This is a genomic window from Haloferax marisrubri (genome assembly GCF_001469875.2).
Lineage (GTDB): Archaea > Halobacteriota > Halobacteria > Halobacteriales > Haloferacaceae > Haloferax > Haloferax marisrubri.
Genome location: NZ_LOPW02000017.1, coordinates 360,757 through 471,745, shown reverse-complemented (window position 1 = coordinate 471,745; position 110,989 = coordinate 360,757). Strand labels below are relative to the sequence as shown.

Annotated in this window: 113 protein-coding genes and 1 tRNA gene (2 of these 114 running past the window's edge); 57 read left to right on the top strand and 57 right to left on the bottom strand. The window is 67.1% G+C overall.

What is annotated here, in order from left to right; genetic code table 11:
* From AUR65_RS14600 to AUR65_RS14560, 9 genes are all read right to left on the bottom strand, one after another.
* On the bottom strand, positions 1-1,158 hold the 5' end (the start) of the coding sequence (locus AUR65_RS14600) for an oligosaccharyl transferase, archaeosortase A system-associated (protein ID WP_058567551.1). The gene continues 1,977 nt to the left of window position 1, outside the view; 1,158 of the gene's 3,135 nt are visible here — the first part of the coding sequence; it begins with the start codon at positions 1,156-1,158; its stop codon lies off the left edge, out of view.
* 74 nt (positions 1,159-1,232) lie between these two features.
* Positions 1,233-2,678, bottom strand: coding sequence for an oligosaccharide flippase family protein (locus AUR65_RS14595; RefSeq protein WP_058567550.1), 1,446 nt, complete (start codon positions 2,676-2,678; stop codon positions 1,233-1,235).
* 7 nt (positions 2,679-2,685) lie between these two features.
* Positions 2,686-3,798, bottom strand: coding sequence for a sulfatase-like hydrolase/transferase (locus AUR65_RS14590; RefSeq protein WP_084816467.1), 1,113 nt, complete (start codon positions 3,796-3,798; stop codon positions 2,686-2,688).
* Positions 3,799-3,803: 5 nt separating this feature from the next.
* Positions 3,804-4,754, bottom strand: coding sequence for an alkaline phosphatase family protein (locus AUR65_RS14585; protein WP_058567548.1), 951 nt, complete (start codon positions 4,752-4,754; stop codon positions 3,804-3,806).
* The gene (locus AUR65_RS14580; RefSeq protein ID WP_058567547.1) at positions 4,751-5,692 is read right to left on the bottom strand and encodes an alkaline phosphatase family protein; all 942 of its coding nucleotides are present in this window, start codon (positions 5,690-5,692) and stop codon (positions 4,751-4,753) included. Before AUR65_RS14580 ends, AUR65_RS14585 begins: the two co-directional genes overlap by 4 nt.
* A gap of 4 nt (positions 5,693-5,696) precedes the next feature.
* A complete protein-coding gene (locus tag AUR65_RS14575) occupies positions 5,697-6,608 on the bottom strand; it encodes a hypothetical protein (RefSeq protein WP_199180611.1) in 912 nt (303 codons plus the stop codon).
* Positions 6,609-6,659: 51 nt separating this feature from the next.
* On the bottom strand, positions 6,660-7,631 hold the full coding sequence (locus tag AUR65_RS14570) for an alkaline phosphatase family protein (protein WP_146047426.1): 972 nt from the start codon (positions 7,629-7,631) through the stop codon (positions 6,660-6,662).
* A gap of 81 nt (positions 7,632-7,712) precedes the next feature.
* A complete protein-coding gene (locus tag AUR65_RS14565; protein WP_058567544.1) occupies positions 7,713-8,858 on the bottom strand; it encodes a glycosyltransferase in 1,146 nt (381 codons plus the stop codon).
* Positions 8,855-10,009: a glycosyltransferase gene (locus AUR65_RS14560; protein WP_058567543.1), complete on the bottom strand. Its 1,155-nt coding sequence runs from the start codon at positions 10,007-10,009 to the stop codon at positions 8,855-8,857. The genes AUR65_RS14565 and AUR65_RS14560 overlap by 4 nt, the downstream gene beginning before the upstream one ends.
* Before the next feature lie 117 nt (positions 10,010-10,126).
* Here AUR65_RS14560 and aglJ point away from each other — a divergent pair, with 117 nt between their 5' ends.
* Complete coding sequence (gene aglJ, locus AUR65_RS14555) at positions 10,127-11,035, top strand: S-layer glycoprotein N-glycosyltransferase AglJ (RefSeq protein ID WP_058567542.1); 909 nt, start codon at positions 10,127-10,129, stop codon at positions 11,033-11,035.
* A 53-nt stretch (positions 11,036-11,088) separates the two neighbouring features.
* Here aglJ and AUR65_RS14550 read toward each other — a convergent pair whose 3' ends face one another.
* Complete coding sequence (locus AUR65_RS14550; RefSeq protein ID WP_058567541.1) at positions 11,089-11,415, bottom strand: hypothetical protein; 327 nt, start codon at positions 11,413-11,415, stop codon at positions 11,089-11,091.
* A gap of 138 nt (positions 11,416-11,553) precedes the next feature.
* On the opposite strand from AUR65_RS14550, the gene AUR65_RS14545 reads away from it, so the two are divergent.
* A complete protein-coding gene (locus AUR65_RS14545) occupies positions 11,554-11,766 on the top strand; it encodes a ribbon-helix-helix domain-containing protein (protein ID WP_004976972.1) in 213 nt (70 codons plus the stop codon).
* On the opposite strand, the gene AUR65_RS14540 is transcribed toward AUR65_RS14545, so the two are convergent.
* From AUR65_RS14540 to AUR65_RS14530, 3 genes are all read right to left on the bottom strand, one after another.
* Positions 11,767-12,288, bottom strand: coding sequence for a hypothetical protein (locus AUR65_RS14540; RefSeq protein ID WP_058567540.1), 522 nt, complete (start codon positions 12,286-12,288; stop codon positions 11,767-11,769).
* Complete coding sequence (locus tag AUR65_RS14535; protein WP_084816464.1) at positions 12,288-12,974, bottom strand: hypothetical protein; 687 nt, start codon at positions 12,972-12,974, stop codon at positions 12,288-12,290. Before AUR65_RS14535 ends, AUR65_RS14540 begins: the two co-directional genes overlap by 1 nt.
* A 116-nt stretch (positions 12,975-13,090) precedes the next feature.
* A complete protein-coding gene (locus AUR65_RS14530; RefSeq protein ID WP_058567538.1) occupies positions 13,091-13,378 on the bottom strand; it encodes a DUF5779 family protein in 288 nt (95 codons plus the stop codon).
* Between the two features lie 358 nt (positions 13,379-13,736).
* Here AUR65_RS14530 and AUR65_RS14525 point away from each other — a divergent pair, with 358 nt between their 5' ends.
* The 17 genes from AUR65_RS14525 to AUR65_RS20055 all read left to right on the top strand — a co-directional run bounded on the left by AUR65_RS14525 (position 13,737) and on the right by AUR65_RS20055 (position 29,629).
* Positions 13,737-14,978 carry a LeuA family protein gene (locus AUR65_RS14525; protein ID WP_233194383.1) on the top strand — a complete coding sequence of 414 codons (1,242 nt, stop codon included), beginning with the start codon at positions 13,737-13,739 and terminating at the stop codon, positions 14,976-14,978.
* Positions 14,979-15,342: 364 nt separating this feature from the next.
* Positions 15,343-17,097 carry a biosynthetic-type acetolactate synthase large subunit gene (ilvB, locus tag AUR65_RS14520; RefSeq protein WP_058567536.1) on the top strand — a complete coding sequence of 585 codons (1,755 nt, stop codon included), beginning with the start codon at positions 15,343-15,345 and terminating at the stop codon, positions 17,095-17,097.
* On the top strand, positions 17,094-17,750 hold the full coding sequence (ilvN, locus tag AUR65_RS14515) for an acetolactate synthase small subunit (RefSeq protein ID WP_058567535.1): 657 nt from the start codon (positions 17,094-17,096) through the stop codon (positions 17,748-17,750). The genes ilvB and ilvN overlap by 4 nt, the downstream gene beginning before the upstream one ends.
* Complete coding sequence (ilvC, locus tag AUR65_RS14510; RefSeq protein WP_058567534.1) at positions 17,747-18,793, top strand: ketol-acid reductoisomerase; 1,047 nt, start codon at positions 17,747-17,749, stop codon at positions 18,791-18,793. The genes ilvN and ilvC overlap by 4 nt, the downstream gene beginning before the upstream one ends.
* Positions 18,794-18,804: 11 nt before the next feature.
* Complete coding sequence (locus AUR65_RS14505; protein ID WP_058567533.1) at positions 18,805-19,068, top strand: hypothetical protein; 264 nt, start codon at positions 18,805-18,807, stop codon at positions 19,066-19,068.
* A complete protein-coding gene (gene leuC, locus AUR65_RS14500; protein ID WP_058567532.1) occupies positions 19,061-20,482 on the top strand; it encodes a 3-isopropylmalate dehydratase large subunit in 1,422 nt (473 codons plus the stop codon). Before AUR65_RS14505 ends, leuC begins: the two co-directional genes overlap by 8 nt.
* Positions 20,479-21,087 (top strand): 3-isopropylmalate dehydratase small subunit, encoded by a 609-nt coding sequence (gene leuD, locus AUR65_RS14495; protein WP_058567531.1) that lies wholly within the window; start codon positions 20,479-20,481, stop codon positions 21,085-21,087. The genes leuC and leuD overlap by 4 nt, the downstream gene beginning before the upstream one ends.
* Positions 21,080-22,054 carry a 3-isopropylmalate dehydrogenase gene (gene leuB / locus AUR65_RS14490; protein ID WP_058567530.1) on the top strand — a complete coding sequence of 325 codons (975 nt, stop codon included), beginning with the start codon at positions 21,080-21,082 and terminating at the stop codon, positions 22,052-22,054. Before leuD ends, leuB begins: the two co-directional genes overlap by 8 nt.
* A gap of 203 nt (positions 22,055-22,257) precedes the next feature.
* Positions 22,258-23,025 carry an HTH-type transcriptional regulator GlpR gene (gene glpR / locus AUR65_RS14485; RefSeq protein ID WP_058567529.1) on the top strand — a complete coding sequence of 256 codons (768 nt, stop codon included), beginning with the start codon at positions 22,258-22,260 and terminating at the stop codon, positions 23,023-23,025.
* The gene (gene pfkB, locus AUR65_RS14480) at positions 23,022-23,939 is read left to right on the top strand and encodes a 1-phosphofructokinase (RefSeq protein ID WP_058567528.1); all 918 of its coding nucleotides are present in this window, start codon (positions 23,022-23,024) and stop codon (positions 23,937-23,939) included. Before glpR ends, pfkB begins: the two co-directional genes overlap by 4 nt.
* Positions 23,940-24,044: 105 nt before the next feature.
* On the top strand, positions 24,045-25,172 hold the full coding sequence (gene ptfC / locus AUR65_RS14475; RefSeq protein WP_004977002.1) for a fructose PTS transporter subunit IIC: 1,128 nt from the start codon (positions 24,045-24,047) through the stop codon (positions 25,170-25,172).
* 44 nt (positions 25,173-25,216) lie between these two features.
* The gene (gene ptfA / locus AUR65_RS14470; RefSeq protein ID WP_004970773.1) at positions 25,217-25,681 is read left to right on the top strand and encodes a fructose PTS transporter subunit IIA; all 465 of its coding nucleotides are present in this window, start codon (positions 25,217-25,219) and stop codon (positions 25,679-25,681) included.
* On the top strand, positions 25,681-25,950 hold the full coding sequence (gene ptsH1, locus AUR65_RS14465) for a phosphocarrier protein HPr (RefSeq protein WP_008093366.1): 270 nt from the start codon (positions 25,681-25,683) through the stop codon (positions 25,948-25,950). The genes ptfA and ptsH1 overlap by 1 nt, the downstream gene beginning before the upstream one ends.
* A 3-nt stretch (positions 25,951-25,953) precedes the next feature.
* Positions 25,954-27,651, top strand: coding sequence for a phosphoenolpyruvate--protein phosphotransferase (gene ptsP, locus AUR65_RS14460; RefSeq protein ID WP_058567527.1), 1,698 nt, complete (start codon positions 25,954-25,956; stop codon positions 27,649-27,651).
* Positions 27,648-28,118, top strand: a complete 471-nt coding sequence (gene ptfB, locus AUR65_RS14455; RefSeq protein ID WP_058567526.1) for a fructose PTS transporter subunit IIB — start codon at positions 27,648-27,650, stop codon at positions 28,116-28,118. Before ptsP ends, ptfB begins: the two co-directional genes overlap by 4 nt.
* 164 nt (positions 28,119-28,282) lie before the next feature.
* A complete protein-coding gene (gene fba, locus AUR65_RS14450) occupies positions 28,283-29,275 on the top strand; it encodes a class II fructose-bisphosphate aldolase (protein ID WP_058567525.1) in 993 nt (330 codons plus the stop codon).
* A 204-nt stretch (positions 29,276-29,479) separates the two neighbouring features.
* Positions 29,480-29,629 (top strand): DUF7557 family protein, encoded by a 150-nt coding sequence (locus AUR65_RS20055; protein ID WP_004970780.1) that lies wholly within the window; start codon positions 29,480-29,482, stop codon positions 29,627-29,629.
* 55 nt (positions 29,630-29,684) lie between these two features.
* Here AUR65_RS20055 and AUR65_RS20480 read toward each other — a convergent pair whose 3' ends face one another.
* Positions 29,685-29,810: a hypothetical protein gene (locus AUR65_RS20480; RefSeq protein ID WP_255566848.1), complete on the bottom strand. Its 126-nt coding sequence runs from the start codon at positions 29,808-29,810 to the stop codon at positions 29,685-29,687.
* Between the two features lie 107 nt (positions 29,811-29,917).
* Positions 29,918-30,364: a DUF5799 family protein gene (locus AUR65_RS14445; protein WP_042664487.1), complete on the bottom strand. Its 447-nt coding sequence runs from the start codon at positions 30,362-30,364 to the stop codon at positions 29,918-29,920.
* 142 nt (positions 30,365-30,506) lie between these two features.
* Between AUR65_RS14445 and AUR65_RS14440 the strand changes: the two genes are divergently transcribed.
* Positions 30,507-31,727: an HAD family hydrolase gene (locus AUR65_RS14440; protein WP_058567524.1), complete on the top strand. Its 1,221-nt coding sequence runs from the start codon at positions 30,507-30,509 to the stop codon at positions 31,725-31,727.
* A gap of 29 nt (positions 31,728-31,756) precedes the next feature.
* Here the strand turns inward: AUR65_RS14440 and AUR65_RS14435 are convergent, their stop codons facing one another.
* On the bottom strand, positions 31,757-32,362 hold the full coding sequence (locus AUR65_RS14435) for a hypothetical protein (protein ID WP_058567523.1): 606 nt from the start codon (positions 32,360-32,362) through the stop codon (positions 31,757-31,759).
* A 403-nt stretch (positions 32,363-32,765) separates the two neighbouring features.
* Between AUR65_RS14435 and AUR65_RS14430 the strand changes: the two genes are divergently transcribed.
* Both AUR65_RS14430 and AUR65_RS14425 read left to right on the top strand, forming a co-directional pair.
* The gene (locus AUR65_RS14430) at positions 32,766-33,212 is read left to right on the top strand and encodes a luciferase domain-containing protein (protein ID WP_058567522.1); all 447 of its coding nucleotides are present in this window, start codon (positions 32,766-32,768) and stop codon (positions 33,210-33,212) included.
* Positions 33,213-33,288: 76 nt separating this feature from the next.
* Positions 33,289-34,527, top strand: a complete 1,239-nt coding sequence (locus AUR65_RS14425; protein WP_058567521.1) for a mandelate racemase/muconate lactonizing enzyme family protein — start codon at positions 33,289-33,291, stop codon at positions 34,525-34,527.
* 290 nt (positions 34,528-34,817) lie between these two features.
* Here the strand turns inward: AUR65_RS14425 and galK are convergent, their stop codons facing one another.
* The 3 genes from galK to AUR65_RS14410 form a co-directional block, all read right to left on the bottom strand.
* Positions 34,818-36,050, bottom strand: coding sequence for a galactokinase (gene galK, locus AUR65_RS14420; protein WP_058567520.1), 1,233 nt, complete (start codon positions 36,048-36,050; stop codon positions 34,818-34,820).
* The gene (locus AUR65_RS14415) at positions 36,047-36,631 is read right to left on the bottom strand and encodes an MOSC domain-containing protein (protein ID WP_058567519.1); all 585 of its coding nucleotides are present in this window, start codon (positions 36,629-36,631) and stop codon (positions 36,047-36,049) included. The genes galK and AUR65_RS14415 overlap by 4 nt, the downstream gene beginning before the upstream one ends.
* A gap of 76 nt (positions 36,632-36,707) precedes the next feature.
* Positions 36,708-37,343 (bottom strand): hypothetical protein, encoded by a 636-nt coding sequence (locus tag AUR65_RS14410; RefSeq protein WP_058567518.1) that lies wholly within the window; start codon positions 37,341-37,343, stop codon positions 36,708-36,710.
* A gap of 139 nt (positions 37,344-37,482) precedes the next feature.
* Between AUR65_RS14410 and AUR65_RS14405 the strand changes: the two genes are divergently transcribed.
* Both AUR65_RS14405 and AUR65_RS14400 read left to right on the top strand, forming a co-directional pair.
* Positions 37,483-39,231 (top strand): globin-coupled sensor protein, encoded by a 1,749-nt coding sequence (locus AUR65_RS14405; RefSeq protein ID WP_058567517.1) that lies wholly within the window; start codon positions 37,483-37,485, stop codon positions 39,229-39,231.
* 63 nt (positions 39,232-39,294) lie between these two features.
* Entirely contained in the window at positions 39,295-40,443 is a 1,149-nt protein-coding gene (locus tag AUR65_RS14400) for an MBL fold metallo-hydrolase (protein WP_058567516.1), read from the top strand.
* A 114-nt stretch (positions 40,444-40,557) separates the two neighbouring features.
* Here AUR65_RS14400 and AUR65_RS14395 read toward each other — a convergent pair whose 3' ends face one another.
* The 3 genes from AUR65_RS14395 to AUR65_RS14385 form a co-directional block, all read right to left on the bottom strand.
* Positions 40,558-40,884, bottom strand: a complete 327-nt coding sequence (locus tag AUR65_RS14395) for a 2Fe-2S iron-sulfur cluster-binding protein (RefSeq protein ID WP_004969999.1) — start codon at positions 40,882-40,884, stop codon at positions 40,558-40,560.
* A 120-nt stretch (positions 40,885-41,004) separates the two neighbouring features.
* A complete protein-coding gene (locus tag AUR65_RS14390; RefSeq protein WP_058567515.1) occupies positions 41,005-41,490 on the bottom strand; it encodes a universal stress protein in 486 nt (161 codons plus the stop codon).
* Positions 41,491-41,524: 34 nt separating this feature from the next.
* A complete protein-coding gene (locus AUR65_RS14385; RefSeq protein ID WP_058567514.1) occupies positions 41,525-41,812 on the bottom strand; it encodes a hypothetical protein in 288 nt (95 codons plus the stop codon).
* Positions 41,813-41,913: 101 nt separating this feature from the next.
* Between AUR65_RS14385 and AUR65_RS14380 the strand changes: the two genes are divergently transcribed.
* A complete protein-coding gene (locus AUR65_RS14380; protein ID WP_058567513.1) occupies positions 41,914-43,557 on the top strand; it encodes a flippase activity-associated protein Agl23 in 1,644 nt (547 codons plus the stop codon).
* Positions 43,558-43,629: 72 nt separating this feature from the next.
* Here the strand turns inward: AUR65_RS14380 and AUR65_RS14375 are convergent, their stop codons facing one another.
* A complete protein-coding gene (locus tag AUR65_RS14375) occupies positions 43,630-44,583 on the bottom strand; it encodes a transcription initiation factor IIB (RefSeq protein WP_004043457.1) in 954 nt (317 codons plus the stop codon).
* Positions 44,584-44,724: 141 nt separating this feature from the next.
* Between AUR65_RS14375 and AUR65_RS14370 the strand changes: the two genes are divergently transcribed.
* The 3 genes from AUR65_RS14370 (at position 44,725) to AUR65_RS14360 (ending at position 46,961) form a co-directional block, all read left to right on the top strand.
* Positions 44,725-45,708, top strand: a complete 984-nt coding sequence (locus tag AUR65_RS14370) for a lamin tail domain-containing protein (protein ID WP_058567512.1) — start codon at positions 44,725-44,727, stop codon at positions 45,706-45,708.
* 231 nt (positions 45,709-45,939) lie between these two features.
* On the top strand, positions 45,940-46,335 hold the full coding sequence (locus AUR65_RS14365; RefSeq protein ID WP_058567511.1) for a hypothetical protein: 396 nt from the start codon (positions 45,940-45,942) through the stop codon (positions 46,333-46,335).
* A complete protein-coding gene (locus AUR65_RS14360; RefSeq protein ID WP_058567510.1) occupies positions 46,335-46,961 on the top strand; it encodes an METTL5 family protein in 627 nt (208 codons plus the stop codon). The genes AUR65_RS14365 and AUR65_RS14360 overlap by 1 nt, the downstream gene beginning before the upstream one ends.
* Positions 46,962-47,040: 79 nt before the next feature.
* Here the strand turns inward: AUR65_RS14360 and AUR65_RS14355 are convergent, their stop codons facing one another.
* The 3 genes from AUR65_RS14355 to AUR65_RS14345 form a co-directional block, all read right to left on the bottom strand.
* Positions 47,041-48,693: a rhomboid family intramembrane serine protease gene (locus AUR65_RS14355; RefSeq protein WP_058567509.1), complete on the bottom strand. Its 1,653-nt coding sequence runs from the start codon at positions 48,691-48,693 to the stop codon at positions 47,041-47,043.
* A 132-nt stretch (positions 48,694-48,825) separates the two neighbouring features.
* Positions 48,826-49,104 carry a UPF0058 family protein gene (locus AUR65_RS14350; RefSeq protein ID WP_004977032.1) on the bottom strand — a complete coding sequence of 93 codons (279 nt, stop codon included), beginning with the start codon at positions 49,102-49,104 and terminating at the stop codon, positions 48,826-48,828.
* Positions 49,105-49,162: 58 nt separating this feature from the next.
* Complete coding sequence (locus AUR65_RS14345; RefSeq protein WP_004043463.1) at positions 49,163-49,375, bottom strand: ribbon-helix-helix domain-containing protein; 213 nt, start codon at positions 49,373-49,375, stop codon at positions 49,163-49,165.
* 182 nt (positions 49,376-49,557) lie between these two features.
* Here AUR65_RS14345 and AUR65_RS14340 point away from each other — a divergent pair, with 182 nt between their 5' ends.
* The 4 genes from AUR65_RS14340 to AUR65_RS14325 all read left to right on the top strand — a co-directional run bounded on the left by AUR65_RS14340 (position 49,558) and on the right by AUR65_RS14325 (position 54,133).
* On the top strand, positions 49,558-50,151 hold the full coding sequence (locus tag AUR65_RS14340; protein ID WP_008093322.1) for a sulfite oxidase-like oxidoreductase: 594 nt from the start codon (positions 49,558-49,560) through the stop codon (positions 50,149-50,151).
* Positions 50,152-50,395: 244 nt separating this feature from the next.
* Positions 50,396-51,727, top strand: a complete 1,332-nt coding sequence (locus AUR65_RS14335; protein ID WP_058567508.1) for an isochorismate synthase — start codon at positions 50,396-50,398, stop codon at positions 51,725-51,727.
* Between the two features lie 77 nt (positions 51,728-51,804).
* Positions 51,805-53,553 carry a 2-succinyl-5-enolpyruvyl-6-hydroxy-3-cyclohexene-1-carboxylic-acid synthase gene (gene menD, locus AUR65_RS14330; protein ID WP_058567507.1) on the top strand — a complete coding sequence of 583 codons (1,749 nt, stop codon included), beginning with the start codon at positions 51,805-51,807 and terminating at the stop codon, positions 53,551-53,553.
* A 67-nt stretch (positions 53,554-53,620) separates the two neighbouring features.
* Positions 53,621-54,133, top strand: coding sequence for a hypothetical protein (locus AUR65_RS14325; RefSeq protein WP_058567506.1), 513 nt, complete (start codon positions 53,621-53,623; stop codon positions 54,131-54,133).
* Positions 54,134-54,162: 29 nt separating this feature from the next.
* On the opposite strand, the gene AUR65_RS14320 is transcribed toward AUR65_RS14325, so the two are convergent.
* Both AUR65_RS14320 and AUR65_RS14315 read right to left on the bottom strand, forming a co-directional pair.
* Entirely contained in the window at positions 54,163-54,693 is a 531-nt protein-coding gene (locus tag AUR65_RS14320) for a magnesium transporter (protein WP_058567505.1), read from the bottom strand.
* Positions 54,686-55,129 carry a hypothetical protein gene (locus AUR65_RS14315; RefSeq protein ID WP_058567504.1) on the bottom strand — a complete coding sequence of 148 codons (444 nt, stop codon included), beginning with the start codon at positions 55,127-55,129 and terminating at the stop codon, positions 54,686-54,688. Before AUR65_RS14315 ends, AUR65_RS14320 begins: the two co-directional genes overlap by 8 nt.
* 122 nt (positions 55,130-55,251) lie before the next feature.
* Here AUR65_RS14315 and AUR65_RS14310 point away from each other — a divergent pair, with 122 nt between their 5' ends.
* From AUR65_RS14310 to AUR65_RS14280, 7 genes are all read left to right on the top strand, one after another.
* Positions 55,252-56,169, top strand: a complete 918-nt coding sequence (locus AUR65_RS14310) for a 1,4-dihydroxy-2-naphthoyl-CoA synthase (protein ID WP_004063346.1) — start codon at positions 55,252-55,254, stop codon at positions 56,167-56,169.
* Positions 56,170-56,295: 126 nt separating this feature from the next.
* On the top strand, positions 56,296-57,507 hold the full coding sequence (locus AUR65_RS14305; RefSeq protein WP_058567503.1) for an ABC transporter substrate-binding protein: 1,212 nt from the start codon (positions 56,296-56,298) through the stop codon (positions 57,505-57,507).
* A gap of 1 nt (position 57,508) precedes the next feature.
* Positions 57,509-58,477 (top strand): NAD(P)/FAD-dependent oxidoreductase, encoded by a 969-nt coding sequence (locus AUR65_RS20475; protein WP_058567502.1) that lies wholly within the window; start codon positions 57,509-57,511, stop codon positions 58,475-58,477.
* Between the two features lie 215 nt (positions 58,478-58,692).
* Positions 58,693-59,631: a 1,4-dihydroxy-2-naphthoate polyprenyltransferase gene (locus AUR65_RS14295; protein WP_058567501.1), complete on the top strand. Its 939-nt coding sequence runs from the start codon at positions 58,693-58,695 to the stop codon at positions 59,629-59,631.
* A gap of 2 nt (positions 59,632-59,633) precedes the next feature.
* Positions 59,634-60,686 (top strand): o-succinylbenzoate synthase, encoded by a 1,053-nt coding sequence (gene menC, locus AUR65_RS14290; RefSeq protein WP_199180610.1) that lies wholly within the window; start codon positions 59,634-59,636, stop codon positions 60,684-60,686.
* A 69-nt stretch (positions 60,687-60,755) separates the two neighbouring features.
* On the top strand, positions 60,756-61,565 hold the full coding sequence (locus AUR65_RS14285; protein WP_058567499.1) for an enoyl-CoA hydratase/isomerase family protein: 810 nt from the start codon (positions 60,756-60,758) through the stop codon (positions 61,563-61,565).
* Positions 61,566-61,637: 72 nt separating this feature from the next.
* Entirely contained in the window at positions 61,638-62,354 is a 717-nt protein-coding gene (locus AUR65_RS14280) for a ThuA domain-containing protein (RefSeq protein ID WP_058567498.1), read from the top strand.
* A gap of 266 nt (positions 62,355-62,620) precedes the next feature.
* Here the strand turns inward: AUR65_RS14280 and AUR65_RS14275 are convergent, their stop codons facing one another.
* Positions 62,621-63,496: a hypothetical protein gene (locus AUR65_RS14275; protein ID WP_058567497.1), complete on the bottom strand. Its 876-nt coding sequence runs from the start codon at positions 63,494-63,496 to the stop codon at positions 62,621-62,623.
* Between the two features lie 411 nt (positions 63,497-63,907).
* On the opposite strand from AUR65_RS14275, the gene AUR65_RS14270 reads away from it, so the two are divergent.
* On the top strand, positions 63,908-65,542 hold the full coding sequence (locus AUR65_RS14270) for an ATP-binding protein (protein ID WP_058567496.1): 1,635 nt from the start codon (positions 63,908-63,910) through the stop codon (positions 65,540-65,542).
* Between the two features lie 6 nt (positions 65,543-65,548).
* Here AUR65_RS14270 and pyrI read toward each other — a convergent pair whose 3' ends face one another.
* The 5 genes from pyrI to gdhB all read right to left on the bottom strand — a co-directional run bounded on the left by pyrI (position 65,549) and on the right by gdhB (position 70,693).
* Positions 65,549-66,016 (bottom strand): aspartate carbamoyltransferase regulatory subunit, encoded by a 468-nt coding sequence (gene pyrI, locus AUR65_RS14265; protein ID WP_004043480.1) that lies wholly within the window; start codon positions 66,014-66,016, stop codon positions 65,549-65,551.
* A complete protein-coding gene (pyrB, locus tag AUR65_RS14260; protein WP_058567495.1) occupies positions 66,013-66,927 on the bottom strand; it encodes an aspartate carbamoyltransferase in 915 nt (304 codons plus the stop codon). Before pyrB ends, pyrI begins: the two co-directional genes overlap by 4 nt.
* Before the next feature lie 196 nt (positions 66,928-67,123).
* Positions 67,124-68,377: a Glu/Leu/Phe/Val family dehydrogenase gene (locus AUR65_RS14255; RefSeq protein ID WP_058567494.1), complete on the bottom strand. Its 1,254-nt coding sequence runs from the start codon at positions 68,375-68,377 to the stop codon at positions 67,124-67,126.
* 138 nt (positions 68,378-68,515) lie between these two features.
* Positions 68,516-69,355 carry an HpcH/HpaI aldolase/citrate lyase family protein gene (locus tag AUR65_RS14250; RefSeq protein WP_058567493.1) on the bottom strand — a complete coding sequence of 280 codons (840 nt, stop codon included), beginning with the start codon at positions 69,353-69,355 and terminating at the stop codon, positions 68,516-68,518.
* Between the two features lie 51 nt (positions 69,356-69,406).
* Positions 69,407-70,693 (bottom strand): glutamate dehydrogenase GdhB, encoded by a 1,287-nt coding sequence (gdhB, locus tag AUR65_RS14245; protein ID WP_058567568.1) that lies wholly within the window; start codon positions 70,691-70,693, stop codon positions 69,407-69,409.
* 185 nt (positions 70,694-70,878) lie between these two features.
* On the opposite strand from gdhB, the gene AUR65_RS14240 reads away from it, so the two are divergent.
* Both AUR65_RS14240 and AUR65_RS14235 read left to right on the top strand, forming a co-directional pair.
* Positions 70,879-71,382 carry a MaoC family dehydratase gene (locus AUR65_RS14240; RefSeq protein ID WP_332888742.1) on the top strand — a complete coding sequence of 168 codons (504 nt, stop codon included), beginning with the start codon at positions 70,879-70,881 and terminating at the stop codon, positions 71,380-71,382.
* 67 nt (positions 71,383-71,449) lie between these two features.
* Positions 71,450-71,905, top strand: a complete 456-nt coding sequence (locus AUR65_RS14235; RefSeq protein WP_084816462.1) for a DoxX family membrane protein — start codon at positions 71,450-71,452, stop codon at positions 71,903-71,905.
* On the opposite strand, the gene AUR65_RS14230 is transcribed toward AUR65_RS14235, so the two are convergent.
* From AUR65_RS14230 to AUR65_RS14215, 4 genes are all read right to left on the bottom strand, one after another.
* The gene (locus AUR65_RS14230) at positions 71,889-72,248 is read right to left on the bottom strand and encodes a DUF5658 family protein (RefSeq protein WP_058567491.1); all 360 of its coding nucleotides are present in this window, start codon (positions 72,246-72,248) and stop codon (positions 71,889-71,891) included. The genes AUR65_RS14235 and AUR65_RS14230 overlap by 17 nt on opposite strands.
* A gap of 189 nt (positions 72,249-72,437) precedes the next feature.
* Entirely contained in the window at positions 72,438-74,183 is a 1,746-nt protein-coding gene (locus AUR65_RS14225) for an acyl-CoA carboxylase subunit beta (RefSeq protein ID WP_058567490.1), read from the bottom strand.
* Positions 74,184-74,420: 237 nt separating this feature from the next.
* Positions 74,421-75,314: a class 1 fructose-bisphosphatase gene (locus AUR65_RS14220; RefSeq protein ID WP_058567489.1), complete on the bottom strand. Its 894-nt coding sequence runs from the start codon at positions 75,312-75,314 to the stop codon at positions 74,421-74,423.
* A 303-nt stretch (positions 75,315-75,617) separates the two neighbouring features.
* A complete protein-coding gene (locus tag AUR65_RS14215) occupies positions 75,618-76,523 on the bottom strand; it encodes a helix-hairpin-helix domain-containing protein (RefSeq protein WP_058567488.1) in 906 nt (301 codons plus the stop codon).
* A 124-nt stretch (positions 76,524-76,647) separates the two neighbouring features.
* Between AUR65_RS14215 and AUR65_RS14210 the strand changes: the two genes are divergently transcribed.
* Positions 76,648-77,508, top strand: coding sequence for a 3-hydroxyacyl-CoA dehydrogenase family protein (locus tag AUR65_RS14210; protein ID WP_058567487.1), 861 nt, complete (start codon positions 76,648-76,650; stop codon positions 77,506-77,508).
* Here AUR65_RS14210 and AUR65_RS14205 read toward each other — a convergent pair.
* Entirely contained in the window at positions 77,505-77,759 is a 255-nt protein-coding gene (locus AUR65_RS14205) for a hypothetical protein (protein ID WP_058567486.1), read from the bottom strand. The two genes, AUR65_RS14210 and AUR65_RS14205, sit on opposite strands and share 4 nt — an antisense overlap.
* Before the next feature lie 111 nt (positions 77,760-77,870).
* Between AUR65_RS14205 and AUR65_RS14200 the strand changes: the two genes are divergently transcribed.
* The 5 genes from AUR65_RS14200 to AUR65_RS14180 all read left to right on the top strand — a co-directional run bounded on the left by AUR65_RS14200 (position 77,871) and on the right by AUR65_RS14180 (position 83,340).
* Entirely contained in the window at positions 77,871-78,863 is a 993-nt protein-coding gene (locus tag AUR65_RS14200; RefSeq protein ID WP_058567485.1) for an ABC transporter ATP-binding protein, read from the top strand.
* On the top strand, positions 78,860-80,716 hold the full coding sequence (locus AUR65_RS14195; RefSeq protein WP_058567484.1) for an ABC transporter permease family protein: 1,857 nt from the start codon (positions 78,860-78,862) through the stop codon (positions 80,714-80,716). The genes AUR65_RS14200 and AUR65_RS14195 overlap by 4 nt, the downstream gene beginning before the upstream one ends.
* Positions 80,709-81,767, top strand: a complete 1,059-nt coding sequence (locus tag AUR65_RS14190) for an ABC transporter permease (RefSeq protein ID WP_058567483.1) — start codon at positions 80,709-80,711, stop codon at positions 81,765-81,767. The genes AUR65_RS14195 and AUR65_RS14190 overlap by 8 nt, the downstream gene beginning before the upstream one ends.
* Positions 81,768-81,863: 96 nt before the next feature.
* Positions 81,864-82,187: a DUF5798 family protein gene (locus AUR65_RS14185; protein ID WP_058567482.1), complete on the top strand. Its 324-nt coding sequence runs from the start codon at positions 81,864-81,866 to the stop codon at positions 82,185-82,187.
* A gap of 172 nt (positions 82,188-82,359) precedes the next feature.
* A complete protein-coding gene (locus tag AUR65_RS14180; RefSeq protein ID WP_058567481.1) occupies positions 82,360-83,340 on the top strand; it encodes a PLP-dependent cysteine synthase family protein in 981 nt (326 codons plus the stop codon).
* Between the two features lie 48 nt (positions 83,341-83,388).
* Here AUR65_RS14180 and AUR65_RS14175 read toward each other — a convergent pair whose 3' ends face one another.
* From AUR65_RS14175 to AUR65_RS14165, 3 genes are all read right to left on the bottom strand, one after another.
* Positions 83,389-83,808 carry a CoA-binding protein gene (locus AUR65_RS14175; protein WP_058567480.1) on the bottom strand — a complete coding sequence of 140 codons (420 nt, stop codon included), beginning with the start codon at positions 83,806-83,808 and terminating at the stop codon, positions 83,389-83,391.
* Between the two features lie 165 nt (positions 83,809-83,973).
* Positions 83,974-84,585: an RAD55 family ATPase gene (locus tag AUR65_RS14170; protein ID WP_058567479.1), complete on the bottom strand. Its 612-nt coding sequence runs from the start codon at positions 84,583-84,585 to the stop codon at positions 83,974-83,976.
* Between the two features lie 187 nt (positions 84,586-84,772).
* Entirely contained in the window at positions 84,773-85,627 is an 855-nt protein-coding gene (locus AUR65_RS14165; RefSeq protein ID WP_058567478.1) for a geranylgeranylglycerol-phosphate geranylgeranyltransferase, read from the bottom strand.
* A 94-nt stretch (positions 85,628-85,721) separates the two neighbouring features.
* Between AUR65_RS14165 and AUR65_RS14160 the strand changes: the two genes are divergently transcribed.
* A tRNA-Arg gene (locus AUR65_RS14160) sits at positions 85,722-85,796 on the top strand.
* A 1,430-nt stretch (positions 85,797-87,226) separates the two neighbouring features.
* On the opposite strand, the gene AUR65_RS14155 is transcribed toward AUR65_RS14160, so the two are convergent.
* Entirely contained in the window at positions 87,227-87,880 is a 654-nt protein-coding gene (locus AUR65_RS14155; protein WP_058567477.1) for a recombinase family protein, read from the bottom strand.
* 146 nt (positions 87,881-88,026) lie between these two features.
* Between AUR65_RS14155 and AUR65_RS14150 the strand changes: the two genes are divergently transcribed.
* Positions 88,027-89,739 carry a DUF262 domain-containing protein gene (locus tag AUR65_RS14150; RefSeq protein WP_084816461.1) on the top strand — a complete coding sequence of 571 codons (1,713 nt, stop codon included), beginning with the start codon at positions 88,027-88,029 and terminating at the stop codon, positions 89,737-89,739.
* Between the two features lie 47 nt (positions 89,740-89,786).
* Here AUR65_RS14150 and AUR65_RS14145 read toward each other — a convergent pair whose 3' ends face one another.
* From AUR65_RS14145 to AUR65_RS14130, 4 genes are all read right to left on the bottom strand, one after another.
* Entirely contained in the window at positions 89,787-90,818 is a 1,032-nt protein-coding gene (locus tag AUR65_RS14145) for a tyrosine-type recombinase/integrase (protein ID WP_084816460.1), read from the bottom strand.
* Between the two features lie 427 nt (positions 90,819-91,245).
* The gene (locus AUR65_RS14140; protein ID WP_058567475.1) at positions 91,246-92,196 is read right to left on the bottom strand and encodes an NADP-dependent oxidoreductase; all 951 of its coding nucleotides are present in this window, start codon (positions 92,194-92,196) and stop codon (positions 91,246-91,248) included.
* Between the two features lie 170 nt (positions 92,197-92,366).
* Complete coding sequence (locus AUR65_RS14135; protein ID WP_058567474.1) at positions 92,367-93,131, bottom strand: SDR family oxidoreductase; 765 nt, start codon at positions 93,129-93,131, stop codon at positions 92,367-92,369.
* A 147-nt stretch (positions 93,132-93,278) separates the two neighbouring features.
* Entirely contained in the window at positions 93,279-93,956 is a 678-nt protein-coding gene (locus tag AUR65_RS14130; RefSeq protein WP_058567473.1) for a helix-turn-helix domain-containing protein, read from the bottom strand.
* 233 nt (positions 93,957-94,189) lie between these two features.
* Here AUR65_RS14130 and AUR65_RS14125 point away from each other — a divergent pair, with 233 nt between their 5' ends.
* On the top strand, positions 94,190-95,527 hold the full coding sequence (locus AUR65_RS14125; RefSeq protein ID WP_058567472.1) for a permease: 1,338 nt from the start codon (positions 94,190-94,192) through the stop codon (positions 95,525-95,527).
* 68 nt (positions 95,528-95,595) lie between these two features.
* Here AUR65_RS14125 and AUR65_RS14120 read toward each other — a convergent pair whose 3' ends face one another.
* From AUR65_RS14120 to mvaD, 7 genes are all read right to left on the bottom strand, one after another.
* Positions 95,596-95,904: a non-histone chromosomal MC1 family protein gene (locus tag AUR65_RS14120; protein ID WP_058567471.1), complete on the bottom strand. Its 309-nt coding sequence runs from the start codon at positions 95,902-95,904 to the stop codon at positions 95,596-95,598.
* A gap of 97 nt (positions 95,905-96,001) precedes the next feature.
* Complete coding sequence (locus tag AUR65_RS14115; protein WP_058567470.1) at positions 96,002-97,006, bottom strand: phosphotransferase family protein; 1,005 nt, start codon at positions 97,004-97,006, stop codon at positions 96,002-96,004.
* Between the two features lie 71 nt (positions 97,007-97,077).
* Positions 97,078-97,770, bottom strand: coding sequence for an HAD family hydrolase (locus AUR65_RS14110; protein WP_058567469.1), 693 nt, complete (start codon positions 97,768-97,770; stop codon positions 97,078-97,080).
* A 99-nt stretch (positions 97,771-97,869) separates the two neighbouring features.
* Complete coding sequence (locus AUR65_RS14105; RefSeq protein WP_058567468.1) at positions 97,870-99,024, bottom strand: acyl-CoA dehydrogenase family protein; 1,155 nt, start codon at positions 99,022-99,024, stop codon at positions 97,870-97,872.
* Between the two features lie 124 nt (positions 99,025-99,148).
* On the bottom strand, positions 99,149-100,858 hold the full coding sequence (locus AUR65_RS14100) for a histidine kinase N-terminal 7TM domain-containing protein (protein WP_058567467.1): 1,710 nt from the start codon (positions 100,856-100,858) through the stop codon (positions 99,149-99,151).
* A gap of 164 nt (positions 100,859-101,022) precedes the next feature.
* A complete protein-coding gene (locus AUR65_RS14095; protein WP_058567466.1) occupies positions 101,023-102,156 on the bottom strand; it encodes an NAD(P)/FAD-dependent oxidoreductase in 1,134 nt (377 codons plus the stop codon).
* 69 nt (positions 102,157-102,225) lie between these two features.
* The gene (mvaD, locus tag AUR65_RS14090) at positions 102,226-103,200 is read right to left on the bottom strand and encodes a phosphomevalonate decarboxylase MvaD (RefSeq protein WP_058567465.1); all 975 of its coding nucleotides are present in this window, start codon (positions 103,198-103,200) and stop codon (positions 102,226-102,228) included.
* A 641-nt stretch (positions 103,201-103,841) separates the two neighbouring features.
* Between mvaD and AUR65_RS14085 the strand changes: the two genes are divergently transcribed.
* Entirely contained in the window at positions 103,842-104,282 is a 441-nt protein-coding gene (locus AUR65_RS14085; protein WP_199180609.1) for an SRPBCC family protein, read from the top strand.
* 31 nt (positions 104,283-104,313) lie between these two features.
* Here AUR65_RS14085 and AUR65_RS14080 read toward each other — a convergent pair whose 3' ends face one another.
* From AUR65_RS14080 to AUR65_RS14070, 3 genes are all read right to left on the bottom strand, one after another.
* Positions 104,314-104,967 carry a hypothetical protein gene (locus AUR65_RS14080; protein WP_058567463.1) on the bottom strand — a complete coding sequence of 218 codons (654 nt, stop codon included), beginning with the start codon at positions 104,965-104,967 and terminating at the stop codon, positions 104,314-104,316.
* A gap of 96 nt (positions 104,968-105,063) precedes the next feature.
* A complete protein-coding gene (locus AUR65_RS14075; protein WP_058567462.1) occupies positions 105,064-105,645 on the bottom strand; it encodes a flavin reductase family protein in 582 nt (193 codons plus the stop codon).
* A gap of 178 nt (positions 105,646-105,823) precedes the next feature.
* Positions 105,824-106,255, bottom strand: a complete 432-nt coding sequence (locus AUR65_RS14070) for a DoxX family protein (protein WP_058567461.1) — start codon at positions 106,253-106,255, stop codon at positions 105,824-105,826.
* A 367-nt stretch (positions 106,256-106,622) separates the two neighbouring features.
* Between AUR65_RS14070 and AUR65_RS14065 the strand changes: the two genes are divergently transcribed.
* From AUR65_RS14065 to AUR65_RS14045, 5 genes are all read left to right on the top strand, one after another.
* Positions 106,623-107,300 carry a winged helix-turn-helix domain-containing protein gene (locus tag AUR65_RS14065; RefSeq protein ID WP_058567460.1) on the top strand — a complete coding sequence of 226 codons (678 nt, stop codon included), beginning with the start codon at positions 106,623-106,625 and terminating at the stop codon, positions 107,298-107,300.
* A gap of 40 nt (positions 107,301-107,340) precedes the next feature.
* Positions 107,341-108,153 (top strand): DUF429 domain-containing protein, encoded by an 813-nt coding sequence (locus tag AUR65_RS14060; protein WP_058567459.1) that lies wholly within the window; start codon positions 107,341-107,343, stop codon positions 108,151-108,153.
* Positions 108,154-108,512: 359 nt separating this feature from the next.
* A complete protein-coding gene (locus tag AUR65_RS14055; protein ID WP_058567458.1) occupies positions 108,513-108,956 on the top strand; it encodes a hypothetical protein in 444 nt (147 codons plus the stop codon).
* A 111-nt stretch (positions 108,957-109,067) separates the two neighbouring features.
* Positions 109,068-110,714 carry a COG1361 S-layer family protein gene (locus AUR65_RS14050; RefSeq protein WP_233194376.1) on the top strand — a complete coding sequence of 549 codons (1,647 nt, stop codon included), beginning with the start codon at positions 109,068-109,070 and terminating at the stop codon, positions 110,712-110,714.
* 3 nt (positions 110,715-110,717) lie between these two features.
* On the top strand, positions 110,718-110,989 hold the beginning of the coding sequence (locus AUR65_RS14045) for an efflux RND transporter permease subunit (RefSeq protein WP_058567457.1). The gene runs 2,239 nt beyond the window's last position; the window shows 272 of its 2,511 coding nt (coding positions 1-272); its start codon is at positions 110,718-110,720; the stop codon falls past the right edge of the window.

The window sequence follows — 110,989 nt, the reverse complement described above, 5'->3', positions numbered from 1 at the left end:
GGCGATGAAGGGCTGTGCCTCGCCGATGGTGCGCGTCGCCGCACCGGCGCTGAAGCCGACGGTGCGGAGGAAGTTGACGCTCACCTGGCGGAAGACGTCGGGGAGGACGACGGCCGTGCCGGCGACGGCGACGAGGCCGAACGCGGCGACCGCGACGGGGTAGCCGCGGTCGTCGACGTCGTTAGACTCCCACCAGCGGGCCAGCGCGGCGAGGAACACCGCGCCCGCGCCGATACCGAAGGAGAAGACTGGCTGGAGGAGACTGAAGTTCGTCACGCTGAACGAGAAGTCGGTCACCGGGACGAACATCAGGAGGCCGGTGACGGCCATCGAGACCGCACCGACGAACGCGACGTGTTCCGGGGACTGCCCGACGACGTAGTCGGCGACCATCTGGAGGACCAGATACAGGCCGAAGATGCCGACCAAGAGGACGCCCGGCGGCCACGCCCACATGTAGAGCGCCATGCCCACGCCCGCGAGTGCGGACCAAATGAGCGTGGCGCGGAGGGCGTCGAAGTCGCGGGCGGCGACGAGTTCCCAGACGGGCTTCTCGCGGTTCGCCACCGTGAGAGCGACCATGATGGCGACGACCGCGAACGCCTGGAAGAACGGCTCGGCGATGTTGTGGTCGGCGAAGCCGACGAGGCCGCGTTGGAGGAACGTCCCGGGGAGTAAGGCGAGCACGACGACCCCGAAGATGCCGCCGAGGCGACCGCCGAGGCGGCGACCGATGAGGAACGTCGGGATGGCGACGAGCGCCCCGAAGACCGCCGGGGCGACGAGCAGCGTCTTGGCGACGAGGTCGGCCGAGGGACTGCCGAGGCCGACGACGAGGGCGGCCGTGGCGATAATCTGGTCGTAAATCGTCCCGAACTGACCGACGCTCGTCCCGAACGGGAAGTACGTCCACGGGTCGAACGGCATCGTCGACGGCCAGTTTTGGACGGTGTACGTCACCTCGCGGAGGTGATACCAGGCGTCGTTTCCGGAGAAGAGGACATCACCGTCCCTGACAAAGTTGCTATACGACCGAAGACGGACGGCCAACATGGCGACCAGTATCACGAGGAGGGCGGGGACGTGATACCAGTCTTTGGCGAGGTCGAGGACCGATTTCGAGTCGTGGTCCTCGATTCGCTCTGTGTCTGCGCTCATCGCTTCGATGGACTGGGAAAACGCGCATAAGCCTTATGATACCGCAACTGCAGTTAGCTCGGCCGGCGCGGGGTTCAGCTGAGTAGCGGGCCGGCGACGTTCCGGACGGTCAGGCGGAAGTGCGAGCTGATGACGGTAATCGTGGCGAAGTACACGCACGCGCCGAAGGCGACCACCGCGATGACGGCCGGCCACTCCCTGAGCGACACCACGTTCCGGAGCAGGAGGATGACCCCGCACATCACGGCCCCGCTCGCGAGCTGTTCGAACACCGGCCGCGGGAAGACGTACTCGCCGAACGTCTCGACGGTGTTGTACTCGTACATGAGGAACATGACGAACTCGGACAGGAACGTCGCGGCGACGACGCCCAGCAGTCCGAACCAGTTCGTAAACAGCACCGCCATCGGGACGTTGAGGGCGAACACGAGCGATTGGACGCGGAACACGTCTCTGGGCCTGTTCGTCCCCTCGATGACGGCGATGAGCGGCTGGTTGAACACGTTGATGGCGGTGAACGCCGCGATACCGACGAGCGCGGGCCCGCCCTCGGCGAACGCGCCGCTGAAGAACGTCTGCATGAGCGGGCGCGGCAGGGCGAGCGCGCCGAAGAAGATGGGGATTGCGAACAGCCCGGTGTAGCTGATCGCGTTCGACACGTCTCCGAGGACGTCCTCGCCGAGCGACGACTTGCCGCTCGCCTTCACGTTTATCGACGTGCTGATGCTGCCGGCCACCTGCGTCGCCGGCGTGACGAGTCGGAGCGCCGTCTCGTAGAACCCGACGGCCGCGTCGCCGACTAACCACCCGAGGACGATTACGTCCAACCGGCTGTACGCGTTGCTGACGATGGACGTGCCCACGCTCCAGCGCGCGAACTCGGCGATTCGGTCGATGGCGCGGCGGGACGGAAGCGCCGGTCTGACGCCCGCGCGAATCAGCAGGATGACGACGCAGACGACGGTCGCGAGCGCGATGCCGACGAGCAGGCCGAACGCCTCCATCCCGGCGAACAGCAACGCCAGCTGGAAGACGGTCGTGAGAACGCTCCGGAAGGTGTCTATCCAGAACGACTCGCCGGGGTGGCCGAGTCCCTGATAGAACCGGTTGAGTATCTGGAACAGCCCCTCGGTGGCGAACACCGCGAAGACGGCGGCGGCCACGTCGGCCTGCGTGATGAGGTCCGTGAAGCCGTAGAGGACCCAGATGAGTCCGCCCCCGACGCCGAGGAAGGCGACGTGGAACAGGATTCCGACGCCGAGATACTCGTGGGGCGCTTCGTCGACTTCGCTCACGCGCTTTTTGACCGCCTGTCCGACTCCCGCGGAGATGCGGATGAGTATCAGGCTTATCGTGTACGCGATGTAGTACCGGCCGACGCCCGCGGGACCCAGCACGCGGGCGAACACGAGGATGCTGACGAACCCGAACACGGACATCGTCAGCTTCGCCGTCAGCGACGAGAGCGCCTCGCGGCCGACGTCGAGCTCGGCCGTGTTCACGTCCTTGTCCTTCGACATTACTCGGTCAGAGGTAGCCCAGCGCTTCCAGGTCGTCTTCCGGAAGCTCGTCTTTCTCGACGGGGATGGACGCCACCCGCGACCAGTTTTTCAGCTCGGCGACCAACTCGTCGTCCTCCGCCGGCTCGCCGTCCAGCGTCACGACGCCGTCTTCGGTCGCCATGTGCGACGCGTTCATCGCCGCGTGTTGGCCGTTCGCCGCCGCGAACGCGACCTCACGGTCGAACTCGCCGTCGGCGTACTCCTCGCCGAGGAGGTGAGTCGGAATGTCGACGATACTCGTCACCTCGCCTTCGATGTCGATGTTCCGCGTGGCGACGGGGACCCGGATGATTTCCGGGCACATCGTCGCGTGGTGGCCCCACTCGCCTCGCTCCCCGAGGAGTTCCCCGTGGTCCGCACAGAAGTACACCTGCGTGTCGTCGGAGAGTTCGTCCCACAACCGCGCGAGCCTGTCGTCCGTCTCCTCGACCTCCCCGCGGTAGAGTTCCCGCCCGAGTTCCTCCTCGCGCTCGGTCGCGGTCCCGTTCAACAGCCGGCGGGTGACCTGCTGTGCTTTCGCCCGCGAGACGGGCGCGTCCTCGGGGTTGTACGGGTGGTGCGGCTCCATGAGGTGAATCCAGCCGAACCAGTCGTCGTGCCCCTCGACGGTGTCGAGGAACTCCTCGACGACGCTCCCGGCGTCGCGGTACTCCCGGGTCACTTCCGAGACGGAGCCTTGGACGGATTGGACGCCGTTCCAGACCCGCGAGGCCAGTTTGTACAGCGGGCTCTGCGGCGTCATCCTCGCGGCGACGCGGTCTTTGATTCCCTTTTCGCGCGACGGTTCGCTGAAGTGGTCGAAGCCGTGGTCGTAGCCGTACCGCGACGAGTTGAACCGGTTTGTCGTGATTCCGACGTTGAACTCGCGGTCCAGTTTCGGGACGAACGTCTCGTCCGGTTCGACGCCGACTTCGCCAACGTACGTGCCGCCGAATATCGACTGAAAACTCCCCGGGGTCGCGGTGTTCGTCGCGAAGGCGGCCGGGTGGCTCTCACCGAGGAACTCCCGCGTCGCCTCCATATACTGGTAATGGTCGTACCGGAGCGAATCGACCGTGACGAGGAGGGTGTTCGGCATGGCGCTCATTTGTAACCCAGCGCTCTTAAGCGCTCTTCAACCGCGTCGTCGCTCACCTGCGTCTCAGCGTGTTCAAGCGACGGTTCGTACGTCTCGTCGTCGCTCGCGGAGAGTTTGACCCACGGCACCTGCCGTAGTTCCGGGAGCGGGACGTGTCTGATGTGGCCATAGATGCCCCACTCCCCGAACGCCTCGCCGTGGTCCGCGGTGAGGACGACGGTGTCGGCGTCGAGGTTCTCCAGGAGCGTCTCGACCTCGTCGAGCCCCCATCGGAGGTTGTCGAGGTACGCCTCCCACGCCACGTCGCGGTCCAACTGACCGGTCTGGAGGAGGTCCCACTCCGAGCGGGTCATCTCTCCCTGTTCGCGGCTGTCCACGTTGCTCACGTCGAGGGTCCGATACGGCGTGTGCGGTTGCATGTAGTGGACGATGAGCCGGTCGTAGTCGGTCTCGCGGCCGACGCTAATCGCGCGGTCCGTGACTGACTCGGGTGGCATCCCGCCGAAGCCCTCGTCCCACGCGTACTCCCACACCTCGTCCAGGAGGCCGAAGGCGTCCGGTCCGACCTGGAACTCGTCGCCGAACCGACGCGTGTGCGCGTTCGCGGTCACGTACGCCGTCTCGGCGAGTTCGGCGCTCCGCTCGGGGGTGAAGTTGCGGTGGAGCCACTCCCACGAGGTCGACCCGAGCGAGGTCTCCGGGGGGACGTGACTCGGGAGGAAGTCGTACTCGTCGGCGACGGCCTCCATCGCGTCGACCCGAGCGGTGTCGAGCACGACGAGCGCGTCCCAGTCTCGGTCGTAGATGGACGTTCCGAGTTGGTCCGCCCCGGCGCGGTGGAACCCGCGGCGGAGCGCGCCGGACCAGAAGTCGTACGCCGACGAGGTTATCCCGTCGACCAGGCCGTACTCGCGTACCTTGAACTTCGACTCGTTGAGCCAGTCTGTGAGCGTCATTTGTATCCGAGTGCTTCGAGGCGGTCGGACACCTCGTCGTCGTTCAACTGTTCTTCGGCCGGTTCGAGCGTGGGTTCGTAGCTGCGTTCGTCCGCGCCGCTCGTCTCCACCCACGGCACGTTCTTGACCGCCGGGACGGGGACGTACGGCGGGTGTTCCCAGCACCACCACTCGCCCATGGCGTTAGCGTGGTCGCTGGAGATGACGACCGAATCGGCGTCGAGGTTCTCCAGAAGTAACGCCACGTCGTCTAACACCCATTCGAGGTTGTCGCGGTACGCCTCCCACACCGCGTCGAACTCGACCTCGCCGTCGCGGAGTTTGTGCCAGACGAACTTCTCGTGGTCGTCGGGAGAGCCGATGTCGTCGAAGGTGTGTCCGGTCTCGAACTCGCCCGACCGGAACGGGACGTGGGGTTGCATGTAGTGAACGACGAGTCGGTCGTGGTCGCCCGCTCGACCGGCGGCGATTGCCCGGTCGGTGACTGGACGGGGCGGAATCCCGCCGAAGTCGTCGTCCCAACCGTAGCGCCAGACCTCGTCGAAGCGGGCGAACCGGTCGCCGTCGAGTTCTCGCGAGAAGGGGTTCCCGGTGACGTACGCCGTGTCTCTTACTTCCGCGTCGTACTCGTCGGCGAAGTTCTTCTCCATCCACTCCGACGACATCGACGCCGCGGAGGGGAACGACTCGATGTCACCGAGGAACGGATACGAACCGCCGTCGGCGACTTCGCGCATCAGGTCGACCCGACACGCGTCGAGGAGTATCAGCACGTCCCAGTCGCGCTCGTACACCGGCGTCCCGTAGTTCCAGACGTCGCGGCCGAGTCTGATGAGTGCACCCTGCCAGAACTCGTACGCGGCGATTGCGCTTCCCCTCGAGAGCCCGTACGTCTGTACGTTGTCTCTCGTCTCTCGTATCCAGTCTTGAAGGCTCATTTCGTCACTTGTATCCGAGCGCTTCGAGGCGGTCGGACACCTCGTCGTCGTTCAGCTGTTCTTCGTCCGGTTCGAGCGTCGGCTCGTAGGTGCGCTCGTCCGTGCCCGTCGTCTCCACCCACGGGACGCGCTTGAGCGCCGGCACCGGCGCGTAGTCCGGGTGCCCGTAACACCACCACTCGCCCATGGCGTTGGCGTGGTCGCTGGAGATGACGGCGGTGTCGGCGTCGAGGTTCTCCAAGAGGAGCGCCACGTCGTCTAACACCCATTCGAGATTGTCGCGGTAGGCGTCCCACACCGCGTCGTGAGCGAGGTCGCCGTCGCGGTACCGGTGCCATATCCCGCGCTCTTCGCCCTCGGCCCCGCGTTTCACGCCGAAGTTCTCCTCGGGGTCTCCCCAGTTCACCGACGACGTGTCAGGCATCTCTCGGAACGGGACGTGAGGTTGCATGTAGTGGACGATGAGTCGGTCGTAGTCGCCCTCCCGGCCGGCGGCGATTGCCCGGTCGGTGACGCGACGCGGCGGAATCCCGCCGAAGTCGTCGTCCCAGCCGTAGCGCCAGACTTCGTCGAAACGGGCGAATCGGTCGCCGTCGAGTTCCCGCGAGAAGGGGTTTCCGGAGACGTACGCCGTGTTCGCCACCTCCGAGTCGTACTCGTCGGCGAAGTTCTTCTCCATCCATTCGGACGACATCGACGCCGCGGAGTACACCGACTCCATCGCTTCGAGGAACGGGTAGTCGCCCCCGGCGGCAACGTCGCGCATGAGGTCGTACCGGCACGCGTCGAGGAGTAACAACACGTCCCAGTCGCGTTCGTACACCGGCGTTCCGTAGTTCCAGACGTGCCCGAGACGGCGAAGACCGCCGACCCAAAACTCGTTCGCCGACACGAGCGCCGCCCGGCGGGCACCCATATTCTTCGCCCGCGCACGCGACTCACGGACCCAGTCACCTAGCGTCATCTGTTAGAGGTATCCGAGATGCCGAAGCCGGTCTTCGTACTCCCGTTCGCTCAGTTGGGTGTCCTCGACGGCGATTTCCGGGTCGTACGTCTCCTCGTCGGTCGCCGAAAACTCCACCCACGGGACCCGCTTCATGGCCCGGAGCGGGGCGGTGCTCTGGTGTCCGTAGCACCACCACTCGCCCATGGCGTTGGCGTGGTCGGCGGTGATGACGACCGAGTCGGCGTCGAGGTTCTCTTCGAGTATCTCGACTTCGTCCATCGCCCAGCGGAGGTTGTCGACGTAGGCGTCCCACACGGTGTCGTGGTCGACCTCGCCGTCGCGGAGGCGTCGCCAGAGCGTCTTGAACTCGGAGGGCGTGGGGTTGTCCAAGCCGCGTTTGAAATTGAACCACTCGGGGTGGTCGTCGATGAGCGACCGGAACGGGAGATGCGGCTGCATGTAGTGGACGATGAGCCGGTCGGGGTCGTGTTCTCGCATCACGTCTATCGCGCGGTCGGTCATCGTCCGCGGGGGGACGACGCCGAAGTCGTCGTCCCAGCCGTACTTCCAGACTTCGTCGACGAGGCCCACGCGGTCGGGGTCGGGAATGTCCCGAGAGTGGAGGTTCGCGGTCACGTACGCCGTCTCGGCGAGTTCGTCGCCCCACTCGTCGGGGTCGAACGTCTTCGCAATCCACTCGGGCGATCGAGACGCGACGGAGTCCATGACGTCCCGGTCGGCGTCGAACGAGTCGAGAACGTCGTACTCGCCGCTCCGAGCGACCTCGTCCATGATATCGACGCGACAGGCGTCGAACACGAGCAAGACGTCCCAGTCCCTGTCGAAAACCGGTTCTCCGTAGTTCCAGACGTACCGACCGAAATAGCCGAGCGCCCCCGCCCAGAACTCCTGGGCCGAGGCGGACGCACCGACCGCCACGCCGTCGTGCCTGATTCGGTTTCGGCTCTCAGTTATCCAATCTTGTAGAGTCATCGTTTGGGGACAGCCGCTCTGTCTCCCGCACAGAGCGGCGCATTCTACCGAGTGCAAACTCGCGATGAGGTATGTATCTATCTATCCATCTGTGTATTTTTCCGCGGCCGAGGTCACTCGCGCCTCGGCGGCCGTCTCGGCCACGACTTCGCGCATCCGCCGGTAGAACGTCTCTTTGCTGAACTGCTCGGCGTACGACTGAATCTCGTCGGTCGTCCACGAGACGCCCTCTCGCTCGAAGCGGTCGATGCTCTCTCGAATCGAGGCGGGCGTCGAGTCGTGGAGCATCCCGTTTTCGCCGTCTCGAATCTGGTACTTCGTGTACCCCTCGTTCACGCCGAGGACCGGCGTCCCGCTCGCGAACGCCTCGACGGGGATGAGTCCGAAGTCTTCGTTCATCGCGTTGAACACGACTGCCTTCGCCTCGCCGAGGCGACGGCGTTTTTCCGATTCGGACATGTAGCCGACGAACTCGACGTTGCTCGGGGCGAGTCGTTCGAGTCGCTCGCGCTCGTCGCCCGCGCCGCCGACGACCAGACGGGTGTCGAGGCCCTCGAAGGCCCGACAGATGTCGTCGATTCGCTTCTCGGGGATGAGCCGCGAGTACGTGAGGTAGTAGTCTTCCGTCTCGCGCGGCTCGTACCCCTCGATATCGACCGGCGGATAGACGACGGTCACCTTCTCCTCGGGGACGCCCCAGTACCGGCGGACGCGGCGCGCGACGAGTTCGCTGTTCGCGACGAACTTGTCCGGGAACTTCGTGTTCGGCAGGAACAGCGTCCGCGCCGCGAACGCGTAGAGCCGGGTCGCCAGCGTGTCCGCCCGTCGTTGGAACAGGTCGTACGGCGTCCGCGGCGTGCTGTGGATGTAGTGGACGACCACCTGTTCGTCTTCGGGGACGTACCAGCTGAGTTCGTTTTTCGACAGCACGAGCACGTCGTACTGCGTGAGTTCCGGGAGCCGCTGTGCGGCCCACGCGTAGTAGAGGTCGCGCGCGAAGACGGAGTCGGTGAAGTTCGCGGCGACGGTGTCTTCGAACAGAATCTCGGTCGGAACGTCGTCCGGAAGCAGGTCGCGCTCGCCGAAGCCGCAGTACAGCGGCGCATCGAGCGCCCGCGCCAACTCGTCCGAGACGAGTTCGGCACCTCCCGCTTCGAGGTAGTTCCCGTGGGCGATGGCGATTCGGTGGTCCGAGAGGTCGACGGCGTCCGCTTCCCCGTCGCTCATTCGTACACCTCTCGAAGCTCCTCGTCGACCTCCCAAATCGCGCTCCCCTCCCCGCGGAGCAGTTTCACGCTCGCGAACAGCAGCGACACCTGCGTGTCGAAAAGCGAGTACGCCGGCTGGAGCGAGCCGAGTTTATCCCGAGAGCCGAGCGCGACGAACGCCCCGACTGCGCCGGGGACGACCAGTCCGAGCGGTCCGCCGAGGGCGAACCCGGCGAGCGTCGCGACCGACAGCCCACCGGCGAGCAGCCACGGCGAGACGACCATGAACCACCAGTTGAACGGGAGGACGACCGCGCCGTACAGGCCGAAGCGGCCCAAGGCGTCGCGGTGTTGGGCGAGGAGTCGGATGAGCCCCATCGCGCGCCGGTCCTTCTGGGTCCGGCGCTTGGAGAACTCGGAGTGAGACGCCTCCTTGTAGCGGATGTCCGGGTCGAACACGACGCGCTTGCCGTTTCGGCGGATGAGGAGGGCGAGTTCGGTGTCGTCGGCGATAGAGTCGGGGTCGATGGGGACGATTTCGTCGTTCTCGAACGCCGAAAACGGCCCGTGGAAGATGAGCGTCGAGTCGAGGTGCGATTCGAGGGTCTGGATGCGTCCCTGAATCCCGCGGTAGCCCTCCTCGACGCCGCTCCCGCCGAGCACGTCCGCGTTGCGGCCGGTGACCGCGCCCACGTCGGGGTCGGCCAAGTTCGCCGCGGCGACGCGGAGCGCGTCGGGTGCCACTTTCGAGTCGCAGTCGGTCTTGACGACCATCTCGTGTTCCGCGGCGGCGTAGGCGTCGTTGAGCGCCGGGGCGAGGCCGCGGCGCTCGTCCTCTTCGATGAGGTTCAGCGTCGGCGCGTCGCGCTGGTCGAACCAGCGGCGGATGATGTCTCGCGTCGAGTCGTCGCTCGAATCGACGATGACGACTTCGACCTTCTCCATCGGGTAGTCGAGCGCGAGGACGTCGTCGAGTTTGTTCTCGATAATCCGCTCTTCGTTGTACGTGGGAAGGACGATGCTGACCGTCGGTTCGGCGTCCTGCTTGTTCGCCGGTGACCCCTCTGGCTTGCGTGCGAAGTAGAGTATCCCGTAGATGAGATACGGGATACCGGTGAGCGAAAGGAGTAACAAGGCCCCTTTCGCCAGACGGCGAGCAAGTGCGTTCATACCCCCCGGTTGAACGACTGCACTAAAAATGATACGGGTGCGGTCCGCGGCGTCGGCGCGGAACGCCCGGGGACGCATCCAGAAGTCCTTTTATAGTGCCCGCTGGATGTCCCGCTGATGGACTACGCGGACGTTTGCGTCCTCGTCCCGACCTACAACGAGGCGGAGACTATCTCCGAGGTCGTCGCCAGCTACCGAGACGAGGGATTCCACAACGTCCTCGTCATCGACGGCGACTCCACGGACGGGACGCGGGACCTCGCCGAGGAGGCCGGCGCGCACGTCGTCGTACAGCGCGGGAGCGGGAAGGGACAGGCGGTCAGGGAAGCGGTCGAAGAACACGTCGAGGCGACCTACGTCCTGATGCTCGACGGCGACGGCACCTACGAAGCGAGCGACGCGGCGAAGATGCTCGAACCGCTCACCGAGGGGTACGACCACGTCATCGGCGACCGCTTCGCCGACATGCGACCGGGCGCGATGACGCGGCTGAACAAGGTCGGAAACCGCATCATCAACCGGGCGTTCGCGTTTATCCACGGTCAGGACTTCCGCGACATCCTCAGCGGCTACCGGGCGTTCACCCGCGAGTCGTTCCTCGACATGACGCTCACGTCCGACGGCTTCGGCATCGAGACGGAGATGGCCGTCGAGTGCGCGAAACGCGACATCGAGACGACGGTCGTCCCCACGACCTACTACCCTCGACCGAACGGGTCGGACACGAACCTCAACCCGGTCCGCGACGGCGGTATCATCTTCCTCGAACTGTACCGCCGCGCCAAGACCAACAACCCGCTTTTCTACTTCGGGAGCGTCGGCCTCGCGTCGACCGCGACCGGCCTCGGACTCGCCGGCTACGTCGCCTACGAGTGGTTCGTCCGCTCTATCTCTCACGAGGTCATCGCCGTCGTCTCTGCGGCGGGGGTTCTCTTCGGGGTGCAACTGCTGATGTTCGGCGTGCTCTCGGACCTCATCCTCTCGCTCCACCGCGAGCAGATGAAACGAATCGAAGAACTGGAGTGAGCGTCGGCTCGAACCGGGCCGTTGGAACCGGAGAGACTCGACCGAGACCGCTTTCAGAACGGGACGAGCGCGCGAAGTCGGCCCATCAGGCTCTTGGACGCTTTGGCTCGGAACTCCTCGAACACGGGGTGGAGCGTCTCCAAGAGGTCCCGGCGGGAGTCGAATCGGTCCTTCGGAGCGGCGTCGAGGGCGTCGCTTATCGCGACCGAGTTGCCCGAGGCGTCTATCGGCACGGAAACGTCGTTGAGCGCCCGCGCGATTTCTCTCGCGTCCGCCGGGTAGTCGATGTCTGCGCTATCGACGTCATCGGCGAGCGCGGCGATACCGAATTCGATTGAGTCCGGCTCCGACGTATCATTTTGGGGCGGTCTCGCAGCCATCGAGCGTGTATAGGTTGTCCCCCATGGAAAAACCCCCGACCTCCGGCGGCATCGGCGATGAACGCCGAGAAATCACAACAAACGTGGAGCGTGTGCCTCACCGTTGGGGTTAACCTCGCCCGGTGCCACGTTCGAGCCATGACCGAGTACACGACGGTCTCGATACCGAAGGAGTTGGCCGCTCGCGTCGACGACACGCTCGAAGGAACCACGTTCTCGAGCACGAGCGACCTCGTCCGGTTCCTCCTGCGCAGTATCGTCATCCAACACGAGCGCTCCGGCGGCGACCTCTCGGAGTCGGAGTTCCAGGAGATAGCGGAACAGCTGACCGACCTCGGCTACCTGCGGTAGTCAGCCGAGTTCTTCCTGCGGCGGTTCGGCGTCGAGCACGACGAGTTCCAACTTCCGCCCGGCGCGGTCGAAGGCGGCGAGCGTCCGCCGCTCCCACGGGGGGACGGCGAGGAGCACCACGGCCGCGAGGTCGTCGCGCTCCGTGAGTTCGAACGGTCCCTGCGGGTGGGTGAGAAACCGGGCGCGGCCGCGTCCGGCGGGCGTCCCGAGGTCCATCCCGAAGACGGCGCTCACGGACTGGCCGGCCTCGGCCATGTAGAAGTGGGTGAGCACCGGCGTCTCCGGGTCGAGTCCGAGGTCCTCGTCGAACTCGCCCGCGGGCGTCGGCGCGAGGACGAGATTCATCGATGTCGGCTCGGCGTCCTCGGCCATGTCGAGAAGCAGGTCGACGAGCCCCCGCGTGGCGTGAACCCGCCGCTGGCCCGCCTCGGCGACCTCCTCCTCCTCGTCGGCCGCGCGGTCGGGCGTCGGCTCCGCGCCGGCGGCGTTCTCGTCACCGACGGCAGTCGTCTCGTCGGGCATCAGTTCGAGAGCATCGAGGTGAACGCCCGGAAGTAGGCGCTCGGGAGGTTTCGGCGGGCGTTCCCGAGCGCGGTCCGAAGCTTGTCGCCCGCGTCCGTGGGCACGCCCTCGCCGTGACCGACGAGCAGCCGCTCGGGGTCGTAGCGAGAGAGCACGCGCCGCGGCGGGAACGGCCGGAGCATCGGGTGGACGCCGAGGTGCTCGCCGCGGGCACAGAAGTAGTCGACCGTGCCGACCGTCTCGGGGACGACGAGCAGGTCGTACTCGTCGTGGTAGAAGCCGACCTCCTGCCACGGCGGGACGGAGCGGTCGACGAGACGGAACGCCTCGAAGCCCGAGTCGGCGAGGTCGGCCCCGAAGCGCTCGACCGGCGCGTCGAGTTCGTCGGCGACGTCGGTCATCCACGAGGCGACGTAGACGGGGGCCTCGTGGCGGTTCGCGATGGCCGCCGAGTCGCGCTTGTGTCGGTCGAGACCGACGACGACGCCGGCCACGTCGCCGAACTCGGCGAACAGGTCGTCGACGCCGGGGGCATCGACGGGGTCGAACACCCACACGTCGCCGTCGACTTCGACGGCGTGACTGGCGCGTTGCATGGTCTCGTCGGGGTGTGCGAGCCATCCGACACCGTGGTCCCATCGGTCGATTTCGCGGAGGTCGGACGTGCCGCGACCTTTCATCGGCATGCCAGTATCGTGGGGCGCGCGGCGCATAAGGACTCTCCCCGCGGCCGATGCACCCGGTTCTCGCGTCCCGCGTCGGCGCGGGCCGAGCGGCGGGGACCGCACCGCGAGCGGACCGGTCAGAGGTCGTCCGTGTTGATGTCCACGCCCGGCGGGGAGACGACGAGGAACTTCCGGAAGTGCATCAGCTGACCGTCCATATCCTTGATGTCGCGCGCGAAGCCCGACGCGAGCTTGTTGAGGTCGCCCTCGATGGCGAGAAAGAGGACGTTTCCGCGGGCGACGGACTGGACCCACTCCTCCGGCGGGGTCGACCCGTCGAGGACGCCGAGGACGACGTCACCCTCGGCGTCGTCCTCGTCGAGGTGTTCTTCGGCCGTCTGCAAGTTGAGATTGAAATCGCCCATACCCGCCCGGTTGTCGAGCGACGAGAAAAGGGTTCGGTCGAACCGCGAACGGCCCCACCGGGACGAAACGCGTGCATTGTTATCACGTTTCACGCGACAGTCGCAGTTTGCTCCACGTTTGTCCAGTCGTGGGTGCGCGCACCGGGCGCTAAATTTTGTTTCTAAATTCTATTTAGTTGTATTATGGTTCTGGAGTCATCGAACCCCGAGCCCACATATCAAGTCAACATATGTCATGATATCATATAAGGACGTTTAGGTACAGCGATTACCCCCGAGAGTGGTTGTCACGCAACACCCGGTGAACGTTCGTGATACTGTCGGGGAGAAACGTTTAAATAGGAGTTCGAGCACGTGACTGACACGATGTCTCACAACGACACGGAGGATTCGTCGGGTTCCCCGGCGGGTCGAGTTCTTCCAGGGCACATTAGCCCAACAATCTGAAATCGAAGACGTACGAATCTTCGACACGACACTCCGCGACGGCGAACAGTCACCGCGAACCTCGTTCAGTTACGAGGAAAAGCGCGACATCGCCGAAACCCTCGACGACATGGGTACCCACGTCATCGAGGCCGGGTTCCCGGTGAACTCGGAAGCGGAGTTCGAAGCAGTCGCAGATATCGCTGCTTCGACGGACGCGACGACGTGCGGGTTGGCCCGCGTCGTCGACAAGGATATCGAAGCCGCGCTGGATTCCGGCGTGGACATGGTGCACACGTTCGTGAGCACCAGCGACGTCCAGTTGGCCGACTCGATGCACGCTTCCCGCGAGGAAGCCGTCGAGCGGGCCGTCCGTAGTGTCGAACACGTCCGCGACGCGGGCGTTGAAGTAATGTTCTCACCGATGGACGCCACCCGGACGGACGAGGACTTCCTCATCGAAGTCGTCGAGGCCGTCTCCGAGGCGGGCGTCGATTGGATCAACCTGCCGGACACCTGCGGCGTGGCGACGCCGACTCGCTTCGCCCGCATGGTGGCCACGGTCCGAGAGCACACCGACGCGAGAATCGACGTGCACGCGCACGACGACTTCGGACTGGCGTCGGCGAACGCGATGGCCGGATTCGAGGCCGGCGCCGCACAGGCGCAGGTGTCGGTCAACGGCATCGGCGAACGCGCCGGGAACGCCGCCTACGAGGAGGTCGTCATGGCCGCCGAATCCCTCTACGGCGTCGACACCGGCATCGACACGACGAAGATAACCGAGCTGGCTCGCGTCGTCGAGGCGGCGTCCGACATCCCGGTCCCGGCGAACAAGCCGGTCGTCGGCCGCAACGCCTTCTCTCACGAGAGCGGCATCCACGCCGCCGGCGTCATCGAGAACGCCGACACCTTCGAACCGGGCGTCATGACCCCGGAGATGGTCGGCGCGACCCGCGAGTTCGTACTCGGCAAGCACACGGGGACGCACTCGGTACGCAAGCGCCTCGCAGATATCGGGTTCGAACCCACGGACGCCGAGGTCCGAGAGGTCACCCGCCGCGTCAAAGACCACGGCGCGGAGAAAGAACGCGTCGACGACTCGACGCTCGAGGTGTTCGCCCGCGACGTGGGTATCACCCACGAGGACGACACGGAGGAGGTCCGCGCCTGATGGCGCCGGGCTGTGGCCCTACGGGGCGACCGCCCTGCATGCGTCCGACCTCCCGAGTGGCGTGCAATCGTTGCCCGCCGCGAAAGCATTATTATCGCCGGGACGGACGTGTGGCATACGATGACCTCGCACGACGAACACGCGGTTCGCGCGACCCCGGAAACCGGGGCCAGCGCCGCCGACGTCGCTGCGATTCGGTCGCTCATTATTGTAGGGGCATAGCCCCCTACCACACCATCTCTCCGTCCCGCGGATTCGCACCGTTTTCAGACACGTCCGCAGTCCCCACAATGGCGAACCAGCACCACACGCAGTCACCAGACAACCCGTATCGACGACCGACCACACACCACGGAGCCCACACATGAGCGAACGAACCGCAGCCACGACCGACCCCGAAGCGGCCGACGACTCGACCGAGACGCCGACCGAGGTTACCTCGGGTTCGACGGCCGTCGTCCGCGCCCTCGAAAACGCCGGCGTCGAGACCGCCTTCGGCGTGCAGGGCGGGGCGATAATGCCCATCTACGACGCGCTGTACCACTCTGACATCCGGCACGTGACGATGGCGCACGAGCAGGGCGCGGCGCACGCGGCCGACGCGTACGGCGTCGTTCGCGGCGACCCCGGCGTCTGTCTCGCCACGTCCGGGCCGGGCGCGACCAACCTCGTGACCGGCATCGCCGACGCGAACATGGATTCCGACGCGGTGCTCGCGCTCACGGGGCAGGTCCCGTCCGACATGGTCGGCTCCGACGCGTTCCAGGAGACCGACACCACGGGCGTCACCGCGCCCATCACGAAGCACAACTACTTCGCCTCGTCGCCCGACACCGTCGGCGACACCGTCGGCGAAGCGTTCGCGCTCGCCGCGGAGGGCCGACCCGGCCCGACGCTCGTCGACCTCCCGAAGGACGTCTCGCTCAACGAGACCGACAGCGAACCGGGGCCGGCGCAGCCGCCCGAGACGTGCCGCGCCCGCACCGACCCCGCCGACGAGCAGGTCGAGGCCGCCGCGCGCGCAATCGAGCGCGCGGAGAAGCCCCTCCTGCTGTTCGGCGGCGGCGTCGTCAAGGCCGACGCGACCGAGGTCGCCCGGCAGTTCGCGACCGAGCACCAGATTCCGGTCGTCACCACGATGCCCGGAATCGGCGCGATGCCGGAGGACCACGAACTCTGCCTGTCGTGGGCGGGGATGCACGGCACCGGCTACGCCAACATGGCCATCACGCACACCGACTGCCTCATCGCGGTCGGCACGCGGTTCGACGACCGCCTGACCGGCGGTATCGACACGTTCGCGCCCGAGGCCGAGGTCGTCCACATCGACATCGACCCGGCGGAAATATCGAAGAACGTCCACGCGGACTACCCGGTCGTCGGCGACGCCGGCCGCGCCATCGAGCGCGTCGACGCCGAACTCGACGAGGGCCCCGACGCGCCCGAGTGGGTCGACCAGTGTCTCGCGTGGAAAGACGACTACCCGATGGACTACGCGGCCCCGGACAACGAGCCGCTGAAGCCGCAGTTCGTCGTCGAGGCGCTCGACGAGGCCACGCCCGACGAGACCATCGTCACGAGCGGCGTCGGCCAGCACCAGATGTGGGCCGCCCAGTACTGGACGTTCACAGAACCGCGGCGGTGGGTTTCGTCCCACGGTCTCGGCACGATGGGCTACGGCCTGCCCGCCGCAATCGGCGCGCGGGTCGCGGCCGACGACGACGAAACTGTGGTCTGCGTCGACGGCGACGCCTCGTTCCTGATGACGATTCAGGAACTGTCGGTCGCCGTCCGCGAGAACCTCGACATCACGGTCGCCATCCTGAACAACGAGTACATCGGGATGGTCCGCCAGTGGCAGGACGCCTTCTTCGAGGGCCGACGCATGGCCGCCGGCTACGACTGGTGTCCCCAGTTCGACAAGCTCGCCGAGGCGTTCGGCGCGCGCGGCTGGACCGTCGACTCCTACGAGGAGGTTCCCGGCGCCATCGAGGAAGCGCTCGCGTACGACGGCCCCTCGGTCATCGACTTCCACGTCGACCCGGCGGAGAACGTCTACCCGATGGTCTCCTCGGGCGGCGCGAACGGTAAATTCGCACTCTCGGAGGACCAGTTATGAGCGACAATCGAAAGGGACTGCAAGGCCCCGCGCCCGACGAGCGGCCACACCCCGACGGCCGACGCAACGCGCAGGGCATCCGCATCGACCCCGAAGCGGAATCGGAACACGAACCGCGGCGAACGGTCTTTTCGGCCATCGTCGAGGACGAACCCGGCGTGCTCTCGCGCGTCGCCGGCCTCGCCGCCCGCCGCCAGTTCAACATCGAGAGCCTCACCGTGGGCCCCACGACCGTCGAGGGTCACTCCCGCATCACGATGGTCGTCGAGGAGCCCGAACCGGGCATCGACCAGATAGAAAAACAGCTCGCGAAGCTCAAGCCCGTCATCTCTGTCGGCGAGTTGGACGACGACGCCGTTCGCGCGGAACTCGTCCTCCTGAAAGTCCGCGGCGAGGACCCCGACAAGGTCCACGCCATCACGGAGATGTACGACGGCCGCACCCTCGACGCCGGTCCCGAGACCATCACGGTCCAACTCACCGGCGACGAGCGCAAGATAGACGACGCCGTGGACGCGTTCCGACGGTTCGGCATCATCGAAATCGCCCGGACCGGCCAGACCGCGCTCGCTCACGGCTCGAAGAAGACCGTCCCCGGAGAGGAACCCGGAACCTCCGGCGAACCCACCAAACCCAACACGAACACGCAATGACAGAACTCACCACGGAAGTTTACTACGACGACGACGCCGACCGCTCCCAAATCGACGACAAGACCGTAGCCGTCATCGGCTACGGCAGTCAGGGCCACGCCCACGCGCAGAACCTCGCCGACAGCGGTGTCGACGTGGTCGTCGGTCTCCGCGCCGGCTCCTCGTCCCGCGACGCCGCGGAAGCCGACGGCCTCCGCGTCAAAGAGCCCGCCGAGGCGGCCGCCGAAGGCGACATCGTCTCGATTCTCGTCCCCGACACCGTCCAGCCGGCGGTGTTCGAGGAGATTCGAGACTCCCTCGACGCCGGCGACACGCTCCAGTTCGCCCACGGCTTCAACATCCACTACAACCAGATTCGGCCCCCGGAAGACGTCGACGTGACGATGGTCGCGCCGAAGTCGCCGGGCCACCTCGTCCGCCGTAACTACGAGGCGAACGAGGGGACGCCGGGTCTCATCGCGGTCTACCAGGACGTGACGGGCGACGCCAAGGAAGAGGCGCTGGCCTACGCGCACGGCCTCGGCTGCACCCGCGCGGGCGTCATCGAGACGACGTTCCAAGAGGAGACCGAGACCGACCTGTTCGGCGAGCAGGCCGTCCTCTGCGGCGGCGTCACCTCGCTGGTCAAGCAGGGCTACGAGACGCTCGTCGACGCGGGCTACTCCCCCGAGATGGCGTACTTCGAGTGCCTGAACGAACTGAAGCTCATCGTCGACCTGATGTACGAAGGCGGGCTCGGCGAGATGTGGCACTCCGTCTCTGACACCGCCGAGTTCGGCGGGCTGACCCGCGGCGACCGCGTCGTCGACGAGCACGCCCGCGAGAACATGGAGGAGATTCTGGAGGAGGTCCAAGACGGCACCTTCGCCCGCGAGTGGATTCTGGAGAACCAGGCGGGCCGCCCGTCGTACTCCCAGCTCAAGGACGCAGAGGAGAACCACCACATCGAACAGGTCGGCGCGCCCCTGCGCGACCTGTTCGCGTGGGCCGACGACGAAGAGGAAGCGGACGCGGAGAAAGCCGAAGCACCGGCGGACGACTGAACACGACACCAATGACACGCGACGACACGACCGACCGAATGCGAGACATCAGCCACACGAACCCCTATACGGGCGAGACGTTCACCACGGTCTACGAGCGCGGCCCGGCCGTCACCGACGGCGGTCGGAGCGACGCGACGCCCGCGGCGACGGACTCGACCGAGACGGAGACGATGGGCGACGTGGACCACACGCCCCGCAACGGCGAGGGCGCGAACCAAGTCTGGGAACGCGGCCACGACGACCGCGTCGTACCGGGTGACGAACATGAGTGAGGGAACGCTGTACGACAAGGTCTGGGAGGAACACACGGTCTCGGAGCTTCCGACCGGGCAGACGCAGTTGTTCTGCGGCCTGCACCTCATCCACGAGGTGACGAGCCCGCAGGCGTTCGGCATGCTGCAGGAGCGCGACCTCGAAGTCGCCTACCCCGAGCGCACCCACGCGACGGTCGACCACATCGTTCCGACGTCGGACCAGTCGCGGCCCTTCCGTGACGACGCCGCCGAAGAGATGATGGCCGAACTCGAACAGAACGTCCGCGACGCCGGCATCAACTTCTCGGACCCGACCTCGGGCGAGCAGGGAATCGTCCACGTCATCGGGCCCGAGAAGGGACTCACCCAACCCGGCATGACCATCGTCTGCGGCGACAGCCACACCTCGACCCACGGCGCGTTCGGCGCGCTCGCGTTCGGTATCGGGACGAGCCAGATTCGCGACGTGCTGGCGACCCAGACGGTCGCGATGGAGAAAAAGAAGGTCCGGAAGATCGAGGTCACGGGCGAACTCGGCCCCGGCGTCGAAGCCAAGGACGTCGTCCTCGAGATCATCCGCCGCCTCGGCACGGAGGGCGGCGTCGGCTACGTCTACGAGTACGCCGGCGAGGCCATCGAGAACCTCGACATGGAGGGTCGGATGAGCATCTGTAACATGTCCATCGAGGGCGGCGCTCGCGCGGGCTACGTCAACCCCGACGAGACCACCTTCGAGTGGCTCAAGCAGACCGACTACTTCCAGGAGAACCCCGAGAAGTTCGACGAACTGAAGCCGTACTGGGAGTCCATCCAGTCCGACGACGACGCCGAGTACGACGACGTCGTCACCATCGACGGCTCCGAGCTCGAACCCGTCGTCACGTGGGGGACCACGCCCGGACAGGGCGTCGGCATCACCCAGCCGATTCCGGCCCCGGAAGACCTGCCCGAAGAGAAGCAGGACACCGCCCGGATGGCGCAGGAACACATGGGCGTCACGCCCGGCGAGACGATGGAGGGCTACGAAATCGACGTGGCGTTCCTCGGCTCGTGTACGAACGCTCGCCTGCCCGACCTCCGCCGCGCGGCGGACATCGTGAAGGGCCGACAGGTCGCGGACAGCGTCCGCGCGATGGTCGTCCCCGGCAGTCAGCGCGTCAAGGCCGCCGCAGAGGCGGAGGGCCTCGACGAGGTGTTCAAAGAAGCCGGCTTCGAGTGGCGCGAAGCGGGCTGTTCGATGTGTCTCGGCATGAACGAGGACCAACTGGAGGGCGACGAGGCCTCCGCGTCCTCGTCGAACCGCAACTTCATCGGTCGGCAGGGGTCGAAAGACGGCCGCACCGTCCTGATGAACCCGCGCATGGTGGCCGCGGCGGCCATCACCGGGGAAGTGACTGACGTGCGCGAACTGAAGGAGGTGACCACGGTATGACCGACGAAATCCCCGAAATCGACTCCGCGTCCGGCTCCGGTGTTCCCATCCGCGGCAACGACATCGACACGGACCAGATCATCCCGGCGCGGTTCATGAAGGTCGTCACGTTCGACGGCCTCGGCGAGTTCGCGTTCTTCGACCAGCGGTACGACGAGAACGACGAACCCAAGGACCACCCGATGAACGAGCCGCAGTTCCAGGACGCCTCCATCATGGTCGTCAACGCCAACTTCGGCTGTGGCTCCTCTCGGGAGCACGCCCCGCAGGCGCTCATGCGCTGGGGCATCGACGCCATCGTCGGCGAGTCGTTCGCCGAGATTTTCGCGGGCAACTGCCTCGCGCTCGGCATCCCGACGGTCACCGCGGACCACGAGACGATCACCGAACTGCAGGGCTGGGTCGACGAGCACCCGGACGCAGACATCGACGTGGACGTGGAAAACGAGACGGTCACCTACGGCGACACCACCGTGGACGTGACCGTCGACGACGCACAGCGGAAGGCGCTCACCGAGGGCGTCTGGGACACGACGGCGCTCATGAAGTCGAACGCCGACGCGGTCGCCGAGAAAGCCGCCGCCCTGCCCTACGTCGATGACTGAGGAAATCGTCGTCATCCCCGGCGACGGCATCGGCGCGGAGGTCATCCCGGCGGCGGTTGACGTGCTGAAGGCCGTCGGCGACTTCGAGTTCGTCGAGGCCGACGCCGGCGACCACGTGAAAGAAGAGACGGGCGAGGCGCTCCCGCAGGAGACGTACGACCTCGCCGCCGAGGCCGACGCGACGCTGTTCGGCGCGGCCGGCGAGACCGCGGCGGACGTCATCCTGCCGCTTCGGACCGCGGTGGACTCCTTTGTCAACGTCCGCCCGGCGAAGGCCTACCCCGGCGTCGACGCGCTCCGCCCGGAGACGGACCTCGTCTTCCTCCGGGAGAACACGGAGGGCGTCTACTCCGGCCACGAGGACCGCCTCTCTGAGGACCTCTCGACGCTCACGCGCGTCGTCACCACCTCGGCGTCCGAGCGACTCGCCGAGTACGCCTGCGACTACGTCGGCGGCGAGGGCGGCAGTTTCCAGGTCGCCCACAAGGCGAACGTGATGCGCGAGACGGACGGTCGCTTCCGCGACGCCGTCGTCTCCGTCGCCGACGAGCGCGGCGTCGAGGCGGAGGAGGTCCTGATGGACGCCTTCGCCACGCGCGTCTGTCTGGACCCCACGCAGTTCGACACCATCGTCTGTCCGAACCTCGCGGGCGACGTGCTCTCGGACCTCGCCGCCGGCCTCGTCGGCGGCCTCGGACTGCTCCCCTCGGCGAACATCGGCCCGGACGCCGCGCTGTTCGAACCGGTTCACGGCTCCGCGCCCGACATCGCCGGCGAGGGAATCGCGAACCCGGCCGCGACGATTCTGTCCGCGGCGATGCTGCTCGACTACCTCGACTACGAGGAGGAGGCCGACCGCGTCCGGTCGGCCGTCGAAGGCGTCCTCGCCGACGGGCCGCGCACGCCCGACCTCGGCGGCGACGCCTCCACGGAGGACGTGACCGCCGCGGTCCTCGACCGACTCTGAGCGTCGGCGACGCACCGAACCGGCGATTCGGCGTTCGTTTCGAACACGCTCGTTTTCGTTTCTGATCGTTTTCTCATCGACGAACACCCTGTTTTCGTTCCTGTGTGGGATTCGGCTGTTTCGAGCAGATACGGGCGGAATCCAACATAAACAATTAACACTACTCCCCGACCTATCTCCCACCTAACGAGGAATCGCCACCGATGTTACCAGCAGAGCGCAAACGCCGCATCGTCGAACTCGTCTCCGACTCGGACGGCCGGTCGGTCGAGTCGCTGTCCGAACATCTCGGGTACTCGAAGGCCACGATACGGCGTGACCTGCGCGAACTCGAAGACCGTGGGCTCATCGAGCGGTCGCACGGCGGGGCCGTCCCCGTGACCTCCGTCGGGCGCGAGCAGACCTACGGCCAGAAGGAAGTACAGAATCTCGAAGGAAAACGCGCAATCGCGGACCGCGCGGTCGAGGAACTGGCCGAGGGGCAGGTCGTGTTCTTCGACGCCGGGACGACCACGATGGAGGTGGCCCGCAAGGTCCCCAAGGACGGGACGATACTCGGCGTCACCAACTCGCCGCGGCTCGCCATCGAACTGAACGAGGAGGACAACGAGGTCAAACTCACGGGCGGGACGCTCCGCCGGCGGACGAAGGCGCTCGTGGGGCCGACCGCGGAGTCGTTCATGGAGCGGACGAACTTCGACCTGCTGTTCCTCGGCACGAACGCGTTAGACGTGGAATCCGGCCTCACGACCCCGAACGAGGACGAGGCGCGGATGAAGGAGCTGATGGTCGAGAAGGCCGCGAAGGTCGTCCTCGTCGCGGACCTCTCGAAGCTCGGCCGACGGAGCTTCGTCCAGTTCGCATCGCTCGAAGAGATTGACCTGTTTATCACCGACGGGACGCTCGACGCCGACTCGCGCGAGGAAATCGAGAGCGCGGGCGTCACCGTCGTCGACGGAGTTGCACGATGATTCTCACAGTCACCCCGAACCCAGCAGTCGACCACACGATTCACTTCGACGAACCGCTTCAGACCGGCGTCGTCCACCGGACCGACGACGCGGTGTTCACCGCCGGCGGCAAGGGCATCAACGTCGCCAAGTACGTCTCGGCGCTCGACGCCGACGTGACCGCCTCGGGCTTTCTCGGCGGCCATTTCGGGAAGTTCGTCCGCGACCGACTCGACGCCGACGGCATCGCCTCGGACTTCGTCACCGTCGACGCCGACACGCGCCTGAACACGACCGTGCTCGCGGAAGACGGCGAGTACAAACTCAATCACAACGGCCCGCAGATTCGTGCAGCCGACGTGGACGAACTCGTCGAGACCGCGCAGGCGAACGAGCCCGACACGCTCCTCGTCGGCGGCAGTCTCCCGCCGGGGATGTCCCTCGCCGACGTCGATAGACTCGCCCGCGCGGGCGACTGGCAGATTGCGGTGGACATGGGCGGCGAGCACCTCGCCGAACTGGAGGCCGACTACTACGTCTGCAAACCCAATCGCTCGGAACTCGCGGCGGCCACGGGTCGAACCGTCGAGACCGAAGCCGACGCCGTCGAGGCCGCCGAGGAACTCCACGCGCGCGGCTTCGAGTACGTGTTAGCGTCGCTGGGCGCGGACGGCGCGCTCCTCGTCACCGACAGCGAGGTCCTCTCCGCGCCCGCGCTCGACGTGGAGGTCGTGGACACGGTCGGCGCGGGCGACGCCGTCATGTCCGGCTTCCTCGCCGCGCGCGAACACGGCCTCTCGGACGCCGACGCGCTCCGAATGGGCGTGCTGACCGCGTCCCGCGTCGTCGGCGTCGCCGGCACCCGCGTCCCGAACCTCGAAGACGTGCTGACGAACGAGACGCACGTCGAGGTGACGACCGTTCGGAGCCGGTGATTCTCAGATGAACGTTTGTTAACGACCGAAACGCTCAGTAACGTTCATATTCGAAAGGGTTTTTGAGCACATTTGCGTACGTTCTTTCGTAGGGGTGGCAACACTATGGCAAACGACGCAGAAGACGCGGTTCGGTCCTACCTCACTTCGGTGAAGGAGGACCTGATGACTGGGGTATCGTTCATGATTCCGTTCGTGACCATCGGCGGAATCTTCCTGGCGCTGGGCTACGCGGTAGCCTCGCTTTCGAACAACGTACAAGACGTATTCAACAGCACGGGGACCGCCGGCTGGTTCCTCGCGCAGATCGGCGTCGCTGGGCTGACGCTGATGGTTCCGGTCCTCGGCGCGTACATCGCGTACGCAATCGCCGACCGACCGGGCCTCGCACCGGGGTTCATCCTGTCGTACATCATCCAGCAGGGCAACGTCCTACAGGCGGCCGGTGACGTCATCGGCCTTCAGGGCGGCTCCGCCGGCGCGGGCTACCTCGGCGCTATCGTCGCCGGGTTCCTCGCCGGCATCGTCGCGCGCTGGTTCAAGCAGCGCGACGTGCCGGAGTTCATCGCGCCGATGATGCCCGTGCTCCTCATCCCGGTGGCGACCACGGCGGTCCTCACGCCCATCATGCTGTTCGTGCTGGGCGTTCCGATTTCCATCGCCAACGCGGGACTCACGAACTTCCTGAGCAACATGCAGGGCGGCGGACAGGCGATTCTCCTCGGGGGCATCCTCGGGGCGATGATGGCGGCCGACATGGGCGGCCCCATCAACAAGGTCGCCTACGTGTTCTCCGTCGGTCTCATCTCCGAGGGCGTTACCGCGCCGATGGCCGCGGTCATGATCGCGGGTATGGTCCCGCCCATCGGCCTCGCGCTGTCGAACTTCATCGCGCCGCAGAAGTACGCGGCCGAGATGTACGAGAACGCCAAGAGCGGCGTTCTCCTCGGCTTCTCGTTCATTACTGAGGGCGCGATTCCGTACGCGGCCGCCGACCCGGCCCGCGTCATCCCCAGCGTCGTCGCCGGCAGCGCCGTCGCCGGCGCGGCCTCGATGGCGCTCGGCGTGAACATGCCGGCTCCGCACGGTGGCATCTTCGTGGTTCCGCTGTCGAACCAGCCGTTCATGTTCATCGCGTGCATCCTGCTGGGCTCCATCGTGACCGCCGTCATCGCGACGGCCATCAAGCCGAACTTCGACGCCAAGGTCGCGGCCCAGAGCTCCGACGACTGACCACACCGAACTAATCTTTCCAGACTCGAACGAAGTACAATACAATGGACGTCACTGACATCAGCACCATCACACCGCTCGAACTGATCTCGCTCGAAGAGCCGCCGGCGACGAAGGAGGGGGCCATCGAGTTCCTCCTCGACCTCGCCGTCGACGCCGGTCGCGTCGACGACCGCGACGCCGCGCTCGACGCCCTCCTCGAACGCGAGGAAGAGGCGACGACCGGCGTCGGCTTCGGCATCGGCATCCCGCACGCGAAGACCGACGCCGTCTCGAAGCCGACGGTCGCCTTCGCGCGCTCGACCGAGGGCATCGACTTCGACGCCATGGACGACAAGCCGGCGAAGCTCCTGTTCATGATTCTCGTCCCCGCGGCGGGCGGCGAGGACCACCTGCAGATTCTGAGCGCCCTCTCGCGGTCGCTCATGCACGAGGACGTACGCGAGAAGCTCCTCGAAGCCGAGAGCAAGCAGACCGTCCAGGACGTGCTCGCCGAGGTGGTCGAGTGATGGAGCGGACCGTCACGGTCGTCCCCGAAGACGGGCTTCACGCCCGTCCGGCCTCGCAGTTCGTCGAGACCGCGAACGAGTTCGACGCCGACATCCAGCTCGGCCGCGCCGACGAGGACGACCTCGTCCCCGCCGCCAGCATGCTCGCCGTCACCGGTCTCGGCGTCGGCCACGACGAGTCCGTGCGCCTCGTCGCCGAGGGCGACGACGCGGAAGCGGCACTCGACGCCCTAGAGGACATCCTTTCGACGCCTGAAGCCAAACAGTAAGCCATGACCGAACGAACCCTCTCCGGCATCGGCGTGACACCGCTTTCGGGCGTCGGCACCGTCGTCTGGTACCGACCGGACGCCGACCTCCCCGAGCCGCCGGCCCCGGAAGACGTGGACGGAGACGCCGAACTGGCGCGCTTCGAGGACGCCCGCGCGGCCGCCGAAGACGAACTCGAAGCCGAGCGCGAGCGGACCGCCGAACGCGTCGGCGAGGAGGAGGCCGCGGTGTTCGACGCGCACGTCCAGTTCCTCAACGACCCGCAGATAACCGACGGCGTCACCGACGCCATCGAGGGCGGGCTCCCGGCCGAACACGCCGTACAGGAGACGTTCTCCGAGTTCGTCGAGCAGTTCGAGAATATGGGCGGTCGCATGGGCGAGCGCGCCGACGACCTCCGCGACGTGCGCGACCGGCTCGTTCGCGTCCTCTCGGACGGCGAGCGCGTCGACCTCTCGTCGCTGCCGGAGGGGAGCGTCGTCGTCGCGGAACGGCTCACGCCGAGCGACACGGCGCAACTCGACCCGGAGCGCGTCGCCGGCTTCGTCACGGTGACGGGCGGCCGCACCTCCCACGCGGCCATCTTCGCGCGCTCGCTCGCCCTGCCGGCCATCGTCGGCGTGGGCGAGGAACTCCAGTCCGTCGAGGACGGCGCAGAAGTCGTCGTCGACGGCGAGTCGGGCGACTTCGTGGTCGACCCGAGCGACGAGCGCAAGGAGGCCGCCGCGGCCGCCGCCGACGTGGACGTCCGACACGAGTCGGTCGAAACCGCGGACGGCGTCGAAATCGAGGTCGCCGCCAACATCGGTACGCTGGCGGACCTCGGGCCGGCCGTCGACCGCGGGGCCGACGGCGTCGGCCTGTTCCGCACCGAGTTCCTCTTCCTCGACCGCGAGTCGCCGCCGGACGAAGACGAGCAGTACGAGGCGTACGTCGAGGCGCTCGAATCGTTCGACGGCGGGCGCGTCGTCGTCCGGACCCTCGACATCGGCGGCGACAAGCCGGTCCCGTACCTCGACCTGCCGGACGAGGAGAACCCGTTCCTCGGCGAGCGCGGCATCCGCCGGTCGCTCGGCCCGGACGCTGACCTCTTCGAGACGCAGGTCCGCGCGCTCCTGCGCGCGGCGGCCAGCGCCGACGGCGCGAACCTGTCGGTGATGCTCCCGCTCGTCTCGACGGTCGAGGAGCTTCGCGCCGGCCGAGAGCGGTTCGAGTCGGTCGCGGCCGACCTCGACGCCGAGGGCGTCGAAAACGAACTGCCCGAGTTCGGCATCATGGTCGAGACGCCCGCCGCGGCGTTCATGGCCGACCAGTTCGCGCCGCACGTCGACTTCTTCAGCATCGGGACGAACGACCTCGCGCAGTACGTGATGGCCGCCGAGCGCGGCAACGAGCGCGTCTCGGACCTCGGCGACTACCGACAGCCGGCGGTCCTCCGCGCCATCGACGCCACCGTCTCGGCGGCCGAGGGCGAGGACTGCTGGGTCGGCATGTGCGGCGAGATGGCCGGCGACCCGGACCTCACCGAACTGCTCGTCGGGCTCGGCCTCGACGAACTGAGCATGAGCGCGGTGACGGTGCCGCAGGTCAAGGCGGCCGTCGCGGAGACCGACACCGCGGACGCCCGCGAACTCGCGGAACGCGTCCTGCAGGCCGACACCAAGGCTGAAGTCGCGGAAATCCTTACACTAGACCAATGAAACTCGTCGCAGTCACATCCTGTCCGACCGGAATCGCACACAGCCAGATGGCGGCCGAGAACCTCCTGCAGGCCGGCGAGCGCCTCGGCCACGACATCGACGTCGAGGTCCAGGGCGCGATGGGCACGCAGGACGAACTGTCCTCGGACGCCATCGCCGAGGCGGACGCGGTCATCATCACCTCGGACACCTCGGTCAGCCGCGACCGCTTCGACGGGAAACTCGTCCTCAAGGGAACCGTCAAAGACGGCGTGAACAACGCCGAGGCCGTCGTGGAGAAGGCCGTCGAACTCGCCGAGGCCGGCAAGACCGGCTCGGTCACGTTCGGAAGCGGCGACGACGGCGAGGACGCCGACGCCGGTGCCGACGACTCGTCCGGCGACGCCGCGGAATCGGACGAACCCGTGCGCCGCGGCGGCGACCCCGAGAAGGGGCTGTTCGCCCGGCTGAAGAAGCTGTTCTCGTAACGCTCGCCGACGTTTTCCGTTTTTCTCCCGTCTCCCAGCGGCGGCGCTCCGTCGGTCGATGAAAATTAACTCGAACGCGAACAAACGAAAACGTGCAGAATCGAAACTCGCTTCCCATACATTATTAGTCTCGCAGTCGTTGACGAAACCGAGGTGAACGCATAATGCCGTTCTACGGCGGGGAGGAACTCGCCACAGTGTACGACGAGGCGCTCGACGAAGGATTCGGCCTCATCGCGAGTAACATCGCGGAGCCGAACATTATGATGGGTCTCATGGAGGGAGCCGACCGGATGGACTCGGACCTCCTGTTGCAGATGAGCGGCGGGGCCTGCCGGTTCGCGGGCGACGGCGACGCCGTCGCGGGCCTGAAGGCCATGGGGAACTACATCGAGACCATCGCCGAGCGGTACGACATCGGCGTCTTCCTCAACATGGACCACCAGACGGACCTCGAGTTCATCGAGCAACAGATCGAACTCGACATCCCGTCGTCCATCATGATCGACGCCTCCCACGAGCCGTTCGACGAGAACGTCGAGACGAGCCGCGAGGTCGTCGAGATGGTGGAAGCCGCGGGCTCCGACGTCCTCATCGAGGCCGAACTCGGCCAGATCAAGGGCGTCGAGGACGAAATCGAGGCCGAAGAGGCGTTCTACACGGACCCCGAACAGGCCGTCGAGTTCGTCGATAAGACGGGCGCGGACCTGCTCGCTATCTCCGTGGGCACGCAGCACGGCGTCGCCAAGGGCAAGGACCTCGAACTCCGCCCGGACCTCGCCCAGGACATCCGGCAGGCCCTGCGCGACCACGGCCTCGACACGCCGCTCGTCCTCCACGGCTCTTCGGGCGTCCAGCCCGACCAACTGCAGGAGATGCTCAAACACGGCATCTGTAAGGTCAACAAGGACACCCGCTACCAGTACGAGTACACCCGCACCGCGTACGACCGATACAACGAGGAACCCAACGCCATCGTCCCGCCGGAGGGCGTCGAGGACGCCCGCGACACGTTCTTCAACGAGACCGACTGGTCGCCGAACAAGGACGTGTTCGACCCCCGCGTCGCCGGTCGCGACATCCGCGAGCGCATCGCCGACGTGCACGCCGACCTGACCGAAGTCTCCGGCAGCGCCGGCCAGTCCCTGTTCAAGTAACGCCGCGCGGGCGGTGACTCGTTCACCGTCGAGCGCTCGCCGCGTCCGCACCGCGGACCGGCACCGGCCGTCGTCTCCACCCGGCACACCGCCGGCTTTTCGTTTCGATACGCGTCCCGCCCAGCGGCCGCGCTCTCGGTGCTCGACGGCAGTCGAACCCGCCGCCCCACGTCGCTTAAGGTGTCACGCGGCGTGGGTGTAGGTATGCCGCAGATTCACCTCGACGACGAGACGGTCGCCCGACTCGACGCGCTCCGCGAGGAAGACGAGGAGTACGACGAACTCATCAACGAGCTGATGAACATCTACGAGGCGAGCGAGCGGACGCTGTTCCACGCCGGCGACGAGTACTGAACCCGAACTCGGCATCGGCGCTCGGGCGTTTAATCGACTGATTCGCGGTGGGTCGTTACAACCCGAGCCACCGCGCGAGCGCTCCCGCGAGGAGCACCACTGCGCCGGCGATAAACGTACCGGGAATCGGAAGCACGAACAGGAGTCCACCGAACGCGAAGACCAGCGTTGACGGTCTCATCTACCGAGGATATCGCGTGCGAGCCTGTTACGAATTGTGGCCCTCGAACAGAATGTCGGCCTCAGCCCCCGAATGAGCGCCGTCGCCACCGCCGGCCGGTTACCCCGCTATTCGAGGTAGCTGACGCGGACCTGATTCCACTTGCCCTTCTTTTCGAGGTGGTCTTGGAGCGCGTCGGCATACTCTTGTGTGAGTCGCTCCGCGTCCTCCAGTTTCTCCTGTTCGCCCTTCTTGCCGCCGCCGCCCATCCCGAGCGCGCCCTTGATGGAGTCGACGATACCGCCGCCGCCGGACGACGAGTCGTCGCCGCCACCGCCCATCGCGCCCATCTGACTGCGGATGTTGTCGAGTTCGGGGATAATCTGCGGGACTTTCTCCGTGTCGGCGACGATGCGCGCCTCCTCGGGGTCGTCCGCGTTCTCGATTTCGAACTCGGTCGCCGTCATGATGAGACCCCACTCCTGACTGTTGAACCGGGAGTTCATCACCTGCTCGTTGAACTCGCGGTCCACCGTCATCCGGTCGCCGACGATGCTGTCGGTCCAATGTGCCATGTGCACACGTCGTCGGCCGGTCGGTATCAGAGTTGCGGGGCCGACCGCCGGCGGCGGCGACCGCTTATCTGTCCACCGGCGAGACGCCGGGGGCAATTGCCTCCCACGCGGGTTTAATGCGGTTGGGTGACGACCCCGAATCATGGAGCGGTACGACCTCCTGTACAGACTGTACGGGAACTTCGACGCGGACGCGGTCCGGGACGCACAGGACTTCGTCGACCTCTTACCGCCGCTCGGTTCGCCGGTGGCGCTGTCGCACTGGCAGGAGGTCGACGACGAACTCACGGCGCGGAAAGACCGCATCCGCCGGGCGCTCTCCGACGGCGACCGCTACGCCGAACTCGCCGCGCGCGCGACGCGAGACCAGGCGTTCACCGCCCTCGACCTCTACACGAAGTACGGGCGGGCGGTGAACGCGCTCGTCCTCGACGTGGACGAGACGCTGCGCTCGGCGGGCCAGACGGACAACGAGATTCCCCGGGAGGTGCTGCACCTCCTCACTCAGTTCCACGAGCGAGGCGTCCCCATCGTCATCTGTACCGGCCAGACCCTAGAGAACGTCAAGGGCTTCGCCATTCAGGGGCTGGGCAACGAACTCGTCCACTCGGGGGACGTGAGCATCGTCTACGAGGCGGGCACCGGCGTCTTCACGCCCGGTCACGGACCCGACACGAAGCGGCTCCTCTACGAGACGCTCGACGACCCGGTGCAGTCGGTCTTCGAGTCGGTTCGCGGGCGCGTCATCAGCGACCTCCCCGACGCGCTCCGTGGTGGCGTTCACCTGCAGGGCAACGAGTTCAACGTCACGCTCAAGCCGAACTTCGAGACCGGGAGCGACGACGCCGAGGAAGTCATCGACGGCGCGCTCGTCTACCTGCTGGACCTCCTCGGCGAGGCGCTCACCGACGACCCCGCCGGCCCCGACTGGGCGCGGGCGTACTTCGCGGCGCGCGACCCGGAGATACGCGACGTGCTCGACGACCGCGACGCGCTTCCCGACTCGGACACGGCGATTCCCGAGGACGTCGAACGGACCCTCGAACGCGTGACGGTCGCGTACTACCACGCCGACGCCGCCGAACTCTCGGCGGTCGACCTGAACAAGGCGGCGGGCGTCCGCGCGGCCCTCGACGTGCTCGGGGTGGACGACCCGTTCGTCCTCGTGATGGGCGATTCGAAGTCCGACCTCGACGTGATGACGTGGGCCGCCGAAAACGAGTGCGGGCTCGCGGCGGCCCCGGAACACTCCTCGCCGGGAGTGCTCGAACACGTCCGCGAGACCGACGAACTGGTGTTTCCCCGAGGCGACGCCGCCTCGGTGCTCCGGACCGCCTACGCCCTCAATCTCCTCGTCGACTGAGGTGGCCGCGCCGGACCGGCGTCTGGTGACTACACCGTGCACATCCCGATGTCGCCACCGTCCGAGCCGTCGCCGGTATCGCCGTCACCGTCACCCGAGCCGTCGCCGGTCGAATCGTCCGATGACGAGCCGGTGTCGTCGGTGGTCGAACCGTCGTTCGTGGAGTCGCCCGTGCTGTCGTCGGTCGAGTCGTCGGACGAGTTCTCCTCGGTCGTGCTGTCGTCAGTCGAATCGTCGGCAGACGAGTCGTCGCTGTCGTTGCTGTCGTTGCTGTTCGACTTCGAACTGCTACGCTTCTTCTTCGAGGACTTCTTCGTCGTCGAGTCGGTGTCGTCGTCGGTGACGGTCTCGACCGTCTCGAACGAGCCGCTCGCGTTCTCGGAGTCGCCGGCAGACGAGTCGGGGTCGGAGGCTCCCGCGTCACCCGAGTTATCGGCGACGACGGGCTCTTCTTCGACTTCGGGTTCGTCGTCCGGCGCGTCGTCAGCGGCGGGGTCGGTCACGTCCGCACCGATACTTCTATCGGCATCGTCGGCGGGGGAGGGCGTCTCGGGCGTGTTCACGCCGCCGGACAGGAGGGCGAACACGACGATGACGAGGACGACGGCACCGACGCCGAGTTGGCCGAGGTTCATCGCGCGGCCTCCCGGGAGTCGGGGTCGGTTCCCTGTGTCGGAACATCGGTGGCAGTCAGAGACATGGTTCGACCTGTTATTTGCGTCCCGAGGGTTTCGTTACGAATCGTCTACCCTCGACGCCGATGCGGCCCGGGTTTCGTCGGACGGAGAGCGAACCCTCGGGACGGACTCGTCCTCCGAAGTCGTCACGGGATACGAAAATTCGGGTTCCTAACCCGTGTTAATCCGCGAATACCGCGTCGTTCCGAGTGTCTATTTTCGACAGACACTCACCGTGAACTGAATGTCCGGAAGTCCTGTCGTTATCGTCCGGCTACGGGCTTCGAACCGGGCTGTCGGGCGTCGTGCCTCGGGACGGTCCGACTCTGTCGTTATCTTCTTGGAGCGCGTACATTCACCAATGACTGCCTCCATCGACAGAATCGTCTCGCGGGTCTCGCGGTGGCCCGGCGTCGAGACCGCACCGCACCGCTTCGGGGGAACGGAGTTCCTCGTCGCCGGGAGAGAAATCGGCCACGTCCACGACGCCGGCGTCGTCGACCTCGCGCTCACGAAGCGCGTCCGCGACGTGCTCCTGACTGACGGCCTCGCGGACCCGCACCACGTGCTTCCCGACTCCGCGTGGGTGACCTACCGCGTCCGAAGCGCCGCCGACGTGCCGGGCGCGATGCGCCTGCTCAGACTCGCGTACCTCTGGCGACTGCTCGCGCTCCGCCGCCGCGGCGTCGACATCGACCCGTCGGCGGACCCCGAAACCGACCTCCGGCGACTCGACTTCCCCGCCGACCTCGACGCGCTCGTCCGAGAGACGTTCCGCGACTCGCTGGACCGACGCGCGCCGGTCTGACCGCGCCCCGCGAGGCCCGACCGGAGACATGTCTCGGTCGGAAAAACTTTACTAACGTCCGAGTAAACCACTCTGCATGGGTAAGAACTACGCGGAGTTACACGATCCGAACGCGGAGTACACGATGCGAGAGCTGTCGGCGGAGACGATGGGCGTGACGGCCAAGCGCGGCGGCGGCCGCGACGTCGAAATCACCGACGTGCAGACGACGATGGTCGACGGCAACTTCCCGTGGACGCTCGTCCGCATCTACACCGACGCGGGCGTCGTCGGCACCGGCGAGGCCTACTGGGGCGCGGGCGTGCCCGAACTCATCGAGCGCATGAAGCCGTTCGTCATCGGCGAGAACCCCCTCGACATCGACCGCCTGTACGAGCATCTCGTCCAGAAGATGTCCGGTGAGGGCTCCGTCGAGGGCGTCACCGTCACCGCCATCGCGGGCATCGAAATCGCGCTGCACGACCTCGCGGGCAAGATTCTCGACATCCCCGCCTATCAGCTTCTCGGCGGGAAGTACCGCGACAAGGTCCGCGTCTACTGCGACTGCCACACCGAAGAGGAGGCCGACCCCGAAGCGTGCGCCGACGAGGCGGAGCGCGTGGTTGACGAACTCGGTTACGACGCGCTGAAGTTCGACCTCGACGTGCCGTCGGGCTTCGAGAAGGACCGCGCGAACCGCCACCTGCGACCCGGCGAGATTCGGCACAAGGCCGAAATCGTCGAGAAGGTGACAGAGCGCGTCAAGGACAAGGCGGACGTGGCGTTCGACTGCCACTGGACGTTCTCGGGCGGGAGCGCAAAGCGCCTCGCGGCCGCGCTCGAAGACTACGACGTGTGGTGGCTCGAAGACCCCGTGCCGCCGGAGAACCTCGACGTGCAGGAGGAGGTCACGAAGTCCACGCTCACGCCCATCACGGTCGGTGAGAACCGCTACCGCGTGACGGAGCTTCGCCGCCTCATCGAGAATCAGGCCGTGGACATCGTCGCGCCCGACATGCCGAAGGTCGGCGGGATGCGCGAGACGCAGAAAATCGCGGACGTGGCGAACCAGTACTACGTGCCGGTCGCGATGCACAACGTCTCGTCGCCGGTCGCGACGATGGCCTCCGCGCACGTCGGCACGGCGATTCCGAACTCGCTGGCGGTCGAGTACCACTCCTACGAGCTGGGCTGGTGGGGCGACCTCGTCGAGGAGACGGTCATCGAGGACGGCTACATCGAGATTCCGGAGAAGCCGGGCCTCGGCGTGACGCTGGACATGGACACCGTCGAAGAGCACATGGTCGACGGCGAGACGCTGTTCGACGAGGAGTGAAACGACTCGTCGAGCCAACAGACGCGTAGCGTCTGTTATGTTCGACGAGGCGTAAGCCGAAGTCGAATCAGTCGAGCTTCGCTCGACACTATTCGACGAGGAGTGAAACGACTCGTCGAGCCAGCAGCACGGAGTGCTGCGCTGTTCGACGAAGCGTAAGCTTCGGCGAGCCGGTGAATCTCTGATTCACCTCGTTCGACGAGGCGGAAGCCGAAGCAGAATCCACCCCCGAACTCACGGACCCGCATTCCGATTTTTCCGAGACTCCACGCGGAGCCGTCGGCTCGCGCTCACTCCTCGCCGACCAGTCGAACGCCGGCCGACGGGCGGCAGGCGAACACGTCGGCGTCGGGGCCGACGCGCTCGGGGGCGGCGTCTCGAATCTCACGCGCCGCCCGGTCGAGTGCGTCGTCATCGACCAGCGCAACCGCGCTCCCGCCGAAACCGCCGCCGGTCATCCGCGCGCCGTAGACGCCCGACGTCTCGGCGGCGAGTTCGACCGCCGCGTCGAGTTCCGGACAGCTCACTTCGTAGTCGTCGCGCAGACTCTCGTGCGCCGCGAGCATCGCGTCGCCAACGCGGTCGAGGTCGCCGGCGACGAGCGCGTCGCGGGCGCGACGGACGCGCTCGTTTTCGGTCACGACGTGTCGAACCCGGCGGCGGTGCATCGGGTCCAGCGCGGCGGCGTGGGCGTCGAGGAGGTCGCGGTCCACGTCGCGCAGGGAGTCGAGATCGCGGTCGGCGACCTCGCGGAGGGAATCGAGCGCCGCCGCGCACTCGCGGACGCGGTCGTTGTAGCCCGACTCCGTCAGTTCGTGGGAGACGCCGGTGTCGATGACGAGGACGCCGACGCCGTCGCCGAGTGGAACCGGCTCGAACTCGCGGCTCCGGCAGTCGAGAAAGAGCGCCGAGTCGGCCTCGCACAACGCCGCCGAAAACTGGTCGAGGATGCCGCACTCGACGCCGACGCCCTCGCGTTCGGCCCGCCAGCACGCCAGCGCGAGGTCGGCGGTGGGGAGGTCACGCCCGGAGACCGCGAGGAGCGCGCGGCCGACAGAGAGTTCGAGCGCGGCCGACGAGGAGAGCCCCGCGCCCGTGGGCACGTCCGAGGCGATGGCGAGGTCCGCGCCGCCGACCGGGCGGTCCTCACGGAGGACGCGAGCGACCGCGGCGACGTAGGCCGCCCAGCCCTCGGGGTCGTCGCCGGGGGCGAGTTCGGCCGTCTCGTCAAAGTCGGCGGCGCGGACGCGGAGTCGGCCGTCGCTTCTCGGGCGGGCCGCGACCGCGACGTGGCGGTCCACGGCCATCGGGAGACAGAGGCCGTCGTTGTAGTCCGTGTGGCCACCGACGAGGTTCACTCGGCCGGGAGCGACGGCGACCGTCGGGGCCGCCCTCGCGGGCGAGTCTGCGGCCGACGCCGAGGTGTCGCCGTCGTCCCGGAGCGACGCGAGTGCGGCCTTCGAGCGCTCGACCGGATTCGAGGCCGTCGCGCCCACGGCGTCGGTATCGTCGTCACCAGTCATTCGTGGTTGTCCCCGTGTTCCTCGTGGCTTGCCGCGGCTTCGTCGTCGTCCGCGACTCGCTCACCGCCGAGTCGCTGGGCTATCTGGCGGCCCAGTTCGCGCGGGTTCGCCTCGGTCACGCGGAGGTCGTCGCCGACCGCGACCCGGCCGGGCGCGAGCACGTCCGCGCAGATGCCGCCGCGGGACTCGCGGAGGGCGTCGCCCACGTCGTCGTCGCCGACGAGGTCCGCGAGGTACGCGCAGGGCGGCCTGAGTTTCGTCCCGCGGAGTTCGGCCCCGCCGAGTTCGAACGTCGCGTCGAGCAGGTCGGCGAGGTCGACGCCGCGGACGACGACGTTCCGGCGGTGTTGGCCGTCAGCGAGGTCGAGGTCGTACTCGCGCGCCGCATCGTCCAGCACCGCGGCGTCGACGAGCGTCACCTGACAGCCGTCGGTCGCCGAGTAGAAGCCGTCGCCGTCGGCGTAGCGGTCGCCTTCGATGCCGCCCGCCGCGACCGCGACGGTCTCGTGGGAGTCCATCGGCTCCCCCTTCGACGGCGCGGTGTACAGCGCTTCGACGCGCCCGCGAACCTCGGAAGTCATACCTCCGGCTACCACTCGGGGACACGAATAGGTTGGGTCGACGACGCGGGGCGGTTCCGGGCGCCCTCGACTCGGCTCAGCAGAGCGGCTTCGGGTCCACGCCGAGTTCGGCGAGGCCGTCGGCGTAGTCGTCGTACGCCAGTTGGACGACGTACTCGGCGACCATCCGGGCGCGCTCCCAGTCCTCGTCGGTCTCGCAGCGGTCGGCCAACAGGTCGAGGCCGGTCGTCAGCGTCTCCTCGGTCTCGGCTTTCAGGTCGCGAAAGAGGTCGGCGCGGGGCTCGTCCGCCTCGTTGACGAAGAAGCCGATGACCTGCGTGTGGGTCCGAATCGAGACGAGTCCGCGGCCGACCATCCCGGCGGCGGCCCGCTCGACCGTGTCCTCGCGCCCGCGGAGGTACGCGTGCATCACGCCGGGTTCATCCGGGAGGTCGACCTCCTCGTCGAGCGCGTCGAGGACGCGGTCGAGGTGTTCGGCCTCTTGGGCCGCGGTGGCCTCGAAGGCGGCTCTCGCTTCCTCGTCGGACTCGTCGGCGGCCCACCCCTCGAACGTCCCGCGGGCCGCGTGCTCGGAGTACGCGGCGGCGCGGAGCACCGCCGGTTCGGAGAGGTCCGCATCGGTCAGCGCCAACAGGAGCTTCGACGAGCCGAGTCGGTCGAGTTGCGTGCGCTTCGCCGTCTCGATTGACTCGCGGAACGAATCGGCGTCCATACCGCCTATCGGCCCGCCAGTCACGTGAACATTCGGTCCGGTCCACGACTGTGGGATTCTCACGGCAATCAGTTCCGGTATCACTCGTGATATTCTGCGGTGAGGGTTGAAATACTGGTGTCTGTTGAGAACGGTATATATGACTGACTCCTCGGGGCAAGTCGACGCCAACGCGCGAGCGCGCGTCGATGGAGACGCGCTGCTCTCGCAGTTGGACATCGACGTGGCGGAAATCGACCGACGGAAATCGTTCGTTCGTCTCTCGGAGGGTGACGAACGTCGCCTGCACGACCTCGAACCGCTCTTGGACGAGTTTGCGGACGAGTTCGCGGCGGAGTTCTACGACCACCTCGGCGAGCACGCGTCGGCGGCGAAGTTCTTCGGTCGCTCGACGAAGAACACGGAGATGCTGCAGGCCGACCAGGCGGCCTACCTCCGCGAACTCGGCCGCGGCGAGTACGGCGAGGACTACTTCGCGAAGCGGGCGCGCATCGGGAAGTTACACGATATGATAGACCTCGGGCCGAAGTTCTACCTCGGGGCGTACTCGGTCTACTACGAGGGTATTCTCGGTGCCGTCGCGGACGAGGTGAAAGCGGAGTTCACCGGCGGCGACACGACGGGGAGCGACGCCGATATCGGTGCCGACGACGACGACGACGGCCTCCTTTCGGGACTGCTCGGTGGCGCGTCCGGCGTCTCCAGCGGTCTCCGCGGTGGCGACGGGCGAGTCGAAGACGCCGTCGACGAGGTCGTCGCGCGTATCCTCCCCGTGTTGAAGCTCCTGTCTCTCGACCAGCAGGTGGCGATGGAGACGTACATCCACTCGTACAGCCGGGCCGCGCGGGAGGCCGCCGAGCGTCGGCGCGCCCTCGCAAACGAGGTCGAAGCCGACGTGAGCGAGCCGGTCGAGTCGCTCCTGCGGACCTCCGAGGAAGTCACCGAGCGGACCGACGACATCGAGACCACGGCGCAGGCGCAGGCCGACGACATGGCGACGGTCGCCGCCGAGGTGTCGGACATGAGCGCGACCGTCGAGGAAATCGCGGCGACCGCGGAGGAGGTCGAGCGGACCAGCGCCGACGCCGCCATGCGCGCCGCCGAGGGCGAGGACGCCGCCGACGAGGCCATCGACGTGATGCGCGACGTGAGCGAGGCCGCGGAGACCGCCTCCGAGGACGTCCAGCAACTGCACGACCAAATCGCGGAGATAGACGAGGTGCTCGACGCCATCAACGACATCGCGGAGCAGACGAACCTGCTCGCGCTCAACGCCTCCATCGAGGCCGCCCGCGCCGGCGACGCGGGCGAGGGGTTCGCCGTCGTCGCCAGCGAGGTCAAGAACCTCGCGGAGGAGTCGCAGGCCCGCGCCGCCGAGGTCGAAGGCACGGTTGACCAAATCCAGACCGAGGCGAAGGAGACCATCGAGAGCCTCTCGCAGACGACCGGGCGACTCTACGACGGCATCGACCGCGGCGAGGACGTGATGGGGAGCCTCTCGGACATCTCGGCGGCGGTCGAACAGGCAACCGTCGGCGTCGGCGAAGTCGCCTCGGCGACCGACGACCAAGCCGAGAGCGCCGAGCAAATCGCCCGCATGGTCGACGACGCGACCGCCCGCGCGACCACCGTGTCGGACCAAATCGGCGACATCGCCGACGCCAACCGCTCGCAGACCGAACAGGTGCTCTCGATTCGTCACGCCGCCGAACGTCTCGGCGGTGGCGGGACGGCCGACGCCACCGGACCGAACACCGCTCGGGAGATGGGGACCGGCACCCAACCTGCTGGCGGCATCGACGGCCCGCCGGCCGGCGTCCTCGACGAGTCCGGCTTCGACCAACCGCCCTCGAACCGCCTGAGCAACGACGGCGGAACGACCGAGTAGCGGACGCTCTCCTCGTTTCGGCCCGCGGAGCGTTCTTCCGCCCGGCGCGCGTATCGTGTGCGTATGACTCCCGAGGAACTGGCGGCCCGACTCGCCCGCGGCGACCCCACGACGGTGCTCGACGTGCGCAACCGCGACGAGTTCGAGACGTGGCGCGTCGATGGCGCGGCCGTGACCGCGACGCAGATTCCGGCGATTCGCTTCACGCAGGCCGAGATTCGCGGGACGGTCGACGAACTCGCGGCCGAGTTCCGAGACGCCCCCTCGCCGGTGGTCGTCGTCTGCGCGGAGGGCCGGTCGAGCGCGCACGTCGCCGACCTGCTTTCCGAGGCCGGCGTCCCCGCCGAGAACCTCGAAACCGGCATGGACGGCTGGGCGCGCGTCTACCGCGCCCGCGAATTCCCCGTCGGGAACGCGGACGCGGACGCGACGGTCCTCCAGTACGACCGCCCCTCAAGCGGCTGTCTCGCCTATCTGGTCGTCGCCGGCGACGAGGCGGTCGTCGTCGACCCCCTTCGGGCGTTCGCGGACCGATACGTCGAAGACGCCCGCGAGCACGGTGCGGAAGTCGTCGCCGCCGTCGACACCCACGTCCACGCCGACCACGTCAGCGGCGTCAGCGCGGTCGCGGAGCGCACCGACGCGAGCGCCGTCCTCCCGGCGGGCGCGACCGACCGCGGCCTCGATTTCGACGCGCGACTCGTCGCTGACGGCGAGACCGTCGGCGTCGGCGACGCGGAACTCGTCGCCGTCCACGCGCCGGGGCACACGACCGAGATGACCGCGTTCCGACTCGGCGACCTGCTTCTCGCCGGCGACAGCCTCTTCCTAGAGAGCGTCGCTCGCCCGGACCTCGAAGACGGCGACGAGGGCGCGCCCGATGCTGCGAGGCGGCTTCACGCGACGCTCACGGAACGCTACGGGGAGTTCGCCGACGACACGCTGGTCGCGCCCGCCCACTACGGCCCCCGGACGGTCCCGGACGAAACCGGCGCGTACGTCGCGGAACTCTGGACGCTCCGGGACCGACTCGGGGCGCTCTCGATGGACGAGGCGGCGTTCGTCTCGTTCGTCTGTTCCGATATGCCGCCGCGGCCGGCCAACTACGAGCGCATCATCGAGACGAACCTCGGGCGCGACTCGCTGTCGGACGAGGAGGCGTTCGAAGTCGAGTTGGGGCCGAACAACTGCGCGGCGACGAGCGAGGCGTGAGACGCGGTCCGCGAGACCCGCGGCCGAGCTATGTCGGGCCGGCGCGTCGGCTCAGCGGCGCGCTGCGGAACTGAGAACGTGGGCCGGCGGCCCGGCCCCGGAGAGTACCCGTCGTCAGTCGTCGTCTGCGGCGGTGCCGGCGGCCGCGGCGTCGCCCTCGATGCTCGGCGGGTAGACGCCGCGGTCGAGTTTGAGGTCGCTCTGCGGGCGGGCCATGCAGGTGAGCGCGAAGCGCTCGGCCTCCTCGTCGGTCAGCCCGCGGGCGGCGGGCTGGGTGACGTCGCCTTCGAGAATCTCGGCGGAGCAAGCGAGGCACATCCCGACGCGGCAGGAGTACTCCTGTGCGATGCCCTCCTCGATGCAGGCCTTGAGGATAGTCTGCTTGTCGGAGACGGTGATGGTCTCGCCCGTGCCGACGAACTCGACGGTGTACTCGGTCATACCGCGGCCTATGAGCGACCGCACCAAAACTGTTTATCAAAGCCGCGGCCCCCCGTCGCCGACCGCGCCGGCCGAGATGAACGGACGATGCGGCGAACGCTCGACTCGCGCCCGTTCGGGCTACTCCTCGGTTTCGGCGTCCGCGTCCGTCTCTTCGTCCGCGGCATCCGCCTCGTCTTCGTCGTCCAGTCGGATGGTGAGCACCGGCACCGGCGAGGTGCGGACGACGCGCTCGGTGACGCTTCCGAGGAGATAGTGGCTCAGCCCCGTGCGCCCGTGGGTACCCATGACGACGAGGTCTATCGCGTGGTCGTCGATGTACTCCCGGATGGAGCGGTAGGCGGTCCCGGTGACGACCTCCGCCTGTACCTCGATACCGGCCTCCTCGGCGGCCTCGCTGACGTGTCGGGTCGCGGCGTCGCCCTCCCGTTCGAGGGCGTCGATGACCACGTCCGCGCCGGCGTCGAGCGAGGTGTAGATGCTGGTGTCGACGACGTACAGCGCGTGAATCCGCGCGTCGTAGGTCTTCGCGAGGTCGAGCGCGTGGTCGATGGCGCGTTCGGCGGCCTTGCTACCGTCGGTCGGGACGAGGATTTCGCTGTACATGACAAATTATACTTAGTTCGGAACGGGGTTAATACTACTCCTCGTTCTCGTCGCCTCGGAACGACAGGACGGCCTCCTCGCAGGCCTGCAGTCCGTCGATTCGCTCGGTCTCGTCGTCGAGTTCGACCGTCTCGACGACCGACCAGCCGGCGTCGTCCTCGTAGGCGATGGCCTTGACCCACCCCTCGGTGGCGACGAGCAGACTTCGGGCGGGACCGTCGTCCTCGACGGCGACGACGAGTTCGAACGCGTCGGCGCGGTTCAGCGAAGTCAGCTCCTGCGGTTCGAGGGGGCGAGCGGGTAGCGACTCGATGAGCGACATATCCGAGTGCTACCGGTCGGCGGGGATGACGCTTTCGAAGGGGCGGGCCGCCGGCCTTCCAAGTCGTAACCTTTCTGCCGTCCGGCGCGCCACGTCATCCCATGATTCCCTCCCGCGTCGGGCGGCGACCCGACCGAACGACGCTCGCCGTCGTCGCGCTCGCCGCCGCGGCGCTCGTCGTCCGCCTCGTCGGCCTCGGCGACCGGCCGCTTCACTGGGACGAGGCCCGCGTCGGCTACTGGAGCCTCCGGTCGCTCGAAACCGGCTTCTTCTCGTACCGCCCCGTCGCCGGCGGCCCGCTCGTCTACCTCCTCTCGCGGCCGTCGCTCGCGCTGTTCGGCGCGACGGACTTCGCGCTCCGCCTCCCCTTCGCGCTGTTCGGCGCGGCCCTCCCGCTCGCCGCGCTCCTCTTCCGCGGCCGCCTCGCCGCCGACGAGACCGTCGGGTTCGCGGCCGTCCTCGCGGCGAACCCGATTCTCCTCTACTACGGCCGGTTCGCCCGCGGCGACGTGCTCGCGGTCGGCTTCTCGCTCGTCGCCTTCGGCTTCGCGCTCTGCCTCGTCGATGGCGCGGGGCGGCGCAACGCCTACGGACTCGCCGCGGCCGTCGCGCTCGCCGTCGCCTCGTCGGGACTCGGTCTCGTCGCGCTCGGCTGTCTCGGCGTCGCCGGGCTCTTGGTGTTCGACCACGCGGCGCTCCTCCCCTCGGCGCGACCGGCCGCGATGCGCCTCGGTGAGTACACCGCCCGACTCCGCGGTGCGGCGACGCCCGCGGCCCGCGCGCTCCTCGTCTTCGTCGCGCTCTACGTCTTCGCGTTCGCCCCGCGGGCGGGCGACACCGACGGTGTGGGGCTCTACACGCCGGGGACGGTTCTCGGCGCAATCGACGCGGCGCTGTTCGACTCGGTCCGTCGGTTCGTCGGCGTCCGCGTCGTCGACCGCTACCCGGAGGGGGCCCACGAGTACCTCCCGTACCTCGGCGACCTCCTCGGAACGCTCGTGCTCGCGGCGCTCCCGGTCGTCCTCCTCGGCGCGGCGGTGTTCCTCGTCGACCGCTACACGGCCGGCGGGCCCCGTCCGGAGGTGTCGGCGGCGGTCTACTGGGCCGGCGCGTCGTTGGTGTTCGTCCCCATGCTGACCGAGGTGTCCGCGCCGTGGCTCGGCGTCTACGTCGTCGTCCCGCTCGCGCTCCCGGCGGGTATCGGTCTCGCGGCGCTCGTCCGCTGGGGTCGGAGCGCGTTCGACACCCGGAACGTGCCCCGCGTCGCGGCCGCGGTCATCGTCCTGCTCGCGCTCGTCGCCCAGACCGGCGCGGTGGCGACGACCGAGGCGTACGGCCCGAGCGACCGCGACACCGAACTCGCGCACTTCGCACAGCCGTCCAGCGAGTTCTCGTCGTTCCGCGACAACCTCTCGGCGTGGGTCGGGCCGACCGACGACGAGGGGCCGGAGGTGCTCTACTACGGGAGTTCGATGTACGTCGCCGACGGCGCGGCCGACTATCCGCCGGTCCCCGAGTCGTGGGGCGAACAGCTCCCGATGGCGTGGTACGTCGAGCGAATCGGTGCCGACTCGACGTCGGCGGCGACGCCTGAGGCGCTCGAAACCCGGTCGTCGGTGCCGCCGGTAGTCATCGCGCCCGCCGACGAGCGCGGGACGGTCGCGCCGCTCCTCGACGGTTACGTCGCACACCAGTACGACACCGGCCTCTGGGGTCGGTCGGTCGTGGTGTTCGTGAAAAACTAAAACTGAGCGTCGTCGACGGACGTCAGTCGGTGACGGTGAGCCGGGTCGCGGGTCGGGTCGGCAGGCCGACGCTCAGCGGAAGCCCATCGCTTCGATCTGTTCTTGGTAGCGGTTCCGGATAGTGACTTCCGTCACCTGCGCCACGTCCGCGACCTCGCGCTGGGTCTTCTTCTCGTTGCAGAGAAGCGACGCGGCGTAGATTGCGGCGGCGGCGAAGCCGGTCGGCGACTTGCCCGACAGCAGGCCCTGCTCGGCGGACACGTCGATGATTTCGGTCGCCTTCGCCTGTACCTCCTCGGAGAGGTCGAGCGCGGAGGCGAACCGCGGGACGAACTGCTTGGGGTCGACGGGCTTGAGTTCGAGACCGAGTTCCTGCGAAATGTAGCGGTACGTGCGACCGATTTCCTTCTGCGGGACGCGCGATACCTCCGCGACCTCGTCGAGCGAGCGCGGGATGCCTTCCTGACGGCAGGCGGCGTACAGCGCCGATGTGGCGACGCCCTCGATGGAGCGCCCGCGAATCAGGTCCTCGTTGAGCGCGCGGCGATAGATGACCGAGGCGACCTCGCGGACCGACCGCGGGACGCCGAGCGCCGACGCCATGCGGTCGATTTCGCTGAGCGCGAACTGCAGGTTGCGCTCGCCGGCGTCCTTCGTCCGAATGCGCTCTTGCCACTTGCGCAGGCGGTGCATCTGCGAGCGTTTCTCGGACGAAAGCGAGCGGCCGTAGGCGTCTTTGTCCTTCCAGTCGATGGTCGTCGTCAGCCCCCGGTCGTGCATCGTCTCCGTGATGGGCGCACCCACGCGCGACTTCGACTGGCGCTCGGAGTGGTTGAACGCCCGCCACTCCGGGCCGCGGTCGATTTGTCGCTCATCGAGGACGAGACCACAGTCGTCACACACCAGCTCCCCCTGGTCTGCGTCCGTGACGATCTGGTCAGAGCCGCACTCCGGACAGTTGACTTGCTCGTCCTCTTGTGCCGTTGCCTCCTCCTCTCGCTGACGCTGCCGGCTCGGACGTTCCATTAAAAGGTTTCTGGTGGAGCGTGAATTTAAACCTTTGTAACAGAAATATGATAAAGGCCGCTGTCTGGCGATTCGACGACTCCGAATTCGGGCGACTGGGACGCACCTACTTATACAGTTCCCTGACTAACGGTGAATCGAATGGTCAGACGTGCTACCACGACACTCGTTGTCGTCGTTCTCGCGGTCCTCGCGGGCTGTCTCGGCGGGGGTGGCGCGGGCGCGCCGACGACGGTCGAATCGACCGTGACGGAGACGGCGTCGCCGACGGCGCAGTCGGGGTCGCCGACGACCGCGGCCGCCGCGGGCGACGTGACAGTCGAGGTGGTCGAGGTGGTCGACGGCGACACAATCAAGGTCGTCATGCCGGACGGCGCGCGCGAGACGGTTCGGCTCCTCGGCGTCGACACCCCGGAGGTCCACGCCGAGAACACGCCCGACGAGTTCGAGGGCGTCCCCGAGACCGAGGCCGGCCGGACCTGCCTCCGCGCGGCCGGCGAGAACGCGAGCGCCTACGCGAAGTCCCGACTCGCCGACCGAACCGTCGAACTCCGCTACGACGAGAAAGCCGGCGAGCGCGGCTACTACGGCCGACTCCTCGCGTACGTCGTCGTCGACGGCGCGGAGTTCAACCACGACCTCATCGCCGAGGGCCACGCCCGGGTCTACGAGAGTTCGTTCGAGGAGCGCGAGCGCTACGAGCGCGCCGAACGCGACGCCAGAGAGCGCGGGGTCGGCCTCTGGTCCTGCGCGACCGAAGGGTCGGCCGCGGGCGGCGCGGACGCGACCACCGACGACGGCCTCTCGGTCTCGGTCGTCGCCGACGCGCCCGGCAACGACAACGACAACCTGAACGAGGAGTACGTCACGCTCCGGAACGACGGCGACGCCGCCATCGACCTCTCGGGGTGGACCGTCTCCGACGCGGCGGGCGCGACCTACACGTTCGCCGAGGGGACCGAACTCGACCCCGGCGCGTCGCTGACGCTCCACACGGGGTCGGGAACCGACACCGACGAGGACGTCTACTGGGGTCGCGGCGGCGCGGTGTGGAACAACGGCGGCGACACGGTCACGATTCGCGACGCCGCGGGGACTGAGGTACTCTCGTACACGTACGAGTAGCGAAATTAACGTCGGAATGAACCTCGGCGTCCGAGTGGACCGCCCGCGCGGTCAGGGGGAATGGGGGTGGAGCGTGTGCCCCCATCGGCAGTACGGTTACCATGGCTATCAGCCCCTAGGCTGTCACGCCGGAACGGCGAAGCCCCGCGCCATCGCCGGATTCCACCCAAATAAATTACTACCGAGCATTTACAAAGATATATACATAACCAAAGGAAATGTGTGTGCAACATGAGCACGCTCGAATCCTCGTCCGTCGAAGCCGCACTCGCCGCCGGTCGTCCCGCCGACCTGACCCCCGTCGTCCTCGACGCCGCTGGGCTGGAGTCGACCGCTCCGTCGCACCTCCGCGACCTGAAGGCCGGACTCGCCGAGGAGGGCTATCTCCCGGCGGAACTCACCGTCGAAGCCCGCTTCTGCGAGGACGACCCGCTCGCGGTGCAGTCGGAGTCCGACCGCCTCCGCGAGTACGTCCGCGCCGCCGCGTTCCTCGGCGTCGGGCGCGTCGCCGTCGACGTCGCGGAGTGCTGTCGCCCCGACGACGCCGAGTCGGCGCTCGCGGCGCTCGGCGAGCGCGCCCGGCGCGAGGGTGTCGCTTTTGAGCTTCGAGGTTCCATCGACGGCTGATGGCAACTAAGGCCGCGCTGGAGGCGCAGTTGGCGGTGGTCGCCGGCTTCGAGAACCCGAAGGTCTCGCTCGAACAGTACCCGACGCCGCCGGACCTCGCCGCGCACCTCGTCCACCTCGCGGACCTCCGCGGCGACATCGAGGACGCGACGGTCCTCGATTTGGGCTCCGGAACCGGCATGCTCGGACTCGGCGCGGCGCTCCGCTCGCCCGCCCGCGTCGTCGGCGTCGAACTCGACGACGACGCGCTCGAAACCGCGACGGACAACGCCCGCCGGGTCGGCGCGAGCGCACCCATCGACTGGATTCGCGCCGACGCCACTCGCCTGCCGCTCTGTCTCCCCGACGACCGGCAGGTCACGGTGCTCATGAACCCGCCGTTCGGCGCGCAGCGGGGCAACGAACACGCCGACCGCGCCTTCCTCGAATCGGTCGCGTCGGTCGCCGACGTGTCCTACTCGGTCCACAACGAGGGGAGCAAGGAGTTCGTCGAGTCGTTCGTCGCCGACGCCGGCGGCGACCTCACGGACGCGTTCCGGGCGACGTTCGACCTCGACCGCCAGTTCGACTTCCACGACGAGGACCGCCGACAGCTCGACGCCGAAGTGTTCCGCATCGAGTGGTGAGGCGGCGGCGGTCGCATCGCCGGTCCATCACTGCGCGAACCGTCCGTAGACACCGCACGAATCGCCCGCCGACCGCGCCCTAATTGTACGTCTCTTGTCGCGCGATGCGGACCTTCGTCCCCCGCGACTCGGCGAAGACGAACGACTTCTCGCGGACGAACCGAATGCCGTCGAGCGTCGTGCTCGCGTTCTTCGTCGGCATCGGCCCCCTGACGGTCCCGCTGTCCGACGACACTTGGATGTCGTAGCCCGTCGCCGTCGGCACGACGGAGATGTTCCGGCGGGAGACGACCGGTTCGGCCCGGACCGGGCCGGTCTCGTAGGCCAGTCGCGCCTCGCCGTCGGCGACGAGGAGCACCCGGTAGGCGGCTCCCGCGCCCGAGACGACGTAGCCGTCGCGGACCGCAGTCACTTGGTCCCGCCAGCCGAGGCCGCCGAGCCTGACCGTCGACTCGCCGTCGAACGCCAGCCGGCTCGTGGAGACGGCCGTCGTCCAGATGCCGCGCCGCTCGCTTCTGACGATGACCCCGGAGGTGTTGGTCGTCGTCGACTCGCCGAACAGTTCGATGTCGAAGACGGCGGTCAGCCCGTTCGGCACGTCCTTGGCGTAGGTCACGTCGTAGTCCCTGACCGAGACGCTCTCGCCCGGCAGGTCGTCGCCGCTCGCGGTGAACGTGTTGTACAGCATCGCCGGTCCCGACAGGGCCGCGACGACGACGAGGAGGACGGCGAGGCCGGCCTGCCAGCGGCGGGCCGAAAACACCGAGTTCTCGGGCGCGTACTCGCGGAGCGGCTTGTCGGACGCCGCGACCGTCAACGCCACGACGAGCGCGAGCGCGACGACGAGCGCGAAGCCGACGGCGCGAAACAGCACGTAGGTCTCGCCGCCGCGGTACCAGTACACCGCCCACAGCGACTCGCTGACGCCGAACAGGAGGACGCCGGCGAAGCTCCGGAGCGCGGGCGGGCTGGACCCCTCGCGCCGGTGGCTGAGCCACACGCCGAGGAGGACGCCGAACAGGAAGCCGATGGCGTGGCCCTGAATGGCGATTTGCGACCACCACGGCGTCGAGAAGATGGGACGGGCCGACGAGACGACTTCGGGCGAGAGCATCGCGTCGTAAAACAGGCTGACGACGCGCCCGGAGACGAACGCTAACACGGTCGTGAGCGGCCGGAAGACGAGCGCGAAGCCGGCGAACGCGAACACCACGCCGGAGAAGCCGACGACCGGGCCGAGCGCGAAGACGGAAGTCAGAAGCCCCACGCCGAAGACGACCGCCGGGAAGACGACGAGCGACCGGACGTAGGGGTTCTCGCGGGCCGACCCGAACGACGTGGACCCGCGGCGCGTCGGGTAGTGGCCCCACGCGTACTCCGCGACGGGGGCGAGGGTGAGCGTGCCGACGAGGTTGCCGATGAGGTGCCCGGCGCTGGAGTGGGCGAACGCGGCGGTCAGCATCCCGGTCGGGTAGAAGTACGACCACGCCCGGAACGGGATGACGATGGGCCGATACCACGACGACCAGCCGTCCTGAACCACGAGGTAGACGAGGAGGACGCCGCCGGCGCTGACGAGCGTTCCGAGCGGGAGGCCGAACAGGAAGCGCCGCCGGAGCGCCGCCGAGAGCCGACTCGGTCTGTCGACGACAGCGAGCGCGACGGCCGCGGCGAGGAGCGCGAGGAGCGCGGCGAGCCGCTGGAACGGTATCCAGCCCGGTATCTCTAGCATTAGCTACGTGTGTCGTACGAATGGGTGATAAAGAAACCCGCGGAGAACTGCTTGAGAGGTGCTAGCGAACGACACGAACTCGACCGCGAGAGGCGGCTCCGAGTCGGGCGGTCGGTCGCGGCGGGCGGCCGCTCAGATTTTCCCTTCGGCGTCGTCCGCCAGCTCTTCCATGCGCTTGCCGACGCGGCCCGCGCTGGAGAACTCGTCGTCGCTCATCGCGGTCGCGAGGGCGTTTCCGAGCACGAACACGGCGTGTTTGTGTTCGCTCTTCGATTTGTGGACGTGGGAGGGCTCGACCGCAAGCTCGTCGTAGGGGTCGAACAGGCTCGAATCGACGTGGTCGCGGGCCGAGAAGTGGTCCTTGATGATAACCATCTGTTCGTGCAGCTCCAGCAGTTCGTCCTTGTGCATGAGCGTTGGTTAGGCGCGAGGGCGGTTTAAGCGTTATTGGGGGATACTGTCACTCGGCTCAGAAGACGTATTCGTCTTCGTGGCCCATCATCCCGTCGTCTTCGTACGCGCGGTCCTCGTCGGACATCGGACCGCTGGTCTTGTACGCGCGGATACCGGTCGACAGCAGGTCCTCGATGGCTTCGTCGCGGTTGACGAACTCGCCCTGTTCGACGAGTTGGACGATCTGCATCTCCAGGTGTTCCGGCACGGTAATCTCTACTTTGGGCATCTGAACGTCCGTCGCTTTGGAAGGGCCGTATATAACTCTACCGGGGGAATAATCGGGTTTTCCGAAGGTCGCCCGGGCGAACGCGAATCTCCCCTTACGTTCGGTTAGTGCGGCCGTCGGGCCGGTCGCCGGCGGGTGTCCGGAGTCGTTAGTGATAGGTGCGTCGGGCCGAAGCTTCGACCATGGCCAACGACGTGACCCACCTCTACGAGGAGTTCGGCGACGACCGACTCCCGCCGGGGCAACGCGAGACCCAGCGGTTCCCCGTGCTCTCCAAGAGCGGCACGCCCTCGTGGGACCCGGAGACGTGGTCGTTCGAGGCGTGGGGCGCGGTCGAGACCGAACTCGACCTCTCGTTCGACGAGTTCCGCGACCTCCCCTCCGAGACGCAGGTACAGGACTTCCATTGCGTCACCGGCTGGAGCAAGTTCGACTGCGAGTTCGAGGGCGTTACGTTCCCGACGCTCGCCGACGCGGTCGGCGTCGACGACGACGCAGTCCACGTGATGTTCCACGCCATGGACGGCTACACGACGAACCTGCCCCTCGACCAGTGCATGCGCGACGAGGTCATGTTCGTCTGGGGCTACGACGGCGAGGACCTGCCCGCCGACCACGGCGGTCCCCTCCGGGTCGTCACCCCGCACAAGTACGCCTACAAGGGCGCGAAGTGGGTCTCGGGCGTCGAGTTCCTCACCGAACCCGAACGCGGTTACTGGGAGAAACGCGGGTACTCGAACACGGCGAACCCGTGGAACGAAGAGCGGTACAGCTAACCTAAGTTTTTGGTCCAGATTTTTGCGTGGTGAGCGTAGCGAACCACGGAAAAAGGTGGGCGAACCCGTGGAACGAAGAGCGGTACAGCTAGGCTGATTTTCCAGCGTTTTCGGCGGTCGCTTCGCGTCCGAGTCACCAGCGTTGTCGTTCGGTGGACAGATGTGCGCGTTCCGCCAGTTTGCCGACCCGGCGCGCGGGACAGAAGGGAGAGTTTCAAGCGTCCCCGGTCCTGACCCACGGTCGATGGAACCGTTGCGGACAGACGAGGTGAGCACTCACCTCGTCAGCAGGTCGGTTCGACTGTCTGCGCCGCCCGTGTCGGCGTCGCTCGCGACGATGCGCCGCCCGCGGGCGCTGTGGACCGCCCCCGACGAGCCAACAGTCGTCGGCGGCGGCGTCGCCGTGGCCGTCGAGGCAGACGGCCCAGAGCGACTCGCGCGCGTCCGCCGGTCGGCCACGGCGCTGTTCGAGGGCGCGGACGTGGACGGCCCCGACGCCGCCCGCCCGCGATTCTTCGGCGGCCTCGCCTTCCACGAGGAGGCGACCGGCCGCGACCCGTGGGCCGACTTCCCGGCCGCGCGCTTCGTCGTCCCCGAAGTGCAGGTCGCCTTCGACGGCGACGACGCGTGGCTCACGGTCACCGCCGTCGGCGCGGACGCCGACCCCGAGAGCGTCGGCGACCGACTCGACGAGGTCCGCGAGACGCTCGAATCGCTCGATGACGCGCCCCCCGAGGGGCCGCCGGGCGTCTCGGACCGCCACCGGACGACCTCGGTGGAGGCGTGGCACGAGAGCGTCGATGCCGCGGTCTCGCGCATCCGCGCCGGCGACCTCCAGAAGGTCGTCCTCGCGCAGGCGCTCGAAGTCGAACTCGACCGCCCCGCCGCCGCGCCCGACCTGCTCGCCCGCCTCGGCCGGACGTACCCCGACTGCCACCGCTTCCTCGTCGAGCCGAACGGCGGGGCGAGTTTCCTCGGCGCGACGCCCGAGCGGCTCGTCTCGCTCCGCGGCCGCGAGGTTGAGACCGGCGCGCTCGCCGGGACGACCGGCCGCGGCGACACCGACGACGAAGACGAGTGGCTGGCGAACGAACTGCTCGGAAGCGAGAAGGACAACCACGAACACGAACTCGTCGCGGAGACGATTCGGGAACAGCTCGCGCCCCTGTCGGCCGAGATTCGCGTCGGCGACCGCGGGATTCGGAAGCTCGCGACCGTCCAGCACCTCTGGACGCCCATCGACGCGACGCTCGAACGCGACGAGCACGTCCTCTCGCTCGTGGACGCGCTCCACCCGACGCCCGCGGTCGGCGGTCTCCCACCGGCGGCCGCCCTCGACGTGATTCGCGACACCGAGCCGTTCGACCGCGGCTGGTACGCCGCGCCGGTCGGCTGGTTCGACGCCGACGGCGACGGCAGTTTCGCGGTCGCGCTCCGCTCGGCAATCGTCGAGGAGACGCTGGCGACGCTCTTTGCGGGCGTCGGCCTCGTCGCCGACTCGGACCCCGACGCCGAGTGGGACGAGGTGCAACTGAAGTACCGCCCCGTCCTCGACGAACTCGAACGCGACGACTGAGTTCGGGACCGACGACCGGCGTCGGAGCCGACGACAGACCTTGATTCGATTCAATCCGACTTGACGACATAGACGAGATGACAGCACCGAACCGAAACGCCCTCTGGGCACGGACCTTCGCCGACGAACTGGCACGCACCGGCATCGACGCGGTGTGCATCGCACCCGGCAGTCGCTCGACGCCCCTCACGGAGGCGTTCGACCGCCACGACGACATCGAGACGTTCTCGCACCTCGACGAGCGCTCGGCGGCCTACTTCGCGCTCGGCCGCGCCCGTCGCACGGGCGAGGTGACGCCCATCGTCTGCACCTCGGGCACCGCCGCGGCCAACTTCCACCCCGCGGTCATCGAGGCGTCGCAGGCCCGCGTGCCGATGCTCGTCCTCACGGCCGACCGCCCGCCGGAACTCCGCGACAGCGGGGCCAACCAGACCGTCGACCAAGAGAAGCTCTACGGCGACGCCGTCCGCTGGTACAAGGACATGCCCGAACCGGAGGCCACAGACAGGAAACTCCGGAGCCTCCGGACGACCGCCGGCCGCGCCGTCTCCGAGGCGACCGGCGTCGACGCCGGCCCCGTTCACCTCAACTTCCCCTTCAGAAAGCCGCTCGAACCGACGTACGTCGAGGACGACGTGCCCGCCGACCTCGACCCCGAGGCGCTCGACGGCCGGAGCGGAAGCCGCCCCTACGTCAAGACGACCGCGGGCGCGCCGGAACTCTCGGACGACCACCTCCGAAAGCTCGCCGACGACCTCGCGGTCGACCGGGGGCTCATCGTCGCCGGCCCCGCCGACCCGCCGGGATTCAACGCCGAGGCCGTCGCCGCGTTCGCCCACGCGACCGGCTTCCCCGTCGTCGCTGACCCGCTTTCGGGGCTCCGCTTCGGCGGCCACACCCGGACGACGACCGTTCTCGGCGGCTACGACGCCTACCTCGACGAGCGCGTCACCGCCGACTGGCCCGACCCGGAGGTCGTCGTCCGCATCGGCGCGTCGCCGACCTCGAAGGCGCTCCGGAAGTACCTCGCGCGCACCGATGCCAGACAGTTCCTCGTCGACCCGACGGGCCGCTGGCGCGAGGCCGAGTTCGGCGCGACCGACCTCGTGGAGGCCGAGCCGTCGGTGCTCGCGTGGCGGCTCTCGCAACTCATCCGCAACCGCCCGGACGAGTCGTGGAACGCGCTGTGGACCGACGCGGAAGAGGCCTACTGGAGCCTCGTTGACGACGAGACCGACGCGTTCGAGGGCCGACTCGCGGCCGACGTGGCCGACCTCGCGCCCGAGCCGTCGACGCTGTTCGTCTCGAACTCCATGCCCGTCCGCGACCTCGACCGCTTCGCGCGCCCCTCGACGAAGTCCCGGACGGTCCTCGGTAACCGCGGCGCGTCCGGCATCGACGGCGTCGTCTCCTCGGCGCTCGGAGCCGGCTCCGCGGCGACCGACCACCTGACGCTCCTGACCGGCGACCTCGCGTACTACCACGACATGAACGGCCTGCTCGCGCTCGGTCGCCTCGGCGTGGACGCGACCATCGTCCTCGTCAACAACGACGGCGGCGGCATCTTCCACATGCTCCCCATCGAGGAGTACGAACCGCCCTTTACGGACCAGTTCAAGACGCCCCACGGCCTCGACTTCGAAGCCACGGGCGACCTCTACGACCTCTCGTTCGCGTCGGTCGACCCGGACGACTTCCGCGACGCCTACGCCGAGTCGGTCGCCACCGACGGCACCGACGTCATCGAGGTCCGCACCGACGCCGAATCCTCGCACCGCGTGCGCGAGCGCATCGCCGAGCGCGCCGTCGAGCGACTGACCGACTGACCGACTGACCGACTGACCGAACCAGTCGACCGACTGACTTTTCTCCCGCGCTCCGAATCGTGGCGACATGTCCTCCACGGTTTTCCGCCAGTACCGCGGTAGCGTCTACGCCGTCGCCGGGTTCCTCGGCGTCCTCGTGTTCGCCTACGCGGCCGTCGTCACACACGAACCGCTCGCCGGGGTCTTCGCCGGTGGGACCGTCGTCTTCGGCGTGGTACTCCTCTCGGACCTCGCCGAACGCGGCTATCCTCCGGCGCTCGGCCGTCGCGGAACGCTCGCGCTCGTCGCGGTCGTGGTCGCCCTGCCCGTCCTCTGGTTCGTCGTTCAGCGCCCGCTCATGGGTCTCGGCCTCGCGCCGCTCGTCGCCGTGATTGCGTGGGGACTCGCCCGGTTCAAGGCCGTCGGCTACCCCGAGTCGATGGGTCGCCGCCGGTCGCTCGCCACCGCCTTCGTCGGGACCGGACTCGTCGCGTACGGGTCGCTTGCCGGGGCGACCGCCTTTCTCGTCGGCATCGCAGCCGCGGTACTCGTCGGGCTGGCGTCGTGGCTGACGAGTCCGCGCGGCCCGATTCGGGGCTGACTGGCTGACTGACTAACTGGCTGACTCACTCACTTACCCACTGACTCCACGTCGGCGGCTCGCCCCGAGGCGTCCGACTCCGTCCACCGCCCCACGAGCCGGCCGGCAACCCAGTAACAGCCGGCGTCGAGGACGACCGACAGGCCGCCGATGACGCCCCCGACGACGCTCGCGGCCGCGACGCCGATGAGCGCGATGAACGCCAGCGAGAGGAGTGGCGCGCCGTTCAGAATCGCGCCGACGAGGAGCACCCCGAGGAGAAACGCGCCCCCGATGAGTGCGCCCGCCGCGAACCCGCGGAGGACGAGTCGCCACAGTCCCCGTAGGCCGCTCCGCAGGTCTTCCAGCCCGCCGTCCGCCAGCGCCCACCGGGTCGCGGCCGCGGTGAGGAGCCACAGGTAGGCGAAGACGGCGACGCCCGGAATCGTTCCGAAGCCGGCGAGTTCGCCTTCGAGCGCGCCGCTCGCGTGCGCCGCGAGGAGCCCGACGAGGCTCAGGGCGACGAGATTGAACGTCGAGACGACCCACGCCTCGAAGCGGCCGGCGGCGGCATCAGCCATGGGCCAACACCTCCGCGAGCGCGACGAGGACGAGGAGCGCGGCGGCGGTCGCCCCGTAGCTCTTCGCGAGGAGCGAGCGCCCGGCACCCGCCGGGTGGTCTCGCCGGAGCCGGAGCACGACGAGCGTGCGGACGAACGACCCGAGGACGAACGCGGTCACCACGAGGAGCTTCGCGGTCAGGAGCGTCCCCCAGCGCCCGGACGGTCCGGGCGGGCCGAGCGCGCCGAGGTTGCCGACGCCGGTGACGACCATCGCGCCCATCGTCGCCCAGAAGACCCACTCGTAAGTGGCCGCGAGCGGGGTCGGGTCGCTTCCGGCCGTGCCCTCGCTTCGGGCGTCGCTGAACAGCGCCCACGCGAACGCCGCGCCGCCGAAGACGAGCGACATCCCGACGACGTGGACGAACCTGACGAGGAGGCTGGTCGCGGCCGACATACGCGAGAGTCATTTGCGGACTGACAAATAGCCCCGGGCCGGGGGAGCGGTCAGGTGGCGGCCTGTCTTCCGAACCGCGGCCGCAAGCGAATCTTTTTGCGCCGCCCGCGCCGCCTCTCGGTATGGTCTCGGAGATTTTCGACCCCGACCGCTGGGAGCCCGTCCCGGGGTCCGACGAGTTCGACGACATCACCTACCACCGCGCCGTCGACGTGCCGGCGGTCCGTATCGCGTTCGACCGCCCCGAGGTCCGAAACGCCTTCCGCCCGGGAACCGTGGACGAACTCTACGCCGCGCTCGACGACGCCCGAAAGCGCGCGAACGTGGGGTGCGTCCTGCTCACCGGCAACGGCCCCTCCGAGAAGGACGGCGGCTGGGCGTTCTGCTCCGGCGGCGACCAGTCGGTCCGCGGCGGCTCCGGCTACGAGTACCGCGACGACGACGAGGCCGACGCCTCCGACGACCCGCTCGTCCGCGAGGCGAAGGCCGGTCGCCTGCACATCCTCGAAGTCCAGCGGCTCATCCGCTTCATGCCCAAGCCCGTCGTCGCCGTCGTGCCGGGGTGGGCCGTCGGCGGCGGTCACTCCCTGCACGTCGTCTGCGACATGACGCTCGCGTCCGAGGAGCACGCGAAGTTCCTCCAGACCGACCCCGACGTGGCCTCCTTCGACGGCGGCTTCGGCTCCGCGTACCTCGCCAAACAGGTCGGCCAGAAGAAGGCCCGCGAGGTGTTCTTCATGGGGAAGACCTACTCCGCCGAGGAGGCCGTGGACATGGGCATGGCGAACGAGGCGATTCCCCACGAGGACCTCGAAGACGTGGCGCTGGAGTGGGCCGACGAGATGACGAAGAAGTCGCCGACGGCCATGCGCATGCTCAAGTACGCCTTCAACATGACCGACGACGGCATGGTCGGCCAGCAGGTGTTCGCCGGCGAGGCGACCCGGCTCGCCTACATGACCGAGGAGGCACAGGAGGGCCGCGACGCCTTCCTCGAAAAGCGCGAACCGCGCTTCCGCGACTACCCGTGGCACTACTGAGGGCCTGACGGAACCGACGCTATCGGGCCACAGCCGCGCCACCGGGCCGGAACTCGTTGGGTCGCCAAGGTTTAGGTGCGCCGAAAAATAGGAACGCTCTTATACATTTAGGCAAGCCTAAACCCCATGGACGAGAAATCCACCGGGCAGGAGGGACTCACGCGACGCAACTACATTCGGTACGGCGGCACGGCTCTCGGGGCCGGGATGCTCGCCGGCTGTACGTCGGACTCGTCGGGGAGCGACGAGACGACCGCTGCGCCCGAGACGACGACCGAGGAAGCGACCGAAACGGCGACCGCGACCCAGACCACCGAGGCCGACACCTCGTACTCGGTGACGATGGAGCCGATGGGCGAGGTCACGTTCGACTCGGTACCCGAGTCGTGGGCCGCCTACGACGGCGGCTACGCCGACATGGCCGTCGCGCTCGGCGTCGGCGACGGGCTGACGGGGGTCGGCGGCGCGGGCCGGTACTACACCTACGTCTACGACGAACTCCCCGGCGTGAGCGTCGACCGCGAGCAGGTCGAGGCGTATCCCGAGGTCCGGACGAAAGAGGAGTTCTACGAACTCGACAACGACGTCCACCTCTACGACCCGAACATGCTCATCAACTGGTTCGACTGGGACCAAGCCGACGTGGACGAAATCGCGGAGAACGTCGCCCCGTTCGTCGGCAACCTCGTTTTCCGCCGCTCGGACGGCTGGCACGACTACCGCTACTACACGCTCTACGAGGCGTTCGAGAAGGTCGCGCAGGTGTTCCAGCGCGAGGACCGCTACGAGGCGTTCGAGGCGCTCCACGACGAGTTCATCGCGGAGATACAGTCTCGACTGCCGCCGGCGGACGAGCGCCCGAACGTCTTTCTCACTTACGAGGGGACGACCGAACCCGAGACGTTCTCGCCGTACCGCCTCAACGACAAGGGCACGAGCAAAAAGCAGTGGAACGACCTCGGCGTCACCGACGCGCTCTCGGGGACCGACATCGAGAACCTCAGCACGACCAACCGCGGCGAACTCGACTACGAGAACCTCCTCGAAATCGACCCCGACGTGATTCTCGTCCGCGGCCACGAGCGCAAGACCCCCGAGGAGTTCCGCGACACCGTCCTCGCGTACATGGAAGACCACCCCGTCGGCGGCGAGCTGGCGGCCGTCCAGAACGGCCGGGTCTACCGCGGCGGCTACCTGTTCCAGGGGCCGATTCACAACCTGTTCCTGACCGAGCGCGCCGCGAAACAGATGTACCCCGACGAGTTCGGCGACGTGACGGGCGACGCCGAACTGTTCGACCGCCAGCGCGTCGCGGACATCGTCAACGGGGAGTTCTGAGATGGCAGACGCCGGGCACTCCGAGGAGGCGAACACGACGACGGAGACGGCGACAGGCCCGGAGGCCGCGGCGTTCGACTACGACGTGGCCATCGTCGGCGGCGGGCCGACGGGCTGCTCGGCGGGCCTCTTCACCGGCCGGTACGGCCTCGACACCGTGGTCTTCGACCGCGGCCGGTCGTCGCTCCAGCGCTGTGCCTATCTGGAGAACTACCTCGGCTTCCCCGGCGGCATCGACATCGAGACGTTCTACGGACTCATCCACGACCACGTCGAGGAGGCCGGCTGTGACCTCGTTTCGGACCTCGTCGAGGCGGTCGAACCCGCCGGCGACGACGCGGCTGCGACCGCGAACGCCGCCGGCCCCGGCTTCGCGGTCACGACACAGAGCGGCGAGACCGTCACCGCGAGGCGGGTCGTCGCGGCCGCCCGCTACGGCGGCGACTTCCTCGAACCGCTCGGCGACGACGAGATGTTCGTCACCTACGAGTACGACGGCGAGACGCGGACGAAGTTCGACCGCGACTACGCCGACATCGAGGGGCGCACGCCAATCGACGGGCTGTACGTCGCCGCGCCGGTGAGCGAGGTCAACGTGCAAGCCATCATGTCGGCCGGACAGGGCGCGCGAGTCGGGCGGTCGGTCATCACCGACCACCGTCTCGAACGGGGCTATCCCGAGGACCTCGCGCGCCACTGGGACTGGATACGCCCCGAAGCGGAACTCGCCGACGAGGCGGCCGCCCGCGACGACTGGCGCGAGCGATTCGACAGCCGCGTCCCCGACGACTGCGACCGTTCCGAGGAGCGACTCCGCGAACTCCGCGAGGCCGACGTTGAGCGCCAGCGCGAGATGTACGTCTCCGACGAGACGGTCGAAACTCGGGCCGAGCGAGGCCGCGAGCGACTCGCCGCCCGCCTCGGCTTCGACGCCGGTTCGGACTCCGATTCCGATTCCGACGCCGAATAGCGAGGCCCCGCCCCGGTCGGTCGGCGACGGCGATGACCACGTCGTCGCCGACGCCGGGGAGCGCCGCGCCGAACCGCACCGGACCGCACCGGACCGCACCGGACCGCGCCGAACCGCGCCGCGCGCCGGGCCACCGTGTTCTCCCACCCACCGCCTCGGCGTCGCGCGCTTTCGGATAGGAACTTACTCACTTCTCCGGCACTCGTATGCAGACAATGAGCACGCAGGACATCTCTCGCAGGCGGGCGTGGGTGATGGCGTCGCGGCCGCAGACGCTCCCGGCGGCCGCCGCGCCGGTCGTCGTCGGCACCGCGGTCGCCGTCCACGCCGACCTGTTCGCCCCGCTCCCCGCGCTCGCGGCGCTCGTGGGCGCGCTCCTCATCCAGGTCGGGACCAACTTCGCCAACGACTACTACGACGCGGTGCAGGGCGCGGACACCGAGGCGCGCGAGGGCTTCACCCGCGTCACCGCGGGCGGACTCATCCCCCCGGCCGAGGTCAAGCGGGCGATGTACCTCACCTTCGCCGCCGCCATCGTCCTCGGCACGTATCTCGTCTACGTCGGCGGCGTGCCCATCCTCGTCATCGGCCTGCTCTCTGTCGCCTCGGGCATCGCCTACACCGGCGGCCCGTATCCCCTCGGTTACCACGGCCTCGGCGACCTGTTCGTCTTCGTCTTCTTCGGCCTCGTCGCCGTCGTCGGCACGTTCTACGTGCAGGCCGCGAGCGTCCTCGCCGCCCCGCTCACCGTCGGGATTCCGGAGGGGACCGTCACGGTCGTCGCCGTCCTCGCCAGCCTCCCCATCGCGGCCATCTCCACGAACATCCTCGTCGTGAACAACGTCCGCGACAAGGAGGAAGACGCGACCACGGGCAAGCGAACGCTCGCGGTCCGGTTCGGTTACGGCTTCGCCCGCGCCGAGTACGTCGCCATGCTCGCGCTCGCCTACGCCGTCCCCGTCTATCTGTGGACCCGCGCGGGCTTCGACTGGTTCGTCCTTCTCCCCATGTTCTCGATGCCAGTCGCGGCCCGCATCGCGCGGACCGTCGTGACCGAGACGAAAGGCGAGAAGCTCAACCCCGCGCTCGAAGACACGGGCAAACTCCTCGCGCTCTACGCCGTCCTCTTCTCGGTCGGCCTCGTCCTCGCGTGACGATGCGACTCCGCGAGTTCGCCGTCGACCTCCGAACGCCGCTTTCGACCGCCGCGGGCGATATCGAACGCCGCGAGGGATTCCTCGTCGCGGTCGAGGTCGCGGGCGAAACCGGCGTCGGCGAGGCGACCCCGCTTCCGGGCTGGACCGAGTCGCTCGCCGACTGCCGCGACGTGCTCGCCGGCCTCGCCGAAGACGACGCCACCGGTGATTCCGACCTCGAGTCCGCGCTCGAAGACGGGACGCTCGCGGACGCGCCCGCCGCGAGACACGCCGTCTCGCTCGCGGTCGCCGACGCCCGCGCTCGCGCCGCCGACCGACCGCTCGCCGCGGCCCTAGCCACCGACCCGCACACCTCGCTTCCGGTGAATGCGACCCTCGGCGACGACGACCCAGAGGTGACCGTCGAAGCCGCCGAGACCGCCGTCGAATCGGGGTACGACTGTCTCAAACTGAAGGTCGGCGCGCGGGACCCGACCGAGGACGTGGCGCGCCTGCGGGCGGTCCGCGAGGCGGTCGGCCCCGGTGTGTCGCTCCGGGCCGACGCGAACGCCGCGTGGGACCGCTGGACCGCCGACCGATTCCTGCACTCCGTCGAGGAACTGGGACTCGACCTCGACTACCTCGAACAGCCGCTTCCGGCCGACGAACTCGACGGCCACGCCGTGCTCCGACGGCTCCACGACACGCCCATCGCGCTCGACGAGTCGCTGGCGGCGGTCCCGCCGGGGCGGGCGCTCGCCTCGAACGCGGCGGACGTGCTCGTCTGCAAGCCGATGGCGCTCGGCGGCCCGGACCGCGTCCGCGACCTCGCGACTCGCGCCCGCGACGCCGGCGTGGCGGTCGTCGTCACGACCACCATCGACGCCGTCGTCGCCCGACTCGGCGCGCTCCACGTCGCGGCGTCGCTCCCCGGCGACCGGGCGCACGGACTGGCGACCGCCTCGCTTCTCGACGCCGACCTCGCGGCCGACCCGGCACCCGTACGCGAGGGACGGATGCGCGTCCCCGAAAGTCCGGGCCTCGGCATCGACGTGGACGCGGTGTTTCCCTGACCCGGTCGGCGGCGCGTCAACTCACCACGGTCCAAACGTTTTTCACGATTCTGCACGTCGAACCGGGAGATGACCGAGGTCGAACTCGACTCCGACGCGGTAGGACTCGCGCTCGCCGACGGCGTGGCGACGGTGACGCTGGACGCCCCGGCGGTTCGGAACGCGCTGACGGTCGAAGTCACCGCCGGCGTGCGCGAGGCGCTGGACTCGCTCCCCGACGAGGCGCGCTGTGTCGTCCTCCGCGGGAGCGACGAGGCGGGCGCGTTCTGCGCCGGCGGCGACGTGAACGCCATGTTAGAGCTACAGGCGGACGCGATGACGCTCCCCGAGGCGGTCGACCACGTCGTCCGCGACACCGCCGACTGCGTGCGCCGCGTCTACGAGTGCGACCTGCCGACGGTCGCGGCCATCGACGGCCCGGCCGTGGGCGCGGGCGGCGCGCTCGCCATCGCCTGCGACCTCCAACTCCTCCGCGAAGACGCCTCCATCGGGTTCGGATTCCGCCGGGTCGGCCTCGCGGTCGATTCGGGGCTGTCGTACCTCCTCCCGCGACTCGTCGGGCGTAACGTCGCCATGGAACTCGTCTACACGGGCGAGAAACTCGGCCCCGAGCGGGCGCTGGAACTCGGCGTCGTGAACCGCGTCGCGGGCGAGGACGAGTTCGAATCCGAACTCGCCGCCCTCACGGAGCGCATCGCCGGCGGCCCGACGAAGGCGCTCACCGCCTCCAATCGCCTGCTCCGCCGCCCCGACGACTCTATCGAGGCGGCCATCGAACACGAGGCGTCGGCGCAGGCGGTCATGTTCGAAACCGACGACCACGCCGAGGGCGTGGAGTCGTTCATGAGTCGCCGGGAACCGGCGTTCGAAGGGAAGTAACTGCCTCGGTGGACGACCACCACCGGCCCCGCGTTCGGTGCATACTTGTCGCCGCCCGGCGACGGCGGGAGTATGGTCACCGTCACCGTCTGGAACGAGTATCGACACGAGAAGGAAAACGACGAGGTCGCCGAAATCTACCCCGACGGTATCCACGCGACGATAGCCGAGGGACTCCGCGAGGCCGGCTACGACGTGCAGACCGCCACGCTGGACGAACCCGAACACGGCCTCACCGAGTCGGTCCTCGACGACACCGACGTGCTGGCGTGGTGGGGCCACAAGGCCCACGACGAGGTCGAGGACGACATCGTTGACCGCGTGGTCGACCGCGTCCGCGACGGGATGGGCCTACTCGTGCTCCACTCGGGGCACTACTCCAAGCCGTTCAAGCGCCTGATGGGGACGACCTGCTCGCTGAAGTGGCGCGAGTCGGGCGAAAAAGAGCGCGTCTGGGTCGTCGAACCCGGCCACCCCATCGCCGACGGGCTTCCCGAGTCGTTCGAGGTCCCCCGCGCCGAGATGTACGGCGAGCGGTTCGACATCCCCGCGCCGGACGAACTCGTCTTCACGTCGTGGTTCGAGGGCGGCGAAGTGTTCCGCTCCGGCTGTTGTTACACCCGCGGCAAGGGTCGCGTCTTCTACTTCCGGCCGGGCCACGAGACCTACCCAATCTACGAGCAGGCGGAGGTTCGGACCGTCCTCGACAACGCCGTCGCGTGGGCGGCCCCCGGCGACGGCCCCGACCCGTACTTCGGCAACGCGGACCCAATCGAAGACCTCGACTGAGCCGTCGGAGTTCGACCGCCCAGCGGGACCGTCCGGAGCGCCGACTATGATAAGTGGGTGCAGTCCGGAGAACGTCCATGGCACAACCGACGAGCGGACAGCGGCGACTCATGTTCGCGCTGTTCGCGTTCGCGGCGCTCGTCTTCCTCCTCGGCATCGTCGTCATCGGCTACCTCGCCGGCGCGTTCTGAGCGCGGGGCGACCCCGACTCTTCGCCGGCGCGTCGAATCTCGTCGAGTTCCGTGGAGTCCCGCCGAGTCTCGCGCTCAGCGGGTCGCGTCCTCGGGGTGGTAGGACTTCCCGCGCGAGCCGTCGGCGGTCATCCGGCGGAGCGTCGCGGCGGCGTTGCTCGCGTCGTAGCCGAACAGCACGTCCTTCGCGTACTCGTCTGCGACCTCGATGGCGTGGATGAGGTCGTCGACGTCCACGTTCACGGCGTACAGTTCGAGCGAGAAGTCGGCATCGTACGGCTCCAGAAGCGAGACGAAGCCGCGGGCGATGGTTTCGAGCCAGTAGGTCGTCCCGTAGTTGGTGTCGTACAGTGGGACGACGAACTCGTCGACGTACTCCGAGAGCGCCTCGATGTCGAGGCCGGCGCGGCGGTAGAGATGTCCCGGATAGGGGTCGGGATACAGCGTGAGATACAGGCGGCCGGGGACGCGCTCGGCGGCGTCGGCGACGAAGTCGGTGATGACCTCGGCGCGCCACTCGAACCACGCCTCTTCGTCGTCGGCGTCGCGGCCGCGGTCGTCGGCCCACGCTTCGAACTGCGAGGTACAGCGGTCACACCGGCAGTACTCGTCGCGCGGGAAGCCCACGTCGTCGAGGCGCACGTCGCCGTTGGCCGCGGCGGCGTCTTCGACGATTTCGAGCAGGCCGGCGCGGTACTTCTCGTTCGTCGGGCAGATGTACGCCCAGTCGAAGTACGTGCGGTCCCGCGTCGCGGGGTTCCCCTCGCCGTCGACGGGGACCAACTCGGGGCTCTCGTTGGCGGCGGCGTTGTCGCCGAAACAGGAGATCATGTTGACGGCGTTCGACAGCGGTTCGGCCGCCCGGCCGGTGACGTCCTTGACCTCGTAGAACCCGCGGTCGAACTCCGGCCAGTCGACTTCCTCTTCGTTGCGCGTGACGACCCCGTACATGGCTCGGTCTTCGCGCGGGCGTCGGGTAAGTCGTTCGCTCTCGGGCGTCTGACTCGCTCCTCGGTGCAGTCGCTAAACGGTCGAGAGTGGGGCTGACTCGGTCGCAGGCGACCGAGCGCCGAAAAAATCGGTTACTCTTCGATTTCGACTTCGACGGTCTCTCCGCTACCGGAGAACACGGTGTAGAGAACCGCGACGAGCGCCAGTACCAGGACCAGTTTGGCCTTCTTGGACATACCGAGAACTTCGACCGCACCGCACTAAGTGATTACGACACCGAGACACACGCGACGACTGACCAGAAACTGGATACACGTTTTCTGCTGCCGTTAATTAAGTGACAAAACCCGCAGAAAAGTTATATTATATGGGGGCATTCTGTCAGTCGTTCAGTTCGTTCCCTTCCGCCCGATGCTATTCGATTCCCCGCCTCGCGTTCTCTCCGCCGACGGCGACCGCGCGATTTCCCGCGTCGTCCAGCGGTCGGTCCCGAACGCCGTCGTCGACTCGGCCGCGACGCTCGCCGCCGCCCGCCGCGCCCTCGACGGCGAAGACGCGTACGACTGTCTCGTCCTCGGCGCGGCGTTTCCCGACGGCGACGCCGTCTCGTTGCTCCGCGAACTCCGAGCGGCGGACGACGACCTCCCGGTCGTCTTCCTCGCGTCCGGTGACGCCGACCACTCCGTGACGGAACTGGTCGACTTAGCTATCGACGCCTACCTCGTCCGCGAGGAGTTCCTCGGACGGGCGGAGTCTGACGACGCCGACGACACCGACGACACCGACGACGCTGACGACACCGACGACGCTGACGACACCGACGACGCTGACGACACCGACGACGCTGACGACACCGACGACGCCGAGGCAACCACCGACTCGGCCGATGGACTCGGTTCGCGAGTCCATCGTCTCGCCTGCGAACATCATAGGTCGCGGGTCGACACCGACGCGGTCGAGTTGGGCGAGAGCCCAGTAGACGCGAGGTGGTTCATCGAGGACGCGCTCGACGCGCTCGACGACGTGTTCTACGTCTACGACCGCGAGGGGGAACTCGTCTCGTGGAACGAGCGACTCTCGGAACTCACCGGCCTGTCGGAGGCCGAACTCACCGGCATGTCGGCGGACGCGTTCTTCCACGAGGCCGACCGTCCGGCGGTCGAGCGCGCCGTCGAGGAGGTCATTCGAACGGGGACGACCGTCGTCGAAGCGCGGTTGCCGACCGACGACGGCATGCTGTTGTTCCAACTCACCGGCCGTCGGCTCACGGGGCCGGACGGCGGGGTCGTCGGCTTCTGCGGCGTCGGCCGCGACATCACGACCCGCCGGCAACACGAAGAACAACTCGCACAGCAAAACGAGCGACTGGGCGAGTTCGCGCGGGTCCTCTCCCACGACCTTCGAAACCCGCTTTCGGTCGCAATCGGCTTTCTCGACCTCGAACGACAGGTGAACGACTCCGGGAACCTCGACCGGGTTGCCACCTCGCTGACCCGAATCGACGACATCGTCAACGACGTGTTGACCGCGGCGCGCCGCGGGACGGCGGTCGTCGAGTTCACGCCCGTCTCCGTCGAGGCAATCGCCCACCGCGCGTGGGACACGGTCGAGACGGGCGACGCGACGCTCGTCGTCGAATCGACCGCGACGGTTCACGCCGACCCCGGTCGGCTCCAGCGGCTGTTCGAGAACCTGTTTCGGAACTCGGTCGAACACGGGACCGCGGGCGAGCGGGCCTCGCCGCTGACCGTCCGCGTCACCGCGTCGGCCGCCGACGAGACGCTCGCGGTCGAAGACGACGGTATCGGCATCGACGCCGCCATCGTCACGCGGGTGTTCGAACGCGGCTTCACCACCTCGCCCGAGGGGACGGGCTTCGGCCTCGACATCGTCCGGTCGCTCGCGGAGGCCCACGGCTGGTCGGTCTCCGTCGAGGCGGCGGCGACCGGCGGCGCGCGCTTCGAGTTCGACGGCGTCGAATTCGCCGACGAGGACCACCGCTGTCAGGCGAGCGCCGCGGGAAAAAGGGCGTCGGACGACTCCTAAAGACGGTCAGTTCACGTCGAGGTTGGCCGCGACTTCGTCCTCGCGGACGATGGTCTCGCAGTAGTCACAGCGCACGCCGTCCGAGAGGACCGTAAAGCGGGACTGGATGGGCTCGTCGGCGTTGGAGATGCAGTTTCTGTTCGGACACGAGATGATACTCGCGACGGCGTCGGGGCGGACGACGCGGTTCTTCTCGACCACGTCGTAGTCGCGGACGATGTTGATGCTCGCGGCGGGCGCGATGAGCGACAGCACGTCCACCTCGGACTGGCTCAGTTCGCGGCCTTCGACCTTCACGATGTCTTTGCGGCCGAGGCGGTCGGAGGGGACGTTCATCCCGACCGAGACCGCCTCCCCGCTGGTGCCGTCGATGCCGAGGATGGCGAGGACGTTGAGCGCCTGCCCCGCGGCGACGTGGTCGATGACGGTGCCGTTTCGAATCTTCGAGACGCGGAGTTGGTGGTCGTCTGTCATCGGTCTTGGGAGAGGAGGATGTCCAACAGCGCCATCCGGACCGGGATGCCGTTGTGAGCCTGTTCGAAGTACGTCGCGTGGTCGGTGTCGTCGATGTCCGGCGAAATCTCGTCCACGCGGGGCAGCGGGTGCATGATAGTGAGGTCGTCGGCCGCCGCTTCCAGCGTCTCCGAGTCGATTTGGTACTGTCCCGCGACCTTGCGGTACTCGTTTTCGTCGGGGAAGCGCTCGCGCTGGATGCGCGTCACGTAGAGCACGTCGAGTTCGGGGAGCACCTCGTCGAGTTCGGTGTGTTCTCTGACCTGCGCGCCCGAGGCGTGGAGGTCGTAGCGGACGTTCCGGGGGAGTCGCAGGCTCTCGGGGCTGATGAAGTGCTGGCTGGCGTCGAAGTTCGTCAGCGCCTCGGCCAGCGAGTGCACCGTCCGGCCGTACTTCAGGTCGCCCATGATGCCGATGGTGAGGTCGTCGAGGCCGGCGTTCTCCCGGATGGTGTAGAGGTCGAGGAGGGTCTGGCTCGGGTGCTGGCCCGCGCCGTCGCCCGCGTTGACGAGCGGGACGTCGACGAACTCGGAGGCCATCGTGGCCGCGCCCTCGCTCGGGTGGCGGAGCACGAGCGCGTCCGCGTAGCCCTCGACCACGCGGACGGTGTCGGCGAGCGTCTCGCCCTTCTTGACCGACGACGATTCGACCGGTCCCATATCGACGGTCTGGCCGCCGAGGCGTTTCATCGCGGAGTCGAAGCTCATCCGAGTTCGCGTGCTCGGCTCGAAGAAACAGAGCCCGAGAACCTTCCCGGCGTGTCGTTGCCGGAACGCGGCCGGGTCGTCGTCGATGTCGGCCGCGCGGTCGAGCACCGCCTCGATGTCCTCCCGCGAGAGGTGCGACGCGGAGATGAGGTGGTCCTGACGCATCGATGAATGACGCGACCTACACCGACTTGAATCCCCCGGCATCGGACGCTTCGAGTGATATTCACCACCATGCACAGAATCGGCGATATCGGCGACCGCGGCGGACACAGAAGCGCGGACGAAACGGTCGGAAAACGAGGCGGCGAAGCGACGAGACGGCAGGACGAAACCGCCGAGGCGACGACTGACTCCGACCCTACGGCCAGTTGCCGGCGGAGTCGTAGGAGTCGACGACGCGGCGGATGGCGACGACGTAGGCCGCGGTGCGGAAGTTCGGCAGGTCGTGGGTCTCGTAGGCGTCGACGAGTTCCTCGAAGGCCTCGACGATGACGCGCTCCAGTTCGTCGTTGACGCGGTCTTCGGTCCAGTAGAACCGCTGGCGGTTCTGGACCCACTCGAAGTACGAGACGGTGACGCCGCCGGCGTTGGCGAGGATGTCGGGGAAGACGTGGACCTCGCTCTCGGTGAGCACGTCGTCGGCGTCGGGGGTGAGCGGGCCGTTGGCGGCCTCGACGATGATGTCCGCGTTCACGTCGTGGGCGAGTTCGCCGTCGATGGCGTTCTCCAGCGCGGCGGGGACGAGCAGGTCCACGTCGAGGGTGAGCAGTTCCTCGTTGGTGATGGCCTCCGTTCCCTCGTAGTCGGAGACGGTGCCCGTCTCGTTTTTGAACTGCTTGACCGCGCGGGTGTCGAGGCCGTCGGCGTCGTAGATGCCGCCGGAGGAGTCGGAGACGGCGACGACCGTCGCGCCGAGGTCCTCGATGAGCTTCGCGGCGACGGAGCCCGCGTTCCCGTAGCCTTGGACGGCGACGGTCGCGCCCTCGATGTCGCGGCCGAGGTAGTCGAACGCCTCGCGGGCGGTGAGCATCGTCGAGCGACCGGTCGCCTCGACGCGCCCCTCGCTCCCGCCGTTCGAGAGAGCCTTGCCGGTGATGACGCCCGGCGCGGTGGTGTTTTCGAGGGTCTCGTAGGTGTCCTTAATCCAGTTCATCTCGCGCTGGCCGGTGTTCACGTCGGGCGCGGGGATGTCGCGGTTCTCGCCGATGAAGGGGCGAAGCTCCTTGGCGAACGACCGGGTGATGCGTTCGAGTTCGGACTCGGAGTGCGCCTTGGGGTCGATGACGATGCCGCCCTTGCCGCCGCCGTAGGGGATGTCCACGACGGCGCACTTGTACACCATCCAGCCGGACAGCGCCTTCACCTCGTCTCGGCTGACGTTCGGGTGGTAGCGAATCCCGCCTTTGTACGGGCCGCGGTCGCCGTTGAACTGCGACCGGTAGGCGCGAAACAGTTCGACTTCGCCGTCGTCCATCTCGACGGCGAGGTTCGTTTCGAGGACTCGCTCCGGGTTCTTCAGCCGCTCGATAACGTCGTCGCGCACGTCGAGGTAGGCGGCCGCGTCGTCGATTTGCTCCTGCAGACTCTCGAAGGGATTCGCCTCTTGTGCCATGCCCTAATACGCTCCGGGCATCCGGTTAAGCGTAGCGGGGATTTTAGCATACCACAATATTGAGACACACACCCATTGATAAAATGTGCCACCAATCGAGCATCCGAGCAACGGGAGACCGCGCCGGCTCGGGAGCGCTCAGTACGACTCGCCGGCGCGGTCGAGGATGTTTTCGGCCTGCTTGACGAGCGGGGCGTCTATCATCTCGCCGTCGACGCCGAAGACGCCTCGACCCTCGCCGGCGGCCTCGTCGCGGGCGTTGAGCACTTTCTTCGCCCACGTCACGTCCTCGTCGTCGGGCGAGAACGCCTCGTTGATGACGGGAACCTGCGCGGGATGGATGGCGAGTTTCCCGTCGTAGCCGAGTCGCCGGCCGAACGCGGCGTCCTCGCGGAGTCCCGCCTCGTCCTGATAATCGACGTGGAGTGTGTCGATGGCGTCGACGCCGGCGGCCGCGGCCGCGACGACGACGCGCTCGCGGGCGTACAGCACTTCGGTGCCCTCGTCGGACCGAGTCGCGCCCACGTCGGCGGCGAAGTCCTCCGCGCCGAAGACGACCGCGGCGGTGTCGGGCGCGGCCGCGACTTCGGGGGCGGCGAGGACGCCCGCCGCGCTCTCGACGATAGCGATGACGGGACAGTCAGCGCCGACCTCCCGGGCCGCGCCGGCGACGCTCGTCACGTCGTCGGCGCTCGTGGCCTTCGGGACGACGAGTGCGTCCGGCGGGTGGGCGGCGCAGACGGCGGCGATGTCGTCGCGCCCGGCGTCGCCGGGGTTGACGCGGACCGCGACCTCGGCGTCGGGGTCGAAGTCGGGGGCCGAGAGGACCGCGGCGACGGTCTCCCGAGCCTCGGCTTTCCTGTCGGGCGAGACGGCGTCTTCGAGGTCGAAGACGAGCACGTCCGCGCCCGCGCCGGGGGCTTTCCGCAGTAGCTCGGGTCGGTCGCCGGGGGAGAACAAAACGCTGCGTCGGGGCATAGTGTGTGTATCGAGGGGAGCGGTGAAATATCGACTCGTCGCCGACCCGGCTCAGGGCCAGAGGCCGCGGTGTTCGTGGGCCTCGGAGACGCGTTCGAGCGCGACCATGTAGGCGGCGTCGCGCCACGTCACGTCGTGTTCCTCGACGCGCTCGCGGACGGCGGTCCACGCGCGGAGCATCTCGGTCTCCAGTTCGTCGTGGACGCGTTCGAGCGACCACGAGCGGTGGTTGAGGTCCTGCAGCCACTCGAAGTACGAGACGGTGACGCCGCCGGCGTTGGCGAGGATGTCGGGGACGACCGGAATCTCGCGCGCCTCGAAGATTTCGCCCGCGGCAGAGGTTGTCGGGCCGTTCGCGCCCTCGACGATGAGGTTCGCCTGCACGTCGCGGGCGTTCTCGGCGGTCAGGACGTTGCCGACGGCGGCCGGGATGAGCACGTCCACGTCGAGTTCGAGCAGTTCCTCGTTCGAGAGCTTCCGCGGCGCGTTGTACTTCATGACCGCCTCGGGCTCTTCCTCGTGGGTCGGCACGTCGCGGGTGTCGAGGCCGTCGGGGTCGTAGATAGCCCCGTTCACGTCGGAGACGGCGACGACCGTCGCGCCCTCGTCGTCGAGGAGTCGCGCGGCGGGCGCGCCGACCGAGCCGAACCCCTGTACCGCGACGGTGGTGTCTTCGATGTCCCAGCCGAGGTAGTCGATGGCCTCGCGGGCGATGATGGCGACGGAGCGGCCGGGCGCGGTGTCGCGGCCCTTGCTCCCGCCGACCACCGGCGGCTTGCCCGTCACGACGCCGGGCGTCGTCTCGCCTTCCTGCATCGAGTAGGCGTCCATGAACCACGCCATCGTCTGGGCGTCGGTGCCCATGTCGGGCGCGGGAATGTCCTTCGTGGGGCCGATGAAGGGCCGAAGCTCCTCTGCGAACCGGCGGGTGAGTCGCTCTTTCTCGTCGGTCGAGAGGTCCTTGGGGTCGACGACGATGCCGCCTTTGCCGCCGCCGAACGGGAGGTCCATCACGGCGCACTTCCACGTCATCCACATCGAGAGCCCGATGCACTCGGCTTCGGTCACGCCGGGGTGGAACCGGAGGCCGCCCTTGTACGGCCCGCGGACGCTGTCGTGCTGGGCGCGGTAGCCGGTGTAGACCGCGGTCGAGCCGTCGTCGCGTTCGAGGGGCACCGAGACGCGGTGGACCTGATTCGGGTGTCGGAGCCGCTCGATGACGCCGGGGTCGACGTTGAGGTGCGCCGCCGCGCGTTCGAGCTGTCGGCGGGCCGTCTCGAGGGCTGTCTCTTCCGTCGGTTCGTCGTCCGTCGCGGTGGATGGTGCTGCGGATGCCATGATGCGTTCGTGCCGGGCGGATGCCGGCTGAGCCGGGAGACAGACGCGCTGTCCCGCGCCCGCTGCGACCGTCGAATCGGCCGCCATCGGGCGCTTTCGCAATCCTCTATTGTGGATAATTATAATGGTTGTTATCTAGTTTCGCTCGGGGCAATAGTTGTCACACAGTACGGCCGACCGGCACGATTTTATCACGGTCTATCACACGATTCACCATGACCGGTCTGTACTACGAGGAGTTCGAGGTCGGCCGGACCATCGAACACGAAAAGCGCCGCACCGTCTCGGAGTCGGACAACCAGCGCTTCTGCGACATGACGATGAACCAGCAGCCGCTCCACCTCGACGCCGAGTTCGCGGGCGACTCGCAGTTCGGCGAGCGACTGGTCAACGGCCTCTACACGATGAGCCTCGCGGTCGGCCTCTCGGTTCCCGACACGACCGACGGGACCATCGTGGCGAACCTCAGCTACGACGACGTGTCCCACCCGAACCCGGTGTTCCACGGCGACACGCTCCGGGCGCAGACGACCGTCCTCGACAAGCGCGAGACCTCCGACGGCGAGCGCGGCGTGGTGACGATGAAAGTCGAGGTGTTCAACCAGGACGACGACCTCGTCTGCGAGTTCGAGCGGACGGCGCTGTCGCTGAAACGCGAGTTCGCCGACGCCGGCGCCGACGACGCCTGAATCTCCGGACCGTTCCGGACTCCGCGCCCACCCGCACCGTTTTCTCCCCGGCGTCGCTAGGCCGGACATGGATTTCGACGGCCTCTCCGCGCGGACCGCGTCGGTCGCCGCCCGGGTCGCCTCGGTCGCCGCCCGCGCCCCCGAACCCGCGACCATCGCCCGGGTCGGCCTCGGCGCGATGGTGTTCGCCGCGGGCGTCCACAAGCTTCTGGACCCGCTTTCGTGGTCGGCCTACGTCGTCCCGTGGCTCGCGCCGTTTCTCGTCGTCTCGCCGGTGACGTTCATGCTCGCAAACGGCGTCCTCGAAGTCGGCTTCGGGGCGGCCATCGTCGCCGACCGCTACACCGCCCTCGCGAGCGCAGTCGCGGCCGTCTCGCTGTCGGCGACGTGTCTCTATCTCGCGGTCGTCTTCGTCGTAGAAGGCGGCCTGTTCGGCGACGTGCTCGCCCGCGACATCGGGCTGGCGGGCCTCGCGTGGGCCGTGCTGGTCGAGTCGCTTCGGCGGCCTACCCGAACATCGTGACGAGGATGAGCTGGGTGTTCATCAGCCCGGCGACGCCCCACGGGACGGCCACGCCGATTGGAATCGCCCCGCGGTAGCGACTGGGGAGGACGCGCCACGCGACGACCGCGACCGCGAGGACGACGAGTTTCAGCGAGATGAGCGCGCCCACCGGACCGAGCGCGGGGATGAGCGCGAGGACGACGGGGTTCAGTTCGGCCAGCCCCCGGCCGAGGCCGTAGAGCGTCGTCAGCACGTCGAGGACGAACGCCAGCATCGTCACGGTCCAGAGGACGTGCTCGTCGCTCACCGCGTGTGCGAGTACCGCTCGGGGCGTCTCGGGAAGAGGGACTTCGTGGCTCATGGCGGGCTATCGGCAGGCGACGATTCCCGATGTCGCGGCGAGACTGTCGGGGCGCGATGGGCGGAACGGAACGGGTGTCGGCCGACGATGAGGTCCGTAGCACCGCTGCCGTCCTCAGTACGAACCGCTTAGGTCAGTTACTGTGAGATTACCCGCCGGAAAAACGGAGCATTAACCCCCCGATCCGGCTCAGAGCACCGTTCCGTGCTTCTTGTCCGGGAGCGACTTGTCCACGTCGGCGTAGAACTCGAAGCGGGCGACGAGTTCGTCGCGGAGGTTCGACGGCGGCACGATTTCGTCGATGACGACCTCGCTCGCCATCCGGTGGGCGTCGATGTCCTCGCGGTACTCCTCGCGAAGTTCGTCTTCCATCCGCGCCCGCTCTTCGGGGTCGTCGATGTCGGCGAGCTTGTTCGCGTACACCGCGTTGATGGCGGCTTCGGGTCCCATGATGCCGATTTCGCCCGAGGGAAGCGCGATGACGCTCTCCGGGTCGTAGGCCGGGCCGCCCATGGCGTAGATGCCCGCGCCGTAGGCCTTCCGCACGATGACGGTCTGTTTGGGCACCGTCGCCGACGACGTGGCGTAGATGAACTTCTTGCCCTTCTCCAGGATGGCGTCCTTTTCGACCTGCGACCCGGCCATGAAACCGGGCGTGTCACAGAGGTAGAGGAGCGGAATCTCGTAGGCGTCGCAGGTCCAGATGAACTCCGCGGCCTTCTCGGCGGCGTCGGGGAAGATGGCTCCCGACCGCTCCGTGGGCTGGTTGGCGACGATGCCGACCGGCCGGCCGTCGATGCGGGCGAACGCCGTGACGATTTCCTTGCCGTAGTCGGGTTTCAGTTCGAACACGGACTCCGCGTCGACGACGCGCTCGATGAGGTCGTGGGCGTCGTAGGGGCGGTTCGGCGACTCGGGGATGAGTTCGTCGATGCCGTCGGGCGAGTACCGCGGCGGTTTCGACTCGGAGCGCGGCGGCTTCTCGCCGGCCTTGTCGGGGAGGTAGGTGACGAGTTGCGAGACGAGTTCGCGGGCGTGCGCTTCGTCGCGGGCGACGAGGTCGGCGCTCCCGGACTCCTTGGCGTGCATCCGCGCGCCGCCGAGGTCCTGCATGGAAATCTCCTCGCCGGTGACCATCTTCACCATGCGCGGCGAGGCGATGGCCATCGCGGACATCCCCTCGACCATGATGGTGAAGTCGGCGAAGACGGGCGTGTAGGCCGCGCCGGCGATACACGGCCCGTAGAGGACGCATATCTGGGGGACGTATCCCGAGAGCATCGAGTGATTGTAGTAGTATTTCCCGATGCCCTCGCGGTTGGCGAAGAAGCCGGTCTGCTGGTCGATGCGGCCGCCCGAGGAGTCCATCAGGTAGAGCACCGGCTTGCCGGTCTTGAGCGCCCGCTGTTGCATGCGGAGGAACTTCTCGACGCCGCGGCGGGCCATCGACCCGGCCTTGACGGTGAAGTCGTTGGCCATGAAGTGGAGGTCGCGGCCCTCGAACTCGGCGGCGCCCGTGAGGAGGCCGTCGCCCGGCAGGCGGGTGTTCGGGTCCGCCTCGTCGACCTCGGGGGAGTTCTCGTGCCACGAGTCGAAGTTGGCGAACTTGCCGTCTTCGAACTTCAGCCCCTCCGGGAACCAGAGGTCGAGGCGGTCGCGGACGAACAGTTTCCCCGACTCCGGCAGGCGCTGTTTGTACTTCTCGGGGCCGCCGCCGAGAATGTCCGCTATCTCCTCGCGGAGTTTCTCCTCGCGTTCTGTGGGTCCCATGTCGTCGTCCAGCGGGAAGGCGTCCGCGGGCGGTTCGGCGTCCGCGACGGCCTCCTCGCCGTCGCCGACGAAGACGTTCACGTCCGTCCCGAGGTGTCGCGCCAGCGCGCTGGCGATGGCCTCGGCCTCGTCGCCGGTCGCGCCGTCGCCGATTCTGACCTTCATACTCGGTGATGCACCACCGTATTCAAAATGGTTTTCCATGCACGATTTGCCGGTCGGTCAAATGGAGACCGGTGGCAGTCTGGTCGGAGAACGGTCGTTATCGACCGCGGAGTCCGTGGAAAACGAGTGTGCCCGGTCGTTTCGGTTCGCTCGATGCGGTTGGTGGGTTACTGCAGTCGGCACGTCCGACGTGCCCAGCACGTCGGACCCGCGAATAGACGGGTCAGGTGCGCACGCTCAGTCCAGCGCCGCTTCGAGCTTCGCCACGAGGTCGGTGTTGCCGACGTACATCGGGGTCCGCGCGTGGAGGTCGTCTTTGTCCACATCGAGGAGCGACTTCGTGCCGTCGGAGGTCGCGCCGCCGGCCGTCTCGATGACGTAGCCGATGGGGTAGCCCTCGAACTGGACGCGGAGTTTGCCCTCCGGGGCGGACTCCAGCGTGGGGTACGCAAAGATGCCGCCGTAGGTCAGAATCTGGTTCACGTCGCCGATCATCGAGCCACCGTAGCGGAGCTTTCGCGAGGCGTCCTGTTCGACCTCGCGGGCGAACGTCTCGAAGTCGTCGGTCCAGTCGGGGACGCGACCGCCGAAGCCGTAGACCGACCCCTCGTCGGGGAGCGTGACGTCCTCGCGGACGAGTTCGTGGCTCGCGTCGTCGTGGATGACGTACTCGTCGACGGTGCCGTTTCGGGCGACGACCATCGTCATGACGGGGCCGTAGAGGACGTAGCCGGCGGCGACGAGGTCGCGGCCGTGGGCCGGAAGCGGGGCCTCGTACACCGCGAAGATGGTCCCCATCGTGTTGTTCGGCTTCAGGTTCGAGGAGCCGTCGAGCGGGTCGACTGCGACCGACAGCCGGCCGGTGCCCACGTCCACGGACTCGGGGCGCTCCTCGCTGGCGTACTCGCCGACGCCTTCGAGCGCGCCGATGCGTTCGCAGAGGAGGTCGTCGGCGAACACGTCGGCGGCCATCTGCGTCTCGCCGCTCGGGTTCTCGTCCTCGGCGGTGACGCGGCGGCCGGGGAGGCCGGTTCGAATCTCGGGCGCGGTGCTCGCGATGACGTCGACCACGCGGTCGATGGTGCGTACGTCGCGGGCGGTGTCGGCGGTGTTGATGTCGGTCGTCGCCATCAGGCCCACCCCTCGGGGCGGCGGCGAGTCGAGCGCGAATCGTCGGCGAATCGAGAGCTGACCCCGAGCGTCGTCGGGGCGGGAGATTCCGTCTGCGGGGAGTCGGCGGCCGTATCGGAACCGGGCATCATCTGGTTCAAAATGGTGTAACTACCTATATAAAGACTGCGTCTAGAGTGGTTTAGGAGATATTGCCGAATTCAGTCGTTATGAGGTTCGTAACAAAATATTACGGAAAAATAACGCACGAATAGAAATTACTACTCAGATAGTAAAAATTCGGACAGCAGTCAGAACCGGCGCTCACTCCATCGCGTCGCGCGCCTGCGCCTTCCACGCGCTGACGACGGTCGGGTCGATTTGCAGGGCGTCGGCGACGTGTTCCGGGTCGGCGGTGGCGAGTCGTCTGACGGACCGGACGCCCGCCTCGGCGAGCAGTTCGGCGTCGGTCTCGTCGATGTCGGCGAGCGTCGTGAGCGGCTTGGGCTTCGACCGCTCGCGCCACGCCGCCTCGGCCGCGAGCGCGTCTCCCGACCCGTCGGCCGACGTACCCGTCGTCTGCCGCCCGCTCGGTGTCCAATCTCCCGATGCCGCCGGCTCCGAGGACGCGTCCGTGTCGCCGCCCGAACCCGACGGCGTCCAGTCCCCGTCTCGCGCCGGGCCGCTCGTTTCCGCCGCCTCCGCCCGTCCTTCCGGGGTCCAATCGCCGGAGTCGTCGCCGTCGGCCGCGCCGTCGGTCGCGTCCCAGTCGCCCGAACTCGCCGCGACCCACTCGCGCTCGTCGTCGCCCAGTCCGCGGACCTGCGAGGAGCGCCGGTCGAGGTCGTCGCCGGAGTTGAACGACCACGAAAGCGAGTGCCAACGCCGAATCTTCGCCGCCACGCCGGGGTTCGCACCGGCGGCGACGAGGTCGCGGTAGCACACCTCGCCGTCGACGATGGCGTCCACGTCGATGTTCGACTCGGCGAGGGATTCGGCGGTCGCCGGGCCGACGTACTTCAGGTCCTGTAGCTCGGTCGGGACCGCGTCGCTCGCGCGGGCACCTCGCGGTCTGAGTAGATGTGTCAGCGCCTCGTCGGGGTCCGACGGCCCCTCGTCGGCGTCGTTCGCCCGGTTCGCACCCTCGCCGTCGCTCGGGCGCGCGTCCGAGACGGCTTCCCCTCCGTCCCCGCCCGCGTCGTCTTCCTCGTGTCTGCCGGCGTCGTTCACCCCAGTCACCGTTGCATGTCCCCATTCTTGCGCCCGACTTGAGTCTTCCCGTGAAAGTCACGGGTCTGTCACTATTCCGAACGCATCGGCAAGTTTTACCTCCCCACCTCGCGCAGACCCCGACATGTACGATACCGAAGATATCGACACGGTGGGCGTCGTCGGCGCGGGAACGATGGGCAACGGCATCGCGCAGGTGGCCGCGATGGCCGGCTACGACGTGGTCATGCGCGACCTCGAACCCGAGTACGTCGAACGCGGCCTGTCGGCCATCGACGACAGCCTCTCGCGGTTCGTCTCGAAGGAGAAACTGACCGAGGACGAAGCCGATGCGGCGAAGGGGCGCGTTTCGGGGACGACCGAACTCGCGGACCTCGCCGACTGCGACCTCGTGGTCGAGGCGGCCGTCGAGAACATGGACGTCAAGCGCGACATCTTCGCCGACCTCGACGATATCGTCCCGGAGGGCGTCGTGCTGGCGACGAACACCAGCACGCTCTCAATCACGACCATCGCGGCCGCGACGGAGCGACCCGAACTCGTCGTGGGCCTCCACTTCATGAACCCCGTTCCGATTATGAAGGGCGTCGAGGTCGTCCGCGGCGAGAAGACCGACGACGAGGTCGTCGCGTTCGCCCACGACTTCTCCGAGGCCCTCGGCAAGGAGACGTGGGAGTCCGACGACAAGCCCGGCTTCGTCACCAACCGCATCCTCATGCCGTGGCTCAACGAGGGCATCCGCGCCTACGACGAGGGCGTCGCCTCCAAGGAAGACATCGACCGCGGCATGACTCTCGGCACGAACGTCCCGATGGGGCCGCTCACCCTCGCGGACCACATCGGCCTCGACATCTGTCTGGACGCCTCCGAGACGCTGTTCGAGGAACTCGGCGACCGCTACAAGCCGGCGTACCTGCTCAAGCGCAAGGTCGCGGCGGGCGACCTCGGGAAGAAGACGGGCAAGGGCTTCTACGAGTACGACTAACGTCGCTTTCCCGTCGCCGCCGTCTTCGACGCCGACCCCGACCCGCGGCGATAGCGCATCACTCCGGCACCGACGGCCCCCGCGACGAGAAACAGTCCGCCGAGTCCCGCCAGCGCAACGGCCAGTCCCTCGACGGTCTGCGACCCGGCGGCGGCGACGAAGGCGAGGAGCGCGCCGAACAGGAACACGGCGGCGACGAACCCGCCGACGAAGAGGACGAACGACGGTGAGAGGTAGTCGTCTGCGGGCATACACGTTCCTTGGCTGCGGGGAGACGAAACTGTTGCCCCGCGAAGGGGAAGGCTATCAATCCTGAAATCCCGCGCGAACCCTTTTATCCCGTCCCGCGTGAAGGTCTCTCAATGATTACGGTCGAGAACCTCCGGAAGACCTACGGCGACTTCCCCGCCGTCGTGGGAAGCGACTTCTCGGTCGAGTCGGGCGAGGTGTTCGGCATCGTCGGCCCCAACGGCGCGGGGAAGACGACGACGCTGAAGATGCTCGCCGGACTCGTCGAACCGACCGGCGGGTCGGCGTCGGTGCTCGGATACGACCCCGAAGAGCCGGCGATGCGGCGAAAACTCGGCTTTCTCCCCGAGGAGTCGCCGCTGTACGAGGACATGACGGCGCGGTCGTACCTCCGATTCTTCGCCGACCTCTACGACGTGCCCCGCGACGTGGCCGACGAGCGAACCGGCGCGGTGCTCGACCGCCTCGACCTCGAGTACCGCGACCGCCGACTCGGCGACATGTCGAAGGGGATGAAGCGCAAGGTCGCCATCGCCCGGTCGCTCGTCAACGACCCCGACCTGCTCATCTACGACGAACCGGCCAGCGGCCTCGACCCGCTGACGACGAACGTCGTCTTGGAGTTCGTCCGCGAACTCCGCGACGAGGACAAGACCGTCGTCTTCAGCGCGCACAACCTCTTTCACGTCGAGTCCATCTGCGACCGCGTCGTCATCATGAATCGCGGCGAAATCATCGCCCGCGGGACGGTCCCCGAGATTCGCGCGGAACACGGCGAGACCACCTACCGCGTCTTCACGACCGTCCCGCTCGCGGAGACGCTCCCCGCGGACGACGAGGTCGGAGGCGAAGGCGAAGCGCGCCACGTCGCCGTCGTCGACGAGATGGCGGCCGTCGAGTCGCTCCGCGAGCGCGCCGAGGCCGCCGGCGGCCGCGTCGCCGACATCCGAACCGACGAGGCGTCGCTGGAGGACATCTTCCTCCGACTCGCCCGCGAAGCGCCGACGACAAGCGAAGCCGAGGGCGGTCGCGGAGCGGCCGCCGACGAGTCCATCGGCGCTGGCGAGCACGAACAGCGGGTCCCCGGAGGTAACGGGCAGTCGTGACCGACCTCCGAACGCGGCTCGTCGCGCACGCCCGGACCGTCCTCCGAATCGCCCGCTGGGAGGTGTCGCGCTCGGCGGGGACGCTCGACCGCCGAACCGCCGTCATCGGCCTGGTCGCCGTCCTCGTCGCCGGCGGCATCGCGGCCGGGGCGGCGGGCGGCGGCGTCGCGCTCGACCGCGACCTCTACCGCGTCGGCATCGCGGGCGACAGCCCCTACTACGACGCCGTGGACCAGTCATCCACGCTCGACCCGCGGCCCGTCTCCGACCCGAACGTCGAACTCGTCGTCAGCGAGACGCACATCTCGGTCGCCGACACGCAGACCGGCCGGGCCGCCTACAGCGCGTTCCGCGACGCGGTCCAGTCGTACAACGAGAGACAGATGGCCCGCGAGGAGAACCAGTCCGCGGCGTTCCCGGTCGTCGTTGACCTCCAGTACCGCGAGCGCGACGCGCTGGTCCCGGCCGGGAGCCGCGTCGACGGCGGTGCGGGCGGAGGTGGTGGCGGAACCGGAACCGGTAGTGGCGGCGGAGCCGACGCCGGAACCGGTGGCGGAACCGCTGACGACGCGGGCGGAACCTCGGCCGACGGCCCGGACGCGTCCGACGCCGCGGCGGCCGACGACGGCGGCGTCGACGCCCCGTCACTCGGCGGGATGGCGAGCCTCTTCGGCGGCGACACCAGCGGGTCGCCGGCGAGCATCAGTCCGCCGTTCCCGTTCGCCTCGCTCGTCCTCGCCTTCGCCTTCCTCGTGCCGATGAACTTCGTGATTCAGGCCTACGGGTCGAGCGTCCTCAACGAGCGCATCAACCGCCGCGGCGAACTGCTCCTCGTCGCGCCCATCTCGCCGGGCGACATCGTCGCCGGCAAGACGCTGCCGTACCTGCTCGGAACGGTCGCTATCACCGTCGCCATCGCGGCGGCGGTCGGCGGTGGCGTCGTCTCGGTGGCCGCGGTCGTCCCCATCGGCCTCCTGTTTCTCGCCTCGACGTTCGTCGGCGCGATGTTCGCCCGCTCGTTCAAGGAACTCACGTTCGTCACGGTGACGGTGTCGGTGTTCCTGACGACGTACACGTTCGTCCCGGCCATCTTCACGAACGTCACGCCCATCGCGCTCATCTCGCCGTTGACGCTCGTCGTCCGTGACCTCGCGGGCGAGTCGATTCCGCTCGGCGAGTTCCTGTTTTCCGTCGGGCCGATTCTCCTCGCCGCGGGCGTGTTGTTCCTCCTCGGCGTCGGCGTCTACCGCGAGGAGGACATGTTCACCCAGCGGCCGGTCCCGCTGAAGTTCCTCGACGCGCTCGACAGCCGAATCTCGCGGGCGCGCTCCGTGGCGACCCTGTCTGCGCTGTCGATTCCGTTCGTCTTCATCGCCGAACTGCTGGCCATCGCGGTGCTGTTCGTCCTCCCGGTGGACCTGACCGTTCCGATGATTCTCGTCGCGGTCGCGGTCATCGAGGAGTTGGCAAAGAGCCTCCACGTCCTCGCCGCCTTCGAGAAGGCGCGCTTTTCGCGGACGCTCCGGTCGTCGCTCGTCCTCGGCGGACTCTCCGGCCTCGGCTTCTTCGTCGGCGAGAAGTTCACCGCCATCGCCCAACTCGCCGGGTTGCAGTCGCTCACGCTCGGACAGACCGCCTTCGCGCCCTCCGGCGTCGGCATCGCCGACGGCACCGGTGTGAGCGCCCTCGTCGTCCTCGGCCTGTTCCTCGCGCCGCTGGCGCTCCACGCGGTGACCGCCAGCGTGACCGCCTTCGGGGCGAGTCGGGGGCGCTCGGCCTACGGCGTCGCGCTCGTGGGTGCTATCGCGATTCACCTCGTCTACAACCTCCAGGTGGTGAGCGCCCTTGGGTAGCCCGCGACTCGCCATCGCTCGGCGCGAACTCGGGAGCCTCCGCAAGGAGAAGACCATCGTGCTGGCGCTGGCCATCCAGCTGTTCGTCGCGGCGTTCTCGTCGTTCCTCGTCGTCGGCCTCGTCTCGCTGTACGACCCCGGCGCGGCGAGCTATCAGGTCGACGTGGCCGTCACGGGCGACGAGGAGGCCGTCGAGGACCTGCTTCGCGCCGTCGGGACGGAAGACGGGCTCAGCGGGCGACCGTACGCCTCGTCGTCGGCCGCGATGGCGGCGTTCCAAGGGCGGGAGGTCGATGCCGTCTTAGAGGCGTCCACGGGCGAGGACGGCAGGATACGAGTCGCGGCGGTCGCGCCCGACACGGGCGTGGAGACGACGGCGGTGGTGACCCGTCTCCGCGACGCGCTCCGCGAACTGGAGCGCAACGAGCGCGCGGAACGGAGCGCGTTCCTCTCCACGACCCCGCTTTCCCTCCCTCCGGCGGCGGAGTCGAGCCCGTACTTCGGCTTCACCTACACGGTGCTCGTCCCGCTGTTGTTGTTCCTGCCCGTGTTCATCTCGGGGTCGCTGGTGGTCGATTCGCTCACGGAGGAGGTCGCCCGCGGGACGCTCGAACTCCTGCGGGTCGCGCCCGTGAGCTTCGCGGCCGTCGTGGACGGAAAGCTCCTCGCGGCCGGCGGGTTGGCACCGGTACAGGCCATCGCGTGGATGGTCCTCCTCCAACTGAACGGGACGGCCATCGAGAGCGTCCCGTGGCTGTTCGGTATGGTCGCCGGGCTCTCGGCCGTCGTCGTCACCCTCGGCGCGGCGGTGGCGATTACCTCGCCCGACCGCCGGGTCGCACAGCTCCTGTACTCCATCGGCGTGCTCCTCGTCTTCGCGGGCACGTCGCTTCTCCCCCTGAGTCCCGCGAACACGGCCGCGCGGCTGGCGCTCGGGACGGCGGGCATCGGCGCGAAGGCCGCAGTCGCGGGGCTCGTCTTCGTCGGCGTCGTCGCGCTCGTCGGCCTCCGGTTCGTCGTCGACCGGGTGGACCCGAACGAACTCGGCTGAGGCCCGGTCTCTCCGCCCCGCTCGCGATGTTCGCGTCCGGCCTTCTTGCGACACCGCACCGGAAGTCGTACAAGCCCCGAGTCCGAGAGGCGACACATGGCACTCGGAGGCACCGCGAAGAAGCTCCAGAAGGTCGCAGAGATGGCCGAAGACGTGTACAAGAAACTCAACGAACTGCGCGAGCAGGTCGTCGAGGTCCGTGAGACGGTCAACGAGACGAAGTCGCGCGTCGACCGACTCGAAGCCGAGAACGCCGAACAGCGGGCGATTCTCGAAGCCATCGCGGAAGAACAGGGCGTCGACCTCGACGCCGCAATCGCGCAGGCGCACATCTCTGAGGCCGAGGAGGGCTCGGCCGGAGACGAGACCGAGGCGACCGCCGACGCGTCTGACGGCGACGCGACCAACGACGACGCGTAAGCCGACCGACCCCTCCGTCTCTCTCGTTCTCTTTCGACACCGCACTCCCCCCAGACCCTCAACTCGACCCCCAGAGACGCGTCGTTCGAATCGGTCTCACACGAGCCAACTTCCGACGAGGGGTGACAACGGGATGAAAACGTTCAGGGTCAGGGGCAACTTTTGCCCGCGTATGACCACGCACCGCGAACCCTTCGACTCGGTGCTCGACACCGTCGGGGAGACGCCGCTCGTCAGGGTCCACGCGTCGCCCGACGAGGTGCCCGTCTACGCGAAGCTCGAATCGTTCAATCCGGGCGCGAGCGTCAAAGACCGCATCGGGAAGTACATGCTCGAACAGATGCTCGAATCGGGCGAACTCCCCGAGGGCGGTACCATCGTCGAGCCGACCGCCGGCAACACCGGCATCGGGCTGGCCGTCGCGGCCGGACAGCTCGGCATCCGCGCGGTGTTCGTCGTCCCCGAGCGGTTCAGCGTGGAAAAACAGACGCTCATGCGCGCGCTCGGAGCCGACGTGGTGAACACGCCCACCGACGACGGGATGGGCGGCGCTATCGACCGCGCCCACAAGCTCGCCGACGAACTCGACGACGCCGTCGTTCCCCAGCAGTTCTCCAACCCGCTCAACCCCGAGGCGCACTACGAGACGACCGCACCCGAGATTTACGACGCCCTCGACGGCGAGGTCGGCGCGCTCGTCGCCGGCTGTGGCACCGCGGGCACGCTCATGGGGATGGCGCGCTACGGCCGCGAGCACCACGAGGACACGTTCGTCACCGCCGTCGAACCCGAGGGGTCGCTCTACGCCCGACTCCACGGCCGCGACGTGGCCGAGGCGTCGTACAAGACCGAGGGCATCGGCACGCACGACCCCGCGACGAACGAGCTGTTCGACCCCGACTTGGTGGACGAAATCGTCCAAGTCGCCGACCGCGACACCCACGACGAGATGCAGCGCCTCGCCGCGGAAGAAGGCCACCTCGTCGCGTCGAGCGCCGCGGCCAACTCGCTGGCCGCCATCGACGTGGCCGAGCGCGCCGCCGCCGGCGACCTCGACCTCCCGTACGACGCCGTCGTCACCGTCTTCCCCGACTCCTCGGAGCGATACCTCTCGAAGGGCGTCTACGGCGACTTCGAGTCGTGGGAAGGGTGACAAAAGACGGGTCGGACGCGGCCCCCGGCAGAACCTTCGTTCGCGTTCTCAGGCGAGCCGCGAGTGTTCGACTTTGAAGCAGTTGTCCTGGACGAACGAGAGTCCCGCCTCCTCGGCGCGGGCGGCCGCGTCGTCGTCGCGGATGCCGAGTTGGAGCCAGACTGCCTCCACGTCGCCGCGGTCGGCCGCGCGCTCGATTGCGGCGTCGACGATGTCGCCCGCCTCCTCTGACGGTCGGAACACGTCCACGAGGTCGATGTCCTCGTCCACGTCGGCGAGCGAGTCGTACGCCGTCTCGCCGAGGATTTCGTCGTGGAAGGGGTTGACCGGAACGACGCGGTAGCCGTGGCGCTGCATGTACGCCGGGACGTCGTGGGCGGGCTTGCCGGGCGTGGCCGAACAGCCGACGACCGCGATGGTCTCGGCGTCGAACAGCGCGCGGATGTCGTCGTCGCTGGTGATGGGCATACGTACACCGTGGCCGTCTGCGGATAAAAACGTCAGGCGGGTGTGCGGCGCGGCCGCCGTCCCAGTCCGGAAGTCGGGACTACCGTCTCCGCGGTCGTGTCATCGTCTCGGTCCACGTCACCGGGGTTCTCTCTCGCCGTCGTCGTCGGAGCGAGTCGCGCCGGCCTAGTGGTCCGCGATGCGGATGTCCGGCGGCGCGTCCTCGTGGGTCGTGATGATGCCGTCGAAGAGCTGTTTGATGGTGTTCATCGTCCGGTCGTCGTGGGCGTCGGCGTCGATGGTGAACAGACCGAGGCCGCCCACGCTCTGGATGCGGCCGGTGAACACGTGGAGAAATCGGAAGACGGTCTGGAGGTCGGCGTACATCAGGAGCGTCGACAGCGAGTGGAGCATGATGCGGTTCTCCGCGAGTCCGCGGTCCTGGTAGTACTCCTGGAGAATCTCCGAGAGCTTGATTCCGATACCGGTCATGTCGACCGGCGACGACGTGTATCGGATTCGCTCGTCGTCGCGGACCTCGCCGACGCCCTGCTGTTTCGTGACGCAGTCGACGACTGCGACGGGTTTGCCCTCGTAGTCGAGTCGCTTTCCGAAGTCGTTGAGGATGCGGTCCGCGCCGTCTTTGGTCGTGACGATGACGGAGCCTTCGCCGCTTCGGGTCCCCTCCGCGAGGATGTCGAGCGCCAGCGAGCGCTTGCCGGTCAAGGGCGGTCCCACGAGAAGGAGGTTCGTGCCCGGTTCGACCTCGACGTCGAGGTCTGCGCCTAGCTTATACATGCGAGTACCTCGGTTCGATGGCGTCGACTCCGAGGAACGCAGTCGCGTGACGCTTCCGCTCGCCGGGGGTCATCGGATAGTACGACCATGCGGTGAGCCGGTAATATTCTTTTTGATTGGAGAATCGAACACTCCCTGTTCGTCGGCGCGTTCCCCCGAAACTGACCGATTGTTCGTTCGCGTCCATTTATAACAGTCCTCCCGTCGGTGCCGTCGCCCGTCCGACGATGAAGGCGAACGCCGCTAAAAACATCCCGTATTTGAGTCGGCGCTGGGCGGCGGCCGGGTCCGCGAACGACCGAACCGCGGCCGCGAGCATGACGGCGTCGGCCGGGAGGACGACCCCGAGATACGCCAGTCCGAACCCGCCCCAGACGAACGGCACCGCGCTCGCGCCGACGGCGACGACGAGGACCGCGGCCCCGAGCCACAGCGACGCCTCCTCGCCGACGACGATGGGGAGCGTCCGAAGCCCCTCCTCTCTGTCGCCGCCGATGTCTTCTACGTCTTTGACGATTTCGCGGGTCAGCGTCGCCAGCCCGGCGAGCGCGCAGAGGACGACCGCGCCGAGCGGCTCGCCGATGGCCGCGCCGCCGAAGAGGAACGTCGAACCGGTGAGCGCGGCGACGACGACGTTGCCGACGCCGGGGAGTCCCTTGAAGAACTCCGTGTACGCGAGGAGCGCGACGAGGTTGACCACGGCGATGGCGATGGCGACGACCGGAAGGACGAGCGCCGAGGCGACCGCCCCGCCGAACAGCGCGACGCTGAACCACTTGGTCTCTGCCGCGGTTACCGCGCCGCGCGGGATGGGCCGGTCCGGTCGGTTGATGCGGTCGATGTCGCGGTCGAAGTAGTCGTTGATGGCGTTGCCCGCGCCCGTGGCGAACACGGTGGCGAGCATCGCCGCGACGACGACGAGCGCGTCGCCCGGAGTCGCCCCGGCGACGAACGCCCCGGTGAAGGTGAGAACGCCCGCGGCGACGGCGTTTCCCGGTCGGGTGAGTTCGACGAACCCGCGCGCTCGCGTGCCGAGAGACATACCCCGTACTGTTCGGAGGTCGGGTATAAATCGCGCGGAGTCGCCGCCTCGAATCAATCCATTTAAAACAGTCCACAACAGACGAAGTCATGTAGGGCGCTTAGCTCAGTCTGGACAGAGTGCTTGGCTTCGGACCAAGTTGCCGTGGGTTCAAATCCTGCAGCGCCCATCCCGATACTTCTCGATTGGAATTGACCGTACAGGAGAGCAATTGGTCCGAAGCAAACCCCCCTGTCCAGACTGATTTGAACACGTTACGTGACGCGAGTCGCCGTCGTCGTGGCTTCCGCTAGATCCGAACACGGTACTCTACAAGTAGTTATCTCAAGATAAACAGAACCAAAACCACAGATGGTTCGCTACATCTGTGTATTATCGGATTATCTCTGCGTCACGCCCACTCGATAAGGCGGGCTTCCGTCCGAGGGTGTTTGCCCCCACTCCGCTATCGCTCCGTGGGTCCCGCCTCTCCCTCTGGGTCCGGCTCCCGCCGTCCACTCCCGCCGTCTCGGGAGAGTTGAGAGTGTCTGAGTGAATACGTGACTAACACAACTGCGAGTACAATCAGAACATAGTCCCACCGAATGTGATGCTCAAAGCTGTGGGTCCGAACGGCTCGTTCAGCCACGTTCTCTTGGAGTGGGATCATACAACGCCCACCTCGTTTCTCGGCATCGTCTGAACGTAGACCGAGATCAGAAGGATAGCTATCGAGATAACCCCGAGTCTGAACCCCGGTGACGTGAGTCCAGAATGAGGTGACGCCAGCTCACTTGGTGCCTTCTCAAAGGGCATGGCTATACCACCACCTCAAGCAGTCCCTCACAATGTGGACACCGAAGGTCCCCAGACCGCCCATCTCGGTAGTGTTCGAGAATTCGTCTAATGAGTTCAGAATTAGATACCCCAAGTTGTTCCGACTCACGGTTCAGGAACTCACACATAGCATCATCCGTCTTCGTTCCAACCGATATGGAGCCAAAGCATTGAGACATAGTAGATAAACAAATGTGATTGTTCTATATACAAGTTTGGTTGTATACGGTACGTACTCGACCGTTAGCGACTGTAGCGATGAAACCCTTATTTACTCTGAGAAACGACCGACGGTGAAGAGCGGGATATGGAAAGTACCGGGAAGTAGTCTCCCGTGACCATAACCCTGTCACCCTGAACCCCAGCCACCGTTGCTGTCTAAAGGGATAGGGGGCTCAAGCAAGCTAGCCTAGGCGTGGGTCTCGCTCTCGAAGAGACTGAGTAGTCTCGGAGAGAGTGACTGAGGACACCCGCAAGGAATCCCGAGTATAACGCGGGACGAGAGGACCGACCAACCGGTAAGCGTTTCCGGTCTACCGTACGACCGAGGACAACCGCAAGAAGTACGGTAGAATAGTCTGGTCAATGGAATCCAATTCGAATGAAAGAGAGCAGATATCGAACCGAAAACGGTGAAATCGTAATCGCCTTCGCGAGCGGTACGTATCCGGGTGAACAAGAACGTCGGTTCTGGTTTCGGGGCGAGGTCGGTAACGATGCATTCACCGTACAGGTTAAAGACTTGAAAAGGTTGGTAGCGACGGGCGAGTGGACCGTTCTTGATTAGAGTCCATACAAACTATCCCGATCTAACGCTCGCGAGATAGTCCGACGAGACGTGTCCAGTTCCTTTGCTGCACTCCGTTTCGAGAGTTCGCCTTTCTGAACCATGTCGAGAACAGCAACCACACGGTCGTATTGCGGGCCCTCTATGAGCATCCCATCGTCTTTCTCGAATCCGAGCGGGGCGGGGCCGTGGTGGTACTCAGGGTTTGCCTGACGTGCCGCTATGCCCTCTCTCGTGTTCATCTGCTTTACTCGTGCTTCCCACTCTGCGAACGCTCCGAGCATCTGCATCTGCAGTCGGTACATCGGTTGTTCGTTTCCGTCCCCAAACGAGAGACCGTCTCTGACGAAGTGTATCGTCGCACCCAACCCCATGACGCGAGAGACGGTGCGGTCTAAATCTTGGAGCGACCGAGCGAGACGGCTAATCTCATGAACAACTACCGTTTCCACATCTCCCGCCTCCACGTCGTCCATGAGGCGCTTGTAGCCGTCTCGAGAAGTGTTCGTACCCGTTGCTTTGTCTCGATACACACGAAGCTCTGAGAGGTTCACACCAAGTTCATGCTGAGCGTAGGACGTAGTGGACCCAATTTGGCGGTCAAGGTTTTGATCCGGAGTAGAAACACGGCAATAGCAACCGACCTTCATGCCCACCTCTTAGTGCTTAAAAAGCCTAGCCTTTACGCCCAGACTGTGCGAGAAGGACCGTAACTGCATCCGATCCAGACGGGAAGTCCATACCTGATTTCAACCCATCTACAAGTTTTTAAGACCCTATTCCATTGTCAAACGGTATGGGAAATAGCGATATGGATCTTGAAGCCGAGGAATTGAGGCTTATTGATCTACTGGGTGAACGAACCCGTATCTTCCGTGTTCCGATCTTCCAAAGGGAGTATAAGTGGAAACAGAAGCAACGTTCCGAATTATGGGATGATATTGAAACGATAGGTACTGAGGCAAAGCCTTCTCACTTTGTCGGACAGGTTATTCTTGTAGAAGATGAGAGGAAGTCCGACGAAGACGTAGACACATACAAGATCGTAGATGGCCAACAGCGACTGACTACATTTTCTATATTAGTCTGCGCAATTCGAGATGCTGCAGATCTCCACGATAACAAAAACGTAGAGAGCATACTCACGACACATGATAAGAACGGAGACGAAATACGAACTCTCCACCTCCTTGATGGAGACGAAGAAGCATACCAACATCTCTACGATGGAAGCCCAGAGCTGATTGAAGAGGATCACCGAATCCGTGAAGCGTACGATTTCTTCAAGCAGAAGCTATCTGATCTGGATACCGATGAACAAATAGACCTTCTCAAGAACGTCGTCAACAATGTTGATTTAGTTCGGACTTCGTGTGGTAGTATGACTGCGGCGTACCAAGTGTTTCAAACACAAAACGACCGTGGGCTTGCGTTATCTCCGCTTAATCTCGCTAAAACAAAACTCCTAGAAGAGGCGAGTCTGGTTGGACTGAACGAGGAGTCCGTTAGACGCCGTTGGGAAAACATTTCCACCCGGTTAGAAGAAAACGACCAGGTGAGCAGCGCAGCCCCCCGAAGAGCGTTTACGCACTACTTGATTGTCGACGAAGAATACGACGTTCGGAGTAGAGTGACCACCAAAGACTTCTACCGGACATTCGCGGCTGCTTTGGACAAGCATGAGGGGGCTACAGAGATCCGTCGATTCATCTCAAAGCTTGAGGACTACACAGACAGGTACATAGATATCCACGAAGGAACCGTTCGTAAATATCAGCGTAACAAGAGGAGTTTGATTAACGACCAAATGAGGTTCTTCCAGAGCAAGAATTCTCATGCTCCGGTTGTCCTCTTGTATCTTGTCGAGAACATTGATACAGCGGACGAGATGGAGAATTTACTGCGATTAGCGAACAAGCTGAATGTCCGTCTGAACTTGCAGGATGCTGCGCCAGCTTACCATCGAGACAGCATGTACCAACTTGTAACTAAGCTCATCGATAGTAAGCAGTCCAAGTGGGAGGATGAAGCAGAAGAGCTAATAAAAGAACGTACCGTCAGCGACAAGCAGTTAAAAGAGATATTGAAAGGCCGAGAGCTTCCGAACAGCCGCTTCACCCGTTTCCTGCTCCGTGCTCTGGAGGAAGATTACTATAACGCTGGCTCTCGTGAGACCAGAATTGACCTTGACCAAGTCGATCTTGAGCATATCGCACCGCTTAGCTCTCTTTCATCGGAGAGATATAGCACATGGGCAGCGGTCTTCAATCATAATGAAGAACGCTTTGATCACTACAAATCCAGACTTGGAAACCTTACGCTACTTGCAGACCGGCAGAATTCGAGAGTAAGGAATGGCTCGTATGCTGAGAAGTGCGCTGAGTACGAGCAGTCAGATATTACCATGACTCAGAGAATTCCAGACAATTATCCTTCCTGGGGCTTTGAGACGATAGAAGACCGTACCCGGACGATTGCTCAAGATATCGTGAATTTGTGGGGTGTGTAAGACCTAGTTCAAAAATAGGCTGGAGGTTGTTGTGGGTACCGTCCTATTCAGATATTGTTTAGGTAGCCTCTCCGTTGTTCTACCTTCTGTTCCTCGGTTCTCTGATCGTAGTGCTTTGAGAGAACTTGCTGACCAACGTTCATACGGTCGCTAACAACTTTCTCAGGAACATCACGAGAGAGGAAGTGCGTGATACTCCCTCGCCTCACGTCGTGCGGAGAGACCGATGAAGGGCATTTACTCGCTGCCTTGCGCCGGGTGTTCATCGCTTCACACGATTCAATCTCCCGTCCGTGTGGACACTCTCCCGTGTATTCGCACGGTCTCGTGAGGCGGTAGACGGTTTCCCGTATCGTCGTGCGTGACGCTCTCCCTTGGGCCGTCGTGAATAGCGGATCACGCCCGTACTCGTCCGTTACATCCCTTCGGCGGTGTTCTACCCAATCCGAGAGGACCTCACACGTATCCGGGCGGAGTGCAATCAGTCTCTCTCCGTCTCTCCCGTTCTTCAGGGGAGTATCGTGTTCTGGTCGGTGCTGAAGTTTCAACCGCATCCGAGGTGCGTCATAGTCCTGTATGTCAAGCCCCCGTGCGGCTCCGAGACGCATTCCGGTTCGCCATAGGAGGATCAGTAGCGTGTGATTGAAGGAAGCGTACTCGAAGCGTTCCAAGCGGTTCAATATCTCTGTAGCCGCCTCGCTCGTGAGTATCGTTTCTCGTTGGTTTTCTCCATCGGAGAGCGAGGGCGAGACAACTGACTCACTCAGGTTCGGTCGAACCGCGTCAATTCGCTCGCAGAATCGGATGAACACACGGACCGTATCCATCTGGGTCTTGACGGTCACGTTCGACAAGTCACCGTCTTCTCGCCTCCAGAGACGGTAGTGGTGGAGTTTCCGCCCGGTGAGGTTGTTTAGGTTGTCTATCTCTTCCACCGCCTCACACCACCGGATAAGGTGGTTCAGGCGGTATCTGTGTGCCTTTAGGGTCGCTTCTGAAACTTCCGGTTCTCGCTCCTGAAGATACATCTCGACCGCGGTGGGCGGGTCGATTGGTTCCAAGGTGTGGTGTTCTGGCATTGGTCTTTCCTTGGAAACCAGACGCCAGCGGTACGCTTTTGGAGGCGGTTATCTCCCGTCTGTATGTTTATTTCACGCAGTTGCCGTGGGTTCAAATCCTGCAGCGCCCATGATTCTTCCGCGAACAACGTGAGTGGAGAATCATCCCTTCGCGAAGGATTTGAACTATCGAGCGACTCCGCCGCGAGTGAAGTTCAACATGCTGCAGCGCCCGTGATTCTGCGAGGCATTTCGTGACGAGTTACGTCTGGACGCGACGAATTCGAATCGGGAATCGAACGCAACGGTAACGCTCTTCGAAGCTCCTCGCACGCATCATCCACGCGGGGAGCGTCGTGTACTCGCCGACGGCAACGCATCGCACTACGACCGAGAGAGGCGACGGTCGGGCGTCCGAGCCGACGCCGGTCACGGGGACACGCGTCAGTTAGTTCGACGCGGGCTCGTCGTCGCCGGGTTTGAGGATAATCTTTCCGCGGGCGTGTTTCTCCTCGCTCAGCCGGTGGGCCTCCCGCGCTTCGGAGAGCGGCAACACCGTGTCGAGCGTCACCGAGACGGTGCCGTCTGCGAGTAGCTTGGTGATGTCTTCGAACCACTCACCGTTCCAGCGGACGTTCGTCATGATTGCTTCGACGCCCTGGTCGTCCGCCAGTTCCTGCTGCTCGTCGGTCGGCGGACTCGGAAGCTTGTCGATGATACCGCCTTCTTTCAGGATTTCGAGGGACCGGTCGAAGGTCTCTCCACCGACGCCGTCGATCACTCCGTCGACCGGGTCGAGCACCTCTTCGAAGCGCTGTTCGCGGTAGTTGACGAACTCGTCGACGCCGAGCTCTCGGAGGTACTCTTCGTTCGACCCCGAGGCGGTGCCGATGACGTGGAGGTCTCGCTCCCGTGCGAACTGGACGGCGAAGTGACCCACACCGCCGGCCGCGGCGTGGATGAGAACGCGTTCGCCAGCGTCCACGTCGACCGCCTCCAGCGCCTGCCACGCGGTCAGCGCTGCCATTGGGACGCCGGCCGCTTCCTCGAAGTTGAGCGACGCCGGTTTCCGCACGAGCTCGTCTTCCGGCGCTGTGACGGCCTCTGCGTACGTACCGCCACCGTACTCGAACTCGACGAGACCGTACACCTCGTCGCCGACCTCCAGGTCGCTCACGTCGGAACCGACGGCGTCGACGACGCCGGCGGCGTCCCAGCCGACCGTCCACGGGAGTTCGTCTCGCTCGACGAGGCCTTTCCGCGTCATCCAGTCGACCGGGTTCACGCCGGCGGCGCGTACCCGCACGCGCACTTCGTCGGCGGCCGGTTCCGGCTCGTCTACGTCTTCGTACCGGAGGACATCCGGGCTACCGTACTCGTGAATGCGTACTGCTTTCATGCTGAGTCGTATCTAAATAGAGGCGTAGAGTCTCCCTGAACTCGGCGCTATCTGCAAAGTGCGTTTAAATCGACCGCACGCCGAGCAACGAGAGCAGGGTCGGAGTCCGCCGCTGAAGCGACGGGTCGGTCACGAAAGCGTCGTAAGCGTCGCCGACCGCCAACACCGACTCAGGGCTGGACCTGGTCGAGGGGGCGGATGAGGACTTCGTTGATGTCGACGCGCTGTGGTTGCGTGACGACGAACGTAATCGTTCGGGCGATGTCCTCGGGGGCGAGTGCGTCCATCGTGCCGACGTAGTCCTTGACGTTCTGCTGGACCTCGTCGTCGGGGATGTGTTCGAGCAGTTCGGTGTCGACCGCGCCCGGTTCGATAGTGGCGACGCGGATGCCGGCCTCGGCGACGTCGAGGCGGAGCGAGTCGCCGAACATCTTGACGCCGGCTTTCGCCGCGTTGTAGTGGGAACTGTTCGCCTGGAGGAACCGTCCGACGACCGACGAGAGGTTGACGATGTGGCCGCTCTCCTGTTCCATCATCGTCGGGACGACGGCGTGCGTGAGCTTGATGAGGCCGGTGAGGTTTACGTCGATGGTGGTCTGGAGCGTTTCGCGGTCGGCCTCAGCGATGTGCGCGAGCGGCATGAGACCGGCGTTGTTGACGAGGATGTCGATGCGGCCGTACTCGTCGAGCGTCGCCTCGACGAGGTTGTCGATGTCGTCGTCGTTCGTGACGTCCGTCGGAACGACGAGCGCGTCGCCGTCGGTGTCTTCGATGGTTGCGGCGAGTTCTTCGAGTTCGCCCTCGCGGCGAGCGGCGAGAACGACGCTCGCACCGCGCGATGCGAGCGACTCGGCAGTCGCGCTGCCGATTCCCGAAGAAGCTCCGGTGACGATTGCGACCTGCCCGTCTAATTCTGAACCGAATTCTGTCGTCATCGAATAGAGAGTGGGTCGCCGTCGGCTTCGTAGTTATGCTATCATGAAAGTGCGCTTAAATAGTCCCCCGCCGAGACCGCCGTTCGAACCCCGACCCGGTCCGACCCGAAGCGAGGCGACCGAAGAACCAGCCGGCCCGAGTCGGCGCTACCTGGAGAGGCTTCTCACCTGGGGCTGTGACCCGAGCGCCGAGGTGAGCAGTTGCCGCTCGCCGCGCCGGAGGAGACTCGACATCGAGGGCTGTGAGATGTCCATCTCCTCGGCGAGTTCTTTCGTGCTGACCTGTCGCGGGCTTTCGTAGTAGCCACGGGCAATCGCCAACTGGAGGGCCTCCTGTTGTCGCTCGGTCAGCCCGTACTGGGACGAGCCGTCGTCTTCCGGAGGGTTCTGCGATATCGACACCAGTTCGACCCCGATACCGTACTCCTCGCACCGGGTCCGCATGCCGTTGAACGCGTTGTAGTTCTGGAACAGTTTGGTTTCGTACCAGCCGTCCGGCGTGACCACCGTCGGCTCCATCTGGGTCGCGGTGAACCGCTCCGGCGCGAACGCCTCCGAGACGACGTCCGCCAGCTCGATGGTGAGCTGATAGACCTCCTTGCCGCTCGCACGTCCGAGCGGGGAGGTGTCCACGACCTCGTCGAGCGCGGAGAGGTCCGCCTCGGAGACGTTGTCGTCGGGTTCGAGGTAGACGACGAACACCCGAGAGCCACCCTCGTGACAGAGCCCGTGTACGCACTCCAGTTGCTGCGACGGGAGCGACGCCGCGAGGCTGACGAACGGAAGTGAGGGCGAACGGATGACGAACTCCGCAGTAAGGGTCATGCGTCGAGGGTAGGTCCCATGAGAAGTTAACCCTCTGGTGTCGGGGGGAATCGCCCGGTATCGCGCGCATCGCTCGCCTTCCGGCCGGTCGTCGGAGCCGCCGCGCCGACGCTCGGCTTTCCGTCTAAACCCGGCCGCCGACTCGTCTTCGGAACCCAAACTCACGCCGCGTCGAAAGCCCGATTCTCCTAGGCACAACCGAGTTAGGTACGGCTCCCCTCATATCTACCCCCATGGACCGGACCGAATACGCGATACTCACGGTCATCGCACTCGCGACGGTCGGACTCGGCGTATTCACGACCACACAACCGCTCGGGACGTTCTTCGTCGAGAGCGCCCGGGAGGCGCTTTCCACCACCGCGGCCATGGCGTGGGTGACGTGGTGGGCGCTCGTCGTCGGCTTCGCCATCGCCGGCGGCGTGGAGGCGTGGACCTCGGGCGAGGAGGTCTCGGAGCTACTGGAGGGCCACGGCCCGCGCGAAATCGGCTACGGCTCGCTGTTCGGTTTCGTCTCCTCGTCGTGTTCCTACAGCGCCATCGCCACCGCGAAGAACCTGTTCAAGAAGGGCGGGTCGGCGGCGGCGACCCTCGGGGCGTTCATGTTCGCCTCGACCAACCTCGTCATCGAAATCGGCGCGGTCATCTGGATTCTGCTCGGCTGGCAGTTCCTCGTGGCCGACATCCTCGGCGGGTTCATCCTCATCGGGCTGATGGCGTTCGGCTTCGTCTACCTCGTTCCTGACGAGGTGGTCGAACAGGCCCGACAGAACGTCCAAGACGAGGGCACCGAGACCGTCCGCGACCCCGTCTGCGGGATGGAAGTGAACCCCGAGGAGACGGAGTACTCCGTCGAACACGACGGGCGGACGTTCTACTTCTGTTCGAAGTCGTGTAAGGAGAGCTTCGACCCCGAGGAGGCCAACACGACGGTTCGCGAGCAGGCCACGTCGCTGTCGGGGTGGAAGGCGCTCGCCGACAAGCAATGGAAGGAGTGGGGGATGCTGTGGGACGAAATCGCCATCGGGTTCGTCTTCGCCGGCCTCATCGCCGGGTTCATCCCCGAGTCGGTGTGGACCTCGGTGTTCTCGGGGCCGACGTTCGGGCTGCCGGTGTACGTCTTTTGGACCGCGGTCCTCGGGGCCGTCATCGGCGTCGCCACCTTCGTCTGCTCGGTCGGGAACGTCCCGTTCGGAGCGGTCCTGTTCTCGAACGGCCTGCCGTTCGGGAGCGTCCTGAGCTACATCTACGCGGACCTCATCGTCCCGCCCATCATGAACGCCTACCGAGAGTACTACGGGACGACGTTCGCGGCCGTCCTCTCGGGGATGATATTCGTCGCGGCGGTCCTGACGGGCGTCATCATCCACTTCGTCTTCCTCGGCGTGGGGCTCATCCCGGCGCCCGAGAGCGTCCAAATCGCCGAGGTGAGCATCGAGGCGGACTACAAGCTCGTGTTGAACGTGTTCGCCACCGGCCTGTTCGGCGTCCTCTACTGGCTCCACCGCTCGGAGTCAGTCGGCGACGACGGCCATGGCGGTCACGGCGAGGCGGCACAGGCCGGCGACTAAGCCGGTGACTCGACGCGCGACTCGCAAAAAACGAAGGCGGGTCACCCCGGAACCGCCGAACCCCCGGCTTACGCCTCGAGGTGCTCGATACCCTGCTTCGAGACGTTCGCCCGGGTGACGTAGTCGTCCATCCACTCGGGGGCGTCATCGTCTTTCTCCTCGGTCCACGCCCACCCCTCGTAGATGTGGACGCGGTCGGTCCCGCGCTCGCGGAGCCTGAGCGTCGCCTTCCCGTCGATGTCGTCGAGGCTCGGGGCGGGGTGGAGCCGTCGGGCGGCCTTCAGCGCCGCCTGTCGGGGATACGTTCCGCTGAACACGCTTGTCTCCTCGCCGTCTTCGACGAGAACGAAGTTTCGCTTGCCGTCTTCTCGTACCATGCCTATCTGTACCACGCACTCCGAATTAGTAGTTAGTGTCGCCGCGGGGGTGCGGCGCGCCTTCGAACGAGGTCGGCGGCACCGATTCCGGCCGCGGTCACAACAGCGCGTCGAGTCGGTCCCGATGGAAGTCGAGCGCGGCCGCCCCGGTTCGCTCGGGGTAGCCGGGACGGGTGACTTCTCCCGCCGAATCGACCGCCGAGTGGGCGACGGCGGCGACCCGATAGGCGCGCGGCACCGCCGGGAGCGGCCGGACCGACTCGTAGCCCGCGCGGAACGCCCGGCGGAACGGCGCGCCGTCTTCGACGTACCAGTCGGCGACGAGGTGTTCGACCTTGGCGACGGCGAGCCCCGGCGCGGCGGCCATCGGCTGTCCCCAGTCGAGCACGGCGGTCACGCGGCCGTCGGCGACGAGCGCGTTCCCCGGTCTGAAATCCCACGGGTAGAGGCGGGACGGCGGGTTCGCGGGGAGCGACGCGGCCGCGACGGCGTCCGCCAACCGCTCTCGAAGCCCGTCGAACGCGGCCGGAAGCGCGGTGATTCCCTCGCGGACGTAGGCGGAGAACCACGTCTCCCAGTCGCTGCCGTCGGCGCTCGCGGCGTCGAACCCGCGGTCGGTCGCCGTTTCCGATTCGAACGCGACCCCTCCAGCGGCCGGTTCGCCCCCGTCGGCTCGCTGTCCGCCGCGAGCGGAGCGCACGAGCCGACCGTAGCCGTCGAAGGTGAACTGTTCGTGGAGCTGGCCGAGACCGACGCCGAACGACCGGGCGACGCGTCGCCGGGTCGCCGAATCGAGCGAGACGAACCGCTCGTGGAGTTCGTCGCCGGCGGCGCGCTCGACGACGACGTATCCGAACCCGTCGAGCGCGCCCGACGCGAGAACGCGGGGGACCGGAATCGTCGTGCGCTCTCGGACCGCCCGCGAGAGGTCGGCTTCGAGGGCCAGCGCCGCGGCGTCGGTCGCCGTCTGGACGACGACTTCCCCGCCGTCGGCGAACGTCGCCACCGCGGTCCGCTTGTGGTTCCCGTTCGGCACGCGGGCCGTCGCCGCGACGCGTCGCTCGGGAAACTCGCGGGCGAGTACGGTTGCGACGGGGTCCATGGAGCCACTCTAGGGGCGACGCCAACAAAGGTCCAGCGGACGGTTCCCGCATGGCCGACCGCGGGGGACCGTCACGGGCCGCCGTCCAGAATCGCAGAAAACTCGGTGAGCGACCGGAGGACGTACGCCGGGGCGTGCGAGGTCGGGTCCAGGTCGCCTTCAGTACCCGTTTCGACCGGGCACCACGCGGCGTCGAGGCCGGCGCGGTGGGCTCCGTCAACGTCGAACTCCAGCGAGTCACCGACGTGGAGGCTCGCGTTCGCCTCGGCGTCGAGGTCGGCGAGCGCCCGGTCGAACGGGTCGGGATGGGGTTTTCGCCGCGGCATATCGCCCGCGAAGACGACCGCGTCGAACGCGTCGGCGATGCCGAGCGCGTCGAGTTTGATAGACTGCCGCCGCTCGGGACCGTTGGTGACGAGGCCGACCGACGCGTGGTCGCGGGCGGCGGCGAGCGCGGCCTCGGCACCGGGGCGGAACGAGACCGCCGAGTGGTCGATCGTCTCGACGAACCCGCGGGCCAGCGCCCGAACGTCGACCCCCTCGCGGTCGTGTTTCGCCGCGACGCGCTCGAAGCCGTCGGCGAGGTAGCCCTCGTGGTCGTCGTGGTCCGGCGGGCCGTCGAGTGCAGTCCAGAGGTCCGACGGCTCGCCGAAGCGGTCGAGACCGGCGGCGTCGAACGCGCCGGCGTAGATGTTCTCGCCGCTCTGGTCGTTCGTACAGAGCGTGTTGTCGAGGTCGAAGAGAATCGCGTCGAACGGTGCCACGCTCACTCTTGGCGCGGCGGCGGTAAAACCTCGTCCACGAGCGACGCCGTCCGCGGCGGCGGCCGGACGCCGCGAGCCACGGGCAGTCTCAGACCCGACTCAGAAGCCCTTGCCGAGCAGTTCGCGGGCGATGATGTTCTTCTGAATCTCCGTGGTTCCCTCGTAAATCTGCGTGATTTTCGCGTCGCGGTAGAGCCGCTCGACGTCGTGGTCGTTGACGAAGCCGGCCCCGCCGTGAATCTGGACGGCCTCGTCGGCCACGTCGGTGGCGACGTTCGAGGCGAACTCCTTGGCCATCGACGCGAGCGCGGTCAGTTGGTCCTCGTCGTTGTCGACGCTCCACGCAGACTTGTAGGTCAACTGCCGGGCGGCCTCGGTCGCGGTGTGCATCTCCGCGAGCTTGTGCTGAATCGCCTGGAAGTCGCCGATGGAGCGGCCGAACTGCTCGCGCTCTTTGGCGTAGTCGAGCGCCCGCTCGCAGGCACCCTTGGCGATGCCGACCGCCTGCGCGGCCACCGCGGTCCGCGTCTCGTCGAAAAACTGCATGAGCTGGAGGAAGCCCATTCCCTCGGTGCCGACGAGGTTCTCCTCGGGCACGCGCACGTCGTCGAAGACGAGTTCGGCCGTGTCGCTGGCGCGGATGCCCATCTTTCCGGTTATCTTGTCCGCGGAGAACCCGTCGCGGTCGGCCTCGACGATAATCTGCGAGAAGCCCGCGTAGCGGTCGTCCGCGTCGGGGTCGGTCTGGCACATGACGACGAAGTAGTCGCCGACGCTCCCGTTCGTTATCCACATCTTGGTGCCGTTTATCACCCACTCGTCGCCGTCCTTCTCGGCGCGGGTGCGCACGGAGGTCACGTCGGACCCCGCCTGCGGCTCGCTGATGGCCGCGCCCATGACGGATTCTCCCTCCGTAATCGGCGGCAGGAAGCGCTCTTTCTGGTCGTCGGTGCCGAAACTGATGATGGCCTCCGCGCCGAAGCCGGCGCTCGTGATGCAGAGCCCGATGCCGGGGTCGACCGCGAACAGCTCCTCGGTGACGAGCGCGTTCTCCAGCGACGAGTAGCCGACGCCGCCGTACTCGACGGGGAAGTGCGCCCCCGTCAGCCCCATCTCCGACGCCTTGCGGACGACCTCAGCGGGATACTTCTCGGCCTCGTCGTACTCGCCCGCGACCGGTGCGACCTCGTTTTCGGCGAACCGTCGGACCTCCTCGCGGATGGCCCGCTGTTCGTCCGAGAGCGAATAGTCCATGATTGTTAGTCACATACATGGTCGATAACAGTTGTGACACCGAGAAAAACGTGCGGCGAGTTGATTCGGGAGTCGGGGCGTCAGTCGGTCGAACGGGGTGGGTCAGTCAGCCAACCGGGTCGGCTCAGTCCGCGGCCTCGACGGCGGCGAGCGGGAGGTCGATGACGAAGACGCTCCCCCGCGGTTCGTTGTCCTCGATGTGGACGGTGCCGCCGAAGTTCGAGACGATGGTCTCGACGAGGTAGAGGCCCGTTCCGGTGCCGGGGCTTTCGAGCCCCTTCGCGCCCTTCCCGAAGACGACCGACTTCTGTTCGTCGGAGATGCCGGGCCCGTCGTCGGCGATGCGGACGGTGACGCCCTCGTCGTCCGCGGTGCCCGAGACGACGATGGCCGGGCGGTCGCGGTCGCTGTGGACGACCGCGTTCTTCAGGACGTTCACGAACACCGAGTCGAGCAGGTCGTTGGCGAACACCGTCGCCGACGGGAGGCCGCCGACCGTGAACGCCGCGTTCGGATAGCCCTCGCGCACGTCTTCGACGGACTCGCGGAGCACATCGCCGACGTCGAGGGCGCGACGACGCTCGTCGTCGTTCGTCGCGCGCATCAGTTGCCCGAGCACGTCGGTGAGGTCCACGGTGTTGAGCGCCCGCCGGAGCGCCGTCTCCAACTGCGCCCGCGCCTCGTCGGACAGCGGTTCGTGGTCGAGGACGATGTCGATGTACGCCGTCACGAGTTGCATGTCGTTTCGGATGTCGTGGCGGACGATGCGGTTGAGCACCTCCAGTTCGTCGTTCCGCGACTCCAAGGCGAGTTCGTAGTGCTTCCGCGGCGTCACGTCTCGGACCGAAATCACCCAGCCGAGCGGGTCGCCGGCCTGGTCGAGCGGGATGCGCGTCAACTCGACGTAGCGTTCGTCCTCGACCAGTACGTCGCACGACGAGCGCCCGTCGCCGAAGTCGTCGTAGTTCGGGAGAGCCTCACTCGCCGGTCGACCGAGGAGCGGGTCGCCGGTGCCCAACAGCGGGCGAACGTGGTCGTTGACGTGGACGACGACCTCGTCGGCGTCGAGGACGACGAGCCCGTCGGCCGAGTGCGCGCCGGCGGTCGCGTAGGCGAGCGGGAGGATGTCGAGGAGCTTGTAGCGGTAGACGGCGATGCCGAACGTCACCGAGGGGACCGCGAGCGACGCGGGGATGAGGTTGACGCCGCCGGCGAGCGGCGGCGTGCCGGTGAGTTCGAGCGCGGCGACGACCGACGGCACGAGCATCCCGACGATGAGGAGCGTCGCCTGCGTCCGGTAGGGTCGATCGAGTTCGAGGGCGTACTGGCCGATGATGCCGAGTCCGAGAAACAGCAGGACGAAGCCGTAGACGAGGCCGAACACGCTCATCGGGCCATCGGCGACGGAGAGCACCGTCACGCCGTCGACGGTCGACAGCTCCCAGCCGGTGTAGCCCAACTCCAGCGGGTTGGTGAAAAGGACGACGAGGAACACCGCGGGGACGACGTACAGCGACGCGACGACGTGTCTGTCGAGCAGTTCCCGGCGGTCGGTGTACGCGAGGGCGAAGACAAAGAACGTCGGCGCGGCCGCCATCGCCCCGACGTGGAGGAGCTTGTACGCGAGCAGTTTCGCGCCGGGGTCGACGAGGAACAGCTTGACCGCGGTCGTTGCGGTCCAGAAGGCGACGGCGGCCGTCAGCACGGCGAACGAGACGACGGTCGGGTTCCGCCCGCGGCGGCGGACGAACTGGACCGCGTACGCCGAGAGGACCCCGGCGACCACCGCCGCGAAGACCATCGGGTAGGCGTAGGCGGTGTACTGCCAGTTCATCGAACACCTCGCTTGTCCGTCACGTCTCGTGGAATCCTCTCGGGGACGAAATCTCGACGGTCGTGCCCGGCGTCGTCGAACACGGGCGGAGGTACTCCGGCATCCGATAAAGAACTTCTCAGGGTCGAACCGCCGGACCGTGCGCCCGACCCATCAGTACTTTGTCAGGCGTGCAGTTCTTCGTCGACGAGGTCGACCGCCCGCGAAATCGCCCCGACGGAGGTGAGGTGACCGGCCCCGACGGTTGCTTTCATCGCTTTCGCGGCCTTCCCGCGGAAGATGCTCGGGCCGACCTGCGCGACCGCGCCGTCGCCGACGGAGACGATCCAGCCGGGGACTTCGAACCGGTAGGGGTCGACCCGGGGCGCGAAGTCGTTCTCGCCGGCGGTCGCCTCGAACTCGACCTGCGCCGCGATGTTGCCGGCGACGGTCTTCGCCTCGCGGAGGGCCGCGGAGGCGCTCGCCGGCACGGGTTCGCCGTCGGCGTCGACGGCGCGGGCCGCGTCGCCGACGACGAACGTCCGGCGGTCGAGTCGGAGGTCCGCCCTGACGGAGGGTCGCTCGCCGCCCATCGCGTCGTCGCCGGCGATGCCGCCCGTCCAGACGAGCAGGTCGTAGTCGATGTCGCCGGTGTCGGTCGCGACGGTCGCGTCCGTCACCGACTCGACGGTCGTCTCGGTCCGAATCTCGACGCCCCTGTCGAGGAGTTCGTCGCGGACCGCCCGCTGGAACGACTCGTCGAACGACGGCGCGACGGCGTCCAGTTGCTCGACGAGGACGATATCGGCGTGCGCGCCCTCCTCGTCGCGGAGCGCGGCGAGTTCGCCCGCGACCTGCACGCCCGACAGCCCCGCGCCGCCGACGACGACGGTGCCGCCCTCGTCGCAGTCGTCGAAAAAGCGCTTGCGGATGGTCTCCGCGTCGGCGACGCGCTTCAGCGGGACCGAGTGGGATTCGAGGCCGGGGATGCCGTAGTAGGCGGTCTCAGCGCCCAGACAGACCGCGCAGTAGTCGTAGTCGAGGGCGTCGCCCTCGGCGAGTTCGACGGTCCGCGCGTCGCGGTCCACCGCCGTCACGCGGTCGACGACGACCTCGGCGCGGTCGAGCGCCTCGTCGAGGGGGACCTGAATCGCGTCTGCGACTGCCGGCCGCCGAATCGCGCGGTGGACCTCGTGTTGGACGAGGTGGTGCGCGGAGTCGTTCACCACGGTCAGGTCGGCGTCGGCGGGGAGTCGGCGTTCGAGGTCGCGGGCGAGCGTGAGGCCCGCGTACCCGGCGCCGAGAACCAGGACACGCATGGCTGTCTCGTAGGGCGCGAGAGAAAAGAGGATGACGGCGGTCGCGGTGCGCGGCGGGCGGCCGGGCGTTCAGAACAGCGCTTCGGACTCGTCGAGCACTTCGGCGGGGCCGCCGACGCCCCACACGTCGGTCTCGACGCCGCAGTCGGCGACGACCTCCTCGACGCGGTCGACGTACTCCTCGGTCGTGTTGATGTAGACGCTCGCGCCGGTGTCGGTCGAGAAGTAGACCGGCACGTCCTCCTCGTTCCGGAGTTTGCGGACGGCGTTGAACACGGCGATGGTGCGCGGTTGCCAGTAGACCCAGCCGGCGGGGCCGGTCATCGTCGTCGCCGCGAGCGACAGCGAGTCGTGTTCGGCGAGTTCGAAGGCGGCGTCGAAGTCGCCGTCGTACAGCGCGTCGCGCATGTCGTCTATCTGGGCGTGGATGTGCGCCATCCGCGCTTGGAACATGTGGCTGTCGGCGGCCTCGGCGTGGGCCTGCTCGGTCTCCTTGTAGGCGGGGACGTGCGCGGCGACGATTCGCAGGTCGTCTTCGAGGCCGGTCTCGATGCGCTCGGAGCGGCAGTCGGTGTCGTTCATGCCCGAGTAGAGGTGCGAGAACGCGCCCGTAACGGCGCGAGCGGCGGACGCCGACCCGCGGCGGGCGATGGTCGAGACTTCGGGGCGCGTCATGTCGAGGTCGGCCGCCTCGGCGAGTGCCATCGCGGCGGCGGCGAACCCGGATGCCGACGACCCGAACCCGATGTTCGAGGGGAAGGAGTTCTCGCTCTCCAGTCGAACCCGGTGGTCGAAGTCGGCCAACTCGCGGACCCGGTCGACGACGGCTTGGATGCGCTCCGCGCCGCGGCCCTCGACTTCCTCGCCGCCGATGACGTAGACGTCCTCGTCGGCGTCGGGGAGGAACTCGACCGTCGTCTGCGTGTGGCTCGGTGCCGTGCAGACGCTGATGCTGTCGTGGTACGGCATTCGGCGCTCCGTGTCTCGCATCCCGTGATACTTCACGAGGCCCTGAATCGGGTGGGCCTTGGCGGTGGCCTTCATGTTCGAACGCCCGTTGGACTCGGGGTTAAACGTCCCGATAGGTGCCGGGTCCGGCGGGTAACGGGTACAGTCGGTCGGAAATCGAGTGCGCGCCGGCAGGACGGCCGGCGCGGGTCGGTCGCAACGGTGCGCAGGAAGGACGCACGTTCTCCCTTTCCAGCGGGAGGTGGTCGAGTTCGATACAGTCGGTCGCTCGGTCGGTTACTTGGGTAGTCGTATCGTGTTGGCCGTCTCGTGGTTGAGTCGCTGGATTCGCTTCACTTGGTTGGCTGGGTTGGTTGAGTTCGGTGCGGGTGGTTCGTTACGATGCGGATGGTTCGTTGCTGTTCGGTCGGTTCGCTGCTGTTCAGTTGGTTCGTTACGGTTCGGTTGGTTGGGTTGGTGGAGTTCGGTGCGGATGGTTCGTTACGGTTCGTCGTCGTGCGATTGATTCTGCCCGGCTACTCTGTGGACTCGGATTCGTGTCCTCGCTCCCAGACGTTCGTGACGCTCTCGCCTGTGGGTGGTGTGTGGCTGACGTCTCGCATCGTCTTGGGGCGGTCACTTGTGTTGCTCATGTGTTGCCTTGGTAGTTGCTACCACGTTTCGTGGATAAAGATTTCGGCGATGTTATATTACGACTTATTAGCATACTAGGGCGTATGAGGGGCGAGTCGAACCGGACCCGAACGCGCGTGGAACGAACGCCGGATGGGCGGCGACTGGTCGTCTCCCGGCGGATTTCGGCTCCCGCGGTGGCGGCGTGGGACGTGTTGGTGTCGGTCGCCGACTGGCCCGACTGGGGGCCGAGCGTGTCGGGCGTCCGCGGCGTCGACGGACGAATCGAGGCGGGAAGTCACGGCGAGGTCCGCGTCGCCGGCGTCTGGGTTCCGTTCAGCATCGAGACGTGCGACGACGAGGCCCACCGGTGGACGTGGCGTGTAGCCGGCGTCCCGGCGACGGGACACCAAGTGGAACCGGTCGGCCCCGACCGGTGTGCGGTGTCGTTCGAAATCCCGGTGCTCGCGGGGCCGTACGCCGCGGTCTGCGCGGTCGCACTCCGTCGAATCGAGCGACTCGCGGAGCGGCGGGCTCGCGGGTGAGACAGAATGAGTCAGTGACCCCGAGCGCCGCTCAGAACGGGCCGAACAGGACGAGCGCGGCGACGATCGCCACCACGACGACGGCCGCGACGAGGAGCGCGAGCGCGCGACCGGAACCCGCGCCCGACGCGGCGTCCGCCTCGGCCGCGGCGCGGGCCTCTTCGGCGTCTATCTCGTCGAGAATCTCCTCGAACTCCGGTTCGTGCGGCTCGTGGTACTCGTCGATGATGTCCTCGTCGAGGTCGGCGTCTTCGAGCGCCTCCACGAGGTCGGGAAGCGCCACGAGGTCGATGGGACGCTCGACTTCGTCCGGGTCGACGAGGAGGTCGCGGTCGCCGTCCTCGTCGGGTTCGTCGAGTTGGTCGTCGGCCGCGAACGCGAGGGCGAGCGTCTCCATGGCCTGCTCCTCGTCGCCGGTCGTCAGGAGCGTTCCGTCGATGCCGCGGTCGTCGCAGCGCTCGGCGAACGCCTCGACGCTCCGGGCGTCGAACGCGGCTTCCACGTCTATCCAGACGACCTCGGTCGGTTGTGACTCTCCTTCGGGGGCCGCAAAGAGGAACGTCCGCCCGTCGCGGACGCTCCGTTTCGTTCGCTCTCCGTGGGTCGCGCGGACCCGCTCGACGACGGTTGCCGCGTCATCAGTATCGAGAAACGAAAGCACGCTCGACAACGACACGTCGCTCATTGGTTCGAACGACTCTGTATCCCGCGATAAACCTTCGCTCCCCATTATCAATCTTCGATAACGGGCGGGCCGCCGGAGCGGTTTCGTCGGAACGGGCTAGTCCGGGCGGACGAGTTCGAACCGGTCGTCGGTCGTCGCGTACTCGCTGCCGGCGAGGCGGCCGACCGCGTCGAGCTTCCGCGTGTCGAGTTTGCCGTCGGTCAGCACCTCGTCGGCGACGTGCGCGTGGACGACCTCGCCGAGGACGAGCGTCGAGGAGCCGACTTCCATGCTGTCGTAGAGGGTGCACTCGAAGGCGACTTTGGCGTCGGCGACGCGGGGGGCGTCGACCCGGACGGACTCGGCCTTCTCGATGCCGGCGTGTTCGAACTCGTCCACGCCCGGTGAGACCGTCGCGGCGGTCTCGTTCATCGCTTCCACGAGGTCGCGGGTGACGACGTTGACGACGAACTCGCCGCGCGAGATGGCGTTTCGCGGCGTGTCCTTCAGCGACGGGCCGCGACCGACCGGCGCGAAGACGAGCACCGGCGGGTCGACGCTGGCGACGGTGGAGAAACTGTACGGCGCGAGGTTGTCGGCGTCGTCGCCGCGGGTGCTCACCCACGCGATGGGGCGCGGGACGACGGCTCCCGAAAGCAGGCGGTACGGGGAGCCGAAGGCGTCGGGCGCGCCGTCCATCAGCGACCCCCCGCGGCGGGCGGTCGGGGTCGGCTACTCGGCGGGCGACGAGAGCGTGTGGAATCCGGTATTGCGTCGGTCACGAATGAGTGTGTGGTGGGTTCGGAGGCCGATGAATCTGTGGGGCGGTGACGCCTCGGGGCTCCGTCCGGGGTCGTGTCGTGAGCCGCCTCGGCGGTTAGAACAGCGTCAGGCCGATGGCGTAGGACCACGTCGTCCCGCTGAGCGCGAGGAAGACGAGCGCGCCGCCGAGCATGACGACGTTCTTCAGGAAGCCGGTCATCTCGGACTCCTGTTGGTCCTCGGGGACCGCCCAGAAGTTGTGGAACACCGGCGTCCCGACGACGAGGAAGACGGCGACGGCCCCGGCGGCGAGCGCGGGGAAGACGCCGAGCGCGATTCCGAGGCCGCCGAAGACGAGCATCCCGCCGGAGACGACGACGCCGAGGCGGGGTGCCGGCAGGCCCTTCATCTCCGCGTAGCCGGTCATGTGGTCGAGGTTCAGGAAGTGGTTGAGTCCCATGAACGCGAGCACCGCGCCGAAGAGGACGCGCGCGAGGAGGAACGCGATGTCCGCGCCGGGAGCGGCGAACTGGAGCGCGACGCTCATCTCGGCACCTCCGTCGCGGTGGTTGTCGTGTGGCGGTCCGTCGTCGGGGGTACTACTATCATTGCGTTACCTGGTACGAGACCGAACCGATATATATGTTTGCTGACATACATGTAACCGGGTAACCACACGGGTATCCGGTTACGCCAGCGTTACTCGCGGGTGAAATCCGCGAGAGAGCACGGGCATCGATGCCGGGTCTTACAGACTTTGGGCGAGTGAGAGCCTGTGTGTTTCATTCTCTGGCGATATATGGTACGTATATGGTAGTATTGTTCGACCCTCGAAAGATATACCCCGCTTGGCATTGCATACCAGTATGGGACGTGTCAATCATGATGAAAACAACCAGCGGAGAGTCTCGTTTATGACCGAGACGTGGGATTCCGCGGGGTATATTGCGAGTTCTCGGTACCGACTGGCCGTGTGTCGGTACCTCTCGGAGCACGGTTCGGGACTCCCCTCCCGAATCGCCGCGGAGACCGACCTTGCACAGCCGCATGTGTCTCGGGCGCTCTCCGAACTGCGGGAGCGGGGCATCGTCGAACTGTTGGTACCGGAGTCACAGCAGAAGGGGCGACTCTACGGGCTGACGGACCTCGGCGAACTCGCCTACGAACGGGTCGCACTCGACCAGGAAGCGGACGTGACCGTCGTCGACGACGGTGAGTTCCCCGCACCAGAACTATCCTCGGAGTTGCAGGACGCCTACGGGGACGCACTCCGTGCAATCGCGTGGTGTGAGCCGGTTCGGACCCAGATTCGCTTCTTCGAGCAGTCGCTTCTCGACCGCTACGACGAAAACACCGTCAAGACGCTCGTCGCGACGCTCACGAACGAGGAGGCCATCGACCAACCGCTCGAAGACCTCCCTATCGGCGGGCCGGAACTCGTCGCGTTCGCCATCGACGACGCGCTCATCGTCAGGGTACCTATCGACGACGGCGTGAAACTGCTCGTCTCGCTCGACGCGGCCATCGACGTGACGCTCAGCGAACTCCGCGATTCCTGCCGGCAGATGACGGCCGCAGTCCTCGACTCCTGAATCCGGGACTTTTCTCCTGCTCGGCGACGTAGCTCGGTTCGTGCCACAGCGACGCGTATCTCCCGTCATCGGCGTCGACGGCTGTCGGTCCGGGTGGGTGTGCGCCGTCGCCGCCGCGGACGGCCTCTCAGTACGGGTCGTTCCCGACTTCGACGCCGTCTGGGAACTCGCCCGCGAGCGAGACGCCGCGCGGGTGCTCGTCGATATCCCCGTCGGTCTGCCCGACTCCGCCCGGCGCGCGTGCGACCGCGAAGCCCGCGAACTGCTCGGCTCCCGCGCCGCCACCGTCTTCTTCGCCCCCGTCCGCGCCGTCCTCGACGCAGACTCCCACGAGGCGGCCAGCGCGGCGAACCGCGAGCGGACCGGGGCGGGACTCTCGATTCAGGCGTGGCACCTCGTGCCCAAAATCCGCGAGGTCGATGCCGTCCTCCGGGAGACGCCGCGCGCCCGAGAGCGAGTGTTCGAATCCCATCCCGAACTCGCCTTCGCCGCGTTCGCCGGGGAACCGCTCTCGGAATCGAAATCGACGCCCGAGGGCCGCACCCGCCGCCTCGACGTGCTGAGGACGGCGTTCGATGGAGGCGAGGCGAGGGTCGGTGACGGCGACGACGGTTCAGAAGCCGATTCGACCGGCTCGCGGGACCTCGACGCCGAGCGCGCCTACCGCGAGACGCTGGACCGGACGCTCCGACGCGACGTGGCCCGCGACGACGTGCTCGACGCGCTCGTCCTCGCCGCCGCGGCCCGACGGCCTCTCGGGACGCTCCCGAGCACCCCGCCGGTGGACGCCGCCGGACTGGAGATGGCGATTCGCGTCCCGACGAGCGCTCTCGGGGGCGAATTTTTAGTTTGACAATCCTGCACAACTATTCGAGATATCTTGAAACACACTAGTATATAGTCAACAATAGTGTGTGGTATCGTCCGAGGAGAAGATATTTATGCACGGTGTTCAATCGGATAGATGGCGCGACCACTGTCGCCACCACAGAATACCCAGCCCAGCCCAATGCGTGATTCAGTGCCAGCACGCAGTCGGTCGCGCCTCCCGCTGCCTCTACTCGGGTTCGACGGCCCCGCCCCGGGCTCGAACCCGACCGTTTCAACGCCCTGAGCGCCCGCCGCGGTCGGCGCGTCGCCCTGTTCTCGCCTGATTTCGAGCCCCGAGTCTGCGGCCCGAAGCTACATCTACGACCCATCCTAACCCCGCGTATGTACACCGGCAGGACGGACCAGCCCTGCTGTCTCTGCGACGACCCGAAGACGGTCGCCCGAATCGCGGTCCCGCCGCGGGCGGTGACGCTCATGGAGAACGCCGCCCCCATCGCGTGGCGCGACATCGTCGGCGACGTGACGCTCCAGTTCTGCGAGAGCGACTGGGAACTCGTCACCGAGTTGGTCTTGGACCTCGGCATGCACCCCCTCTCTCGGTGTAACGTCGCCCGCGCGGACTTCAGCATCCGCGAGGACTTCGAGGCGCTCCTGAACAGCACCCGCGACGAACCCGACCAGACCGAACAGGAAGACCGCATGCTCGCCGAGGCCCGCGCCGTCATCGACGACGCCGACGACCCGATGGTCGAGGAACGCGACCTCGTGGAGGCCCACGTCGTGGTCCGCGCGATGGCCGAACTCGGCGTCGACCGGACCGCGTGAGTCGCCTCCGCTGAGGCCGCCGGAACCGACGACACGAACCTTCTCGCCCGGCTGACTGTCTCGAACGGGGCGAATATCGTATTTCCCCGCAGAGAACGTATCAGCGACCAGTTGGGTCGGTCCGTCGCCGCCCCCGCGCCGATATCCGCGGACCCGGACGCCGTCGGTGCCGCTCGCCGGGACCTCACGATGAAGAGTTACACCGCTATCTTGGTCGCCGTACTGCTCGTCCTCGCCGCGCTCCCGGTTTCGGTCGCCGGCCAGCAAGCCGAGCCGAACCACGTCCCCGTGTTCCGCGCCTACGTGGTCGACCCGGTGGTCGAACCCGGCGTCGAGACGACGGTGCGAGTGGTGTTCGCCAACGACCCGGTGGACACCGAAGACGTAGCGAAGCCCGCGGAGAACGTCCGCGTCAGGCTCTCCCCGCGAAACACGCCCTTCACCGTCAGGACCGGCGACCTGTTCGTCGGCACGATGAACGACAGCGACACCCGCGAGGTCGCCTTCCGGGTCGAGGCCCCCGAGAACGTCGCCGCGGGCGAGTACAACCTCCGCCTCGACGTGTTCTACGAGTTCGACAACGCCCACCGCCGCGTCTACCGCCTCGACGTGCCCGTCCGAATCGAAGAGCGCGTGCGGTTCGCCGTCGTCGGCGCGGACTCGTCGGTCCCCGTCGGCGGCAGCGGCGCGGTCGCGCTGACCCTGCGGAACACGGGGGAACTCGACGCGCGCAACGCCGTCGTCGCGGTGACCGCCCAGTCGGTCGACGTGAGCTTCGACGGCGCGCAGACCGCGAGCAGTTTCGCCGCCGACTGGCCCGCCGGCGAGAACCGGACCTTCGTCTACGACGCCACGCTCGACTCCGAGGCGTCCGTCCGCGGCTACGTCCTCGGCGTCGCCGTCGCCTACGAGGACCCCGACGGCGCGCGCCGACAGTACCCCGACCTCGCCGCCGGGTTCATCCCCTCGCCCAAGCAGTCCTTTTCCGTCGCGGACGTGACGAGCACGCTCCGCGTCGGCGACGAGGGCCGAATCGAGGGCGTCGTCGTCAACGACGGGTCGGCCCTCGCGCGCAACGCGGTCGTGACGCTCTCGCTCCCCGAGGGGAGCGCGACGGCGACCGAGACCGAGTACGCCCTCGGCGACCTCGAACCCGGCGAGCGCGTCCCGTTCTCGTTCGACGTGGGAATCTCGGACGACGCGGACGCCGGCCCCCGGCAGTTCACCGCGACCGTCGCCTACCGCGACGCCGAGGGTGACCGGCGCACCGGCGACGACATCGACCTCCGGGTCGCCGTCGCCGCCGCGACTCCCGAGTTCGGCGTGACCGTCGACGAGGGCACCGTCGCGCCGGGCCGGAACGGGCAACTCCGCGTGACGGTCGTCAACGACCGCGACGAGACGCTCACCGACATCTCCGCGAAGATATACCTCGAAGACCCCCTCTCGTCTACCGACTCCGAGGCGTTCGTGGACGAACTCGCGCCCGGCGAGTCGGCGACGCTCGTGTTCGACGTGTCGGCCGCCCGCGGCGCGCTGGAGAAGGACTACCCGGTCGAACTCGACTTCCGCTACGACGACGGGGCGGGCGAGACGACCATCTCCGACGCCTACCGCGTGCCCGTCCGCGTCGAGGCCCCCGAAAACGGCGGCGGCCTCCCGTTCGGTCTCTCGGCCCCGCTCGTCGGCGCGGCGGTCCTCCTCGCGGCGGTCGGCGGCGCGGGCTTCCTCGTCGTCCGCCGGCGGGGGCGGCGCTGAGCCGTGGCCCGACTGGAGTTCCAGCGGTTCGTCGACTGGGTCGACCACCGCATCGTCAACCGCTCGCGGCGCGTCATCCTCGTCTTCCTCGTCCTCACGCTGGTGTTCGGGGCGGGGCTGAGCGCCGTCTCGACCGAGGCCGGGACCGAGCAGTTCGCCGAGGAAGTGCCCGCCGAGGAGGCGTTCGCGCGCGTCTCCGAGGAGTTCTCGCCGCGGTTCGAGGCCGGGACCGGAAGCACGCAACTCATCCAGCGCGCCCCGAACGTCCTGACGAA

Bases quoted from the DNA above. Each gene is read 5' to 3' on its own strand.
- AUR65_RS14595 (WP_058567550.1), bottom strand. From the start codon at position 2,678: ATGTCGAAGGACAAGGACGTGAACACGGCCGAGCTCGACGTCGGCCGC.
- AUR65_RS14590 (WP_084816467.1), bottom strand. From the start codon at position 3,798: ATGCCGAACACCCTCCTCGTCACGGTCGATTCGCTCCGGTACGACCAT.
- AUR65_RS14585 (WP_058567548.1), bottom strand. From the start codon at position 4,754: ATGACGCTCACAGACTGGCTCAACGAGTCGAAGTTCAAGGTACGCGAG.
- AUR65_RS14580 (WP_058567547.1), bottom strand. From the start codon at position 5,692: ATGAGCCTTCAAGACTGGATACGAGAGACGAGAGACAACGTACAGACG.
- AUR65_RS14575 (WP_199180611.1), bottom strand. From the start codon at position 6,608: ATGGGTGCCCGCCGGGCGGCGCTCGTGTCGGCGAACGAGTTTTGGGTC.
- AUR65_RS14570 (WP_146047426.1), bottom strand. From the start codon at position 7,631: ATGACTCTACAAGATTGGATAACTGAGAGCCGAAACCGAATCAGGCAC.
- AUR65_RS14565 (WP_058567544.1), bottom strand. From the start codon at position 8,858: ATGAGCGACGGGGAAGCGGACGCCGTCGACCTCTCGGACCACCGAATC.
- AUR65_RS14560 (WP_058567543.1), bottom strand. From the start codon at position 10,009: ATGAACGCACTTGCTCGCCGTCTGGCGAAAGGGGCCTTGTTACTCCTT.
- aglJ (WP_058567542.1), top strand. From the start codon at position 10,127: ATGGACTACGCGGACGTTTGCGTCCTCGTCCCGACCTACAACGAGGCG.
- AUR65_RS14550 (WP_058567541.1), bottom strand. From the start codon at position 11,415: ATGGCTGCGAGACCGCCCCAAAATGATACGTCGGAGCCGGACTCAATC.
- AUR65_RS14545 (WP_004976972.1), top strand. From the start codon at position 11,554: ATGACCGAGTACACGACGGTCTCGATACCGAAGGAGTTGGCCGCTCGC.
- AUR65_RS14540 (WP_058567540.1), bottom strand. From the start codon at position 12,288: ATGCCCGACGAGACGACTGCCGTCGGTGACGAGAACGCCGCCGGCGCG.
- AUR65_RS14535 (WP_084816464.1), bottom strand. From the start codon at position 12,974: ATGCCGATGAAAGGTCGCGGCACGTCCGACCTCCGCGAAATCGACCGA.
- AUR65_RS14530 (WP_058567538.1), bottom strand. From the start codon at position 13,378: ATGGGCGATTTCAATCTCAACTTGCAGACGGCCGAAGAACACCTCGAC.
- ilvB (WP_058567536.1), top strand. From the start codon at position 15,343: ATGAGCGAACGAACCGCAGCCACGACCGACCCCGAAGCGGCCGACGAC.
- ilvN (WP_058567535.1), top strand. From the start codon at position 17,094: ATGAGCGACAATCGAAAGGGACTGCAAGGCCCCGCGCCCGACGAGCGG.
- ilvC (WP_058567534.1), top strand. From the start codon at position 17,747: ATGACAGAACTCACCACGGAAGTTTACTACGACGACGACGCCGACCGC.
- AUR65_RS14505 (WP_058567533.1), top strand. From the start codon at position 18,805: ATGACACGCGACGACACGACCGACCGAATGCGAGACATCAGCCACACG.
- leuC (WP_058567532.1), top strand. From the start codon at position 19,061: ATGAGTGAGGGAACGCTGTACGACAAGGTCTGGGAGGAACACACGGTC.
- leuD (WP_058567531.1), top strand. From the start codon at position 20,479: ATGACCGACGAAATCCCCGAAATCGACTCCGCGTCCGGCTCCGGTGTT.
- leuB (WP_058567530.1), top strand. From the start codon at position 21,080: ATGACTGAGGAAATCGTCGTCATCCCCGGCGACGGCATCGGCGCGGAG.
- glpR (WP_058567529.1), top strand. From the start codon at position 22,258: ATGTTACCAGCAGAGCGCAAACGCCGCATCGTCGAACTCGTCTCCGAC.
- pfkB (WP_058567528.1), top strand. From the start codon at position 23,022: ATGATTCTCACAGTCACCCCGAACCCAGCAGTCGACCACACGATTCAC.
- ptfC (WP_004977002.1), top strand. From the start codon at position 24,045: ATGGCAAACGACGCAGAAGACGCGGTTCGGTCCTACCTCACTTCGGTG.
- ptfA (WP_004970773.1), top strand. From the start codon at position 25,217: ATGGACGTCACTGACATCAGCACCATCACACCGCTCGAACTGATCTCG.
- ptsH1 (WP_008093366.1), top strand. From the start codon at position 25,681: ATGGAGCGGACCGTCACGGTCGTCCCCGAAGACGGGCTTCACGCCCGT.
- ptsP (WP_058567527.1), top strand. From the start codon at position 25,954: ATGACCGAACGAACCCTCTCCGGCATCGGCGTGACACCGCTTTCGGGC.
- ptfB (WP_058567526.1), top strand. From the start codon at position 27,648: ATGAAACTCGTCGCAGTCACATCCTGTCCGACCGGAATCGCACACAGC.
- fba (WP_058567525.1), top strand. From the start codon at position 28,283: ATGCCGTTCTACGGCGGGGAGGAACTCGCCACAGTGTACGACGAGGCG.
- AUR65_RS20055 (WP_004970780.1), top strand. From the start codon at position 29,480: ATGCCGCAGATTCACCTCGACGACGAGACGGTCGCCCGACTCGACGCG.
- AUR65_RS20480 (WP_255566848.1), bottom strand. From the start codon at position 29,810: ATGAGACCGTCAACGCTGGTCTTCGCGTTCGGTGGACTCCTGTTCGTG.
- AUR65_RS14445 (WP_042664487.1), bottom strand. From the start codon at position 30,364: ATGGCACATTGGACCGACAGCATCGTCGGCGACCGGATGACGGTGGAC.
- AUR65_RS14440 (WP_058567524.1), top strand. From the start codon at position 30,507: ATGGAGCGGTACGACCTCCTGTACAGACTGTACGGGAACTTCGACGCG.
- AUR65_RS14435 (WP_058567523.1), bottom strand. From the start codon at position 32,362: ATGAACCTCGGCCAACTCGGCGTCGGTGCCGTCGTCCTCGTCATCGTC.
- AUR65_RS14430 (WP_058567522.1), top strand. From the start codon at position 32,766: ATGACTGCCTCCATCGACAGAATCGTCTCGCGGGTCTCGCGGTGGCCC.
- AUR65_RS14425 (WP_058567521.1), top strand. From the start codon at position 33,289: ATGGGTAAGAACTACGCGGAGTTACACGATCCGAACGCGGAGTACACG.
- galK (WP_058567520.1), bottom strand. From the start codon at position 36,050: ATGACTGGTGACGACGATACCGACGCCGTGGGCGCGACGGCCTCGAAT.
- AUR65_RS14415 (WP_058567519.1), bottom strand. From the start codon at position 36,631: ATGACTTCCGAGGTTCGCGGGCGCGTCGAAGCGCTGTACACCGCGCCG.
- AUR65_RS14410 (WP_058567518.1), bottom strand. From the start codon at position 37,343: ATGGACGCCGATTCGTTCCGCGAGTCAATCGAGACGGCGAAGCGCACG.
- AUR65_RS14405 (WP_058567517.1), top strand. From the start codon at position 37,483: ATGACTGACTCCTCGGGGCAAGTCGACGCCAACGCGCGAGCGCGCGTC.
- AUR65_RS14400 (WP_058567516.1), top strand. From the start codon at position 39,295: ATGACTCCCGAGGAACTGGCGGCCCGACTCGCCCGCGGCGACCCCACG.
- AUR65_RS14395 (WP_004969999.1), bottom strand. From the start codon at position 40,884: ATGACCGAGTACACCGTCGAGTTCGTCGGCACGGGCGAGACCATCACC.
- AUR65_RS14390 (WP_058567515.1), bottom strand. From the start codon at position 41,490: ATGTACAGCGAAATCCTCGTCCCGACCGACGGTAGCAAGGCCGCCGAA.
- AUR65_RS14385 (WP_058567514.1), bottom strand. From the start codon at position 41,812: ATGTCGCTCATCGAGTCGCTACCCGCTCGCCCCCTCGAACCGCAGGAG.
- AUR65_RS14380 (WP_058567513.1), top strand. From the start codon at position 41,914: ATGATTCCCTCCCGCGTCGGGCGGCGACCCGACCGAACGACGCTCGCC.
- AUR65_RS14375 (WP_004043457.1), bottom strand. From the start codon at position 44,583: ATGGAACGTCCGAGCCGGCAGCGTCAGCGAGAGGAGGAGGCAACGGCA.
- AUR65_RS14370 (WP_058567512.1), top strand. From the start codon at position 44,725: ATGGTCAGACGTGCTACCACGACACTCGTTGTCGTCGTTCTCGCGGTC.
- AUR65_RS14365 (WP_058567511.1), top strand. From the start codon at position 45,940: ATGAGCACGCTCGAATCCTCGTCCGTCGAAGCCGCACTCGCCGCCGGT.
- AUR65_RS14360 (WP_058567510.1), top strand. From the start codon at position 46,335: ATGGCAACTAAGGCCGCGCTGGAGGCGCAGTTGGCGGTGGTCGCCGGC.
- AUR65_RS14355 (WP_058567509.1), bottom strand. From the start codon at position 48,693: ATGCTAGAGATACCGGGCTGGATACCGTTCCAGCGGCTCGCCGCGCTC.
- AUR65_RS14350 (WP_004977032.1), bottom strand. From the start codon at position 49,104: ATGCACAAGGACGAACTGCTGGAGCTGCACGAACAGATGGTTATCATC.
- AUR65_RS14345 (WP_004043463.1), bottom strand. From the start codon at position 49,375: ATGCCCAAAGTAGAGATTACCGTGCCGGAACACCTGGAGATGCAGATC.
- AUR65_RS14340 (WP_008093322.1), top strand. From the start codon at position 49,558: ATGGCCAACGACGTGACCCACCTCTACGAGGAGTTCGGCGACGACCGA.
- AUR65_RS14335 (WP_058567508.1), top strand. From the start codon at position 50,396: ATGGAACCGTTGCGGACAGACGAGGTGAGCACTCACCTCGTCAGCAGG.
- menD (WP_058567507.1), top strand. From the start codon at position 51,805: ATGACAGCACCGAACCGAAACGCCCTCTGGGCACGGACCTTCGCCGAC.
- AUR65_RS14325 (WP_058567506.1), top strand. From the start codon at position 53,621: ATGTCCTCCACGGTTTTCCGCCAGTACCGCGGTAGCGTCTACGCCGTC.
- AUR65_RS14320 (WP_058567505.1), bottom strand. From the start codon at position 54,693: ATGGCTGATGCCGCCGCCGGCCGCTTCGAGGCGTGGGTCGTCTCGACG.
- AUR65_RS14315 (WP_058567504.1), bottom strand. From the start codon at position 55,129: ATGTCGGCCGCGACCAGCCTCCTCGTCAGGTTCGTCCACGTCGTCGGG.
- AUR65_RS14310 (WP_004063346.1), top strand. From the start codon at position 55,252: ATGGTCTCGGAGATTTTCGACCCCGACCGCTGGGAGCCCGTCCCGGGG.
- AUR65_RS14305 (WP_058567503.1), top strand. From the start codon at position 56,296: ATGGACGAGAAATCCACCGGGCAGGAGGGACTCACGCGACGCAACTAC.
- AUR65_RS20475 (WP_058567502.1), top strand. From the start codon at position 57,509: ATGGCAGACGCCGGGCACTCCGAGGAGGCGAACACGACGACGGAGACG.
- AUR65_RS14295 (WP_058567501.1), top strand. From the start codon at position 58,693: ATGAGCACGCAGGACATCTCTCGCAGGCGGGCGTGGGTGATGGCGTCG.
- menC (WP_199180610.1), top strand. From the start codon at position 59,634: ATGCGACTCCGCGAGTTCGCCGTCGACCTCCGAACGCCGCTTTCGACC.
- AUR65_RS14285 (WP_058567499.1), top strand. From the start codon at position 60,756: ATGACCGAGGTCGAACTCGACTCCGACGCGGTAGGACTCGCGCTCGCC.
- AUR65_RS14280 (WP_058567498.1), top strand. From the start codon at position 61,638: ATGGTCACCGTCACCGTCTGGAACGAGTATCGACACGAGAAGGAAAAC.
- AUR65_RS14275 (WP_058567497.1), bottom strand. From the start codon at position 63,496: ATGTACGGGGTCGTCACGCGCAACGAAGAGGAAGTCGACTGGCCGGAG.
- AUR65_RS14270 (WP_058567496.1), top strand. From the start codon at position 63,908: ATGCTATTCGATTCCCCGCCTCGCGTTCTCTCCGCCGACGGCGACCGC.
- pyrI (WP_004043480.1), bottom strand. From the start codon at position 66,016: ATGACAGACGACCACCAACTCCGCGTCTCGAAGATTCGAAACGGCACC.
- pyrB (WP_058567495.1), bottom strand. From the start codon at position 66,927: ATGCGTCAGGACCACCTCATCTCCGCGTCGCACCTCTCGCGGGAGGAC.
- AUR65_RS14255 (WP_058567494.1), bottom strand. From the start codon at position 68,377: ATGGCACAAGAGGCGAATCCCTTCGAGAGTCTGCAGGAGCAAATCGAC.
- AUR65_RS14250 (WP_058567493.1), bottom strand. From the start codon at position 69,355: ATGCCCCGACGCAGCGTTTTGTTCTCCCCCGGCGACCGACCCGAGCTA.
- gdhB (WP_058567568.1), bottom strand. From the start codon at position 70,693: ATGGCATCCGCAGCACCATCCACCGCGACGGACGACGAACCGACGGAA.
- AUR65_RS14235 (WP_084816462.1), top strand. From the start codon at position 71,450: ATGGATTTCGACGGCCTCTCCGCGCGGACCGCGTCGGTCGCCGCCCGG.
- AUR65_RS14230 (WP_058567491.1), bottom strand. From the start codon at position 72,248: ATGAGCCACGAAGTCCCTCTTCCCGAGACGCCCCGAGCGGTACTCGCA.
- AUR65_RS14225 (WP_058567490.1), bottom strand. From the start codon at position 74,183: ATGAAGGTCAGAATCGGCGACGGCGCGACCGGCGACGAGGCCGAGGCC.
- AUR65_RS14220 (WP_058567489.1), bottom strand. From the start codon at position 75,314: ATGGCGACGACCGACATCAACACCGCCGACACCGCCCGCGACGTACGC.
- AUR65_RS14210 (WP_058567487.1), top strand. From the start codon at position 76,648: ATGTACGATACCGAAGATATCGACACGGTGGGCGTCGTCGGCGCGGGA.
- AUR65_RS14205 (WP_058567486.1), bottom strand. From the start codon at position 77,759: ATGCCCGCAGACGACTACCTCTCACCGTCGTTCGTCCTCTTCGTCGGC.
- AUR65_RS14200 (WP_058567485.1), top strand. From the start codon at position 77,871: ATGATTACGGTCGAGAACCTCCGGAAGACCTACGGCGACTTCCCCGCC.
- AUR65_RS14185 (WP_058567482.1), top strand. From the start codon at position 81,864: ATGGCACTCGGAGGCACCGCGAAGAAGCTCCAGAAGGTCGCAGAGATG.
- AUR65_RS14180 (WP_058567481.1), top strand. From the start codon at position 82,360: ATGACCACGCACCGCGAACCCTTCGACTCGGTGCTCGACACCGTCGGG.
- AUR65_RS14175 (WP_058567480.1), bottom strand. From the start codon at position 83,808: ATGCCCATCACCAGCGACGACGACATCCGCGCGCTGTTCGACGCCGAG.
- AUR65_RS14170 (WP_058567479.1), bottom strand. From the start codon at position 84,585: ATGTATAAGCTAGGCGCAGACCTCGACGTCGAGGTCGAACCGGGCACG.
- AUR65_RS14165 (WP_058567478.1), bottom strand. From the start codon at position 85,627: ATGTCTCTCGGCACGCGAGCGCGCGGGTTCGTCGAACTCACCCGACCG.
- AUR65_RS14155 (WP_058567477.1), bottom strand. From the start codon at position 87,880: ATGAAGGTCGGTTGCTATTGCCGTGTTTCTACTCCGGATCAAAACCTT.
- AUR65_RS14150 (WP_084816461.1), top strand. From the start codon at position 88,027: ATGGGAAATAGCGATATGGATCTTGAAGCCGAGGAATTGAGGCTTATT.
- AUR65_RS14145 (WP_084816460.1), bottom strand. From the start codon at position 90,818: ATGCCAGAACACCACACCTTGGAACCAATCGACCCGCCCACCGCGGTC.
- AUR65_RS14140 (WP_058567475.1), bottom strand. From the start codon at position 92,196: ATGAAAGCAGTACGCATTCACGAGTACGGTAGCCCGGATGTCCTCCGG.
- AUR65_RS14135 (WP_058567474.1), bottom strand. From the start codon at position 93,131: ATGACGACAGAATTCGGTTCAGAATTAGACGGGCAGGTCGCAATCGTC.
- AUR65_RS14130 (WP_058567473.1), bottom strand. From the start codon at position 93,956: ATGACCCTTACTGCGGAGTTCGTCATCCGTTCGCCCTCACTTCCGTTC.
- AUR65_RS14125 (WP_058567472.1), top strand. From the start codon at position 94,190: ATGGACCGGACCGAATACGCGATACTCACGGTCATCGCACTCGCGACG.
- AUR65_RS14120 (WP_058567471.1), bottom strand. From the start codon at position 95,904: ATGGTACGAGAAGACGGCAAGCGAAACTTCGTTCTCGTCGAAGACGGC.
- AUR65_RS14115 (WP_058567470.1), bottom strand. From the start codon at position 97,006: ATGGACCCCGTCGCAACCGTACTCGCCCGCGAGTTTCCCGAGCGACGC.
- AUR65_RS14105 (WP_058567468.1), bottom strand. From the start codon at position 99,024: ATGGACTATTCGCTCTCGGACGAACAGCGGGCCATCCGCGAGGAGGTC.
- AUR65_RS14100 (WP_058567467.1), bottom strand. From the start codon at position 100,858: ATGAACTGGCAGTACACCGCCTACGCCTACCCGATGGTCTTCGCGGCG.
- AUR65_RS14095 (WP_058567466.1), bottom strand. From the start codon at position 102,156: ATGCGTGTCCTGGTTCTCGGCGCCGGGTACGCGGGCCTCACGCTCGCC.
- mvaD (WP_058567465.1), bottom strand. From the start codon at position 103,200: ATGAAGGCCACCGCCAAGGCCCACCCGATTCAGGGCCTCGTGAAGTAT.
- AUR65_RS14085 (WP_199180609.1), top strand. From the start codon at position 103,842: ATGAGGGGCGAGTCGAACCGGACCCGAACGCGCGTGGAACGAACGCCG.
- AUR65_RS14080 (WP_058567463.1), bottom strand. From the start codon at position 104,967: ATGAGCGACGTGTCGTTGTCGAGCGTGCTTTCGTTTCTCGATACTGAT.
- AUR65_RS14075 (WP_058567462.1), bottom strand. From the start codon at position 105,645: ATGGACGGCGCGCCCGACGCCTTCGGCTCCCCGTACCGCCTGCTTTCG.
- AUR65_RS14070 (WP_058567461.1), bottom strand. From the start codon at position 106,255: ATGAGCGTCGCGCTCCAGTTCGCCGCTCCCGGCGCGGACATCGCGTTC.
- AUR65_RS14065 (WP_058567460.1), top strand. From the start codon at position 106,623: ATGACCGAGACGTGGGATTCCGCGGGGTATATTGCGAGTTCTCGGTAC.
- AUR65_RS14055 (WP_058567458.1), top strand. From the start codon at position 108,513: ATGTACACCGGCAGGACGGACCAGCCCTGCTGTCTCTGCGACGACCCG.